Source organism: Pseudoalteromonas sp. JSTW, assembly GCF_013423925.1.
In the GTDB taxonomy this organism is placed as follows: domain Bacteria; phylum Pseudomonadota; class Gammaproteobacteria; order Enterobacterales; family Alteromonadaceae; genus Pseudoalteromonas; species Pseudoalteromonas lipolytica.
Map to the genome: position 1 here is coordinate 1,217,744 of NZ_CP058972.1, position 115,343 is coordinate 1,333,086.

Annotated in this window: 100 protein-coding genes and 19 tRNA genes (2 of these 119 running past the window's edge); 63 read left to right on the forward strand and 56 right to left on the reverse strand. The window is 40.5% G+C overall.

Annotation, left to right across the window (positions count from 1 at the left end; genetic code table 11):
- The 12 genes from GZH31_RS05620 to GZH31_RS05675 form a co-directional block, all read left to right on the forward strand.
- A protein-coding gene (locus GZH31_RS05620) for a HupE/UreJ family protein (protein ID WP_062566916.1) crosses the window boundary here: on the forward strand, nucleotides 1–357 show its 3' portion. The gene continues 339 nt to the left of window position 1, outside the view; only the last 357 of its 696 coding nucleotides appear in the window; its start codon lies beyond the left edge, outside the window; the stop codon is at nucleotides 355–357.
- A gap of 43 nt (nucleotides 358–400) precedes the next feature.
- On the forward strand, nucleotides 401–925 hold the full coding sequence (locus GZH31_RS05625; RefSeq protein ID WP_062566917.1) for a hypothetical protein: 525 nt from the start codon (nucleotides 401–403) through the stop codon (nucleotides 923–925).
- Nucleotides 926–966: 41 nt separating this feature from the next.
- Nucleotides 967–1,299: a DUF6488 family protein gene (locus GZH31_RS05630; RefSeq protein ID WP_062566918.1), complete on the forward strand. Its 333-nt coding sequence runs from the start codon at nucleotides 967–969 to the stop codon at nucleotides 1,297–1,299.
- Between the two features lie 228 nt (nucleotides 1,300–1,527).
- A complete protein-coding gene (locus GZH31_RS05635) occupies nucleotides 1,528–1,779 on the forward strand; it encodes a hypothetical protein (RefSeq protein ID WP_062566981.1) in 252 nt (83 codons plus the stop codon).
- Nucleotides 1,780–2,588: 809 nt separating this feature from the next.
- The gene (locus GZH31_RS05640; RefSeq protein ID WP_074988615.1) at nucleotides 2,589–3,086 is read left to right on the forward strand and encodes a zinc-ribbon domain containing protein; all 498 of its coding nucleotides are present in this window, start codon (nucleotides 2,589–2,591) and stop codon (nucleotides 3,084–3,086) included.
- A 54-nt stretch (nucleotides 3,087–3,140) separates the two neighbouring features.
- On the forward strand, nucleotides 3,141–3,386 hold the full coding sequence (locus GZH31_RS05645) for a hypothetical protein (protein ID WP_257473679.1): 246 nt from the start codon (nucleotides 3,141–3,143) through the stop codon (nucleotides 3,384–3,386).
- Nucleotides 3,387–3,522: 136 nt separating this feature from the next.
- On the forward strand, nucleotides 3,523–4,023 hold the full coding sequence (locus GZH31_RS05650) for an SEFIR domain-containing protein (RefSeq protein ID WP_074988614.1): 501 nt from the start codon (nucleotides 3,523–3,525) through the stop codon (nucleotides 4,021–4,023).
- Nucleotides 4,024–4,037: 14 nt separating this feature from the next.
- Nucleotides 4,038–6,368, forward strand: coding sequence for an NACHT domain-containing NTPase (locus GZH31_RS05655; RefSeq protein ID WP_074988613.1), 2,331 nt, complete (start codon nucleotides 4,038–4,040; stop codon nucleotides 6,366–6,368).
- A 183-nt stretch (nucleotides 6,369–6,551) separates the two neighbouring features.
- The gene (locus GZH31_RS05660) at nucleotides 6,552–6,845 is read left to right on the forward strand and encodes a helix-turn-helix domain-containing protein (RefSeq protein ID WP_180311461.1); all 294 of its coding nucleotides are present in this window, start codon (nucleotides 6,552–6,554) and stop codon (nucleotides 6,843–6,845) included.
- 12 nt (nucleotides 6,846–6,857) lie between these two features.
- The gene (locus GZH31_RS05665) at nucleotides 6,858–8,030 is read left to right on the forward strand and encodes a HEPN domain-containing protein (RefSeq protein WP_180311462.1); all 1,173 of its coding nucleotides are present in this window, start codon (nucleotides 6,858–6,860) and stop codon (nucleotides 8,028–8,030) included.
- A 64-nt stretch (nucleotides 8,031–8,094) separates the two neighbouring features.
- Nucleotides 8,095–8,217: a TniQ family protein gene (locus tag GZH31_RS19985; protein WP_257473680.1), complete on the forward strand. Its 123-nt coding sequence runs from the start codon at nucleotides 8,095–8,097 to the stop codon at nucleotides 8,215–8,217.
- Nucleotides 8,218–8,825: 608 nt separating this feature from the next.
- Complete coding sequence (locus GZH31_RS05675; RefSeq protein WP_036969682.1) at nucleotides 8,826–9,377, forward strand: cytochrome b; 552 nt, start codon at nucleotides 8,826–8,828, stop codon at nucleotides 9,375–9,377.
- A 372-nt stretch (nucleotides 9,378–9,749) separates the two neighbouring features.
- Here the strand turns inward: GZH31_RS05675 and GZH31_RS05680 are convergent, their stop codons facing one another.
- On the reverse strand, nucleotides 9,750–11,129 hold the full coding sequence (locus GZH31_RS05680) for an alpha-amylase family glycosyl hydrolase (RefSeq protein WP_180311463.1): 1,380 nt from the start codon (nucleotides 11,127–11,129) through the stop codon (nucleotides 9,750–9,752).
- Nucleotides 11,130–11,401: 272 nt separating this feature from the next.
- Nucleotides 11,402–11,602: a hypothetical protein gene (locus GZH31_RS05685; RefSeq protein ID WP_074988609.1), complete on the reverse strand. Its 201-nt coding sequence runs from the start codon at nucleotides 11,600–11,602 to the stop codon at nucleotides 11,402–11,404.
- A gap of 1,021 nt (nucleotides 11,603–12,623) precedes the next feature.
- Here GZH31_RS05685 and GZH31_RS05690 point away from each other — a divergent pair.
- From GZH31_RS05690 to GZH31_RS05705, 4 genes are all read left to right on the forward strand, one after another.
- Nucleotides 12,624–15,263, forward strand: coding sequence for a TonB-dependent receptor (locus GZH31_RS05690; protein WP_036969673.1), 2,640 nt, complete (start codon nucleotides 12,624–12,626; stop codon nucleotides 15,261–15,263).
- 77 nt (nucleotides 15,264–15,340) lie between these two features.
- Nucleotides 15,341–16,858 carry a glycoside hydrolase family 10 protein gene (locus GZH31_RS05695; RefSeq protein WP_180311464.1) on the forward strand — a complete coding sequence of 506 codons (1,518 nt, stop codon included), beginning with the start codon at nucleotides 15,341–15,343 and terminating at the stop codon, nucleotides 16,856–16,858.
- A gap of 62 nt (nucleotides 16,859–16,920) precedes the next feature.
- Nucleotides 16,921–17,673 carry a hypothetical protein gene (locus GZH31_RS05700; RefSeq protein WP_083633678.1) on the forward strand — a complete coding sequence of 251 codons (753 nt, stop codon included), beginning with the start codon at nucleotides 16,921–16,923 and terminating at the stop codon, nucleotides 17,671–17,673.
- A 49-nt stretch (nucleotides 17,674–17,722) separates the two neighbouring features.
- Nucleotides 17,723–17,956 (forward strand): hypothetical protein, encoded by a 234-nt coding sequence (locus tag GZH31_RS05705; RefSeq protein WP_118844150.1) that lies wholly within the window; start codon nucleotides 17,723–17,725, stop codon nucleotides 17,954–17,956.
- Here GZH31_RS05705 and GZH31_RS05710 read toward each other — a convergent pair.
- The 3 genes from GZH31_RS05710 to GZH31_RS05720 are packed head-to-tail and all read right to left on the reverse strand — an operon-like array spanning nucleotide 17,953 to nucleotide 21,938.
- Nucleotides 17,953–18,333, reverse strand: a complete 381-nt coding sequence (locus tag GZH31_RS05710; protein WP_075594281.1) for a diacylglycerol kinase — start codon at nucleotides 18,331–18,333, stop codon at nucleotides 17,953–17,955. The genes GZH31_RS05705 and GZH31_RS05710 overlap by 4 nt on opposite strands.
- A 20-nt stretch (nucleotides 18,334–18,353) precedes the next feature.
- Nucleotides 18,354–19,979 (reverse strand): phosphoethanolamine transferase, encoded by a 1,626-nt coding sequence (locus GZH31_RS05715; RefSeq protein ID WP_257473681.1) that lies wholly within the window; start codon nucleotides 19,977–19,979, stop codon nucleotides 18,354–18,356.
- A 15-nt stretch (nucleotides 19,980–19,994) separates the two neighbouring features.
- Entirely contained in the window at nucleotides 19,995–21,938 is a 1,944-nt protein-coding gene (locus tag GZH31_RS05720; protein WP_180311465.1) for an LTA synthase family protein, read from the reverse strand.
- Nucleotides 21,939–22,112: 174 nt separating this feature from the next.
- Between GZH31_RS05720 and GZH31_RS05725 the strand changes: the two genes are divergently transcribed.
- From GZH31_RS05725 to GZH31_RS05740, 4 genes are all read left to right on the forward strand, one after another.
- Entirely contained in the window at nucleotides 22,113–22,787 is a 675-nt protein-coding gene (locus GZH31_RS05725; protein ID WP_036969661.1) for a response regulator transcription factor, read from the forward strand.
- Complete coding sequence (locus tag GZH31_RS05730) at nucleotides 22,787–24,196, forward strand: cell wall metabolism sensor histidine kinase WalK (RefSeq protein ID WP_180311466.1); 1,410 nt, start codon at nucleotides 22,787–22,789, stop codon at nucleotides 24,194–24,196. The genes GZH31_RS05725 and GZH31_RS05730 overlap by 1 nt, the downstream gene beginning before the upstream one ends.
- 63 nt (nucleotides 24,197–24,259) lie before the next feature.
- Entirely contained in the window at nucleotides 24,260–24,448 is a 189-nt protein-coding gene (locus GZH31_RS05735; protein WP_065979772.1) for a DUF3185 family protein, read from the forward strand.
- Between the two features lie 68 nt (nucleotides 24,449–24,516).
- Entirely contained in the window at nucleotides 24,517–26,691 is a 2,175-nt protein-coding gene (locus tag GZH31_RS05740; RefSeq protein WP_180311467.1) for an exonuclease domain-containing protein, read from the forward strand.
- A 29-nt stretch (nucleotides 26,692–26,720) separates the two neighbouring features.
- On the opposite strand, the gene queC is transcribed toward GZH31_RS05740, so the two are convergent.
- Complete coding sequence (gene queC / locus GZH31_RS05745; protein ID WP_065979774.1) at nucleotides 26,721–27,377, reverse strand: 7-cyano-7-deazaguanine synthase QueC; 657 nt, start codon at nucleotides 27,375–27,377, stop codon at nucleotides 26,721–26,723.
- A 146-nt stretch (nucleotides 27,378–27,523) separates the two neighbouring features.
- Here queC and queE point away from each other — a divergent pair, with 146 nt between their 5' ends.
- Nucleotides 27,524–28,189, forward strand: coding sequence for a 7-carboxy-7-deazaguanine synthase QueE (gene queE / locus GZH31_RS05750; RefSeq protein WP_036969649.1), 666 nt, complete (start codon nucleotides 27,524–27,526; stop codon nucleotides 28,187–28,189).
- A 116-nt stretch (nucleotides 28,190–28,305) separates the two neighbouring features.
- On the opposite strand, the gene bcp is transcribed toward queE, so the two are convergent.
- The gene (gene bcp / locus GZH31_RS05755; protein WP_036969646.1) at nucleotides 28,306–28,788 is read right to left on the reverse strand and encodes a thioredoxin-dependent thiol peroxidase; all 483 of its coding nucleotides are present in this window, start codon (nucleotides 28,786–28,788) and stop codon (nucleotides 28,306–28,308) included.
- Between the two features lie 10 nt (nucleotides 28,789–28,798).
- Nucleotides 28,799–29,332, reverse strand: coding sequence for a glycine cleavage system protein R (locus GZH31_RS05760; protein WP_036969643.1), 534 nt, complete (start codon nucleotides 29,330–29,332; stop codon nucleotides 28,799–28,801).
- A 367-nt stretch (nucleotides 29,333–29,699) separates the two neighbouring features.
- Here GZH31_RS05760 and bamC point away from each other — a divergent pair, with 367 nt between their 5' ends.
- Nucleotides 29,700–30,761, forward strand: coding sequence for an outer membrane protein assembly factor BamC (bamC, locus tag GZH31_RS05765; protein ID WP_065979776.1), 1,062 nt, complete (start codon nucleotides 29,700–29,702; stop codon nucleotides 30,759–30,761).
- Between the two features lie 71 nt (nucleotides 30,762–30,832).
- Nucleotides 30,833–32,200: a YjiH family protein gene (locus tag GZH31_RS05770; protein ID WP_180311468.1), complete on the forward strand. Its 1,368-nt coding sequence runs from the start codon at nucleotides 30,833–30,835 to the stop codon at nucleotides 32,198–32,200.
- Nucleotides 32,201–32,230: 30 nt separating this feature from the next.
- On the opposite strand, the gene GZH31_RS05775 is transcribed toward GZH31_RS05770, so the two are convergent.
- Together GZH31_RS05775 and GZH31_RS05780 are read right to left on the reverse strand one after the other, a co-directional pair.
- On the reverse strand, nucleotides 32,231–32,374 hold the full coding sequence (locus tag GZH31_RS05775; RefSeq protein WP_074988602.1) for a DUF2897 family protein: 144 nt from the start codon (nucleotides 32,372–32,374) through the stop codon (nucleotides 32,231–32,233).
- A 231-nt stretch (nucleotides 32,375–32,605) separates the two neighbouring features.
- A complete protein-coding gene (locus tag GZH31_RS05780) occupies nucleotides 32,606–33,142 on the reverse strand; it encodes an acyloxyacyl hydrolase (RefSeq protein WP_065979777.1) in 537 nt (178 codons plus the stop codon).
- Nucleotides 33,143–33,379: 237 nt separating this feature from the next.
- On the opposite strand from GZH31_RS05780, the gene GZH31_RS05785 reads away from it, so the two are divergent.
- Both GZH31_RS05785 and GZH31_RS05790 read left to right on the forward strand, forming a co-directional pair.
- On the forward strand, nucleotides 33,380–33,973 hold the full coding sequence (locus tag GZH31_RS05785; protein ID WP_036969635.1) for a phospholipid-binding protein MlaC: 594 nt from the start codon (nucleotides 33,380–33,382) through the stop codon (nucleotides 33,971–33,973).
- A gap of 256 nt (nucleotides 33,974–34,229) precedes the next feature.
- Complete coding sequence (locus GZH31_RS05790; protein ID WP_180311469.1) at nucleotides 34,230–35,567, forward strand: ankyrin repeat domain-containing protein; 1,338 nt, start codon at nucleotides 34,230–34,232, stop codon at nucleotides 35,565–35,567.
- Nucleotides 35,568–35,848: 281 nt separating this feature from the next.
- On the opposite strand, the gene GZH31_RS05795 is transcribed toward GZH31_RS05790, so the two are convergent.
- Genes GZH31_RS05795 through GZH31_RS05815 form a run of 5 tightly spaced genes read right to left on the reverse strand, consistent with a single transcriptional unit; the run spans nucleotide 35,849 to nucleotide 39,388 of the window.
- Nucleotides 35,849–36,310: a DUF2069 domain-containing protein gene (locus GZH31_RS05795; RefSeq protein WP_180311470.1), complete on the reverse strand. Its 462-nt coding sequence runs from the start codon at nucleotides 36,308–36,310 to the stop codon at nucleotides 35,849–35,851.
- On the reverse strand, nucleotides 36,307–36,861 hold the full coding sequence (wrbA, locus tag GZH31_RS05800) for an NAD(P)H:quinone oxidoreductase (protein ID WP_180311471.1): 555 nt from the start codon (nucleotides 36,859–36,861) through the stop codon (nucleotides 36,307–36,309). Before wrbA ends, GZH31_RS05795 begins: the two co-directional genes overlap by 4 nt.
- Complete coding sequence (arsC, locus tag GZH31_RS05805) at nucleotides 36,861–37,208, reverse strand: arsenate reductase (glutaredoxin) (RefSeq protein WP_074988597.1); 348 nt, start codon at nucleotides 37,206–37,208, stop codon at nucleotides 36,861–36,863. Before arsC ends, wrbA begins: the two co-directional genes overlap by 1 nt.
- Nucleotides 37,209–37,263: 55 nt before the next feature.
- Nucleotides 37,264–38,721: a M48 family metalloprotease gene (locus GZH31_RS05810; RefSeq protein ID WP_036969619.1), complete on the reverse strand. Its 1,458-nt coding sequence runs from the start codon at nucleotides 38,719–38,721 to the stop codon at nucleotides 37,264–37,266.
- A 1-nt stretch (nucleotide 38,722) separates the two neighbouring features.
- Nucleotides 38,723–39,388 (reverse strand): hypothetical protein, encoded by a 666-nt coding sequence (locus tag GZH31_RS05815; RefSeq protein ID WP_036969618.1) that lies wholly within the window; start codon nucleotides 39,386–39,388, stop codon nucleotides 38,723–38,725.
- A gap of 367 nt (nucleotides 39,389–39,755) precedes the next feature.
- Between GZH31_RS05815 and GZH31_RS05820 the strand changes: the two genes are divergently transcribed.
- Nucleotides 39,756–40,823: an AI-2E family transporter gene (locus GZH31_RS05820; protein WP_036969615.1), complete on the forward strand. Its 1,068-nt coding sequence runs from the start codon at nucleotides 39,756–39,758 to the stop codon at nucleotides 40,821–40,823.
- A gap of 118 nt (nucleotides 40,824–40,941) precedes the next feature.
- Entirely contained in the window at nucleotides 40,942–43,212 is a 2,271-nt protein-coding gene (locus GZH31_RS05825; protein WP_036969612.1) for an aminotransferase class V-fold PLP-dependent enzyme, read from the forward strand.
- Between the two features lie 261 nt (nucleotides 43,213–43,473).
- Here GZH31_RS05825 and GZH31_RS05830 read toward each other — a convergent pair whose 3' ends face one another.
- Nucleotides 43,474–44,508, reverse strand: a complete 1,035-nt coding sequence (locus GZH31_RS05830) for a LacI family DNA-binding transcriptional regulator (protein WP_180311472.1) — start codon at nucleotides 44,506–44,508, stop codon at nucleotides 43,474–43,476.
- A 349-nt stretch (nucleotides 44,509–44,857) separates the two neighbouring features.
- Here GZH31_RS05830 and pgi point away from each other — a divergent pair, with 349 nt between their 5' ends.
- The 5 genes from pgi (at nucleotide 44,858) to GZH31_RS05855 (ending at nucleotide 53,952) form a co-directional block, all read left to right on the forward strand.
- Nucleotides 44,858–46,504, forward strand: a complete 1,647-nt coding sequence (pgi, locus tag GZH31_RS05835) for a glucose-6-phosphate isomerase (protein ID WP_118844156.1) — start codon at nucleotides 44,858–44,860, stop codon at nucleotides 46,502–46,504.
- Nucleotides 46,505–46,773: 269 nt separating this feature from the next.
- Nucleotides 46,774–48,246 carry a glucose-6-phosphate dehydrogenase gene (zwf, locus tag GZH31_RS05840; protein WP_036969609.1) on the forward strand — a complete coding sequence of 491 codons (1,473 nt, stop codon included), beginning with the start codon at nucleotides 46,774–46,776 and terminating at the stop codon, nucleotides 48,244–48,246.
- Nucleotides 48,247–48,251: 5 nt separating this feature from the next.
- Nucleotides 48,252–48,962 (forward strand): 6-phosphogluconolactonase, encoded by a 711-nt coding sequence (pgl, locus tag GZH31_RS05845; protein ID WP_118844157.1) that lies wholly within the window; start codon nucleotides 48,252–48,254, stop codon nucleotides 48,960–48,962.
- An 856-nt stretch (nucleotides 48,963–49,818) separates the two neighbouring features.
- Nucleotides 49,819–52,359, forward strand: coding sequence for a TonB-dependent receptor (locus GZH31_RS05850; RefSeq protein WP_180311623.1), 2,541 nt, complete (start codon nucleotides 49,819–49,821; stop codon nucleotides 52,357–52,359).
- A gap of 75 nt (nucleotides 52,360–52,434) precedes the next feature.
- Nucleotides 52,435–53,952: a tryptophan halogenase family protein gene (locus tag GZH31_RS05855; protein ID WP_306822759.1), complete on the forward strand. Its 1,518-nt coding sequence runs from the start codon at nucleotides 52,435–52,437 to the stop codon at nucleotides 53,950–53,952.
- Nucleotides 53,953–54,011: 59 nt separating this feature from the next.
- Here the strand turns inward: GZH31_RS05855 and GZH31_RS05860 are convergent, their stop codons facing one another.
- The gene (locus GZH31_RS05860; RefSeq protein ID WP_180311473.1) at nucleotides 54,012–54,740 is read right to left on the reverse strand and encodes a DUF6445 family protein; all 729 of its coding nucleotides are present in this window, start codon (nucleotides 54,738–54,740) and stop codon (nucleotides 54,012–54,014) included.
- Nucleotides 54,741–54,970: 230 nt separating this feature from the next.
- Here GZH31_RS05860 and GZH31_RS05865 point away from each other — a divergent pair, with 230 nt between their 5' ends.
- Both GZH31_RS05865 and GZH31_RS05870 read left to right on the forward strand, forming a co-directional pair.
- Entirely contained in the window at nucleotides 54,971–55,675 is a 705-nt protein-coding gene (locus tag GZH31_RS05865; protein WP_036969596.1) for a SapC family protein, read from the forward strand.
- Nucleotides 55,676–55,802: 127 nt separating this feature from the next.
- Entirely contained in the window at nucleotides 55,803–56,837 is a 1,035-nt protein-coding gene (locus GZH31_RS05870) for an isoaspartyl peptidase/L-asparaginase family protein (protein WP_180311474.1), read from the forward strand.
- Between the two features lie 118 nt (nucleotides 56,838–56,955).
- Here GZH31_RS05870 and queF read toward each other — a convergent pair whose 3' ends face one another.
- Nucleotides 56,956–57,801, reverse strand: a complete 846-nt coding sequence (gene queF, locus GZH31_RS05875; RefSeq protein ID WP_180311475.1) for an NADPH-dependent 7-cyano-7-deazaguanine reductase QueF — start codon at nucleotides 57,799–57,801, stop codon at nucleotides 56,956–56,958.
- A gap of 59 nt (nucleotides 57,802–57,860) precedes the next feature.
- Between queF and syd the strand changes: the two genes are divergently transcribed.
- Nucleotides 57,861–58,400 (forward strand): SecY-interacting protein, encoded by a 540-nt coding sequence (gene syd, locus GZH31_RS05880; RefSeq protein ID WP_036969587.1) that lies wholly within the window; start codon nucleotides 57,861–57,863, stop codon nucleotides 58,398–58,400.
- 242 nt (nucleotides 58,401–58,642) lie between these two features.
- Here the strand turns inward: syd and GZH31_RS05885 are convergent, their stop codons facing one another.
- The 3 genes from GZH31_RS05885 to GZH31_RS05895 all read right to left on the reverse strand — a co-directional run bounded on the left by GZH31_RS05885 (nucleotide 58,643) and on the right by GZH31_RS05895 (nucleotide 60,068).
- Nucleotides 58,643–59,416 carry a Zn-ribbon-containing protein gene (locus tag GZH31_RS05885; protein ID WP_036969585.1) on the reverse strand — a complete coding sequence of 258 codons (774 nt, stop codon included), beginning with the start codon at nucleotides 59,414–59,416 and terminating at the stop codon, nucleotides 58,643–58,645.
- Nucleotides 59,416–59,682 (reverse strand): hypothetical protein, encoded by a 267-nt coding sequence (locus GZH31_RS05890; protein WP_036969583.1) that lies wholly within the window; start codon nucleotides 59,680–59,682, stop codon nucleotides 59,416–59,418. Before GZH31_RS05890 ends, GZH31_RS05885 begins: the two co-directional genes overlap by 1 nt.
- Nucleotides 59,683–59,837: 155 nt before the next feature.
- Complete coding sequence (locus GZH31_RS05895; RefSeq protein WP_036969581.1) at nucleotides 59,838–60,068, reverse strand: DUF2789 domain-containing protein; 231 nt, start codon at nucleotides 60,066–60,068, stop codon at nucleotides 59,838–59,840.
- Between the two features lie 148 nt (nucleotides 60,069–60,216).
- Here GZH31_RS05895 and GZH31_RS05900 point away from each other — a divergent pair, with 148 nt between their 5' ends.
- Entirely contained in the window at nucleotides 60,217–60,867 is a 651-nt protein-coding gene (locus GZH31_RS05900) for a GNAT family N-acetyltransferase (protein WP_118844163.1), read from the forward strand.
- A gap of 689 nt (nucleotides 60,868–61,556) precedes the next feature.
- Here GZH31_RS05900 and GZH31_RS05905 read toward each other — a convergent pair.
- Nucleotides 61,557–61,856 (reverse strand): DUF3301 domain-containing protein, encoded by a 300-nt coding sequence (locus GZH31_RS05905; RefSeq protein WP_036969572.1) that lies wholly within the window; start codon nucleotides 61,854–61,856, stop codon nucleotides 61,557–61,559.
- Nucleotides 61,857–62,885: a DUF3549 family protein gene (locus GZH31_RS05910; protein WP_036969569.1), complete on the reverse strand. Its 1,029-nt coding sequence runs from the start codon at nucleotides 62,883–62,885 to the stop codon at nucleotides 61,857–61,859.
- Between the two features lie 107 nt (nucleotides 62,886–62,992).
- Between GZH31_RS05910 and GZH31_RS05915 the strand changes: the two genes are divergently transcribed.
- The 11 genes from GZH31_RS05915 to msrB all read left to right on the forward strand — a co-directional run bounded on the left by GZH31_RS05915 (nucleotide 62,993) and on the right by msrB (nucleotide 73,818).
- Complete coding sequence (locus GZH31_RS05915) at nucleotides 62,993–63,316, forward strand: YqcC family protein (RefSeq protein ID WP_036969562.1); 324 nt, start codon at nucleotides 62,993–62,995, stop codon at nucleotides 63,314–63,316.
- The gene (gene truC, locus GZH31_RS05920; RefSeq protein ID WP_036969558.1) at nucleotides 63,309–64,082 is read left to right on the forward strand and encodes a tRNA pseudouridine(65) synthase TruC; all 774 of its coding nucleotides are present in this window, start codon (nucleotides 63,309–63,311) and stop codon (nucleotides 64,080–64,082) included. The genes GZH31_RS05915 and truC overlap by 8 nt, the downstream gene beginning before the upstream one ends.
- Nucleotides 64,069–64,515: a flavodoxin gene (locus tag GZH31_RS05925; protein WP_036969555.1), complete on the forward strand. Its 447-nt coding sequence runs from the start codon at nucleotides 64,069–64,071 to the stop codon at nucleotides 64,513–64,515. The genes truC and GZH31_RS05925 overlap by 14 nt, the downstream gene beginning before the upstream one ends.
- Before the next feature lie 267 nt (nucleotides 64,516–64,782).
- On the forward strand, nucleotides 64,783–65,514 hold the full coding sequence (locus GZH31_RS05930; protein WP_036969551.1) for an RNA methyltransferase: 732 nt from the start codon (nucleotides 64,783–64,785) through the stop codon (nucleotides 65,512–65,514).
- A gap of 60 nt (nucleotides 65,515–65,574) precedes the next feature.
- Nucleotides 65,575–68,970, forward strand: coding sequence for a chromosome segregation SMC family protein (locus GZH31_RS05935; protein ID WP_036969548.1), 3,396 nt, complete (start codon nucleotides 65,575–65,577; stop codon nucleotides 68,968–68,970).
- Between the two features lie 36 nt (nucleotides 68,971–69,006).
- Nucleotides 69,007–69,711 (forward strand): cell division protein ZipA, encoded by a 705-nt coding sequence (zipA, locus tag GZH31_RS05940; RefSeq protein WP_036969545.1) that lies wholly within the window; start codon nucleotides 69,007–69,009, stop codon nucleotides 69,709–69,711.
- An 84-nt stretch (nucleotides 69,712–69,795) separates the two neighbouring features.
- Nucleotides 69,796–71,817 (forward strand): NAD-dependent DNA ligase LigA, encoded by a 2,022-nt coding sequence (gene ligA / locus GZH31_RS05945; protein ID WP_180311476.1) that lies wholly within the window; start codon nucleotides 69,796–69,798, stop codon nucleotides 71,815–71,817.
- Nucleotides 71,810–72,154, forward strand: a complete 345-nt coding sequence (locus GZH31_RS05950; protein ID WP_118844164.1) for a DUF3392 family protein — start codon at nucleotides 71,810–71,812, stop codon at nucleotides 72,152–72,154. Before ligA ends, GZH31_RS05950 begins: the two co-directional genes overlap by 8 nt.
- Nucleotides 72,151–72,645 (forward strand): DUF2919 domain-containing protein, encoded by a 495-nt coding sequence (locus GZH31_RS05955; protein ID WP_065979790.1) that lies wholly within the window; start codon nucleotides 72,151–72,153, stop codon nucleotides 72,643–72,645. The genes GZH31_RS05950 and GZH31_RS05955 overlap by 4 nt, the downstream gene beginning before the upstream one ends.
- Before the next feature lie 2 nt (nucleotides 72,646–72,647).
- Nucleotides 72,648–73,106, forward strand: a complete 459-nt coding sequence (locus GZH31_RS05960; protein ID WP_036969534.1) for a hypothetical protein — start codon at nucleotides 72,648–72,650, stop codon at nucleotides 73,104–73,106.
- Between the two features lie 268 nt (nucleotides 73,107–73,374).
- The gene (gene msrB, locus GZH31_RS05965) at nucleotides 73,375–73,818 is read left to right on the forward strand and encodes a peptide-methionine (R)-S-oxide reductase MsrB (protein ID WP_180311477.1); all 444 of its coding nucleotides are present in this window, start codon (nucleotides 73,375–73,377) and stop codon (nucleotides 73,816–73,818) included.
- A 5-nt stretch (nucleotides 73,819–73,823) separates the two neighbouring features.
- Here the strand turns inward: msrB and GZH31_RS05970 are convergent, their stop codons facing one another.
- From GZH31_RS05970 to GZH31_RS06015, 10 genes are all read right to left on the reverse strand, one after another.
- A complete protein-coding gene (locus GZH31_RS05970) occupies nucleotides 73,824–75,773 on the reverse strand; it encodes an ATP-binding protein (protein WP_075594150.1) in 1,950 nt (649 codons plus the stop codon).
- Nucleotides 75,770–77,128 carry an extracellular solute-binding protein gene (locus GZH31_RS05975; protein WP_162898029.1) on the reverse strand — a complete coding sequence of 453 codons (1,359 nt, stop codon included), beginning with the start codon at nucleotides 77,126–77,128 and terminating at the stop codon, nucleotides 75,770–75,772. Before GZH31_RS05975 ends, GZH31_RS05970 begins: the two co-directional genes overlap by 4 nt.
- Before the next feature lie 26 nt (nucleotides 77,129–77,154).
- The gene (locus tag GZH31_RS05980) at nucleotides 77,155–78,789 is read right to left on the reverse strand and encodes a response regulator (RefSeq protein WP_036969529.1); all 1,635 of its coding nucleotides are present in this window, start codon (nucleotides 78,787–78,789) and stop codon (nucleotides 77,155–77,157) included.
- A gap of 557 nt (nucleotides 78,790–79,346) precedes the next feature.
- Nucleotides 79,347–79,422: transfer RNA gene (locus GZH31_RS05985), tRNA-Val, on the reverse strand.
- 38 nt (nucleotides 79,423–79,460) lie between these two features.
- Nucleotides 79,461–79,536, reverse strand: a tRNA-Val gene (locus GZH31_RS05990).
- Nucleotides 79,537–79,571: 35 nt separating this feature from the next.
- Nucleotides 79,572–79,647, reverse strand: a tRNA-Val gene (locus tag GZH31_RS05995).
- A gap of 43 nt (nucleotides 79,648–79,690) precedes the next feature.
- Nucleotides 79,691–79,766, reverse strand: a tRNA-Val gene (locus GZH31_RS06000).
- Nucleotides 79,767–79,804: 38 nt separating this feature from the next.
- A tRNA-Val gene (locus GZH31_RS06005) sits at nucleotides 79,805–79,880 on the reverse strand.
- 46 nt (nucleotides 79,881–79,926) lie between these two features.
- Nucleotides 79,927–80,002: transfer RNA gene (locus tag GZH31_RS06010), tRNA-Val, on the reverse strand.
- Nucleotides 80,003–80,036: 34 nt separating this feature from the next.
- Nucleotides 80,037–80,112: transfer RNA gene (locus GZH31_RS06015), tRNA-Val, on the reverse strand.
- A gap of 647 nt (nucleotides 80,113–80,759) precedes the next feature.
- Here GZH31_RS06015 and GZH31_RS06020 point away from each other — a divergent pair.
- From GZH31_RS06020 to GZH31_RS06065, 10 genes are all read left to right on the forward strand, one after another.
- Nucleotides 80,760–80,835, forward strand: a tRNA-Ala gene (locus GZH31_RS06020).
- A 38-nt stretch (nucleotides 80,836–80,873) separates the two neighbouring features.
- Nucleotides 80,874–80,949 (forward strand) — tRNA-Glu (locus GZH31_RS06025).
- A gap of 129 nt (nucleotides 80,950–81,078) precedes the next feature.
- Nucleotides 81,079–81,154 (forward strand) — tRNA-Glu (locus GZH31_RS06030).
- Between the two features lie 94 nt (nucleotides 81,155–81,248).
- Nucleotides 81,249–81,324, forward strand: a tRNA-Glu gene (locus tag GZH31_RS06035).
- Between the two features lie 94 nt (nucleotides 81,325–81,418).
- Nucleotides 81,419–81,494, forward strand: a tRNA-Glu gene (locus GZH31_RS06040).
- Between the two features lie 94 nt (nucleotides 81,495–81,588).
- A tRNA-Glu gene (locus GZH31_RS06045) sits at nucleotides 81,589–81,664 on the forward strand.
- A gap of 94 nt (nucleotides 81,665–81,758) precedes the next feature.
- A tRNA-Glu gene (locus GZH31_RS06050) sits at nucleotides 81,759–81,834 on the forward strand.
- A gap of 182 nt (nucleotides 81,835–82,016) precedes the next feature.
- A tRNA-Glu gene (locus GZH31_RS06055) sits at nucleotides 82,017–82,092 on the forward strand.
- Between the two features lie 733 nt (nucleotides 82,093–82,825).
- On the forward strand, nucleotides 82,826–83,908 hold the full coding sequence (locus GZH31_RS06060) for an extracellular solute-binding protein (protein WP_036969526.1): 1,083 nt from the start codon (nucleotides 82,826–82,828) through the stop codon (nucleotides 83,906–83,908).
- Nucleotides 83,905–86,136, forward strand: coding sequence for an ATP-binding protein (locus tag GZH31_RS06065; RefSeq protein WP_118844166.1), 2,232 nt, complete (start codon nucleotides 83,905–83,907; stop codon nucleotides 86,134–86,136). The genes GZH31_RS06060 and GZH31_RS06065 overlap by 4 nt, the downstream gene beginning before the upstream one ends.
- 21 nt (nucleotides 86,137–86,157) lie before the next feature.
- On the opposite strand, the gene gloA is transcribed toward GZH31_RS06065, so the two are convergent.
- From gloA to GZH31_RS06080, 3 genes are all read right to left on the reverse strand, one after another.
- Nucleotides 86,158–86,556 carry a lactoylglutathione lyase gene (gene gloA / locus GZH31_RS06070; protein WP_036969520.1) on the reverse strand — a complete coding sequence of 133 codons (399 nt, stop codon included), beginning with the start codon at nucleotides 86,554–86,556 and terminating at the stop codon, nucleotides 86,158–86,160.
- A 40-nt stretch (nucleotides 86,557–86,596) separates the two neighbouring features.
- Nucleotides 86,597–87,628 (reverse strand): serine hydrolase, encoded by a 1,032-nt coding sequence (locus tag GZH31_RS06075; protein WP_036969516.1) that lies wholly within the window; start codon nucleotides 87,626–87,628, stop codon nucleotides 86,597–86,599.
- 117 nt (nucleotides 87,629–87,745) lie between these two features.
- On the reverse strand, nucleotides 87,746–89,653 hold the full coding sequence (locus tag GZH31_RS06080; RefSeq protein WP_065978844.1) for an aminotransferase class I/II-fold pyridoxal phosphate-dependent enzyme: 1,908 nt from the start codon (nucleotides 89,651–89,653) through the stop codon (nucleotides 87,746–87,748).
- 906 nt (nucleotides 89,654–90,559) lie between these two features.
- Here GZH31_RS06080 and GZH31_RS06085 point away from each other — a divergent pair.
- Nucleotides 90,560–92,032 (forward strand): S10 family peptidase, encoded by a 1,473-nt coding sequence (locus GZH31_RS06085; RefSeq protein ID WP_257473682.1) that lies wholly within the window; start codon nucleotides 90,560–90,562, stop codon nucleotides 92,030–92,032.
- 189 nt (nucleotides 92,033–92,221) lie between these two features.
- Here the strand turns inward: GZH31_RS06085 and nth are convergent, their stop codons facing one another.
- The 12 genes from nth to GZH31_RS06145 all read right to left on the reverse strand — a co-directional run bounded on the left by nth (nucleotide 92,222) and on the right by GZH31_RS06145 (nucleotide 101,612).
- Nucleotides 92,222–92,854 carry an endonuclease III gene (gene nth, locus GZH31_RS06090; RefSeq protein WP_065978838.1) on the reverse strand — a complete coding sequence of 211 codons (633 nt, stop codon included), beginning with the start codon at nucleotides 92,852–92,854 and terminating at the stop codon, nucleotides 92,222–92,224.
- A gap of 39 nt (nucleotides 92,855–92,893) precedes the next feature.
- Entirely contained in the window at nucleotides 92,894–93,592 is a 699-nt protein-coding gene (locus tag GZH31_RS06095; protein ID WP_036969507.1) for an electron transport complex subunit E, read from the reverse strand.
- The gene (gene rsxG, locus GZH31_RS06100; RefSeq protein ID WP_036969504.1) at nucleotides 93,592–94,227 is read right to left on the reverse strand and encodes an electron transport complex subunit RsxG; all 636 of its coding nucleotides are present in this window, start codon (nucleotides 94,225–94,227) and stop codon (nucleotides 93,592–93,594) included. The genes GZH31_RS06095 and rsxG overlap by 1 nt, the downstream gene beginning before the upstream one ends.
- Nucleotides 94,227–95,282 (reverse strand): electron transport complex subunit RsxD, encoded by a 1,056-nt coding sequence (gene rsxD, locus GZH31_RS06105; RefSeq protein ID WP_118844169.1) that lies wholly within the window; start codon nucleotides 95,280–95,282, stop codon nucleotides 94,227–94,229. The genes rsxG and rsxD overlap by 1 nt, the downstream gene beginning before the upstream one ends.
- A complete protein-coding gene (rsxC, locus tag GZH31_RS06110) occupies nucleotides 95,279–97,795 on the reverse strand; it encodes an electron transport complex subunit RsxC (protein ID WP_118844170.1) in 2,517 nt (838 codons plus the stop codon). Before rsxC ends, rsxD begins: the two co-directional genes overlap by 4 nt.
- 8 nt (nucleotides 97,796–97,803) lie before the next feature.
- On the reverse strand, nucleotides 97,804–98,358 hold the full coding sequence (gene rsxB, locus GZH31_RS06115) for an electron transport complex subunit RsxB (protein ID WP_036969496.1): 555 nt from the start codon (nucleotides 98,356–98,358) through the stop codon (nucleotides 97,804–97,806).
- Between the two features lies 1 nt (nucleotide 98,359).
- Entirely contained in the window at nucleotides 98,360–98,941 is a 582-nt protein-coding gene (gene rsxA, locus GZH31_RS06120; RefSeq protein ID WP_036969494.1) for an electron transport complex subunit RsxA, read from the reverse strand.
- 169 nt (nucleotides 98,942–99,110) lie between these two features.
- On the reverse strand, nucleotides 99,111–101,054 hold the full coding sequence (locus GZH31_RS06125; protein ID WP_036969491.1) for an EAL domain-containing protein: 1,944 nt from the start codon (nucleotides 101,052–101,054) through the stop codon (nucleotides 99,111–99,113).
- A 184-nt stretch (nucleotides 101,055–101,238) separates the two neighbouring features.
- Nucleotides 101,239–101,315: transfer RNA gene (locus GZH31_RS06130), tRNA-Asn, on the reverse strand.
- Nucleotides 101,316–101,341: 26 nt separating this feature from the next.
- Nucleotides 101,342–101,418 (reverse strand) — tRNA-Asn (locus tag GZH31_RS06135).
- 19 nt (nucleotides 101,419–101,437) lie between these two features.
- Nucleotides 101,438–101,514 (reverse strand) — tRNA-Asn (locus tag GZH31_RS06140).
- Between the two features lie 21 nt (nucleotides 101,515–101,535).
- Nucleotides 101,536–101,612 (reverse strand) — tRNA-Asn (locus GZH31_RS06145).
- 1,054 nt (nucleotides 101,613–102,666) lie between these two features.
- Here GZH31_RS06145 and GZH31_RS06150 point away from each other — a divergent pair.
- The 4 genes from GZH31_RS06150 to GZH31_RS06165 are packed head-to-tail and all read left to right on the forward strand — an operon-like array spanning nucleotide 102,667 to nucleotide 107,631.
- Nucleotides 102,667–104,046: an MATE family efflux transporter gene (locus GZH31_RS06150; protein WP_074989787.1), complete on the forward strand. Its 1,380-nt coding sequence runs from the start codon at nucleotides 102,667–102,669 to the stop codon at nucleotides 104,044–104,046.
- Nucleotides 104,043–106,037 carry an excinuclease ABC subunit UvrB gene (uvrB, locus tag GZH31_RS06155; RefSeq protein WP_036969486.1) on the forward strand — a complete coding sequence of 665 codons (1,995 nt, stop codon included), beginning with the start codon at nucleotides 104,043–104,045 and terminating at the stop codon, nucleotides 106,035–106,037. Before GZH31_RS06150 ends, uvrB begins: the two co-directional genes overlap by 4 nt.
- 5 nt (nucleotides 106,038–106,042) lie before the next feature.
- Nucleotides 106,043–106,972 (forward strand): class I SAM-dependent methyltransferase, encoded by a 930-nt coding sequence (locus GZH31_RS06160; protein WP_074989788.1) that lies wholly within the window; start codon nucleotides 106,043–106,045, stop codon nucleotides 106,970–106,972.
- On the forward strand, nucleotides 106,972–107,631 hold the full coding sequence (locus GZH31_RS06165) for a tRNA (adenine(22)-N(1))-methyltransferase TrmK (RefSeq protein ID WP_036969481.1): 660 nt from the start codon (nucleotides 106,972–106,974) through the stop codon (nucleotides 107,629–107,631). Before GZH31_RS06160 ends, GZH31_RS06165 begins: the two co-directional genes overlap by 1 nt.
- Before the next feature lie 5 nt (nucleotides 107,632–107,636).
- On the opposite strand, the gene GZH31_RS06170 is transcribed toward GZH31_RS06165, so the two are convergent.
- From GZH31_RS06170 to dinG, 8 genes are all read right to left on the reverse strand, one after another.
- On the reverse strand, nucleotides 107,637–107,879 hold the full coding sequence (locus tag GZH31_RS06170) for a hypothetical protein (protein ID WP_036969480.1): 243 nt from the start codon (nucleotides 107,877–107,879) through the stop codon (nucleotides 107,637–107,639).
- Nucleotides 107,880–107,952: 73 nt separating this feature from the next.
- Complete coding sequence (locus GZH31_RS06175) at nucleotides 107,953–108,840, reverse strand: DMT family transporter (protein ID WP_118844172.1); 888 nt, start codon at nucleotides 108,838–108,840, stop codon at nucleotides 107,953–107,955.
- A 107-nt stretch (nucleotides 108,841–108,947) separates the two neighbouring features.
- Nucleotides 108,948–109,106 (reverse strand): YbaM family protein, encoded by a 159-nt coding sequence (locus tag GZH31_RS06180; protein ID WP_075594137.1) that lies wholly within the window; start codon nucleotides 109,104–109,106, stop codon nucleotides 108,948–108,950.
- The gene (locus GZH31_RS06185) at nucleotides 109,096–109,374 is read right to left on the reverse strand and encodes a late competence development ComFB family protein (protein ID WP_065978833.1); all 279 of its coding nucleotides are present in this window, start codon (nucleotides 109,372–109,374) and stop codon (nucleotides 109,096–109,098) included. Before GZH31_RS06185 ends, GZH31_RS06180 begins: the two co-directional genes overlap by 11 nt.
- A gap of 45 nt (nucleotides 109,375–109,419) precedes the next feature.
- Entirely contained in the window at nucleotides 109,420–110,313 is an 894-nt protein-coding gene (locus GZH31_RS06190; protein ID WP_180311625.1) for a histone deacetylase, read from the reverse strand.
- Entirely contained in the window at nucleotides 110,310–110,918 is a 609-nt protein-coding gene (locus GZH31_RS06195) for a primosomal replication protein (protein WP_180311479.1), read from the reverse strand. The genes GZH31_RS06190 and GZH31_RS06195 overlap by 4 nt, the downstream gene beginning before the upstream one ends.
- A complete protein-coding gene (locus GZH31_RS06200; protein WP_118844175.1) occupies nucleotides 110,919–111,695 on the reverse strand; it encodes a TSUP family transporter in 777 nt (258 codons plus the stop codon). It lies immediately after the preceding gene.
- On the reverse strand, nucleotides 111,695–113,770 hold the full coding sequence (dinG, locus tag GZH31_RS06205; RefSeq protein WP_075594135.1) for an ATP-dependent DNA helicase DinG: 2,076 nt from the start codon (nucleotides 113,768–113,770) through the stop codon (nucleotides 111,695–111,697). The genes GZH31_RS06200 and dinG overlap by 1 nt, the downstream gene beginning before the upstream one ends.
- A gap of 150 nt (nucleotides 113,771–113,920) precedes the next feature.
- Between dinG and GZH31_RS06210 the strand changes: the two genes are divergently transcribed.
- Nucleotides 113,921–115,343, forward strand: partial view of a DNA polymerase II gene (locus GZH31_RS06210; RefSeq protein WP_075594134.1) — the 5' portion only. Its footprint extends 926 nt past the window's final position; the window shows 1,423 of its 2,349 coding nt (coding positions 1–1,423); the start codon lies at nucleotides 113,921–113,923; its stop codon lies off the right edge, out of view.

Consider the following 115,343-nt stretch of genomic DNA (forward strand, 5'->3'; position numbering starts at 1 on the left):
GGTTTTTCCGTAATTTATAAGGGCTTCGATAATCTAGGAGGCTTTAAGCGTTGCTTTAATTGGCAGCCTAATACCCAGTGGGCGGTGCTGATTTTCGGTCTGTTTCATGGCTTTGGTTTAGCTACCAAATTACAAGAATTTAGCCTAGCTGATGAAGGTCTTATTACCAACCTGATTGCTTTTAACTTAGGTGTTGAACTTGGTCAATTTGCTGCGCTCGCACTTATTTTGATCATGATAAATGCATGGAGAAAACTGCCGTCATTTCAACGTTTTTCGACAGTCACGAATACTGCACTAATGAGTGCTGGTGTGATGTTGATGGGCTTACAACTTACTGGTTACTTTACTATTTAATCGATTTTTAACTTATAGAAATACAGAAATAAAAGAGAATTTTATGCAACATACAGTTAGTACCAAAACACTCGTTAAAGCGAGTATTTCAGCAGTCGTAGTCGCGGCTATTGCACTGGTTACTTTTATCTTACCAGCAGAGTACAACATCGATCCGACAGGTATTGGCAACAAGTTAGGTTTAACAGCACTTGCACAAGCGACTGAAGTGGAAACAACGTCATTAGAGACAACTAAAGGCACGGATGAGTTTCAAACAATAGAAGTGACAGTCCCTGCGGGACGCGGCATCGAATATAAATTTTATATGAAGCAGCATGAAAAAATGACTTATGAATGGTTAACGGATGGTGCTCCATTGTACTTCGATTTACATGGCGAGCCTGAAGGTGACACCACGGGATATTTTGAAAGCTATGCTATTGCTACAACTAATGAAATGAAAGGCAGCTATACCACGCCATTTGCTGGTTCTCATGGTTGGTATTGGAAAAACAAATCAGATAAACCTGTGTCAGTACAGCTACTGGTTAAAGGGCAATACGAAGTTATTGGCCTTAAACAATAACGAATTTAACTTTACGAATTTCATACCAAATGGAGACTAAAATGAACAAACTAATATCAATCGTTGCGCTTTGTGGTGCCTTGCTAACTAGTAATGTACAGGCACATGGAGATCATGGTGTCATCAGCGGTCAGAAAGCTGTTAGCATCGCTGCAACACATATTCAAAAGATGACGTTTAAAGACGCTGGCTTTGAAGTCGGTAAGTTAGATGAGTCATGGAAAAATATTGATAAGTCGCAACTTTCGATTGCTAGCGTTGAAGACAATTTCTATGTAGTTAGTGCATCTAATGCTAGCAACGAAGATAAGCTTTACTTCCAAATTGCAATAAACGGTCAAGTATTAGCGGTTAAAAATAAAAACGACTTTTAATCAATTAAAAGGCACCTTTTGATACATGCATGAGGTGCCTTTGTTTTGTATCAAGTACGCTTATGACACAGAGCCACTGGTCGGCTCTAACTCATTTTTGTCCAAAGGCGTGTTATAAATATAACTCGCCTTTGCCCCATTGCGTGTTTCAGGACAAACCTTACGCTGTAGCTAATAACTCAGTAAGCTATAACTTATCTAATCTCATTTTGAATGGAAATACGAGTTGTGAGCAAAAAACGGTTATCTGAAAAAGAACTGGTCGAGGGGACGATCCCCCATACTACGCATAGTGATGAACTAGCCGAGGTAAAATTGGATGAGTTGGGCCTTGAAATTTCTAAAAGTGATTACAAGGCCGTGTTGAAGCGAATTGAATCACTGTTTGATGCAGCCGAACCCGGAACTCCTGAAGGTGACGAGCTCGAAAGGCTCGTTGCATGGGTTGAAGAATATGAGGAAAAACACTTCCCCATTTAATAACTGCAACGCATTTTTGCAGCAGAACAAATAACAGTTGGCTTTGCTCCTGTGTCGCTATTTTAGCCAACAATTATTTGCCTCTGCTCTGAATGAGGAGTTACTAATGTCTGCTCATGGCACAAAACAGCCCTTCAGCTCTAACGCATTTTTGTCCACAATTTAGTTGCAAAGAATATGGTAAAGATCTCAGCGTGGGTTGATTTGGATTTGATATTTTAATTAATAGAATATTTATTTTTAGTTACGCTTAATCTTTAATCTGTAACTTTATGCAACCTTATACTTCAATCTTATGCAAAGTTATACTTCACTTGCGCCGCTGTGGCTCAATAAAACCGAGTTTGGCTATGTCAACTTATACTTCAAACAACATGGGTGTCGTTTGAAGTAAAAGATGACATAAATTGAAAGTATAAAGTGACATGGCTTTGTACCTAACTAAGTAGTACTTAACTAAATAGAACTTAACTAAGTACTAAATAACTCATTCACATGTACAGAAAAAATAAAACACCGCCCGTTAAATCCTCCAGTAGTTATAAACAAAAAATAAATCTAGCTGTTTAGTTGAATCTGCTTTCGATGAGTATAAAAATCCCCCCTAATTCACCTTATGTGGAGTGGTTTATTAACTCTTTGATGCGGCATAAATAAGAAACAAGCTATCTTGGGTGATCAAAACCACTATACCGCGATAATTGAAAACGGTACTTTTACGAAGCGTATCATAGAGCTAATGTTGATTAAGTTATCGGCTATGTGCAAAATGATAGACCTGATCCTACTTAATTAGCACTTCTAGGCTTATGACGAAGAAAGATAGCATTCCGAGCTATGTTACTCACCCAAGATATGGCGATCGCCCAGTTATATCATCAGATGAAGTGCCTGCATGCGCAATTGAAAGTGCACATTGGCGTTACTCAAGTCTTAATTACTTTGCTGAAACAGCGATTTTTGCAGACACTTCTAAGCAGAATTTTGCTATTTACCCCCGCAAGATTTATGTAGACATTGAAGAAATGTGTGACGTATGTTGCAGGCCTTTCATTTTCTTTGCGCAAGAGCAGAAGCACTGGTTTGAAGAGCTGGGGTTTTGGATCGACGCCCACTGCACAAGGTGTATTGAATGTAGAAAAAAAGATCAAGGCGTCCGATTTATGCATAAGCGATATCAAAAACTTATTACTTTAAAAGCAAGAACGCCACCCCAGAATAGGGAGCTCAAGCAAATAGCTATTGAGCTTTATAAACTGGGGTATATACGAGATAAAAACAAGCTGAATATTGATATAGAAAGCTAACAATGTAAATCACTTGCTCCTAATTGCAGCGTCACACAGCTCAGAGAGCCGCCGTTGATTACCTGTACTTTATGTATTTACTTATGCATTAATGAAAAGTACAAAACCCTCACAACCAAGCATTTAGTTAAAGCATTTGGAGTACTGTTTCCTGATGTACCAAACCTATTTACCTTGCCCGTTGCAGAAATTACAGCAAGCGAAGTTGAGCGCTACTCACTTTATAAACCTGAAAGCGCCCAAGATGAAGACCCATTTATAGCGGGTTTACTGACCGGATGTCTATTAGTCAGTTTTTGAAGAAGTGAGAAAAATTTACATATTAAAATTAAATTTGTAGGAAGTTACTGAATCTCAGATATTTTTTTACATGTTTGCTTTTAAACTGAATAAAAAAAATATATCCTGAACTGTATCTTAACTTCATGGAATTGAAATGAAAAAAATTTTTATATCCTACTCCTGGGATTCTCTGGAGCATAAAGAATGGGTTGCAAAACTAGCAGATGAGTTAGAAAAGTTTGAAGACTTTCACGTTTGTCTCGATCAATTTGATTTAGATAGCAAAATGGACAGACATTTATTTATGGAAAATGCTGTATATGAAAGTGATGTAGTAATCGTTATAAGCACTAAAGAATATGCTAGAAAAGCGAATGCTCGCACAGGTGGAGTAGGTGAAGAAACTTTCTTTAATACAGGTAAATTGTGGAGAGATTTTCCTTCAGAAAAAAGAGCTCATACGCTGAATATCTTACGTGAAAAAGAAGGAACACCTAGGTACCTTGAAAACTTCTTCCATATAGATTTCACTGATGATCTACAGTTTGAGGAAAAGTTATCTGATCTAATTCTCGAGATAAATGATAATACAAAAAGAGTTAGACCAGCGAAAACTAAAGGTCTATCAACAGCAAAAAAAAAAATTATAAGTTAACGAAAGCAGAGGATTTGATATCAATAGCTTTCTCAGCTAGAAAAACTTTAATATCTGAAAATCAAGGCACAGATTATAGCGGAAAGAACAGAATAAAATATGAGGTGTGGGAATCAAAAGCTATCGTGGATATAACCATAGTTATAATCCACCCAAATGCGAATATTGCCCAAACTCTTGAAAGAGCAGCTGATGAAATAAATTTTAAAAAAATAAATATTAGTCAACTATTAGTTTTGAGTGAAACGTCTAAAAGAGAGTCTCTAAAAAGTTACTTAATTAATAAAAATCGTGAACGTTACGGCAGTATGCAGTGCAAAGAGATTACGTTTTCTGAATTTATTTGGGATAGTTGTATTAATAATGACTTTCAATCAGATGAAGACCTACCCGTTGTAAACCATTACACAGATCAAGAGCTAAAAGATACAGAAGGAACTTACCCTTCAGCTTTAGTTGAATTATCAAAAGCATTATCTTCAAATAGTTACTTTAGTATTTTTCTTCTTGTGGGTGATGGTGGCAATGGTAAAAGCTCTTTGTGCTATTCACTTTACTCAGAACTTAAGCAACAGAATAATATCGTTCCTTTTTTGATTAGCTCAGAGGCTATTACAAGTTTTGTTGAAGAAACTAAATATACTCCCGATAGTATTACATCTATTTTCGACTTATATGAAATTCAAGCTAGGTGTGATGAACAAGCAAACATTCTTGATAGGAAGAGGTTTGAAATATCACTTTGTGCAGGAAGTATTGTAATAATAATAGATGGTTTAGATGAATTTCCGTCTATTTTTGGTGATAAATTTGACACAATAAAGCTACTTCAGTCAATAAACGAATCTCATGCTCAGCTAGGAAAGAGTAGAGTGTTAATAACATCTAGAGATACAAAACTGTTCACTGACGACTCATTCCATGATTTAGATATAAAACGATATGAGCTCCTGGGTTTTAAAGAGCGTGACTGTAAAAAATATATAAGAAAACGGTTTAGAGATGAAAGTAATTTAGATAAAACTATTGATACAATATTAGATGTATTTAAAGATAATGACTTCAAATCGAAAGATAGAGTAATACCATTCATTCTTTTGAGTATTTGCAATATATATGAAAAAAGTGATAACACAGATAAATTCAAAGAGTCAGTATCATCCAAGGCATTACCTTTTTTATGCTTGAATACTCTAACGGATAATATAATTTATGCTATTTTCAAAAGAGAAGAGCAACGTCAAAAAGTTCCAATACCTGCGCTAGAGATGCTCTACTTTTTCGCAGAGTTTTCTGCTAGATTTGGCCCAAGCTGGCCGATAGTCGAAGTTGAGTCTGAGCTTAAGTTGTATTATGACGAAAAAGCAGAATCTATATTAAAAGCCTTTCGCTTGAATGATTTAATAAAATTTAGTAATAATGTTCTGACATTAAAATATGATTTTACTTTGTCTTATTTTAAATCGCTCTATTATATGGATCTTTTCTATAACTTTAAGTATGTAAATGAATGTATAACTGCATTGGCAAGGATTAGAGTTAAGTCTAAAGAGGTATCCGATTTATTTAAGTTTATTAATAATTCTGAAAAGGAAGTACTTGACTGCATCCTACCAATTGTAAACGCATTAAAGGCTGAACCACAAAGCTCAGATAAAAAACTAAAACAAAAGATAATGGCATCTATTGAAAATATTTTCTCTATGACACTTTTAGATAAAGGGATTAAAGATAAAGAAAATGCAACTGAATTACTAAAGTCTTTCTTTTCAAATAAACAAAGAAATACTATTGATAATTGCTATATAAAAGGTGATATTCCTCCGTTGGATTTTTCAGGGCTGACTATAATAAATAGTAGATTCAGTAGTATGCAAAGGTTTCTTCAATCTAACTTTATAAATTCTAGCTTTATGTATACAGAGTTCAACCAGTGCAATAATCCACTCATAAATGACAAAAATATATTAGATGCTGAAATTGACAAAAATACTTGCGTATTGGGTGACTTAGTTGATGCGATTAACTCCAAAATAAAATTGAATGAAAATGATTATCTTCACCTAGAAAGTGAAGCAAAGAAGTTTTTATCTAGTTTTAGAAAAGGTCTAGGATTTAAAGATGTTAAAATAGATTATATAAAGTTTTCTACATCAGTTGATGGCTTGTCTAAGACTAATTTCGATAAATTACGAAGAGAAGGTTTTATCAGTATTAAATATGAAAAAGAGAATGAAAAATTTTATATAATTGATCCAAGTTTCAAAGATAGCGTTCAAAGCTTCATGACTAATAATCAACCTGATCATATGATCGATAGGTTTCTAGATTTTGTGGGGACTTAAATAGTTTAAATTTGAAAGCTATAGTTAAATAACAAATACTAATAGTTTTTAAAAAGCTCTAGCAGTGCTTTGACTGTACCCCGATTAACATGTGATAAACTGAAAACTAAAATATCCTTAGTACACTTATGTAGTCGATACTAAGAGAATCTTAGCATAATATAATTTATTGCTAAGGTTCTCATGGAAACTCCAACACCTTCACGCCTAAAATCTGCAAGAAAAGCAGCTTGTCTTACTCAGCAACAGTTAGGTATGGCATTAGGAATGAAGCCAAACACGGCAAGTGCTCGCATGAACCAATACGAAAAGGGCAAACACGCTTCTGATTTTTTAACCATGAAACGCATTGCTAAAGAGTTAGATGTGCCAGTTGCTTACTTTTATTGTGAAGAAGATATTCTCGCTGAACTTATTTTGGAGTTGGGTAAGTTAGATACCCTTCAACTAGAGCGAAAGTTACAAGAATTCAAGTAAGGAAAGTGATCTATGAACACACAGCAACAGAATGCGTTAGTTAATTTAAACGAGATGGATTTAAGTACAAGTGCTGACGATCCAAATTGCTGTAATGATTTAAAAGTCGCAGCTAAGGTATTTGAGACTGAATTTCCTAGTTTGAGCCAACAAGAGATTGAATATGTTATCCATCAGACCTTAGTGCAATGTAGGGGAAAGAGCACTTTTGAGCATGAGAATAGGGTCAAATATGCAGGTAAATTAAAAAGGCTGGTTAACACTGCGCTACAGCACTTCCAATCTGAATCTCCTCAATTTGCATTAATACCAATTCATTCAGCGTTTGGTGATTACAAGCCGGACTCAGAGTTAGTTAAAGTAATTAGCACGGACATATACCCAGAACTTATTGAAGACTATTTTGAGAAAAACCGAATTAACAAGTTTTTAGTTATTCCAAACTTTCATCGACTTGGGGTAGATAAGTTCGCTGATTGGCACAAGCTCTCATTAACATGTTTCAAAGGACTGATAAGAATATTTGCTATAAATATGAATCATTCTGGTTTCAAGCAGGTTATTTTTGAAAACTTGCATGAAGCAGGGTTGGGAACACGAAATAATAATTCATTTATTGTTACGTCAAGGGAAGTGTTACCGTGTTTCGATTTCAGCTGTAACTTGTCTGGAATTCCTTTTTTGGTAAATGAAATTGAGGATCATAACTTTTCACAAATTATCGAGTCGCTCACTTCACAACAGTTTTCTAAAGGAACTATCGGGTTACGTGCTGCCATAGCATTAATACACTTTAATGAAGCTGTAGAAAGCTCTAACAAGTTAACTAAGGTAATCAGTTTGTGTTCTGCAATAGAAACAATGTGTGGCGCTTTTATAAAGACGGAAGAATGTGAGACATGTAAATCTATTAAATTTAGTGAAAAGCTGTATGAATTTTTAGACAATATTGTTTTCAAGGGTTACGGAATCAAAATTTTAAATGATGAGGCCGCAAAGAAGACCTTTAAGGAAATATACAGTTTAAGATCTAAAATTGTACATGGCTCTATTGATAGCAACCAACTTTCTAATCTTGAAGATCAATTTAAACAAGCATTAAAGTTTGTTTCCAAAACTCTATTTGTGCTGTTAGCTAGGCTTTGTACAACAGGCTTTGAGAAAAAAGTTAAGAATAAACGATAAAAGTTTGACTGACAGTAAAAGCTAATCTTAACATAAACTAAGATTTTCTTAGTTTAGGTTGGCGATGCATTTTTTAGTTCAAACAAAACCTTATCCAGATGAGGCGCTTGAAAGCTATTTACCAAGGCTTGCGAGAGAGAATTCATACGATGGCTATAGTGAGCTTGCTGATATTTTATGGCAATAGCTTACAGAGCAAGATCATGAGCCTGAAGGTGGGTTGTTTAGCAAGGTCGATGTTTATCATGCTAGGTAAGCGAGCAGCTTTAGAATATGAGCACTTAAGTTAGCAGCTCAATTAGCAGATACAAACAATGCTAATGTTCTTATGCTTACATGGCGGCGCAATAACTTTAAATTTGGCAACCTAGCAGCAGCGAGCCGAAATGAACTGACAATTCCCCTTGAGCTACTTAGAACTTATAACATACTTGTATGCATTGAATGCTTGTTTGAATCGTCCCCTTTGTTTGCTTCAACCTCAGTCGTTTATAGCTTTTAAACGCACGTTATTTTTTTAAAACGGTCACTTAAGGTTATCGTTTTTATCCTCGATATTTAATTTTAATAACATACATAAGTTTATTTTAAGTTTAATAAATTACAGTTAAGTGCAAGCAAAGTAGTAAGCAAGAAAGTAGTAAGCAAGAAAGTAGTAAACAAAAAAGTTAAAAGTAACTCATTTTATGTTTTAGAACATGAAAACAAGGATGAGTATACGCTAGGCTAATTCTGCACATTTATTACGCATAAAAAGAGCACTTATCTGAATGCGTTTTTTACAAAAGAGGCATTATGAATTTTAAAAATACAACAACTCATTACAATACACTCTCTATTGCCTTGCACTGGCTAATGTTTATATTAATTGTCACTGTTTTTGGCAGTATTGAACTACGTGAGTTATTTGAAAAAGGCACAGAAACCCGTGATGCCTTTAAAATGTGGCATTTTATGTTGGGTTTATCGGTTTTAGTTTTAGTGTGTGTGAGGGTAATTGTGCGCTTGGCGAGTGGCTCGTTACCTGCTATTCAGCCTGAGCCTGCAAAGTGGCAAAGTACACTTGCTAAATGTGTACACGTTTTGCTGTATGTCTTTATGTTTACTATGCCGATAGCGGGTTGGTTAATCTTGAGTATGGCAGGTAAACCTGTGCCATTTTTTGGTGTAGAGCTCCCCCCATTGGCAAGTGAAAACAAAGAGCTTGGTAAAACCATAAAAGAAATACACGAAACAGCAGGTGAGGTTGGGTATTACTTAATAGGCTTACATGCTGCGGCTGCATTATTTCACCATTACGTTTTGGCAGATAACACTTTTAAACGTATGTTGTTTTCTAAAAAATAAACACATTACAAAAGCCAAAATGGTGGAGCTTTAAGGTCTGGTATCACAATTATCAAGGTCTGCTCATGCGTGTGAGCTTAATGTAACGACGCAATAAGTTGTTTAAGTCGGCCTGTTGGCTCGCTCTACATTGCCAACGTTTACAAATTATAGTTGGCCTTTTTAGTCACTTTATCGTTGATTTTATTGCGAAACCGCTGCGCTTTTAATTTATTTTTAGCACGGCTAAATCAGCGATGCATAACAGCCAAGCCATAACAGCTAAGCTATGGCAATCAAGCTTTAAAGAGCGAAACTTATTTTATCAACACCCTGTTTTTGAGCCTTAAAACAGCCCTCTTAATTAAGAGAGCTGTTATGTACCTAAGGTCGTTATTTTTCGAACACCTTAACCCCCCAAGCGGGCAAACTTAACGTTGTGTCGTTGGTAAAGTTAACCGTTTTCCCCGATAGCGCCTCTTTATATTCACCGATAAATAATGGTTCTTTAAAGTTCACTGTTTGCGGTTCTTTGGATAGGTTAAATACTGCAAAGACTTTATCATCGCCTTTTGCGCGTACAAAGCTAAGAACGTGTTTTGGATCCGTGTTTGGTACGTGTACCATACGCCCACCAAATTGGCCATTCCACAGCGCTTCGTTACGATGTTTGAGTGCAAATAGTGATTTATATAAATCACCGATTGGGTGGGGTTGCCACTTAATCGGATCGCGTTCAAAAAAGGCGAGTCGTCTATCGTTTCCTGCTTCTTGACCGTTATAAATCATTGGGAAACCTTCACCTACGACCGATAATGTAATGACCGCTTCAAGTGCGTCACCGTAGGTTTCAAACATAGTTCCTTCCCATGCATTCGAGTCGTGATTGGCAACCCCTACAAGCCTATAAGCCTCTACAGGGAATGCGCTTTCGTTCCAAGAATAGTAAACAAATAGAGCGCTGACATCGGCATGGCCATTAACTATTTTGTGCATGTGTTCTGACCACGACCATGCATAGGTCATATCAAAGGCTTCAGCGTGTAAATCACGAGACTCCCATTCTGCTAGCATTAATACAGGTTTTATTTCATCGAGTTCGCGACGTACATTATTCCAAAAATCAACGGGAACAAAACCGGCTACGTCACAACGATAGCCATCTACACCGACTTCTTTTACCCAGAACTTCATAGACTCTGTCATGTATTCACGCAGCGCAGGTTTTGAGTAATCGAAGTCGATTATGTCCGACCAATCCCACCAAGGTGTTGGTCTAAATTGTCCTTGGTAGTCACGCTCGTACCAATCAGGGTGCTCATAGCGCAGCCAGTTATCCCATGCACTGTGATTCGCCACCCAATCTAAAATAACGTACATGCCCATGTTATGCGCTTCATTTACAAAGGTTTTTAAGTCCTCAAGGGTGCCCAGTTCAGGGTTTACTTTTCTGTAGTCTTTGACTGAATATGGGCTGCCGAGAGTGCCTTTACGGTTTTCTTCGCCAATTGGGTGTACGGGCATTAACCAGATTATGTCGACACCTAACTCTTTTAAACGAGGTAACTGCTTTTTAGCTGCGTTAAAGGTGCCTTCGGGCGTAAATTGACGGGTGTTTAGTTGATACATTACCGCATTTTTTGACCAGTCGGGGTGAGTGATCTTTACATAGGGCTTTGGCTCGTAAACATGGGATGTTGACGTGGTTTGCGTACAGGCAGTGAGCACACACAGTGTGAGTATTAGTAAACTTTTTTGCAGAAATGAATTCATGTGATTCCTTAAACACAGTTGAATAACAGCATGTGATTAAAATATATACTTCAAATCGCGGTGCAACAATAAAGTGCATACGTATTCACTTTTAATTTACATAATCGATTAAGTGATATATTTGCTGTGTATTCGTAGTTATTTTTTGATGTTTTCTGGAATGGTTAAGTTTATTTAGGAGTGCTTTTATCAATAAACAATACGGGTAGTATCAATAAATAAAACGGCTAGCTAACATTAAGCACTGCTAGCCGTTATGTGATCTTGGGAAATTAAGCAGAGATGAAAAATGCAGATTTATTGGGATCCCAGTTGACGAGCTGTTTGATTTCAAGCTCTTTCATAATGGTTAATAATTCAAACTCGCTCAGGTAGCAATCTTGTTTGAGTTTTTCCAGTGAAATTTCTTTGTTACGGCTACGAAGTTTAGAGGCCAACATAATACGGTAAATTAATTTTGATTTACGGCTCATAACATTCTCCCTCCTTATTTTTTTATGCAATGACACTGCTTATTGAGAGTCTTTTACTGTTTTGGATTAAAGCATGGGTTGAATGACTATGGCTCATCATTTTTATCTCGTCAATTTATGTCTAAATGTTAATGCGTCAGTGGTAAAAAACGTTCAAAAACCTGTTTTATATTCGCAAAATAATGCATTGAAAAATAAGCTGTTATTTATCTAAAAACAGTAATAGGTAGGCTGCATATTTAATTGAATTAACTAATAATCTTAGTATCTCATTGTTTTAGTTTAATTTTTTACTAAAAGATTTGTTCAATGCGTTTTGTGTATTTAATGGCTCTGTGTTTAGTGAATGGCATACAGAGTATGCTAGTAAGCGTTTTAAAAGAGGCGGTTGCAACTATGTAATCGGGCGCTTTTTAAGGCTGATAAAACGCTTTTTGTAACCGAACAAAAAGGAGTTTTACCCCAACGTTAAAGCTCAGGTTTAGGTATTTATACATTACGGCGAGCACAAAGAGCGAAAGCCGATAAGTGCCGAAGTAAAGGGGCGGTACTATGGTGACAACGGCCCTTGCAATCAGTTTTCTGTGTACTGTATTTACTGAGTTATGAGTTAAGCATACTCTTTTTAGGAGGTGTGTATACCCACTGTCTCATCAGCACTTTTTGGTTACCCAATAACAGCAACCCGTGCGCGAATTTTTCTGTTATAGGCGTTATAAATGCGCATTCATCAGGGGGCGTTAAGCAATATAGCCTTTTCTCGTTTTCTATAACGTTGATTAATGGATAAAAAATAATGTGGCAAAAATTCAGCTAAACACTTTTAGTCCCTTTTATAGAATTTTATATTTTTAAAAAAATAAATATAAAGAATAAAATATCTTGATTTTAAAGTTTATTACGAATATTGTAGCCGCAATGTAACAATAAAGTTGTTACCGTTTGTTGTTCTAAAGAGCATTTATGTAGTTTGTAGTCACAAAATCTCTCACTTTATAAAAAACGATAGGGTTACAGTTTCATGAATAAAAAATTCTCTGCGTTAGCTATTTGTATTAAAAAAGCGCTCGTTCCATCACTTGTTTTAGGGGCTTCAGCATCGGTTTTCGCAGCCGATGAACAAGCTGATAAAAAGAAAGTCACCAAAGAAGACATTGAACAAATAGAAGTTCGTGGCTATGCGGCTTCCGTTGAAAAAAGTATCAATATGAAGCGCTTTTCAAATAGCGTAGTTGATGCGGTGTCTGCAGAAGACATCGGTAAGTTTCCAGATCAAACGGTCGCAGACGCACTTCAGCGTATTCCAGGTGTTCAGGTTGAAAAAGACTTGGGTGGCGAAAGCGACAGAGTAAGTATCCGTGGTACTGCACCTCATTTAAATATTACGTTGTTGAACGGGCAAAACGTGGCATCAGCGACAGCATCGGCCTCAATTACGCGCCCATCACGAGGTTTTAACTATTCGTTATTACCTGCAGAGCTTGTTGATACGCTTGAAGTATATAAATCGGCTGAAGCTGACATTGACGAAGGCTCAATTGGGGGAACCGTTGTTGTTAAAACACGTAAACCGTTGGACAGCGAGGCAAATTATGCCGCGTTATCAGTAAAGGCGTTCCATTTTGAAAATGCTGATGAAACAAAACCGTATTTATCGGGTTTATACTCGTGGAAAAATGAAGCACAAGACTTTGGCTTCAATGTGGGTTTTATTCACAAAGAAACAGCGACGCAACGTGACAGTAAAGAAGTACGTTTTGGCTACCGTAGTACTGATGCAAACCAAGACGGCAATGCTGAGTTTTATCCGGGTGCTGTGGGTTACAACCGTTATGCTAGTGACAGTGATTTAGACACCGCAACCGTGACGCTGCAATATGCTGCAAATGATAATCTGGATTTTGTATTTAACAATTTATATTCATCGTCGGAGCACAAGTCGTTTGGCACTTACTCCAGTGGTTTTATTTTACAAAACATCAGTAATGTAGAAAATCCTGTTATTGTTGATGGTACGTTAGTGGCGGGTGATTTACCGGCTCATAATAATTTAGGTTATTACGGTAATGCAGGTTACGAGGGCGAATTTAAGACTCAAGCGCATGATTTAAAAGTAACTTACAAAGCTGATAATTACACCGTAACGGGGCAATTAGGTTACAGCAAAGCGGATGGTGAGGTCAGCGATGTGTATTCAGAATATTATGCTAATACAGATGCCTCATTTACACTTGAAAATGGTACACCCGATGTCACTTTATCAGCGGACTTAAGTCCACAAGATTACCGCTTAGACTATAACCATAAAAACGATATTTTTAATGACTCAAAAGAAATTTATGGTCAATTAGACGTTGAATATTTACTTGATGGTGGTTTTTTTACCGCTATCAAAGCGGGTGTTAAGTACAGAGAGCACTCAAAAGCAGCTAGTTTAATGAAAGCTAATTACCCTAAAGTGTCAGCAGATGGTGAAACTTATCACTTGGGTATGTTTGCAAGCGACTCGGCCTCTGACTTTATGGGCGAGGGGGCAAATGCAATTTTATGGCAGTTTGATAACGCTAAGTACGCCGATTGGATTTCATCAACCACGCCGACTAGTGGCCCATACGAGCACTTAGATTACACCTTTGATTTAGAAGAGACCGTGACCGCTGGGTATGTAAAGGCTGTGTTCGATTACAATAAATGGCGCGGTAACATGGGTGTTCGAGCGGTGAAAACTGAGCTTGATTCGCGTTCAGTTGAGTACACAGGTCGCAGCTTTGCACCTGAAAATATTCAAGATGTCGAAAGCACAAATAGTTACGATGACTTTTTACCAAGTGTAAATATTAATTATGATTTAGCCGATGATGTTGTTGTGCGTTTTGCTGCAGCAAAAGTGATGTCTCGCCCTGATTATGACTTTTTATCTGCACGCAAAAGTGGTTACTGTGCAGCTGCCACAGGGTGTAAAGGCACCGAAGGGAATCCTTATTTAAAACCATATCGTGCGACTCAATATGACCTTTCGGCAGAGTGGTACTTTAATGAATCGTCAATTCTATCATTTGCTTACTTCTACAAAGATATCGACTCGTATATTACCAATGCGACTGTTGAAAAACAGTGGACATGGACAGACCCAGATACCGGTATTGAAGAAGTGCGTGATTTCTTAGTGACGCAGCCACAAAATGGTTTAGGTGGCGAAAATGCGGGCTTCGAAGTGAACTATACTCAAAAACTACCGTATGGTTTTGGTATTCAAACAAACTATACCTATTCTGATGCTGAGCTTGAGCAAACCGCTGAGCAAAAAGAAGCAGGTGAAGAAGCCGTATTACCAAATAACTCTGAAGATACGTTTAATGCCACGGTTTATTACGAAAACAGCGCATTCTCTGCACGTGTTTCATACACTTATCGCTCTGAGTACTTCTACACAAACTACTTAGGTTTAAACCAGTATAAAGATGGCTTTGGTCAATATGATTTGAACATGAGTTACAACGTGACAGAAAATCTTAATCTTATTTTCCAAGCGATTAACCTCACAAACGAAGAGCAAAAAGCGACGTCGGGTAACAGCACAGGTATGCCTGATAACAATCGTCCGTTGGCTATTCATGACTACGGTCGCCGTTTCTTACTGGGCGCACAAATGAAATTCTAATCAGATTGATTCGACGTTTACTCATTTAATTAAGGCACAGCATATTTATGCTGTGCCTTTTTAATAATAGGTTAGCTATGCATTTTAAAAATTTACTTATCTTGTTGATGTTTTCTGGTTTGATTGGATGTAGCTTTTTGCCCAGTTCTGAGCCGAGTAGTGCTGAAAAGCAGATGCTTGGCAAAATTCACCAACAGGTCGTCGCGCGAGAATTTCGCGCAGCGTGGGTTGCGACAGTGGCCAATATAAATTGGCCCCTGGAGCCGGGGTTACCTGTTGCAGAGCAAAAAGAACACGCAATTAGAATACTGGATACGCTGCAACAACATAATTTTAATACGGTGATTTTTCAGGTGAGGCCCCAAGCTGATGCCCTTTATCAAAGTAGTTATGAGCCGTGGTCTTACTATTTAACGAAAGAGCAGGGAAAAGCCCCAGAGCCTTATTATGATCCCTTACAATTTTGGATAGAAAACGCGCATAAACGTGGCTTAAAGCTTCACGCATGGATCAATCCATATCGAGCACATCATCATGTAGGCGGGCCATTATCGTCGCAGTCGGTCGTGAATACCCAGCCTGATAAGGTGGTTAAATTAAAAAATGGTACTTTTTGGTTTTTGCCGACAGATAAAGATGTGGTCACTCATACATTAAATACATTAACAGAGCTGGTAACGCGCTATGATTTAGATGGCATTCATTATGATGATTACTTTTACCCGTATCCATCGTATAACGAAGGAGACGATTTTCCAGATGCTGAGCAATATCAGGCATATATTCAAGCAGGTGGGACGCTTAGTGTGTCAGACTGGCGACGCAATGCGGTGAACACATTTGTGCAGCGTCTTTACAGTACGGTGAAAGAAATTAAACCACATGTGTTAGTCGGGATCAGCCCATTCGGTGTATACAGACCAACACAACCTAGTACCATTCGTGGCATGGATCAGTACGAAACGCTTTTTGCAGATGCCAAGTTATGGCTAAACGAAGGGTGGTTAGATTACTTTTCACCTCAGCTTTATTGGCCAATAAACCAATACGCACAAAGCTACCCGCTCTTATTAAGCTGGTGGCAGTCACAAAACACGCAAGGTCGTCATTTATGGCCGGGTATTAATGCGCTGCGATCATTCGACGAAGCAGGTGTTGATGAAGTGGTTAATCAAATAATGATCAACCGTGGATTTTTGACTGCATCGCCAGGGACCGTTTTTTGGAATGTTGCCGCACTAGATGGGAGCCAATTAATGCGTGACGTCATTGCAGATGGCGTATTTCAGCATCAAGCTTTAATTCCTGAAACGCCTTGGATAGACATGCCCGCTCTATCACCGTTTAAACTTGAGTATCAACAACAGGCTGAATCTATAGTGTTACGCTGGCAACATACAACCCCCGAACACGTCGCGCACAGCTTAGTGTACACGCAATATGGTGATGATTGGCACTATCAAATTTACACGCCTGATGTTAATTGGCTTAAGGTCAATAAAACAAAAGAGGGGCAGTCGCTCAATGCTGTAAAAGTGATTGCGGTCGATAGGCTAGGAAATCAAAGCCCTGCCACAGAAATCGCCTTCAAGTAGAGTCTGTACGCTGTATCCCTTTATCTGTTACGCTTATGAAAATCAATAAAATAGGCATCAGAGTGAACGCAATTAAGGTATTTGCAGTATTGCTGCTGGGATGTATTTTTTCGACAAAAAATATGGCCGCAACTCAACATATAAATCTTGTTAAGCCAGTGGTTGCGGCATTTAAAGCGGGTGATAAAGACACCATCGCAGAGCGTGTTCATTATCCGCTAAAGCGTAAAGCCCCCTTAGAAGCTATTAAAAACAAGCACATGCTGATAGCGCGCTTTGATGAGGTTTTTGATAAAGCGTTCGTTGAAAAAATCACGACCTCCAATATTCGCCACGATTGGCAAATGATGGGCTGGCGGGGCATTATGTTTGACTCGGGTAAATTGTGGCTTGATTTTGATGGTTCAATTTGGGCTGTTCCCTATGAATCAGAAGCAGAAAAAACACGGCGTGAAGCGCTTATTGCAAAGCAAAAACAACGCCTGCATGAAAGTCTTCGCGAATTTACACAGCCGATACTAACTTGGAAGACAAAAAAGCATTTAATACGTATTGATGAATTGGCAGAAAATCAATACCGCTATGCAGCATGGGACATCACGCAAACAATGGCGGATGAACCACGCATTGTGATAACAAATGGCACGTTAAGCTTTGATGGCAGTGGCGGTAACCATTTTTATACGTTTATGAATAACGGCTACCGCTATGTGTGTCATGTTATTGTGCTAGGTACTGAGCAATCACCAGCGGGGCAATTAGAAGTATTTAAAAATGGGGCACAGGTTTTGTCTGAGCCTGCTTTGGATTTTTAGGTGTTTTTGCTTATTTTGCACTACGCTTACTCTTTTAAAGGAGTAAGTTATGAGTACAAAATTTTGGATTTTAAGAGCCATTAGAATTTTCACGCTGGTGGCTATTTTATTATTTATGGTAGAAATCCTTAAAGGTCACGACACACAAAGTGCATTAAGTTTTGCGCTACTTTGGTCATTTATTGCAACGGCAATTTTTATCGCAACCCGTTTATATCACTCATCAAAAGGGCGACATTGTGCATTGTGTAATGACACCCCAGATGATAAAAAAGCGAATTAACCTAGGTTGTTAACAAATACACCGCCCCATACCAGCGCACAAATCGTAAGAGCAATAAGTACAGCTGCTGACCCCAAGTCTTTGGCTAGGCCTGATAATGGATGAATTTCAAGGCCTATGCGGTCTATTGCAGCTTCAATTGCCGTATTGACCACTTCAGCAAACATCACAAATAACACAGATACAAGCAGCATGATTTTCTCATACAGGGTAATTTGCCAGACAAAAACCACGGCTATGGCAAGGACTAACAGTATCAGCTCTTGTTTAAAAGCAGACTCATGCTTTGCTAACCACGTGAATGCACGTTGGGAATTTTTAAATGCTAGGCGAATACGTTTAATGCCTATTGGTTTGTTAGTGCTATCAAATTGCATCGTATGAAATCTCTATTTCGTTAGCTTTGTTTTGAGCAAGTATAAAAAATGTCTTGCTCAGGGTTATATTTAGTACTTCCGACATGAGTTAAGCCAAGTAGGGTGTCAAAAATGTTATCGTGCGAAAAAGCATGGTTACGCTGTTGTTCAATACATTGGTTAAAGCGGCTATCGGCTAGTTTATTACTCCAAAATAGCATAGGCACTTGGGTTTGCTCTTTAGGCGCTAATGCGTATGGGAAGCCATGTAAATACAAACCTTTTTCACCTAACGACTCACCATGATCAGAGACATATAACAGTGATTTATCATCCGCCTTACTGTCTTTAAGCAAGTTGATTAGTTTACTCAGCACTAAGTCGGTATAAGCAATGGTATTGTCATAGGTGTTTGTGAGTTGCTCGCTGCTACAATTTTGGATATCGCTACGTGGGCAGTCAGGCAAAAATTTAGTCTCTTTTTCTGGATAGCGGCGATAGTAGGTTGGCCCATGCGAGCCAATCATGTGTAGCACGACTAGTTGGTGCGTCGCATGACTCTTGGCAAGTGTTGCAGCTAACTCTTCAACGAGTACTTCATCAAAACAGTAATGGCCATCACACTGTGTATTTATTTTATTTGGTTCGATAGTCTTAGACTTAACGCGAACACAAACGCCTTTACAGCTGCTGTTATTGTCAATCCAAGTGACTTCAACACCACTTCGCTGGATTAGATCAAGCACATTTTCTTGGCTCTGCGCAAGCCGGGAATCGTATTCATTTCTATCTAAACGCGAGAACATACAAGGCACAGAAATGGCTGTTGCGGTGCCACATGAGCTGACATCGCTGAAGTATTTCACACCGAGTTTTGGTGTATATGGATTCGTTTTCTTGTCATAACCTTGCAGTGAAAAGTTAGCTGCTCTGGCTGTTTCGCCTACCACCATAATGGTGAGTGAGCTTTGCTGCTTAGCCAATAAATGCGGTGTTTTATCTAATACTTTAAATGGTAAAGGCGGGTAAAAATAATTATCGCGCAAGTACTTATAGCTTGCGGTGTAAAATGCAAAAGGAGTTATGTAACTTGTTAGCTGGCGGTTATTACGCCCTACAGAGGCATAATCTTTATAAAATGGCACAGCAATAACGGCTACAGCAATACACGCTGTGACGTTGAGAAACGCAAAGCTTTTTAGGCGAACACGAAAGTTTCCGACAATTTTAAAGCGAGAAAACAAATAGGCTGGGAGCACCCCAAGCACACCAATAAAAGCGATGACTTGTACATTTAGGTATGAAAATGCCTCACCTGAATTTGTTTCTAAGACATTTTGCAACATGCTTTTATCAAAGATAACACCGTAATTTAAGGTTGCATAAAACAACAGTGACGAAACTACGATGCTTGTTAAAAGCACGGGTTTTACAAAGGTGATTAACGATAACCAACTCAATACCATTGCCGTCAGTGCTAATAAGAAAAAAGGTACGCTTGCTATAAATAACCAATTGATATGTTCAGGTTTGCTGGCAGCTTCAAGCATGTTAAATAAAAACAGGCCATTAAATGCTATAACCAAGTAAAACGACACCAGCCAGACAAATTGGCTGTAGCTAACGTGCCATTTTTTAGTAAGGAGTTGTTTAATTTGCATGCTCATAATCATTCCTCATCGCTACGGTTTAATTGGTAAGCGATACAACTGTTCGGTATAAGCTAAATTGCTAAATAAGACGTGAGCTAAGGCTTTTTTGGCAAGCTCAACGCTGCTATCTGCGTTATCGATGGCAACTTGGGTTTTACTAGCAGGGTCATAGCGCCAATAGCTCACTTTTTGGTTTGGCATCAGGATCACGGCTTCACCATTTTCTACGTAAGCAAAGTTGTCGTAGTACTGCATCATGGCGCGCTCTACGGGGTATTGTTTTGTTAAGTCGTAGCCGATCATTGGGGTCGCTTGTTCAACACCTAATAACGATAACAAGGTTACCGGTAAATCCATTTGGCTTACTAAGCGAGTATCACGCTTTGCTTTCATATCACTGTTTAAAATGACAGCAGGAATATGGAAAGATTTAAGCGGCACAGGCTCTGAGCCAAACACGCGCACATCATGATCAGCAACCACTAAAAATACCGTGTCTTGCCAGTAATCTTGTGTTTTGGCTTTTGCGATGAATTTACCTAGCGCGTAGTCAGCGTATTTAATTGCGAGATCGCGTTTGTAGTTTTGAGGGTCGTGGCCTTCAGGCAGTGTTACCTTACCTTCTGGAATATCAAAGGGATCGTGATTACTTGAAGTAAACACAAGGCTGAAAAAAGGTTTGCCCGCTTTATTTAGCTCGTTTAGCTCTTTATCAGCTTGATTGAATAAGTCTTCGTCGCTTACTCCCCAAGATGAGATAAACTCTGGGCTTTGTATGTCATTAATATCTACAATATCGCGAAAGCCATTGCCTAAGAAAAAGCTTTTCATGTTATCGAAGTGACTTTCTCCGCCATAAATAAATTGGGTGGTATAACCTGTGCGTGCCAGTACATCGGCAAGTGAAAAGAAGTTATGCTGTGACTTTGATAGCTTTACTACTGAGCGAGAAGGTGAGGGGATAAAACCGGTTGTTACAGCTTCAATTCCTCGGACAGAACGTGTACCCGTTGCATATAAATTGTTAAATCCCCAACCTTCTTTATACAGCTTATCAAGGTGTGGTGTAACACCAATGCCACCTAACTCCCCGACAAAACGAGCACCTAAGCTCTCTTCTAAAATGATCACTAAGTTCTTTTTACTTTTATGGTTAAACGCTGTGTTAACAGCAAGCGTTGGGATTGCCTCAATGGTGAACTGTGAGCGATATGATGCTTTTTTAACGGTGTCGATAATGTCACTGCGTGGCATGGTGCCATATAGACTAATGGCATTCTTTTCATTACCCATATTTTTTAAAGCAAACGCTACACTGTAGGGTGAGTTGAGCACCAGTGAATTAACCAGCGAGTCACCCGAAAAATACACTAATGCCGGATTTAGAGGGCGATGACTTACAGTACCTCTTGCGCTAATTAAACAAATTATTAAGGTGGTAACGAGTATTACCACTTGGCTAGCCTTTTTAGTGTTTTGTTGTTTACTAAATGCTGCATTTATAAAGCGATACGCAAACACACAACTTAGTGTTGCAATAATTAAGGTGCTTATCATAGCCAGCTGATGGCCATTTAACAGCATAGAGAATACTTCTTGAGGGTAATCTAGGTATTCGACAAACAAGCGATTTGGTCGCACATCGTATTGGTTAATAAATGCGGGTGTCGAAGCCTCAACAACCACGATTACAGTTACGACTAGGCTGCTATAAAGAGTAAAAGCATGTTGAAATAAAGCGGTTTTACTGCGCAAAAACACGTTAGCAAGTAACATCAAAACGGCTAAAGCTGATAGGTAACCTAGGCTACTCAAATCGATTCTCAGGCCACCAATTAGCACAGCTATGCTATCACCATCAACAAGCCGTTGCTGCTGCCATAACAGTAAGCCAATTCTCGACAGCATAAAAACTGTCATTAATAATAAGGTAAAACGAAACAAAGGTTTTAAAACGGAGAGTTTTGCTGTCATAGTCGTACTTTCTTAATCGAAACTACGGCAATAGTAGGAAGCAAAACTTAAGAAATCCTTATGGTAATCTTAATATTTTCTAAACCAGAAAAACTTCAGTAAATCTTAAGTGAATCTTAAGTTTGGTGCTGTAACCTGATGAGGTAGAAGAGTTTTTACTTATTTGAGTAACATATGAAATTGTTAATTATTGAAGATTCAGTGTCATTAAGACGTAGTCTACGAGTTGGCCTTGAAAACTTAGGTTTTACCATTGATGAAACTGGCGATGGCGCTGAAGGACTTAGTATGGCAATGACAGGAGAGTACGAATTAATAGTACTCGACATTATGTTACCCAGTATTGATGGTATTACGTTATTACAAACCATAAGAGCAAAGCAGCTCGATGTGCGTGTGCTCATTTTATCTGCCAAGCAAGAACCTGAAGACAAAGTGAAAGGGCTGCTGACTGGGGCCGATGACTACCTAACAAAACCATTTTCGTTTGATGAGCTTCATGCAAGGTTATTAAACTTGATGCGTCGCGGTGGCTTGAAAACAATCAGTGATGTGATCCGCATCGATAACTTGGCTTTGAACTTACAATTAAAACTGTTGCAAGTCGGTGACACTGTAATCGACCTTACGCCCAACGAATACAAAATTGTTGAGTGCTTATTTAGTAATCAAAATAAAGTGATTACATCAGAAAAGTTAAGTACTTATATTGCAGGGCAATATGACTTAGTTTCGAAAAACTCTATTGAGGCGCATTTATCATCAGCACGTAAAAAGGTCAGAGCGGCAGGTGGTGAGTTACCTATTCAAACCAAGCGTGGTTTTGGTTACATAATTCAAGGAAGGTGATGAAATCAATTCGCAGTAAATTAGTTTTTACTCTATCCATAGCGATAACAGGGCTTGTTTTAGGTATTTTATTAGCCACAGATATTGCAGTCGATAATTGGATTGATAATGAGTTTAACCGTGGCTTACACTCAAAAGCTGGCATGCTGATGACTTTGGTACATGAAGATGAAGAAGGGGTGGCTTTTAATTTCTCGAGTGAATTTATGCCAGAGTTTGATGGGCAGTTTGAGCCTGAGTATTTTCAGATTTGGACTGAGGAGGGAGTGTTTACACGCTCACAAAGCCTTAATTTATTTGCTTTGAAGAACCTTAAGTTTGAAGAGTTAAAATTGGGTGAAGCGAAAATAATGACCACCCAGCTACCGGATGGTCGTGACGGACGAATCATTTATACTCGTTTTCAGCCGCAACTTGACTCGCACTCACATAGGAATTTTTATAATGGAGTGAGTAGACCACATCACAGCACGCTTACTTTGGCCTATGCCGCGTCTTCTGAAGAAGTTGATTTTATTTTGTGGTTAATTGACGTTATTTTTATTGTAACCACAGTGACAGTCATTGTTTTTATTCGGCTCTTTGTACGTAAATCGGTCGACAGTTCTTTAGCGCCACTGAATAAACTCAATCGTGATATTAGTCGGCTTAGTATCGCAGATAAAAATGCAATAATTGTCGTTGAAGAACCAGTTAAAGAGCTGCAGCCGATTGTAAATAGCTTGAATGCCTTTATTAAAGAAAATAGGCAGCTGTACTTTCGCGAAAAACGTTTAACGTCAGACATCGCTCACGAACTAAAAACCCCCATTGCTGAGCTAATCAACATGGCCGAAGTGGCCATTCGTTTTCCTGATGAAAAAGAATTTGAAGCCGATTTTAAACCCGAGGTACTGAAAATTAGCCAACGGTTAAAAAGCATTGTGTCGAACCTATTGCTACTGCATAAATACAGTAATGAAGCCTTACCAAAACAAGATGCTTGCGATTTAAATCAGGTCATAATGCGTACCTTAGAAAGGTGCGATCTAGAGCGAGTTGAATTTGCACTTCAAGAAGATATCCCAGCTATTGTTAGTAACCTATTTGCACTTGAATCAATCATCATCAATCTTGTGAATAACGCTAAACAATACAGCCCAGAAAAGAGTGTAGTGACTGTAAGTACGCTCCTTAATAAAGAGGGTAAGTTGCAATTATCTGTTTCTAATGAATTAAAAATACCCTTAACCGATGAAGATATTAGCCAGTTATTTGATCCACTGTGGCAAAAAGACAGTGCCAGAACATCCAGCGATAATTTTGGTCTTGGATTATCGATTGTCAAAGCGTTAAGCACATCGATAAACGCCGAACTTAACGTTGAGTTAAATAAGGAATTTATTACCTTTAGTTTGAAATTAAAGTGAAATTTTGCAGCGTGTGTATTTATGTGCAACACTGAAAGTGAACAACAATAAGGAATAATAACTATGGGTAAAATTATTGGTATCGCACTTATCGTGATTGGTGTTGCACTTGCTGTATGGGGTTATAACGTTTATGACTCGGCCAGTGCTCAAGTAAGTCGTACGTTTAGTGGCGACACACCAATCGAAGCATGGCTTGGTATGGTGGGTGGGGCAATCTGCGCCATTGTGGGAATTTATAAAGTAAAATAAGCAACCACATGTTGAAATAAGCAAGCTAATACCTGATACTGTATTTATATACAGTTGTGGTGTTAGCTATGCAAAAACAATTACCGCTAAAATATTATTTAAATCACTTTTTTGAATTAGCTGAGTTTATTCAGGCGCAATGCAAAACGTTGCTAACTCCTGAACAACAGCAATTTATCGTTAAGTTAACCCAGCTCGACGAACAAAGCTTGTGCACTTTGTTACGTATCTATTCGCGAAAACCAAGACTTGTCGCGCTTTCATCGCTTAATTACGAAGAAATCCCAAACCTACACGGCGCTATTTTTAAACTGAAGCAGTTCGCGCTGGTGGCTCACCCTAGGGTTGATGATCTTGATTTGGTACTTGCTCATTTAACGAAACCTGAGCTTGTTGCATTGCTTGCCGATGACGCACTTTTTAAAACCCCTGTTACGTTTAAAAAGTCGGCCAGTAAAGGGGTTTTACTGGCACTGTGTAAACAACATATTGACCGAGAGGCGAATGCGCTTGAGCAGTTATGTGGAGAGTTTGTTGTTAATAGCCGAGCAGAATATTACGAGTACTTTGAGTTTTTATACAGCGGTCGCTTAAGTGCAGGTGATATAAACCATCAAAACCGCTTTGTTATGCGTGATTTAGGGATAGCGAAGGTGCGTAATGATGTTGGTGAAACGCGGTCACGTTTTAATACTCTTGAAGAAGCACAGACTCATTACCAATTAAATCAATGCCGCATGCAGTTTAAGGCATGCGAGATGCCTGAACAATATCGTCATTTAGCCAATGAACTGTTACAGATAAACTGTACTGACGATTTAGCGCACAGTATTAAAAATAAACTGCTTATTCGCTTATTTAAGCAATTTAAAGAGGCTGATTTGGCTTATTCATGCACACTTTTAGATAATTGCACTGGTAGCAGTGAAGCACAAGAACTGGCTATTCGTGTACGTTATAAACAAGGTGATACTGAATGGGTACAGCAAACGTTAGAAGCAATTATTAACGACCCCATCGACGACGGCATTTTGTATTTTGCTGAAGATTTCTTACAACGAAAATACAACAAGCAGCAGCGCTCTCGGTTAACGCAAATGCTCAGTAATACTGAGTGTCAGTTAGAGATTGACGATATTTATCGTGGCGATGTTGAGCAAGGAGTCTGTGAGTATTATCAACAGCAGGGACATACGGTATTTTTTACTGAAAATAATCTGTGGTTGAGTTTATTTGCGTTGACGTTTTGGCAAGAACTGTTTGTGGATACACCGTACCCACCGTGCAATGAGTTTGATATTTACCCGCATGTTTTATTAGCCGATTGTTTTTACGCTTCGCAGCAGGCAGATATTGAGCAAAAACTGGCAACGTTCACCCATAATGATTGTATTTATAAGCAGGTTTGCAAAAGTGCAGCGCAGTTTTACGATACGCCAACGGGGTTGTTTCAATGGCACAGTGATATTCTTGAGCCTTTAAAAGTGCTTATTCAGCACAGCGAACTTGAGAGTTTAAAAGCGCATTTATTGCAAATGACAAAAACTTTTAAACAACTCAAAGATGGCTACCCAGACTTAATGGTACTGAAAGACACTGGCTTGTGCTTTGAAGAAGTGAAAGCCCCTGGTGATAAACTCAGACGCAATCAGCTGGTGAGTATTGATATATTAAAACAGCATGGCTTTACCGTGAACATTGTTGCGGTAAATTGGTTTAATGATCCTAACCGTATATACAGTGTGGTTGACATTGAAACCACGGGTGGGGTGCAAGGTAATAATAAAATAACCGAAATTGCCGTGGTGCAGCTACAAGCCGGCGAAGTGATTAAGCAGTGGGCAAGTTTAATTAATCCAGAGCGAAGTATACCGCCATTTATCACCAAGTTGACCGGCATTAATGCCGCCATGGTGCGCGATGCCCCTTGTTTTGCTGATATAGCCGATACGCTCAGAGAGCTCTTAAAAGGGTCGGTATTTGTGGCTCATAATGTGAATTTTGATTACAGTTTTATTCGTAAAGAATACGCCGCAATCGCCCAGACCTTTAAAATGCCTAAATTGTGTACGGTGGTTGAGTCGCGAAAAGCATTTCCGAAACTTCCCTCATACTCGCTTGGTAATTTAGCTGCGCATTTTGAACTGAATTTAACGAATCATCACCGTGCGCTGGCTGATGCTACCGCCACAGCCCAGTTGTTAAAACTTATTCAGCAAACACAATCAAAAAAGGCGAGTTAAACTCGCCTTTTATCATTTTGCGTTTGCGGTTATTCGTACTCAATAGGGTCTGTTACGTTATTAAGTGCGAAGGCTTCTAAACGCTCTTGGCATGCACCACATTTACCACAGGCTTTGTCGCGGCCGTTGTAGCAGGTCCATGTTTGGCTGTAATCAAGGCCCATTTTTAAACCATCTGTCAAAATATCGATTTTCGTATTGTTTAAATAAGGGCTGAAAATTTCAACGGCGTCGTAGTTTGCAATACGGCATACATCATCCATTTTTTTAACGAACTCTGGACGACAATCTGGGTAAATTGCATGGTCACCTGAATGAGCACCGTAATACACTTTGCTGGCTTTTAGCGACACTGCGTAGCCAACAGCCAGTGATAATAAAATCATGTTACGGTTTGGCACGATCGTGCTCTTCATGCTCTCTTCTTCGTAATGACCTTCTGGCACGTCTATATCGTCGGTTAACGACGAGCCGCCAATCAGTTGATTAATCGCAGAAATATCAACGATTTTATGAGGAACACCAAGCTTTTCACACACTTGAGCCGCCACTTTAAGCTCTTTGACATGACGCTGGCCGTAGTCGAACGACAGGGCATACACTTCGTGGCCTTGCTGCAGGGCTTTATTTAATACGGTAAATGAGTCCATACCGCCGGAATAAATAACAACTACTTTTTGCGTCATAACTGTTTTGCTCATACTTTTGATAGAGGTTTACTTCAGGGCGCGATATACTACACGGCTCGGGCCTAAATAACAATTTTTGCCCGCGATTTTGGTTTTTAGGCGGCCAATTTTTACTGTCCGTCGCGTCGTAAGTGAGATGTCTTTTGTACAAAATTAACGAAGTGTTTGAAACAATTCAAGGTGAAGCAAGTTTTACGGGTACACCTTCAATCTTTTTACGTTTGCAAGGCTGCCCTGTGGGCTGTGCTTGGTGTGATACAAAACAAACATGGGACGTTGATAATGTGTATAGGGTGTCGCTTGATGACACGGTCGAAAAAAAAGCGGACTCTGATCATTGGGCCGAAGCCTCTGCAGAGCAAATATTAGCGCTATTTAAAGAACGCGGTTACAACGCAAAGCATGTGGTGATCACCGGTGGTGAACCTTGCATGTATGACTTAAACCCAGTGTGTGAGCTATTACATGCAAACGGTTATTCTACGCAAATAGAAACCAGCGGCACATTCGAGATTTTAGTCCCTGAACAAACGTGGGTGACGGTTTCACCAAAAATTAATATGCGCGGCGGTTACAAAGTACTGCGCAGTGCAATGCAACGCGCCGATGAAATTAAACACCCAGTGGCCATGCAAAAGCATGTCGAAGAGCTTGAAGATTTGTTTTTAAAAACAGGCGTGAATCCGCGTTTAGTTTACCTTCAACCCATCAGCCAAAAAACATCAGCGACTAAACTGGCCATTGAAACCTGTATTGCAAAGAACTGGCGTTTATCAGTGCAAGTGCATAAGTATTTGGGAATTAGTTAAACAGATAATTTTTGTGTAGAAACAAAAAAAGCGTTGCACTGAAGTGACCCCCAATAGTTGGCAACGCTTTTTTACTATGTTCTCGTAACTCGTAACTCGTAACTCGTAACTCGTAACTATTTATTCTGCGCTAAATAATCAAGCACAACCTGATGATGATCTTTGGTTTTAAACTTATCAAACACGTGCTTGATTTTACCATCTTGGCCTACTAAAAAGCTGATGCGGTGAATACCTTCGTACTCTTTACCCATAAACTTTTTATAGCCCCAAATACCGAATGCATCGGCAATGGCGTGATCTTCATCGGCTAATAGATCAAAGTTAAGCTCTTTCTTTGTTTCAAAATTCTTTAGTCGTTTGATTGGATCAGGGCTAATACCAACAACGTGCGTATTGAACTTAGCAAGCTCTGCTTTTTCATCACGAAGGTTTTCAGCTTGCACTGTACAACCAGGAGTTGATGCTTTAGGGTAAAAATAAACCAGTACTTGCTGCTCTTTTAAAAGATCAGCTAAGACAACGGTTTCGTCGTTTTGGTTTTGTAAACTAAAAGCAGGGGCTGTGTCGCCAGCTTGTAGTGGATTAATTTTCTTCATGCTTTGCTCCTTAGCGAATGCGTCTGAATATATAGTCTACGTTCAAACTACGAGAAAGATCTTCAAAGCTCACTTTAAAGTGATCAATATCGACTTCTACAGGGATATTAAACTCTAGTTCGCAGCGCATTTTAAGTTCGTCATTCTCTTCATAGGTATCTGATTTAAGAGAACAAATACTGATATGATTGTCAGCAAAAAAGCGCGTTACTTTGCTTAGTGTTCCCGGTGTGTCAATACCTGTGTATTCGAGGGTGTAACCAGCACAAAATTCACACGCAACATGACTTGCTGTGCGTTTCATCATGGTTAATAAGCCAAGCTCCATGCCTTTTGTAGGCAATGTATGCTCAATGCGGCTAATTGCTGACATATCGCCAGCCAATAACATGATAAAGGTAAATTCGTTGCCCAAAATAGCAATGCGACTGTCAATTATATTGCAATGGCAATCACTCACTAACTGAGTCAATTCGCTAACGATACCGGGTCTATCTTCGCCAATCGCAGTGAGCACTATCTGATGATTTGTAAAAACAGTCATGGAATTTTAAGTACCTAGTAATTAATAATACCAATAGATATAAGCCAGAATAAGCCTTGATTTCACGTGAGTTTAATAACGCACGGCGGCAAAGTTTAACATAATTTACTCAGTTAACGATAGCGACGATTAATTAAGCCGTGAATAAAGTGCGCTCTTTCTTGTTTTTAGGGGCATCAGAAAGTACCATAGTTAAAATTTTGCAAGGTGATAAGCAAACACATACGTTACGCTAACCCAAACCATTCGGGTTTTTTGCATAAAATAAAAAATGTAAAGTTAAAAGTGATTTTACAGTGAACCAAATCGGCATTACCCACTCATATATTTGTTAAAAAAATTAAGGGTTTGCTAAGGAGAAATATCTGTGCAGTATTGGATCTCAAAGGCGCTTGCTGTAAGCGTATTGGTAAGTTTAACTGGGTGCGGTGTATTTACCGATGAAGCACACCATAAACGTAATTATCGTGCTAACGAACCGGTTAAAGCGCCTGAAGGACTTGCGCAACCAGCTCAAGATCCGACTTATAAAATGGAAGTGGCTCAGTACGACAATAATCCTGAAGCGAGAAATTATCGTCCACCGGCGCAAGTGATCACCATTGCACAAGGTAGCTGGGTTGAAGAAGGCGATAAAGACGCACGTGTTTATTTTGATAAAAATGACGGTATCGTTGATTTAGATGAATTTATTTGGGATTCCGTTCACGCGGTACTGAATGAGAGTAATACCCGTGCCGTTAAAGAAGATAAGTTATTAGGCAGCATAGAAACTGATTGGTACACAATCATCAAGCCTGAAGATAGCTGGTTTTGGGAAAGCGAAACGGAAGTGTCACAGCAGCGTTTTCTTTTTACAATTGAAGAGAAATCGCATCAACGTACAGCATCTTTAAATGCAAAACTGGTTGATTATAAAAGTGACTCACAAGAATTAACACCGCTTCTACAACAACAATTAGAAGTGCGTGCTTTAAACCAAGTAATCGCTGAGTTTGACTATCGTTATCGTCAACTTGAGGTTGAAATGCGTAAACAACAAGGCATTATTTCGCTTGAAATGGGCTTTGATAACAAAGGTAACGCCGCATTAGTTACTGAGCAAGATTACTTTGTTGTGTTTGATCGTTTTTCTGGTTTCTTAGAGCGTTTATCTTTCACCATTGTTGAAATTGATCAAGAGCGCGGTTTGATCACGGCTGATTACAAAAAGCCAGAGTCAAGCGTGTGGGATTCTATTTGGGGTGAAGAGCTTGCAGAACTGCCTATTGAAGATGGCCAATACCAAATTCTTGTTAGTCGTACCAATGAAGGTGGCACAAGCCTGACTTGGATGGACTCAGAAGGCAATACACTTGAGCCGGGTACAATGAATGACCTACAACAAGCATTAGAAAATGCGCTGCGCCAACGCGGCATCAATATTTAATAATTAAAAAAGTTAAAACCACCACAAAAAGAGCCTAGCCGCTCTTTTTGTGGTTTTTACAGGTTGAAAATATGTCTAACTTAAACGCTGCAAACCGCAGTAACTTGCGAACTTTGTTTACCTTTTTCGTTCCTTCACTTATAGGTGTCTTCTTGTTTATGACGCCGGTACCCATAGGTGAAGCAATGACAATTCCAATTGCTGTTATGGCAAAAGCTGTGCAGGAGTGGATTGCGCCATTTGCATTGGGGTTAATTACCACAATTGTGTGTATCACAGGTGTTATGTCGTTAATAATAAAGTTTTTTAAGCCAAGAGCGCTGTTAAAAATATTTATTATTAAACATTTGTTTGATGTAAGTTGGCTGTGGTTGACTGTGCGTTTGCTCGGTATGGTATTTATTATATTAACGTACACGAAGCAAGGTCCCGAAATGATTATTTCGGGTGATACAGGGGCATTAGTTTTAAACGACCTCCTGCCGGTACTTTTTTCGGTGTTTATTTTAGCGGGTTTACTGCTGCCATTATTACTCAACTTTGGTTTGTTGGAGCTTGTTGGTACGTTACTGACAAAGGTGATGCGCCCTTTATTTGGTGTACCAGGACGAAGCGCAGTTAACTGCGTAGCGTCGTGGCTTGGTGATGGTAGTGTCGGTATTTTAATGACCGCACGCCAATATGAAGACAAGCATTATACACAACGTGAAGCTGCGATTATTGGTACCACATTTTCTGCGGTATCAATTACTTTTTGTTTGGTTGTTATTGGCCAAGTAAAATTAGAACACTTGTTTGCTCCATTCTATTTGACCGTGTGTTTAGCGGGTTTTGTTGCCGCTTTAATTGTTCCGCGTTTACCGCCTTTACGTTTTAAGAAAGATTTGTATGTTGACGGCACAGAACCCGACAAGCATGCAGAGTCGGTGCCAGAAGGGAAAACTCTTGTTACGCATTCTCTCGATGTTGCTTTAGCTAAAGCACGCACAGCTCCAGGCGTTGTAGGCACGCTTAAAGAAGGCTTACACAACGCATTTGACATGGTTTTTGCTGTATTACCCGTAGTGATGGCTGTGGGTACATTTGCCCTGATTATCGCTGAATACACTGCCATTTTTGAATACATGGGCAAACCATTTGTGCCATTTTTAGAATTACTGCAGGTCCCTGAAGCAGAAGCAGCGGCGCAAACTATTATGGTGGGTTTTGCCGATATGTTTATACCGTCAATATTAGCGGCGGGAAACATTGAGAGCGATGTCACCCGTTTCATTATTGCTGCTATGAGTGTCACGCAGTTAATTTACATGTCAGAAGTAGGGGCATTGTTATTAGGCAGCAAAATCCCGGTGAATATCGTTGAATTGTTTTTAATTTTTATTTTAAGAACATTGGTGACGCTGCCGGTCATTGTATTGATGGCGCATTGGTTAGTGTAAACTCGTTAGCGCATAATCAAAAAGCCCTGATCAATCAGGGCTTTTTTGATCATTTTCGTCTTTTTTTTCGGGCTTTTTAAAGTCCATTTTTGCTGCATGTTTTAATAAAGCAAGGTTGCCAATGACAACCCCAAACACGGCCACGACGATTGCAATTTTTTGCCAGGTTTCCATAGTACACTCAGCTAATTCATCAACCTAGATAGTAGCACTTATATCAATCCGCAAAAATACTTAATCATTTTGAGTGTTCAAACCAGTCGCTACCTGCGTTAAAAATGTCTGATTTACGACTGCATGGATGCAGGAGCAATTGCCGAGAACAACTAAATAACTAAATTTTTGCCTTGTTATCAACGCGGTTTTATTACCTCAAAATAGACCACTTAATTAAGCACAATGGTATTAAAAGCGTTTTGCATAAGAAAGAGAAATAAAATCAAGTCCAGGGTTTGGGCTTTTGAATCCCGCATTAGAGTAATGTAAATAGCGTAATGCTAACGAACGGTTATCACCTAAATCAGCAACCAAGCCTAACCTGTCTTCAAACTGGTAGTGAGTGCTAACATTTTTTCCTGCAAAGTGGGTGTCATCTAAAATTGAGACGCCTATACCAAACTCAACTGACACCGGTATACCTTTAACATTGAACACGGGGTATTGAATCACGGGTGACATTGCTAACACTACGTTAGTTTGATGATTGTTTTCTTTACCGTATTGCCAAATGTTAAAACTCGATTCGAAGTATAAACGGCCGTACTTGAGTGGTAATTTCTCGCTCGGGATATGATATTGGTAGGCTAATTTAATGCCTTTCACGTCGCCTTCACCTTGAATATAATCAATTGCATAACCATGATTTGAAGCTGCATAAAGCGGGCCTGCGACCAAAGCCGTTGCGCAAAGTATGAGGGTTTTTAATTGATGCATTTTTTTCATATCGGTACTTCTCTTTGTGACTGTGAGAATGTAGATAAGGGCAGGGGGGAGCCGTTTTCAATGTGCGAAAATACACAGACGCTGTGCAGGCTCGTGGTTTTAGAAGTAATTATATGAAAATGCTAATAAAAACTGATTGGTGTCATTTTGGCATTAAAAAGGTGTCGTATTGGTTCTTTTTCTTTGGGGTAGTAATCGGTATATTAGCGAAAATTTTTTGATCCAGAAGCACACACAATGACCAGATTAGTTAATTCATTCTTGCTAATTGCAACACTCTTTACGGCCAGTGTAAGCGCCAGTAATGTGAGTTCGCCAAAGCAGTTATTAGAATCAGTAACAGCTGATTTATTTGTTGATATCGCCAATGTGAATGCCAAAGGTGATGCAAGCCCTGAAGCAATGAGCAGTATTGTAGAGCAACGTTTACTGCCACACATGGATATTAAATTTGTATCTTACAAACTGCTAGGTAAGCATATTAAAGGTTTACGCCGCGAACAGGCTGTTGAGTTTATTGCTGCTGTTGAGCATTATTTAACGGTGACTTATGCGGGTGCGCTTATGAAGTACACCGGCCAAAAAGTTATTTTCGATCAATCTCAGTTGGTCGATGGTGATTATGCAACAGTGAAAACGCAAATTGTTGACGATAATGCCCCAGCCATTGATTTACACTTTAAGTTGCGTCAAGGCAAAGACAAGCAATGGAAAGTTTACGATATCGTTGCTGAAGGTATTTCGCTCTTAAGTGCAAAGCAAAAAGAAGTATTGCAACGCATTAGCCAAGTAGGCATCGACCAAGTAACACACGAATTAGCCAGTAAATAAGTTTATATAGTCTCCAACCAAGCAGTGTGTTCCGTGTGTGTGCCACTGCTTTTCTATTTTCTTTAAAAATCACCTACTTTGCGCTAGCACCTCGTACCCTCTGTGGTAGAATCAAGCTACTTTTCTTATTAACCTAAGTATCTGTCAAGATACTCGTTTTTTGGTCGCAATATTAAGCTCAGTGTCAGTTATATTTTGTTATAACTGAGTGCTTAATAAGACCTCGAATAATGTGCAGCGGAGTTGTGTTTTTTTAATGGAAAATGTACTGATTTGGCCGAAGGAATACCCGTTACTGATCAAAGGATTAGCTGAGCAAAACGGGGCTTATATTTTAGATGCTTTAGAAGCTTGGCCTGCATGTCGTTCAACAAATGAAGATGACGGTGTGTGCACGACGGTTCTGCCACCTATTTATTACCTTACTTGGTTAACACCGCTTGAGCCTTTTGAAGAGTGCTACTTTCAGCATATTTCTGAGTTTGATGAATCTGCGCAGCACTATATAAATGCAATGAAAACGCATTTTCTAGACAACGATTACACCCCAGAAAGCCTTGTACTTATGCTCTGCCAGCGTCTTGAAAAATACGCCAGTGCATTTGCGCAATCAGCGGTTAAAACACCGATTACACTTATTCACCAGCTATTCAATCGTCGCTATTTTACGGTGATTGAGCATGTGCTGAATCAAGGTGCAAAAATGTCAGCACAAGACGTGCTTGAGCTGTGGACTGAAGTGGATTTTAGAGACCGTCTTAGTAGCTTTATCCCTGAAACGGTTGCTGACCTGGAACATTTAACCAGCCTTGCAGCAGATAAAGTCGCGCAAGGGGAAGACTACTTTACGTTATTGAAGTTGGTCTCGCCAGACGTTGATTCTGTCGCGTTACTTGAGCAAGCGCTGTTAGCGCATTTAAGTCATGAAAGTGCAAAGCAAACAATGGCAAAGCGCTTTATTGAGCAAGGGGCAACAGGCACACTTGCTGACGAAAACGGTAAAACTGCGTTTATGTGGGCGATAGAAAAAGGCTACGTAAATGTTGTTGAAACGATACTCGAACATCAAGATAAAACGCGACAAGATAACAAAGGTAATACCGCATTACATTATGCCGTGTTTGCCCAAAGTGAACCTTTGTTAGTGTTTTTGTTAAAATCGGGGTTTGATTTTCGTGTCCGTAATAACGAAGGTTTAAGTTGTTATCGCTTAGCCGTCAGTATAAAAGCAGATAACTTGATAAAATGCCTAGAGCGCGATTTTGGGATTAAAGAACTTTCACCAGAAGGGCAGTTCGAACGTGTGAAAAAAGTGCATTTGCTGCATGCCATCGTCACTTTGCTTTTCCCTGTGCAGTTGTTCTTCTTTTTTGATGATAGCATTGCTATAAAAAGTGAATTAACGCTGAGCTTTACCTTGCTTGCCATCATGTGCTTTTTCTTTGCAACGAGCTTAAAGCGTTGCGCGCTTTACCCACATTTACGCCACCCTTGGGGACTCTTTCTACTGCGTATGTTTTCGTTGTTTAGTTTGATCGCACAAGTTGGTTTGGCAAGCATTGTGGCATTAGCGACACTTTCAGAGCTTGTTTAATACCATTAATTCGTAATAATACTTAATCATTTTGAGGGTTTAACCTGTCGCTATCTGCGTTAAAAATTGCTGATTTACGACTGCATGGATGCAGGAGGTAGAGCAATGCAGGAGCCATTGCCGAGAACAACTAAATAACGATTTTTTTGCTTTGTTATCAGCGACGATTTAGCCTCAACACTGCTCATTTAATTAACCGAATTGAATTGGGATAAGTACAGAAGTGTGGAGTTTCCGCTTTTATTTCAATAAAAAAACGGCAACCTTGGTTGCCGTTTTTGCTATTTTTTAGACTCGCTTTCGTGGGCGGCTTTTTCTTCTGCTAATTCTTCTTTGAGCTTACGAATTTTCAATCCTAACTCTTGCCCTCTATGGCGTGCATAATAAGTGCAACCAATAAACATGAGGCTTGCAAAGGTTAACTCAAGTAACACCCAAATAAGCTGATCTTGGGCTACCCAAAGCAAGGTAAAGCCATGTATAAAATAGAACATGACAATAAAGTTAGCCCATGCGTAGGTGTAGGGCTTGTCTTGAATAATTCCTTTTAATGGCAATAGCAATGGCACAATATAAACAACAAATATAAATGCGTTGCTGTGGCCTTCTCGTGGTGCAATTAAAAACAACCAAATTGGCATTAAAATTAATAAACCAATGTAACCAATTAATGCAAAACGTTGAAAACGCTTTGTAATCGGCTTTTTGGCTACAGGGTAGTTTAACTCAGACTCTGAGCTCATTGTAATTTACTCGCAATCAGTGCCAGACGTTTTCCAACACTCTGACAAATTTTTATTTCGTCTTTACTTAGAATATTGCTGTTATTACTACCCGCGACATGTGTTGCGCCATAAGGCGTACCCCCTGTTTCGGTGCCAAGCAGTTCAGGTACGTCATAGGGAACACCAAGCAACATCATACCGTGATGTAACAGTGGTAATGATAAATTAAGCAGTGTGGCTTCGTTTCCGCCATGCATACTACTTGATGACGAGAAGACACAAGCAGGTTTATCAATCAGCTGGCCTTTAAGCCATAAATCGCTGGTTGTTTCCCAAAAGCTTTTTGCTTGTGAGGCCATCATACCAAAGCGTGTAGGAGTGCCAAACGCAAGGCCATCACAGTTAATCAAATCCTCTTTACTGACCACGATGTCGTGCGGTTGACGTTGTACAAACGTACGCAATAAGGCGTTTGCCCCTTGCTGCTCAATGGCATCGCAAATCTCATGGGCCATGGCTTCTAAAGAACCATGGCTTGAGTGGTATAAAACAACAATATTGGTTGTCATTAAAGCACGCTTAATACGTTTTCAGGTGGACGACCTAGGGCTGCTTTGTTGTTATTTACAACAATTGGACGCTCAATTAATTTAGGATTAGCAACCATTGCAGCACGCAGTTTGCTTTCATCTTGCTCGTTCTTTAAATCAAGTTCTTTATAGATATCTTCTTTGGTGCGCATTAATTCTCGCGCAGAAGAAAAACCAAGCTGGTCTACAAGCGTTGCGATTTGCGCTTCATCTAGTGGTGTTTTTAAGTATTCAACCACGGTAGGTTGTACGTTATTGCTTTCGAGTAGGGCAAGTGTCTCACGTGACTTTGAACAACGTGGGTTATGATAAATAGTAACAGACATGGTGTGTTCTCTAAATTTATGAATTTGGTTTATTTTAGGGCAAGCGTGGCGAGACTTAAAGTCTCGCTAGTTCTTTTTGCAGTTGACGATATTGTGTTAGAAGTGCTTTTAAGCGTTGTTGCTTAACGAGCTCTTCAGGCTCAACAAAATTAAGCGCTTTTTGAATTTCGTCAGCGGCTTTTAAATAGGCTCCATACTGGGCAAGTACATCGGCATTTGCTTCATGATATGACGCCATATTTTCTTGTTTTTTATAAACAGAGGCAATTAATTGCTTCCCTAAGTTATGTTCTGGCTTTGCTAATAAAAACGATTTTAAAATACGCTCAGCGAGTTCGTATTGTTCCGCTTCAATTGCTGCATTTGCGTAGTTTAGGGTAATTACTTGATTGTTTGGCCTATCAACATCCAGTTTTGCTAAATACGTCACAGCCTCAGCGGCTTTGCCTTGCGCAATAAGTAAATCAGTGTGGGTGTCGATATAAAATAGGTTTTTAGGGTCTTCCTTCAGTAAAGGCTCAAGAATATTGGCTGCTTCATCCAGCTTTTTTTGATCTAACAAACTAATGCCTAATCCGTATTTCAGTGCGGTGTTGTGTACGGTATTTTCACGCATTAACTTACGAAATAAGTCTTCAGCAGCTTTTGATTTCTGGTAATAGCGAGCAATAACTCGGCTTTTTGCTAAATTGAACTCGAGGCTGTCTTCGAAATGTTTTTTTGGATATTGCTCGGCACGTAGGCGAACATCAGACACCCTGCTTTCAGGTAATGGGTGAGTTAACAAAAACGCCGGTGGCTTATACTTGTAACGAATTTGTGCAGCCAGTTTAGTTAAAAATTCACTCGATTGGCGCGGATCGAAGCCTGCATTATTGAGTGTTTGCATACCAATACGGTCAGCCTCTTGTTCTGCAGCTCGGCTGTGTGTTAGTTGGCTAAATGCCGCTTGTGTTTGGTTAGCTGAAATAATAGCAATACCGGCATCGGGAGCAACGACGGTTGCTAAAATACCAGCAATCATACCGGCAATGGTTAAAGCATTATTGTCTTGTTGTTGTTGAATACGACGCGCTAAGTGGCGTTGTGTTACGTGTGCAATCTCGTGACCTAGTACTGAGGCAAATTGACTTTCATTATCGGCTTGTGCAATGAGACCCGTGTGTACACCAACATGACCACCGTAAAAAGCAAACGCATTTATTTCGGGGTTGTCGATCCAAAAAAATGAAAAGGGGAAACGCACATCATTGGCATTGGCCACCAATCGACGGCCTAAAGTGGTGAGGTATTCATCAAGTACCGGATCAGATACGACAGGGGATGAGCCGCGAATTTGCATCATCATAACTTCGCCGATTGCTTGCTCTTTTTCAATCGGCAATGCTTGCAGTGCTGAGGTACCTAAATCTGGAAGCTTAAAATTTGTTTGTGCCTTCAACGGCTCACTATGCAGTATCGAAAACGTTAATAATGCACTGCATAGTGTAATAAAGGCTGATTTTATTCGCATTTTATTCCTTGTTGATTTGTTCACCTAGCATGACTTTGGCTATATCAATTTCGTCGCTGCATGCACGGCTATCTTTTTCGCACAATTGATAGAAATCTTTTATTGTGACTCCATCTAGCTTAACAACGTTCAACTCCCGTTGTAAAAAAGTTATGATTTTATGCACAACTTTATGAGCATGAAGGATCAGTGCTTTATCTGCTTTATCGCCTCGTTCAAAGTAAAATGCAATAAATTTATGTAGCTGATTGATACGAATCAGATTTTTCATAGTATGTGGATCCCACACACGAAACTCCATAAAGCGATTATCTTTAATATACTGATCGACCGTGACATCTTTTGCATAAGGATAAGCCCACAGCTCGAACCCTCGGTCCGTGAAGCTTTGGTGTAAAGCAAGGCGCGGCTTATTATTACACACTATTTCGCCTAATTCTGTTTCGTGTCCATCAAGTATATCAAGATTCCAATTTCGCGGGTCGATAAGCCGCTTTACTGCATTGTCAAAACCATGGTCTAAAATACCTTCCGATTCGCTGACCGAAGATGCCACCATGTGATAAAATGGAGGCAATTCCCCCCAATTTATTTGTTTTTTAAACCAATTAATCTCTTTAAGAGTTGGATTCGCTGGTAATTGCGCTTTATTATGCGAGCCAGGCATCGTGTTTCCTTTACTATCCGGTATCCGATAAGGATAAACTATTGCTTTGCGTGTTTTAAGAAAAAAATGACTTATTACTCATTATAAAGACTTATTTTTTAATGAGTGCTGTGATCTAATACTTATTATTCATATAAATTACGTAGTTGATTCGTTATGTTGATGTGTGATTTGCGGCCATTAAAATGCCCGCAACAGTTTATTCAGTTTAAATTAGGGTTAAATAAGGCAGTATCTGCCAATCAATCAGTTACTTTTACATTTAATGCTGCTGAGTCGAGTGAGGATATGCAGCGATTTTTAGAAAAGCATCATTACCATTTTAAAATTGACCTAAAATTAGGTGTACTCATTGTGGAGCCAATTCGTGTTTGAATATGTAAAAGCTTGGTACGAAAATAAATTTTCCGACCCCCATTCGGTCACCTTATTGTTGCTTCTAATTGCAACGGTGGCGCTGTTTTACTTTTTTGGCTCTCTTATTGTGCCGGTGCTGGTTGCACTGGTCATTGCATATTTACTTGATTGGCCTGTTGTTCATTTAGAAAAGTTAGGTATGAAGCGCTTTACGGCCTCTATTTTAGTGATGCTGTTATTTAGCGGTTTGATGATCATGATTTTAATTGGGATGGGGCCTGTACTTTGGCAGCAAACCAGTAATTTAGTGCAAGAAACCCCCTACATGATAGAGAAAGGGAAAGCACTGCTGCTACATTTACCTGAAGATTACCCCAGTTTAATTACCTCTGAACAAGTTAAGTCGATAGTCAGTAGCGTTGAAGCAAAAGTGATTGAATTTGGTCAACTTGCGCTGTCGGTTTCGTTAACGTCGTTAAAAGATGTTGCTGCTTGGCTTATTTATCTGATTTTGGTGCCACTGTTAGTTTTCTTTATGCTTAAAGACAAGCAAGAATTAACACAAAGTGCTGAACGATTAATTCCAAAACAACGCCGCCTTATTATCCAAGTATGGCAAGAGATGAATCAGCAAATCATGAATTACATTCGTGGCAAGGTGTTTGAAATTTTAATTGTCGGTACTGCTTCATTTATTGCATTTGCGGTGCTTGATTTACGTTATGCAGCATTACTTGGCGTTTTAGTGGGCTTATCGGTGCTTATTCCATTTGTAGGCGCTGCTTTGGTGACGATTCCGGTTGCGGCTGTTGCGCTATTCCAATTTGGTTTAGAGACCCAGTTTTGGACAATCCTTATTATTTATGGGGTTATTCAGGCGCTTGATGGCAATGTGTTAGTTCCGCTGTTATTTTCGGAAGCTGTTGATCTGAATCCTGTATTTATAATCGTTGCGGTTTTATTTTTTGGTGGCTTATGGGGATTCTGGGGCGTGTTTTTTGCGATACCGCTGGCATCGCTTGTTAAAGCACTAATTAATGCCTGGTCATCGAAGCAGGTCGACCTTACTCCTAGCTAGCTTAGTATTAAAAGCTATATAAAACGCACTTTACTGACTAATTGATTATTATAATTTACACGTGAAAAATGTAAAATATGTTATAAGATATATCTTTTAGTAATATGGTGCGTTTTTCATGGCAAATTTTTTTCTTCCAGACGATGCTAATCAGCAGATTTATTTAGATGCAAACGCAACGACACCGGTACTTCCACAAATTGCAGATGTAGTGTCTCATACTATGCAAGTCTGTTTTGGTAACCCATCGAGTTCACACATCACAGGTATTCAAGCAAAATATCTATTAGAACAAACACGAAGCAAAGCACGTGATGTGATTGGGGCGTCTGATGGCGACATATTGTTTACCTCGGGAGCAACCGAAGGTATTCAGACTGCTGTTGTATCGACATTAATAGCGGCAAAAAATCATCAAATTGAAAATCCAGTGTTGCTTTATGGCGCCACAGAGCACAAAGCGGTTCCAAATACACTAAAGCACTGGAACAATGTGCTGGATATTAATGCGCAAGTGTTGGCTATTCCGGTTGATAAATACGGCATTTTAGATCATGAGTTCATCCGCAAGCATGCTGCAAATGCTCTGATGATCTGCACTATGGCAGTCAATAATGAAACGGGTGTGTTTCAAGACTTAGCGGCTATCGAGCAAGTGATCCGCAGTGAAAACACGCGCGTCGCTTGGATGGTCGATTGTGTTCAAGCTTTAGGTAAAACCCGTTTGGCTTTAAGCCAAACCACAATAGACTATGCGCCTTTTTCTGGCCATAAACTGTATGCACCCAAAGGCATTGGGGTGCTATATATTCGTAAAGGCAGTGCATACACTCCGTTTATTGCCGGTGGTGGTCAAGAAAGCGGCATGCGCTCTGGCACAGAAAACTTACCGGGTATTGCTGGCCTGAACGAGTTGTTTTCGTTATTGCTTGATAAAGATAATCACACCTTTAAACCACTAGAGCAGTTACATGCTTTTCGCAAGCAGCTGCATGAAGCACTGATTGATACGTTTGGCAGTATTACGTTTAATCATGAATTTGAGTATTCAGTGCCAACGACATTAAATTTTGCTGTGAACGAATTAACCAGCAAAGAGGTGATGGACTTATTTGATGCTGCGGGTATTCGTGTTAGTGGTGGATCTGCGTGTAGCTCTGGTGCGAATCGCAGCTTTGTACTTGATGCAATGGGCGCATCTGATTGGCAGAGTGAAAATGCAATTCGGATGTCATTTGGTCCAGCGGTAACCGAGCAAGAAATTAATTATGCCTGCGATAAGATCCGCTCGCTTAAACCTATTCTTGAAGCAAATTGCTTGGTGGTTTCGGACAGCACTTCACCTCAACAAGAGGTCTGTGCAATTGGTTTGACTCAATTACGTCATCAAGCGGCGTGTTGTTGGTTATACGTTGATAGCAATAAGCACGCAGTTGTGATTGATCCAATTATTGAGCTGATACCGCGAATGGCTAAAATTGTCGCAACACAAGGTTTGTTAGTTAAAGCTATTTTAGACACACACAAACATCAAGAACGCTTATCTGCTCGCTGTTTACTTGCTAAAGAATTAGCAGAGCAGTACGTAGGCAATGAAACAGACGAATTAGGCTGGCCTGTTAATGATGAAACAATAGCACTTAATACCGCTCGTTTACGTAAAGTCGCGACACCGGGTCACAGCCAAGACAGTGTGAGCTATTTACTCGAAAATAGCCTTACAAATGATGTTAGCTATTGCTTCTGCGGTGATTTAATTCTTCCTGGTGGGTTAGGTAACACAGTAATTAGTGGCAGTGATACGGCACAAATGGTGCAATCATTAAAATCTCTCGCTACGCTAATTGATGATACTACGCTGATTTGCTCGGGACATGATTACCAGCAATGCTTTGCGATGGATTGGCATGCACAAAAAGCGACGACTCCTTTATTAGCGACGTTGCTTAATGGGCAGTTAAGTGAGGCTGAATTTATTGAATTAAAGCAGCAAGCCGATCAACAAAAGCAGCACACAAGTCACCCATTGTGTGGTTACGTTGATGTGCTTGAAAGCACGCCAATGAAACAGCTTACATCAACGGATGCCAAAGCTATGTTAGGCGATCAAGCAACCTATTTGATTGATACCCGTGAACCTTACGAACATGGTGTGGCTAATCTTGCTGAGGTATTTAATGTTGAGAACGCGAAAGTTATCAATATTCCATTGAGCCGTATGGCAAATGCGATAGTGCAAGGACAACTCGATAAAGCGAAAAATTATATTTTAGTGTGCCGCAGCGGTAATCGCTCAAAGCAGGCTGCAAATAATTTATCGCAATTAGGGTTTGAACATGTTTATAACTTGAATGGCGGACTCGCACTGATCAATTCCAATCAGCAATAATACTTAATTTTTGAGGGATTAAATCTGTCGCGACCTGCGTTAAAAATGCCTGATTTACGACTGCATGGATGCAGAGCAATGCAGAAGCAATTGCCGAGAACATCTAAATAACGACATTTTTGCCTTGTTATCAACGCGGTTTTATTGCCTCAAAATAGGCCACTTAATTAAGCGAATTGGTATTAGCGCGACACAGCACCATTGAGTTATAAAAAACAAAGCCGCTATTTATAGCGGCTTTTGTATAGTTGATGTGTTTTATCAGGAGGTGCTGTTAGGCCCTGAGCTTTCACGTATCACCAACGAAGGGGTGAATGTGGTAATAATGTCTTTATCTTGATTGCGCGCACCACGTGTTTTTCTGAATAACAGGCGCGCTGCATGTTGTGAAATTACATCATTAGCCTGATGCGCGGTTGTTAGTTTAGGCCATGTTTGGCGCGAGAATGGTGAATCCTCGAACCCGGTGATTGATAATTGCTCTGGAATTTCAATTCCCATTAGTCGAGACGCGAACAACGCACCGGCTGCCATTTCATCGTTTCCGCCTAAAAGCGCAGTAATTTTCAGTGGGTTGTTCTCACCAAGTAACACTTTGGCTCCTTCAACGCCTGATTCAAATGAATATTGGCCTTCATAAACCAGTGCATTGTTGAGCGCGATGTTGTGATCTTTTAGCGCAGCTTGATAGCCTTCTAAGCGCTCAGTGGTTGACTTATGCTCTTTGTCGCCGCATAAAAAGCCAATGTTTTTATGACCAAGCGATAATAAATGAGCAGTAATTTCATACGCAGCTGCATAATCGTTCACATAAATACACGTATCTTGGTCTTCGTCTGTAGGGCGGCCAGATAATACACGCACATAGTGGATACCCATTTCATCGAGCATATCAATAATACTATTTTGCTCGGATAGTGGGGGAGTGAGTACTAAACCAGCTAAACGAGAGCGTTTTATCATGGTCTTAAAATCTGCTTCCATATTGCTGTCTGTGTAGCTACATGGGTGGATTACAAGTTCATAGCCCTCTTCTTTACAACGAGATAAAACCCCATTTTGCATATCGATAACGTAATAGGCATTCGGGTTGTCATACACTAAGCCGACAGTGAAAGAAGATGTACCCGCAAGATTTCGAGCTGCAAGATTAGGTTGGTAGTTAAGCGTATTAACAGCGTCCATCACGATGTCATACGTTTTTTTTCTGACCGATGGCTCTTTATTGATCACTCGCGAAACGGTTTTCATAGAAACACCCGCAAGTTTAGCTACATCATTTATGGTTACTTTCATACGGTTACTTTATAGTTCGTTATAATTGTATTATAATATTACTCGAAAGATGTGCTCCTGCACGCTTTTCTTACTTAAGTACATTAATATTTAATATAAGTTGTTTAGTGTATCTAATGTTCTACCAAATTAGCAGTAAAATAATTGAGATAATTTTTATGATACCGGTGTCAAAAGAGAAAAATTGCGCTATTATCTCGACTATAAAATGTAAAAGTAGAACATTGACAGCGTTGTCATTTTAACTTAGTGTTATTTTACTTCGTGTTTTTAGTTGCTGTCTTTATTCTAAATTAATAAAAAGATAGTTTTAAATCAGTTTGTTGCAAGTTTTTAGGGGATTATGTTTATGAGCAGCCGTTCGCAATTAGCTAGTTGGCAAGCACTGTCAGAAAGTGCAAAGAAGATGAAACAAATTCATCTTAAAAATTTATTTGCCGAAGATAGTGCGCGTTTCGAACAATTCTCTACTCAAATCCCAGGCGTATTATTTGATTATTCAAAGCAACATATTGATAAAACGGTTTTTGAGCAGCTCATTTCATTAGCCAAAGAGTGCAATGTGAGTGCATGGCGTGAAAAAATGTTCAGTGGTGAAAAAATTAATATCACTGAAGATCGTGCCGTACTTCATACCGCTCTTCGTAATCGTGCAAACACGGCTATTGTGGTTGATGGTGAGAATGTGACCGATGCAGTCAACGCAGAACTGGCTAAAATGAAGACCTTTGTAAATAAGGTGCGCAGCGGTGAGTGGCGTGGTTACACTGGCAAAGCAGTGAAAGATGTTGTCGCTATTGGTGTCGGGGGTTCTAACTTAGGACCGCAAATGGCAACTGAAGCATTGGCCGCTTACGCTGACGATACGTTAAACGTGCATTATGTATCGAATGTTGATGGTGTACAGATTGCATCTGTTTTAAAAGAATTAGACGCAGAAACCACGCTTTTTGTGATTTCTTCGAAAACATTTACAACGTCTGAAACGATGACGAATGCTAAAACGGCTGTTGAGTGGTTTTTACAAGCGGCAGAGGCACAAGCGCATATCGCTAAGCACTTTGTAGCAGTCAGCACAAATTTAGAAAAAACAGCTGCATTTGGTATTGCTGATGAAAACGTATTCACAATGTGGGATTGGGTCGGTGGTCGCTTTTCTTTATGGAGTGCGATAGGATTACCAATCGCGTTGTACCTAGGCTTCGACGCGTTTGAAGCGATATTAGAAGGTGCGTTTGAAGTTGATGAGCATTTTAAAAATGCTGACTTTGAAACTAATATTCCTTTATTAATGGCACTTTTAAGTGTGTGGAATACAAGCTTTCTAGGTCATACGTCGCACGCTATTTTACCGTATGATCAAGCACTGCATATGCTACCTGCGTACTTACAGCAAGGTGAAATGGAAAGTAACGGTAAGCATGTTAACTTTGCAGGCGACACTGTACCGTATACAACCGTTCCAATCATTTGGGGTATGACAGGTATTAATGGCCAGCACGCATTTTACCAATGTTTACACCAAGGTAATGTGATTGTGCCAGCTGACTTTATTGCGTCAATTGAGCCGCAAGTGAATGTTGGCAAACACCATGATATTTTATTATCAAACTTCTTTGCACAAACAGAAGCCATGATGGCCGGTGTCGATGCAGAGCAAGTAACAGCAGATTTGACCGCGAAAGGTAAATCTGAAGCCGAAATTGCAGAATTACTGAATCATAAGATTCATCAAGGCAATCGCCCAACAACGTCAATGCTACTAGACAAAGTAGATGCAAAAACAGTGGGTCGTTTAATTGCGCTTTATGAGCATAAGATTTTCTGCCAAGGCATTATTTTAGAAATTTGTTCATTTGACCAATGGGGCGTTGAACTAGGTAAAGGACTTGCCTCTAAAATTGAAGCTGAATTATGTGATGACTCAGTGAGCCATCCTCATGACAGCTCAACCAACGGATTGATCGCTTACTACAAAACACATCGTAAGCAGTAACAGATTCGCAGCATTGCTGCAAAAAAAATACCTTTGAACGGGTAGCGCTGGAGTTCTTAGGGCCTGTATTTTTGTGAGAGGATTTACAGAGCCCCTAAGACTCATTTACTTCAGCACACTATAAGAATAATGAGTAAGCTACTTACAAAAAAATTCAACAGGCTTTGTTAAGGGAACCTGCTAACACGGCCAAATCATCCGTATAACAATACGCACTGCCATACAACATGAAGTGAACTAAATGGCATTGCCAATGTAGAGAGTGATATATGCTAAATCCATTTGATATCGTAATTTTTGGGGGCGGTGGTGATCTTGCGTTACGCAAATTACTTCCTGCCATGTATCGCGCTTATCAAGAGGGCAACCTTCCTCAAGGTTCACGTATCCTTCCTACCGTACGTGAGCAAAGCAAATGTGAAGAATACATAGAAACTGCGCACAAAGCATTACAAGACTTCTTAGGAAAAGGCGAGTTTAACGCAAAAGACTGGAAAGCCTTTTCAGCATATTTAGTACCCGTTGTCTCTAATGTGACAGAAGCCGATGATGACTGGGATAAATTAAGAGATATTTTAGATGAACACGATACCGACAAGTCTCGTGTTTTTTATCTTTCGCTTCCTCCTGCCGTGTACGGTAGTTGTTGTGAAATTTTATCTAAAAAAGGGCTTATCACGGAAACTTCACGTGTTGTTGTAGAAAAGCCAATTGGTTATTGCGGTGCGTCTGCAGAAGAAATTAATGCCAAAATCGCTGAGTATTTTACTGAAGAGCAAATTTTCCGTATCGATCATTATTTAGGTAAAGAAACCGTACAAAACTTAATGGCGCTGCGTTTTTCAAATTCATTATTTGAAAATATGTGGGATGCAAAGTCTATCGACAATATTCAAATTAGCTTATCTGAAACTGTGGGTCTTGAAAGCCGAGCTGGTTTTTATGATAAAGCAGGTGCTTTGCGTGACATGGTACAAAACCACTTGTTGCAGTTACTTTGCTTAGTGGCGATGGAGTCACCAAATAAATTAACAGCGAATAGCATTCGTACTGAAAAATTAAAAGTACTTGAATCACTGCGTCCATTGGTTGCAGAAGATGTTGATGCAAATATTGTTCGAGGACAATATGTACCAGGTAACCTTGACGGTAAAATCGTCCCTGGTTATTTAGAAGAGTTAAACGAAGGGGCAAGTAAAACAGAAACTTTCGTTGCTATTCGTGCACACATTGACAACTGGCGTTGGGCGGGTGTGCCATTTTATCTTCGTACAGGTAAACGCATGAAGAAGCGTTGTGCTGAAATTGTCGTTGAATACAAAAAAGTATCGCACAATGTGTACAGCGATAAAGTCGGAAATATTGAGCCGAACCGCTTAGTGATCCGACTACAACCTGAAGAAACAATTCAGTTAACCTTGATGTCGAAGCGTCTTGATAACCTTGAAATGCAATTAGAGCCAGTGACAATGAACATTGAATTATCACAAGCTTACAGCAATGGTTTCCATTCTGATGCCTATAAACGTTTAATGTTAGATGCAGCAGCAAATAATCCATCACTTTTCATCCATCGTGATGAAGTTCGTCAAGCGTGGAAATGGATTGATCCAATTATCGAACGCTGGCAAGAAAAAGGGGCACCATCGTTATACCGTGCAGGTAGCTGGGGCCCAGAAGATGCAGATGAGCTACTCGAAGAAAATAACCATGTATGGTTTAACACTGGCGACAAGGCATAATTAAGATGGCTACAATTGTTGAAAAATTCTTTGCAAGCAAAGACGAATTAACAGCTGAGCTTTCAGCAAGTTTAGAGCAACGTTTAGTTGCAGGCATTAAAGATGATGGCCGTGCTGTATTAATGGTATCGGGTGGTTCTTCACCTGCACCTGCGTATAAGCATTTATCTAACCTTGATCTTGATTGGCAAAATATTGATGTTGCAATGGTCGATGAGCGCTGGGTTGATGCCTCACATGACAAAAGTAACGAAGCATTTATCAACAGCACCTTATTGCAAAACAAAGGCGCAGCCGCTAATTTCATTACAATGAAAAATGATGCGTTAACAGCACATAATGGCGTTACTCAATGTGAAGCTGCTTATCAGACATTAAAGCGCCCATTTGATGTAACCATTTTGGGAATGGGGCCTGATGGCCATACTGCATCGTTGTTTCCACACGCTGATGGATTAGAGCATGGGCTTGCCACTGATGATTTGGTGTGTGCAATAAATGCGATTGAAAGTGATGTGACAGGTAAAATTACTGAAAGAATGACATTAACGCTTGCAGCGATTGCTCATTCAAAAGTGGTTAAGCTATTGATCAGTGGTGAAGAAAAACTGGCTGTATACAAACAAGCGAAAGAGGGTGGTGATGTTGCAGACATGCCACTTAGAGCAGTTCTTAACCATCCAACAATTAATATTGAAGTTTATTGGGCACCTTAGTTTCTAATCAACATCTCTGTATTTAAAGCGAGCTTAGGCTTAATGCCAGTCAGTTAAGCAGTTTTTTGAATAAATATGTGAATATTATTCAGTTAAAGCTGCTTAAAGCAGGTGGGGACAAAATTAGCTAAAGACCATATAGCAAAAGGGCTTCAGTAAGATTTTTATAAATCATCGCTGTAACCCTTTATTTTATTGGTTTTTCCTTAACTGATCTGCATTAAGCTTAGGCTCGCTTTTTTGTTTCAATAACAAAATATAAAAACGATAGACATCGTAAGAATGACTCGTTATACTTAAAAATGACAACGCTGTCATTGATATTGATTTTTATTATCATAACCCTTGACTCTTTCTGCCCTGAAAAAAGTTAACATTTCTTTTCCAGTGACAGTGCTGTTCCAAAATAGTACGTTTTTTTAATTCTAACATATTGTAAAAACAGTGGTTTATTATAACTTTTTGTTATGGTTAATAAGTGGTCACTGGCAAGTTAAGCTTACAAAAAAGTCCAAAAAATGATGTCAATTTCACAAAGTTATCATTTGTGACTTGTCATCAGCCTCATTACTCATGTTATATTTGCGCCGTTTAAATGTAACAATTCTTAAATATCTAATAATTAATTTTCTTCTATATCAATAACTTTGTTTATTTGTTGCCAATTTTTTGCACAAATTCACCAAAAAGATGTAGCACAAATGTAATTTAGAGTGTATGGTTTGTTACTAGATGACAGCGTTGTCATCATCACTGGGCAGAAGTGATATAAAAACCAACAAAATGATTCAAGGGGAATCCTGTGTTAGCTAAAAATTTTAAGAAAAGCTTATTAGCAGTTAATATCGGTCTTGTAATGAGTGCCGGGTTCACTGGTGCTGCATATGCAGCTGATGAAACAAAAGTTCAAGAAGACGTTGAAGTTATTGAAGTACGTGGTATTCGTCGTTCACTTGAAGCGTCAATGAATACTAAGCGCTTTGCTGACAGCGTTGTCGATGCTGTGTCAGCAGAAGACATCGGTAAATTTCCAGATGGTGACGTGGGTGAAGCATTAGGCCGTATTTCGGGTGTTGCCGTAAACCGTCAATTCGGTCAAGGTCAGCAAGTTTCTATTCGTGGTGCGTCTAGTCAATTAACACGTACACTTTTAAACGGTCAAACTGTTGCATCGACAGGTTGGTATGATCAGCAATCAATCGACCGTAGCTTTAACTACACACTTTTACCACCAGAATTAGTTGGTGAAATTCAAGTGTATAAATCATCTCAAGCAGACATTGTTGAAGGTGGTGTTGGTGGTACAGTAATTGTTAATACTCGTAAACCGCTTGACCTTGATGCTGGTACAACTTTCTTAAGTGCGAAAGCAGATTACGGCACAATCTCTGAAGAAACAGATCCACAAGTTTCTGGCTTATTTAGCTGGAAAAATGATGAAGAAACATTTGGTCTATTAGGCTCAGTGTCTTGGGCTGAAACAAACTATCAACGTAACGGTATTGAGTCACTAATCGGTTGGGGTGATATTGTTCCTACAACGTTCCAACAAGAGCGTGAGCGTACTGCATTAAATGCAACTTTCCAGTACCGTCCTACAGAAAACCTAGAATTAGGTTTAAATATTATGAGCCTTGAGTTAGATGCAAACAACGCAAATACCTCAAACTTCGTAATGTTCCCAGACGATAAAGAAGCAGCATGTGAGCAAAAAAATGCATCAGGTACATGTACTTTCTATCGTCGTACAGGCGAAGGCGCTAACCCAGGTTGGGTTCAAACGTGGGCACGTATCGCTAGCATGACGTCTGATACAGCCGATTTCAGCCTTAAATATGAAGGTGAAAACTTTACGCTAAAAGGTCGCTTAGGTACAACTGAGTCTGAAGGTGGTACAGATCTTACTGCAAACTATGGTAACTTTATTGGTGTTCCATCTGATTATGCCGGTACATATGATGCAACGGGCGAAGTAATCAAAATTGATATTAATAACAAATACTTTGAAGCGTCAGACTTTGCTGGTCCATTATCGCCAGCTGGTTGGGCACTTAAAAAGCAACCTAACACAGATGAAGAAACTTACGCACAGTTCGACCTGTCTTTCCCTGTAGAGTTTGGTGCTATTACTGCGATTAAAACAGGTTTCCGCTGGGCTGACCACGAAGTTAAGCAAGAAACTTATTCAACAACGTTAGTTGATACATTACCAAGTGGTGATGGCGAGACATATTACTCTGGTACGATGTCATCAGGCGCTGGTTTTACTTTACCTGAACCAGACTTTGACAAAATGGTTGCAGATGCACGTGCAGCAATTTCAAGTTTTGATAATGATTCAGCAGTATACCGTTCAGGTTACGGCACTATCGAAGAAGAAAACTTTGCAGTTTACGCAATGGCTGAATTCTCTGCGGAATCTATTCGCGGTAACTTCGGTTTACGTTATATCTCGACAGATGCAGAATCAGATTATTATGGCTTTGCAAACGGTGAATACGAAAGCACTCTGAGCACAGATAAAGCAAGCTACAACGATATCTTACCTAGTATCAATATTGCATTCGATATTGCTGAAGATGTTATTTTACGTACTTCTGCTGCACAAGTTATTGCGCGTCCTAATTACACTGATATGTTCTCTGCATCATCATTTGCAGGTTACTCAGATGGCACAGCAAATAACGAAGTACTAACAAAAGGTAACGTTGGTCTTAATCCATTCAAAGCAACACAAGCAGATTTAGGTATCGAGTGGTACTTTGATGGCGACGGTATGGTAAGTGCAACTTACTTCTTTAAAGACATCACTTCATTCGTGACTTCAAGCCAAATCTTGAATCAACAAATTGGTGTTGTTGACCCAGATACTCAAGGCGACAACTGGACTTTATCAACTAAGCTAAATGCAAGTGGCGGTCAAATCGAAGGTATCGAGCTACAAATCCAAGATGGTTTCGACAGTGGCTTTGGTTACTCTGCAAACTATACATTTGTAGATGCACCATCAGAAGCTGAAAATTACCCTGATATGATTCCATTGTTCTCGGATTCGTCTAAGCACACAGTTAACTTAGTAGGTTACTATGAAACAGATACGTACTCAGCTCGTTTAGCTTATAACTGGCGTTCAGAGTATATGATCCGTGAGCTTCCTGGTTTCTACGGTAACCGTGAACACCAATCTTACGGTACACTTGATTTCAGTGCGAACTACAGTGTGACAGATAACATTGACGTAACGTTTGAAGCTGTTAACTTAACTGAAGAAGATAGCGTACAAATTGGTGTTGCGCCTTCAGATGCTGAAGTTGTTCCTGAGCTTCGTAATGGCTACCCAGCATGGAGCTTCGAAGGTGAAGCACGCTATAAGCTAGGTGTATCACTTCGTTTCTAATTTAAGTTAGGTAACGAAACTATAAAGCCCAGCGTGTTCTGGGCTTTTTTGTGTGTAAATGATAGCGAGTTAATAATGATTAAAAGAATCGCAATTGTCGGCGGGGGAACTGCAGGGTGGCTGGCAGCTAATCACTTGGGTCACGCTCTCGTTGGATCTGGTATCGAAATTACCCTAATTGAGTCACCCACAATTCCAACGATAGGTGTAGGTGAGGGCACGGTTCCTTCTATGCGCAATTCACTAAAAAAATTCGGTATAAGTGAAACTGACTTTATAAATGAATGCGATGTGACCTTTAAGCAGTCTATAAAGTTCGTGAATTGGCTCGATAAATCAAAACATGGCAGTAATTTTTATCATCACTTGTTTGATCACCCTCATGTATTCGGTGAGCAATTAACCGACGCATGGCTCAGACAAAGTAGTGATTCAGACTATGCTTCATTTGTTTCAAAGCAACATGCCTGTTGCGAGCATAACCTGGCACCAAAAACAATTGCCACGCCAGAATATGCAGGAGTTAATGGTTATGCTTATCACTTTGATGCGAAGAAGTTTGCTGCTTTTTTAGGGCGTCATGCGCAGAAACAATTTGCAGTTAAGCATCGTTATGCTGAAATTGAAGAAGTAATAACAGACCAAGATGGCTACATTACTCAGCTTATTGATACTGATGGAAACGCCACAGCGTTTGATTTTATTATTGATTGTTCAGGGTTTTCCGCGGCATTTATTGGTCAGAAGCTGGGCGTTGGGTATATCGATAAGTCAGACTACTTATTGACGGATACTGCAATTACGATTCAAGTTCCAACCAATCCTGAACAAGAAATCCCACCTTATACTATTGCCACTGCACACCAAGCCGGGTGGATTTGGGATATTGCTCTCACACAGCGAAGAGGGGTTGGCTTAGTCTATTCATCAAAGTACATGACGGAAGAACAGGCTTTAGTTAAGTTGCATCGCTATTTAGGTAATCAATTTACTCACCTTACTCCTCGTAAAATACCGATTAAAGTGGGACGGCGAGAAAAAATGTGGCATAAAAACTGTGTTGCTATTGGTTTGTCGCAAGGCTTTGTTGAGCCCCTAGAAGCCACGGCGATACTCATCGCTGACTTTTCTGCTAATTTACTATCAAAACGTTTTCCTCGGTGCAGAGCCGATATCGCTTTAATCGCAGATGACTATAATCGCCAAGTAAATTATGTATGGGAACAGACTTTTGATTTTATAAAAATGCACTACTGTGTCTCCGATCGTACTGATTCGGGTTTTTGGCGTGAAAACCGAAATAAAACACAGATATCAGATAAGCTTAAATATAATTTAGCGCGTTGGCAGCGGTTTGCACCGCAACGCGAAGATTTCGAAAGTAAGTTTGATCTGTTTGATCTTGAAAACTATTTATATGTGCTTTTCGGTATGAAATATTTGCCGACGCTAAACACAGGTCACTCTGAAAATAAGGCACATGAACAATTAACTCAGTTAAAGCAACAACGTGTTAATCAGCTACTAGCCGAGTTACCGACGCACCGGGCATTATTAGCCAAAATTAAAATGTTCGGCATGCAAAAATACTAATTTATATCAGGTACATATAACTGGCTGTTAATTTTATGAATTGATGGCCACCTCGGGTTTTAGTCAATTCTAAAAAAAGATGAAATACTTAATCGACAGTTCCCTATTGTGGGCTCATTTGTTGGTGCTTTAATGATGGCAGCGCTATGAAGTAAATTGCTTTTATAGATCACAACACGATTTTCTTTAGCTTCAATATTGACCACTTTTTCAAATAACTCTGTACTGGTATTTAAATAACCTTGATGCGTACTTTCATATTGCTGCATGTCATTGATCATTTCAAAAATTATCTCTTTATTATCGGAGCCCACTTTAATTACGTTTGCAGGTAAATACTTGTAAATACCAGTTCCTCCCCATTCTTTACCTGATAAGTAGTGCACCGCAGCGAATGTTTTGTCATCGGTTGAATCGATATGTGGCATACGTTGTAACGGCGAAAGCTCGTTTGGTTTTTGGGTCACGATAGAGAGTTTACACTTGTGTAAATAAAGGGAGTTTTCGCCACTGACTAATATGCCTTTATCAATTAACTCTGCCATTAATTGTTCAAAAACGCGATAATAAGGGGCGGGCATTTCATCACGCTTACCAGGGTATAATGTACCGTCGCTCCCTGGAGGTTGGAAATAGGCAACCTCTGATGCAAAGTGATAAACAGGTGCTAAGCTGGATAAAAAGTCATCAATAATGATTACATCTTCGTTGATTTCATTAATATGAATGACTTGTGTTTTATAGTGCTTATTTAATTGATAACTTTCCATTATAGGCTCAGTAAACATAGTATTATTTATTGAATATACTAACAAAAATAATTACTTAAGCGTGACAATATTTACTTCATTGATGCTGTTTTTTTAGTCAATTTAAAGTGTAAGTAAAAACAGCTCGGTTTGTTAATTAATAATGTACAAACTGCCACAAAATTTTCACTTCCTTTTTGTTGCCAAAACCTATAGGCTTTGGGCACTAACAGCAAAAAACATATTATAAAATTTAATGGAGCAGTATCATGGCGGAGCAACAAGTACAGCCTTTACATAACGAAAAACATGCCAACACTAAAATTCAAAACGGCATCAACATTGAGTTCATGAAAACTCAGCATTTAGTTCCTGTGGTTGCACACGAATTTGCACGTATCGCAAATGAATTCCCAATGGCATTTGTTAAAAACAACGAGTCAGGTCAATTTCAAGCCGTTGCGTTATTTGGTCTAGAGCCAGGTGAAAACCTTTTCATTCAAGACGACAAGTGGACAGCTGCATTTGCACCAATGGCAATGACTCGCTACCCACTGGGTCTTGTTAAGCACCCAGAAGCTGATCAATTTGGCATCGTTATCGACGAAGCAAGCCCTTTAGTTAGCGAAGAAACTGGTAATGCACTTTTCGAAAATGGTGAAGAAACTGAGTACCTTAAACGTCGTAAAGAAGCGCTTGTTTCTTTCATCGAGTTTTCTCAAGTAACTGAAGCATTCACTAAATACCTTGCAGATAAAGAACTACTTGTAGCACAAACGCTAACAGTAGAAATCAAAGGTGAGAAGAAAGACATTAACGGTATCTACCTGGTTGATGAGAAAAAACTTAACTCATTAAGCGATGAAGAGTTCTTAGACCTTCGTAAACGTGGTTACCTAGCACCTATCTACTCTTTCTTAACGTCTACTCATCAAGTAGCACGTTTAGCGCGTTTAAAAGCGGCTAAAGCTTAATTTTAAACAGCAAACAGAAAAGCGCCGTTAGGCGCTTTTTTTGTTTCTTTCGTCGGTTAAAGCTTGAAAAACAGTCGTAAATTATTCACATTGGGCTTACAAACTACACTCAATTTAAGTGCCCACTATGCTAAGAACATTACTCACTTCAATCGTTGCATTCAGTGCGTTAACGACAAGCACGTTTGCTTACTCAGCAGAGCAACCATTCGCTATTGCCATTCATGGTGGAGCGGGAACCATCGAGAAAAGCCGTTTTACCCCAGAGCAAGAAAAAGCCTACCGTGCAAAATTAAAAGAGGCGGTTGAAACAGGCTATTCTGTGTTAGAAAAAGGCGGAGAAAGCTTAGATGCCATCACTGCGGCAATCAATGTACTTGAGAATTCACCTTATTTTAATGCAGGGCGTGGTGCGGTATATACCTACGACGGGACACACGAATTAGATGCGTCAATTATGGATGGCCGTTCTCGTCAAGCCGGTGCCGTGTCAGGTGTAAAGCATATTGAAAATCCCATTAATCTAGCGCGTTTAGTGATGGAAAAATCGGTGCATGTGATGTTAAGTGGCCAAGGAGCCGAAGAGTTTGCAAAAACTCAGGGCATGCCATTGGTTGAAAATAATTTATTTGATACCGAAAACCGATATGAAGCTTTACTAAAAGCCAAAGAAAAACTCGATAAAGAGAAAGTGACCAGCAAAGATTACCAAGCAGCACATAAAGCGTTACCTGTTAATTACAAAATGGGCACGGTTGGTGCCGTTGCACTAGATAAAAATGGCAACATTGCGGCAGGTACTTCAACGGGGGGAATGACAGCTAAACGCTTTGGACGCGTTGGTGATGCGCCTGTGATTGGTGCGGGCACCTTTGCCGAAAATGCATCGTGTGCTGTGTCGGCAACCGGCCATGGCGAGTACTTTATTCGCTACAACGTTGCCGCAGATATCTGCGCACGTGTGAAATACCAAGGTAAAACGATTGCTGAAGCGGGTAACGAAGTCATCCACGATGTATTAATGCCTGTTGGTGGCACTGGCGGTGTAATTATTATTGATACGAAAGGCAATATTAGTTTGCCGTTTAATACTGCTGGCATGTATCGCGCGAGTAAATCAAATACAACACCAACGTATGTTGCGATCTTCAACGATGAGTAACGAAGCTGGGCTGTTAAAAAAGAAATCGACGCGTTAATCTCTTCTGCAATGCTGCTTAACGATTAGATAAGCAATAAAAAACCGAGTTTTACTCGGTTTTTTATTGCTTGAGTTCTGCTTATTGGCGATTAATTTTCACGTTAAAGGGGGTTGCGTCTTGATTCGTCGAGCGATAAGGATTGATATCTAAACCACCTCGGCGTGTATAGCGAGCATACACTTCAAGCTCATCAATGTTTAAGTGCTGCATTAAGTCACAGTAAATACGCTCAACACATTGTTCGTGGAACTCATTGTGAGTTCTAAACGAAATCAAATACTTTAATAAGGCTTCGTGACTGATTGCTTGGCCTGTGTAACGAATGATCACGCTGGCCCAATCTGGCTGAGAGGTGATTAAACAGTTCGACTTTAAAAGGTGGCTGTGTAAGGTTTCAGATACCTTTTCATCATGGCTATGGCAAAGTGATGTTGCATTAATGTCATAACTTGAGATTTCAATATCGAGATCATCAATACACTCACCCGGTAGCGCACTAAATGGTAAGCAATTATGATCATCTGCACGATACAAAGTAACGTTCACGTTTGCATTCACCGCCGCTGACAAATCGCGTGTAAGTGCTTGGTGCACTTCTTCAGTCGATGCAAAGCGAGTTTGGTTAAAACTATTCAAATAAAGCTTGAATGACTTTGATTCAATAATATGACTACTTTGGCAAGGAAACACGAATGTAGCGACAGCAACCATCGGCTTACCTTTACTATTTAGCCATGATAATTCATAGCCTGTCCAAATATCTTGGCCCTTAAAAGGTAAGTTATCTTCGCTCACACCGAGTGCATCGCGGTTTAGTTTACGGGCAATAGGAAACAACAAGCTAGGTGTATAGGTATCAACATAGTCCGTTGACTTACCAAGCACGCTGTTTTTTAGTTCGGGGGAGTTGCTGTAATCTGTCATCTTTACACTTTTGTGGTTACAATAACGGCATTATACCTAAAGCTAATGAGTTTCGCAGTATGTCTGTTTCTTCAAAACTGGATAAGTTACACCAAGCATTTAGTGAAAAATGCCTAGAGCGTACAGGAAAGCTTCCTGTCATTGAACATGACACCGCTTGGCCAAGTCCTTGTGAACACGGTGAAGTGGACGAGCAAGGTTTAATTCAATGGCGTGCCGTTGCGCAGCAGCCAGCAGGTTCTTTAGATGACCTAGCCAGTGCGCTTGAGCTTCGCTTCCCTGAAGGGTTAAATGCGTTATTTGGCCACCTTTATGCGGGCAACGTGCTGTTAAATATAAACGATCATCATATTGAGTTATTACAAGCATGGAATGAAGACGATTTTAGCCGCCTGCAACAAAATATTACCGGGCATGTGCTTATGAAACGTAAGTTAAAACAGCCTGAGACCGTATTTATTGGCCTCACAGAGCAAGATGATTTGCTGATTACGGTGTTAGTTGAAAACGGTCAGGTGTGTTTAGAATACGTGGGCAAAAAACCGCACCATGTACTTGCTAACAGCATTAGTGAGTTTTTAGATAAGGTAACGGTTTAATACCAACCTGCAATAATACTTAATCATTTTGAGGGATTAAACTTGTCGCTACCTGCGTTAAAAATGTCTGATTTATGACTGCATGGATGCAGAGCAACACCTAAATAACGACATTTTTGCCTTGTTATAAACGCGCTTTTATTGCCTCAAAATAGACCACTTAATTAAGCACAGTGGTATTAATTAAGCGCATTGCATTGGTATAGTTTAATAAACAAAAAGGGGCTGTGTGCCCCTTATGTTTACTGAAAATCCCACGATATATTCGATACAAGGCCACAGGGCTCACATCTAAAATCAAATAAGCCAAACCATGGCTCAGGCAGTTTCCAGTCACCATCACAGCTTGGACAACGTCGTTTGAGTTCTGATTCTTTATCAATACCACCAACACGATATAAGTAATAGTAGACAGGTTTTTTAGTCAAATAACTTATTCGCTTAGTAATGTCTTTACCACGACGATACAAATCACTTTGTGTGCTCGCCATTTCCTCAAGGGCTGGAAACTCGCAACGCGTAGCGCCATTGATCTGGATTTGATCGCATGCTTGCCAGTCTTCTTGCCATTTGATCAGTGTTTTGTAATCACCATTAGCAATGGCTGGAATACGAAACAGGGGGACAGGCAAAAAGTCATCACCACAATAAAGTGGGCTGCAGGTATGCACATAAGTGGTGTATAAAATATAACACGATGGGTCCTGACACGCGTCAGCCCCATTTGAATGTATATCTTGGCCGATCACTTTCACTTTAGGCGCTAACAATCCCGCCGAGTGCAGTTGCTCTATGCTGTGTTTAACAAACGGGCTGTTGTTAAGCGGGTGCATCGCATCTTCGGTTGGGCACATAACACGCGTAATAAAATAGCCATCTTTTAAAACAGTGGGGAATTCATCACCGATTATTTGGCCATTAAATCGCAATGCATTCACAAGGCGGTTTATTGCCTGTTCAGCAAGCTCTAGGGTGGTATCTTGGTAGCAATCAAAAGTCAGATCGACAACAAACATTATTTTTTCTCAAGTAATGCTAATAACCTATCTAGTTTTGCTTCAATACGATCTAATTGACTTTCTTTTGGCGCACTAACATGTTCATTTGACGGGTTATTAATGAAATTTTTAATTGAATCCGGATTGTTTTTATACTGACTAACAGCTGCAATAATTACAGGCATTGGCATCGGTTGTGATAGTTTGCTTTTTGTTAGCGCAACTGTAGGGGTTTTACCTTCATCAAGAAGGGTTTTAATTGCATCAAATACAACGGCATTCATTTTTGTATAAACTCTTATTAAAGAATAAAAAGCACTGTAGCGTATGGGCTGCAATGCGCGCGTATGGTAGCAATAATAGAGGTGATGTGAAATTACTTTCCTTATCCATAACCCAAAATTGGTAGATTTTAGGTTATGGATAACTAATCGTGTGTTTATTGACGCAATCGGGCGTCTAATTCATCAATAACCTCACTCCACGCCCCATCTTCAGCTAAAGATTCTGCTAGAAAATGTTGCTGAGCTTCGTCCCAGAATGGAGCCTCCTGTAGTAGGGTGGTATCAGACAGCTGATGCGAGGCAATAAATGCATCGATTTCACTTTCTTTGCTGGGTAAACCTAATTGTGCAAATAAGGTCGAAATATCATGTTTTGTCGTATCCATAATTCTGCTCCTTGTGTATGGCGGTCTTTATTACTGCTCAACCATAATAATGATGAACAGCAGTTTAACTCACGCTGAATTTGTCTTTAATCGCGCTTGGGTATATACCTTATAGTCTAGTACTAAAAATAATAAAACACAGAAAAGGATGAGTATGACAACTGTTGCTGAACCCGAGACCTTACGTGTGCAATACCTAAGTGCTGAAGATATCAGCACGGCCGCTAGCCTTATTTACCAAGCCTATCATGATGACCCCGTACTTCAGAATGTGCTGGGCTACAAAGAAGATAATCCCAGTAAGTATGAAACCAAACTACGCGCTTTAGTACGTGAAGAGCTCGCGAGCTTTTGGCAAGAAAAACAACCTTTAATTGGTTTGTACTCGCAAAGCCGATTAAAAGCCATTGCATGCGTGTTTGATTCATCCAGTGAGTTACAAGCAGAGCGCTATTGGCACTGGCGTTTAAAGTTAATGCTTAGTGCAGGATATTTACAGACAAATCAACTTATTGAAAAAGAGCGCACAATTCGTGAAATGTTAGCTGAAAAAGGGCAGTATTTGTTTTTAGCATTTATCGCTGTAGACCCTCATTTTCAGGGGCAAGGTTTAGGGCGTTACTTACTTCGAGGACTAGATGATTTAGTAGACAGCCACCAACAAGTATCGGGTTTAGCCGTCTTTGTTACACGTGGTGAGCAGCGTGAATTCTTTAGTTCCGAAGGGTTCGAAGTCTTTAAAGCATTAAGCTTTAATCAGGTCGAAGGTGAGTTAATGTTCAAAGCGGCGAAAGAGTAATTGGGACGTTTTGGAAAGTAGCGTGTGCGATTTCTCTTACATTGCTGTGAGTATTATCACTTTAATACAGTTATTTTTGTACCTAAAATGACTTATTTAAATGATTTATAAGGATTTATTGTTTTTTGCAATTTTGTGACTTAAGAAAAATTACTTTTTATGCCTATCTACATCTCAGGAATTCTCTAAACTTAACCATGTCAAGAAGACACAGGTTCAATGAATGAACTTATGCCAAGGATTAGGATTATGGCACACCAAGCATGATGCTTAAGCAGGAAGCAAAAGGACAAGTTCTAAGGAAGGCAAGGACGAACAAGGACACTGCCAGGACGCAGTACAATTGCGGAGCAATTGAAAAGGATTGACCAAAGGATGATATTAGCAGGAAGCTAAAGGAGCGTTTGGAAACGTAGAGGATAGCCAGTGAAGGCAAGTGGACGACACTAGGATGTGTTAAATGTGACATGATGTTGCATGGTGGGTGTATCGGATGTATACCCGTTCAGGGGATAGATGAAAACGGCAGCTTCGGCAAAAGTACGGATACTTTATCATGGAAGTAGCAAGATTGGGGCGTGGCTTGAAGCTACGCCTTAGTTCTTTATGGGGTTGTATTTTTAGCTGAGCAACTTAGTATTGTTAACTCGCAACTCGCAACTCGCAACTCGCAACTCGCAACTCGCAACTTAGATCTTATGCGGTGGTATCACCACACTTTTCAGCATTTCATTTTCCATAAACAGCACACCTTGATAGACACTTTCCCCATCACTTGAGAATTCAAAAATAAACTCGCTTTTGATGCCGGGTTTGCCATTTTTTAGAATGCCAATACGTCGCTTATTACATGCAACACTCACCAATTGCACATTTAACTGTTCAATTTGCCTTTGTGCATGAAGATTGGCGGCCTCAGCTACTTTTCTGTTTAACCAAAAAAAGTAGATAATGCTGCCAATAATGATGAGTGTCCATAAACCTGCCATTTACGAAAATAACCTTCCTATTGCACGCGCGAGTGTTTCGCTGCGATTTTCTAAACGTAACAAACCTAATAAGTGAGGTCGAATAGTTGGAATTGCAACTAGGTCTGTGAAAATACTCACAAACAACTGTTCGATATCGGTGTGATGCGCACAACAATCCATAAACACATGTAGGCGCGCAGGATCTTCTAAGGTACTAAAGCAACGTCCGGCAATGGTTAAAAGCACATCTGAATGCGTGTTCATTTCAGAGTTCAATACGGCATCAACCAGTTGGGCTGTTAAACCTTGTGCTGATGCTTTTGATATACTGCGAAGTGCAGCGACGAGTGCTATCTCATCTTTTTGCTCTATGGCATTTAAGCCATAAGCTAAAAGTTGCTCCGCAAAAGCGGGAGGAATTGTAACGTGTTCAAGCATAGCGCTGAGTGGTTGTAACACTTCAACAGGTAGTTGCGGCCACGCTGATTGCAAGTTAGTTAGGTTTTTATCGTTGTCTAATCGCATTGCGAAATCAGCAATGCCTTGTACAGCAACACTTTGCCAATTTTCAAAACCTAGGGTGCCAGAAAAATAAAGTTGTGCATATTCATAATATTGCGATGCACTTTGTTTGAGTAAGCACTTAACTTGGGCATTAAATGCGGCCAATTTATTGGCGTTTGGTGTAAATACATACGGGTTATTGTCGAGCTTGCCTTCGGCATTTTCACCGGTAATTTCGGTACCTAATGCTTCGATGACCATGTTCGCAAAATGATCACGGCTAGCACTGACTAAACGGCTTTGTTCATCGAGTGGGAACTTCAAAAACCAGACATAAGGCTCTTTGGATGCTTTGACATCCCAAAACTGAATCGCAAGCCAAGCGTGACCAGCAAGAGGGTAAGGGTAAGGGATTTTAGTTTCTTCAATCGCAAGAAATTGTTTTTTGTCTAACTTAGTGATGTGTCTACCAATATCAAAAGCACGCCATGTAGTGCCCGCAGCATCAAGAAGTTGCCCTAAAGTAGCAATTTGCTCTGTCATAAAATCCCAATCGTCGTTTATAAATCGTTATAAGATGCGAATTATACGCCATACCATGGCGCCTTGGAACAGGGTATAATAAGTCCAAAGGTTTTAAGAGTTATATAATGTATCAACAGACTTTGGCGCTGCTGCGCGAATTACAAACGACACTCCAACGTCATGAACTATGGCAAACAGCTGCAATTGATCCTGCAGCATTAAATTCATCTGTTCCGTTTTGTCATGACACCATGGCGTTTGAGCAGTGGTTACAATTTGTATTTATTGAAAAAATGCAGGTGTTAATCACCAATAACCAGCCATTGCCTCGAAACTTTGCTATTGCGCCTATGGCTGAAATGATGCTGGCACAACATGCCGGTGGCCATGATGTTATTAGCGTTTTACTAAAGCTTGATCAGCATTTGAGTGATAACCAAGATGGATGAAATTGTTAAACCGCACTATGAAGAGTTAACGGTTTTATATCGCGACGAAAATTATATCGCAATAGACAAACCGTCTGGTTTACTGGTGCATCGCTCATTTTTAGATAAACACGAAACACAATTTGCCATGCAAATGCTACGTGATCAAATTGGTCAACATGTGTTTCCGGTGCACCGTTTAGATAGACCCACCTCAGGTGTTTTATTGTTTGCATTGAGCTCAGAAGCGGCTCGAGACATGAATCAATTGTTTATTGATGGGCAAATAGAAAAGCGTTACTTAGCCTTGGTTAGGGGCTTTTTAAATGAGTCAATCTTCCTTGATAAGCCTTTAAAAGAAGAACTCGATAAAATAGCCGATAAGTTTGCTGATCAAAATAAGGCTGCACAAGAGGCGCAAACTCACTTTAACTGCTTGCACCAAGCTGCTTTGCCGATCCCAATTGGTAAATACCCCACTGTGCGTTATTCGCTAGTGGAGTGTTTTCCTAAAACGGGGCGAAAGCACCAAATTAGACGGCATTTAAAACATTTATCGCTACCGATCATTGGTGATGTAAACCACGGTGATAACCAACATAACCAATTTTTTAGAGAGCACTTTCAGCTGCGTCGTCTGATGTTATTTGCGTCTGAGCTAAAGTTTGTGCACCCTTATAATAAACAAGTAATAACGATTAGAGCCCCCCTTGGAGAGGCGATGTTAACGATTTGCCAGCAACTAGGCTGGCCAACAGAAGAAAAGGATTATTATGGCAACCATTAGTATTTTTGTCGGCAGTGTGTACGGCGGTGCAGAGCGTTTAAGTGAGCAAGTAATTGAGGTGATTGAAAAGTCACCGCACCAAGCACAGCTTATTGAAAATGGCACAGTAGAAGACATGCTGGCTGCATCACATATATTGGTGATTACCTCGACCACAGGCCAAGGTGATATTCCTGATAATTTAGTGACATTGTACAGCCAATTAAATGATCAATTCCCCATGTTAACAGGCAAGCAGTATGGCATTATCGCTATGGGTGACCGCAGCTATGGTGATACATTTTGTGGGGCAGGGCGCAGTTTTGATGAACTATTTCGTGATTTACAGGCAAAGCCTGTTGGTCATCGCCTTGAAATTGATGCCTGTGAAGACTTTGAACCGTGGCCGGTAACTGAGCCATGGTTAAATGAATGGCTAACAAAAATTAGCTAATAGCTTATAGCCTATTCACACGTGCCGATTGGGGAAAGCAATTGGCACGGTCTGCGACTTTAAGTGCGCTCTTACTGTGCGATACATCATTCACCGCGAGACACCCCCTGTAGTCGGTTTAACGGTGATTTTTATGATTTAAAGATTTAAATATCGGAATAATCACACTTTGCAATTAATGCCTGCCTAAATCGCGTTTAATTCTAACTGAAACTCGCATCTTTAGGTGGTTTGGGTATACTAACGGCTTCATTTTATGAGGCTGTTATGATTTCAAAAAACCAACTGAAACTTATTCGAGCATTAGGTCAGAAGAAATACCGCAAGCAATACAACCAGTATTTAGTTCAAGGTGAAAAAAATGTCCTTGAGTTATTAAACAGTGGTTTGAGTATCGCAAATATATTCGCAACCCCCGCGTTTATTGCCGCGCATCGCTCAGCACTTGCAGCCCATCAAATTATCGAAGCCGATGAAGACAGTCTAACGAAAGCCAGCACCTTGGTGACCAATAACGCAGCCATTGCTGTTGTTGATATGCCAAAGCAGCAAGCATTACCCACCTCGGGCCTTATTTTAGCGCTAGACGGCGTATCAGACCCCGGTAACTTAGGCACAATTATTCGCGTGGCGGACTGGTATGGAATTAACCATATAGTGACAAGCCAAGACAGTGCCGATGCATATAATCCAAAAACCATTAGTGCAACCATGGGGTCATTTGCCCGTGTGACAGTGTCGCAAACCGATTTAACGTGCTATTTACCGAGCTTAAACCTGCCCGTTTATGGGGCTTTTTTAGCGGGTGATAATATTCATCAAGCAAAGCTTAAACAAGATGCTGTTCTTTTAATGGGCAGTGAGTCGCACGGTATTCGCCCAGATTGTGAAAAGCTGGTCACTGATAAAATAACCATACCTGCTTATGGTCAGGCTGAATCGCTGAACGTAGCCATGGCAACAGGCATTATTTTAGATAATTTTAAACGTCACGCTTAACCTTTTGTTATAAAATGAGTTAAATTGCAGAATAATAATAAAAATCGGTAAAACAACTAGATGCGCTTAAGCACCATAAAGTTAGCGGGTTTCAAATCGTTTGTTGAACCCACTAAAATCCCATTTCCTGATCAAATGACTTGTGTTGTCGGGCCTAACGGCTGTGGCAAATCAAATGTTATTGATGCGGTGCGCTGGGTGCTTGGTGAAAGTTCAGCGAAGAACTTACGTGGCGATGCCATGACCGATGTTATTTTTAATGGCTCAACCAATCGTAAGCCGATTTCACAGGCCTCTGTTGAGCTAATTTTTGATAATACCAGTGGTCATTTACCGAATACGTTTGCTGACAGGAACCAAGTTGCTATTAAGCGTTTGGTAACGCGTGATGGGCAATCTATTTATTTTCTTAATGGCAGCAAATGTCGTAAGCGCGACATTACTGATATTTTCTTGGGAACAGGGCTTGGGCCGCGAAGCTATGCCATTATAGAACAAGGCATGATATCGCGACTAATCGAGAGTAAGCCTGCCGATTTGCGTGTGTTTTTAGAAGAAGCCGCGGGGGTGTCTAAATACAAAGAGCGCCGACGCGAAACACAAACCCGTATTAAAAGTACTCGCGAAAACCTTGAGCGCTTACTGGATGTTCGTAAAGAGTTACAAACGCAACTCGATAAACTTGCTGTACAGTCAGTCGACGCGAAAAAATACCGTGAGTTAAAAGCCACAGAGCGGACTCTAAAAGGGCAAATTGCGGTTTTAAAGTGGCAAAAGCTGCATCAACAGCAAGTTGATAAGGCTGCTGAAATAGATAAGCTTAAAGAACAAATACAGTTTTTTAAAGAAGCCCACTCTGGTCATGATGATGTTTTAGCGAGCCTTGAGAATCAAGTACAGCTTGAGCAGCAAAAATTACAAGATGCACAACACGCGCAGCACCAAACTCACACTGAGTTAACGCGTAAAGAGCAGCAACAAATCAGCTTAAAGCAACAGCAGCAAAATATTAGTCAAAACTTGATTAAGCAGCAGCAACTGCAATTGCAAAACAAAGAGTTGCAGGCTGAGCAACACGCTGCGGCTTCTTTACTGCAAGAGCAGTTACAAGAAGCGATAGAGCAAAGTTTATTATGTGCAGAGCACGTGGCCGAAGTTGAACTTCACGCATCAGAACAACATCAGCACAGACATACTGCTTCACAGGAATACCAGCGTGCATTAGAGCAAAGTCAAACGCTCAGTAGTGAGGTGACAGTAGCCAAAAATCAGCTGGCGCATTTTTCGCAATCCATCGACCAACTAGAGACACAGCTTAAACAGCTTACGGACGAAATCAGTGAGCTTGAAGCGACTCCTGTTGCGACGCAGATTACTGAGCAGCAAACTCATATCCAAGCGCTCACCAAGGAACTTGCTCAACAGCAAACGGCTCTGAATCGGCTGACACAAAATCTAGTGCAAACAGAGACAGAGCAAGCACAGTTAGCGCAAGCACTACAACGGGTGCAACAACACAGCAATGAAAATAAAGCCAGTATTGCGGCACTGAGTTCAGTCCTGAGTGAGCATGCTGACAGTGACCGCACTTCTTTATTATCACAATTAAAAGTAACGCCAGGTTTTGAGCCTCTCGTTGAGCAAGCTTTACTGGGTCTTGAGCATTTACAGGTCAGCAAAAATGCGCAGCCTAATAGTGTTTGGTCACAGACCCTTGCTGTGCCTGATCATTCATTAGCACAATACATTGAACAGGGGATTTACCCTGAATTGCTGACACGATTTGCATTTCAAGCAACGTTTGATGAAGCGATTCTAGCGGATCCATATTGGCTCGCCGTGATTGATGAAAAGGGCTGTATTTATGGTCGTAATTTTCAAGCTGATGCAAAAAAAGACACGGACAACTCACTGCTGTTAAAACATGCCCAGTTGAGTGATGCAGAGGAACTTGATGAAGAGCTCAATGAGCAAATCGCAGACAAGCAACAGCAGCTCGACAGTCACCTTACCAAAAAGAACACGCTCATCGCTGAAAAAGAGCAACACAGAGAGCGTATTCATCACGTTGCGCAGCAAATTGCCTCAGCAAGTACTCGCAGAGACATGCTCCTTGAGCAGCAAACGCAGTGGCAAAATCAACTGGCTAAATTACAGCTGCGCAAAACGTCGCTTAAAGAGCAAATGCAAGGTGTCGTTCAGCAACAAGAAAACCAACAATTGCGCCTAGAAGATTTGCTAGAACACCACGCAACGCTTGAAAGTAACCTTGAACAGGCTAAGCAAGTGCAAATGGATGCTGACAATCAGTATCGCCAAGTTGCGTCTCAATTAGAGCATTACAAGACACTTGCCCATCAAGCGAATTTAGCGGAACAAAAAGCCCGTAGTGAGTGTCAACTCAGTGAAACAAAATTACAACATGCTGATGCAGCACATACAGCCGCAAGTGACGCTGTTTTAGAATTAACAGCGCAGTTAGAAGAGTTAGTGATCCCGCTTGAAGAGACGGCAGAGCATATTGTGTTATTGCTTGAAAAACATCAACAAAGTGACGTTGAGCTAAAAAACTTGCAAGCGTCACTGACTCACGCTAAAAAGGAACTAGCGGATAAGCAGGCATCGCTTAAATCATCGCAATCAGAGCTAGTTACGTTGCAAGAACAACTGCAATCACTGGCGTTAGATGAACAAAGTTTGCTTGTAAAAGCGCAAGCGGCGCTGGAGCCACTTGAAGAGTTGGATCAACACTTAAAAACAGTGCTTGAATCACTGCCAGACAATGCCAACTTAAATAGTATGCAAAGCATGCTATCTAAAACGACGCAGGGCTTACATGAACTAGGGGCAGTTAACTTAGCCGCGATCGATGAGTTTGAGCAGGCTAAGCAGCGAAGTGACTATTTAGATCAGCAACTTGATGATTTAACTCAAGCACTTAATACGCTTGAGGGCGCGATTCAAAAAATCGACCGCGAAACGAAAAATCGATTTAAGGCGACGTTTGAACAAGTAAATAGTGATTTTGGTGAGTTATTTCCAAAAGTATTTGGCGGCGGAAGCGCTTACTTAGAATTAACCAGTGATGACTTGCTTGAAAGTGGTGTTAGTATAATGGCACGGCCTCCTGGCAAGAAAAATTCGACAATTCACCTGCTTAGTGGTGGAGAAAAAGCGCTGACCGCATTATCATTGGTGTTTTCAATATTCAGGCTCAATCCAGCTCCATTCTGTATGCTAGATGAAGTGGATGCGCCATTGGATGATGCAAATGTGGGTCGTTTTTGCCGTTTGGTAGAAGAGATGTCACAATCAGTGCAATTTATTTATATCAGTCATAATAAGATTGCTATGGAAATGGCAGGCAGATTGACGGGTGTAACTATGGCTGAACCAGGCGTTTCACGTATGGTTGCCGTAGATATCGAACAAGCTGTGCAAATGGCACATGCATAAATTTAGTTTGGCATATCAAATAATAAAGGTGAGGGGATGGCCGAAGAATTAAGATGGGCTTTAATCGTAATCAGTGTATTTGTCATTGGTGGTTTATTAATTCATGGTTTATGGTCTGTGCGCAAAAAGGATAATCCTGATGTTGAGCAGCAAGAACGGGTTGAGCCAAATGAAGCAAGTGCAGAAACGAGTGAATCTTCACAGCCTTATGCGCAAGAGCGTGATGAGCCTGAGTTTGGTGATTTAAGCTTTACTGCTGAAAACACCGAAGAGCCAGACGTTGAAGTCGAAGAAGCGGCTGACACTGAAGAGCAACCAGAATCGCCTGCACCGACAGACTTTATAATTGTGCACTTACAGATGCCTGAAGGCTTAGCAATGGAGGGCAGTCAATTACTGCCAGCTGTTAATATGCTAGGTTTCAAATACTCGGATGAAGGCTTCTTTAATCGCCATCTAGACCCCGCTGGAACAGGCCCTGTGTTATTCCGTTTGGTGAATATGTACAATCCTGGAACGTTTGATATTGATAATATGGAACAGTTCAGCACAGCGGGTGTCAGTTTGTTTATGACATTACCATGCGATGGTGATGGCCTAAGTGCCTTCAATATGTTGCACAGCGCTGCTAAAAAGTTAGCGGATGAGTTTGGTGCGACTATTTTAGATAGCAACCGTGAAGAAATGACGGTTGATAGCGTACGTGAATATGTTGAAAAGGTAAGAAGCTTTTCAGCGTAATCCATATTCGCAAGTAAATGATTGTTAGGCCACTTGGCGTTAAGTCGTCTAAGTGGCTTTTTTATGTAGATTTTTGAGGTTTTCATGTCCAGCCCTATCTTTGAGCAAATTAGTCAACTACGTGCCCAGTTAGAAGAGCATAACCATAATTATTATGTGCTGGATGCACCCAGTATTCCCGATGCTGAATATGACCGCTTAATGCGAGAACTAAGTAGCTTAGAGCAAGCAAATCCTGAGTTTCAGAGCCCTGATTCACCCAGCCAAAAAGTGGGTGGAGCCGCGCTTGATAAATTTGAACAAGTAACCCACCAAGTTCCTATGTTGTCGCTTGATAATGCTTTTTCACAAGAAGAGTTTGCGGCGTTTAATCGCCGAATTAAAGAGCGCGTGATGGATTCCCGCGAACTCACATTTTGCTGCGAACCAAAGCTTGACGGTTTAGCTGTGTCGATTATTTATCGTAATGGTGTGCTGGTTCAAGCTGCAACACGTGGCGATGGTATGGTGGGTGAGAACATTACACAAAACGTGAAAACGATTCGTAATGTGCCATTAAAACTTCGCGGCAATGACTTTCCTGCTGAACTTGAAGTACGCGGCGAAGTATTTATGGACAGTGCAGGCTTTGCAAAACTGAACAGCGACGCTGAAAAGCGAGGCGAAAAGGTATTTGTTAACCCTCGTAATGCTGCGGCTGGGAGTTTACGTCAGCTCGATTCTAAGGTAACGGCAAAACGCCCATTAATGTTTTATGCATACAGCACAGGGCTGGTGGCTGATGGGCAATTGCCAGAAGATCATTACCAACAACTGGCAAAATTGACTGATTGGGGATTACCACTTTGCCCTGAAACTAAGTTAGTTGAAGGTCAACAGGCGGCGCTTGATTATTACCAAGACATCTTAGCGCGCCGAAGTGAGCTTGCCTATGAAATTGACGGAGTGGTTATTAAGGTCAACGACAAAAAGCTCCAAGAGCGCTTGGGCTTTGTTGCCCGCGCCCCCCGTTGGGCTATTGCGTTTAAGTTTCCAGCTCAAGAAGAAATTACACAACTTTTAGATGTTGAATTCCAAGTAGGCCGAACGGGTGCAATTACACCGGTAGCACGTTTGGAGCCCGTATTTGTTGGCGGAGTGACTGTATCGAATGCCACTTTGCATAATGGGGATGAAATAGCCCGTTTAGGCGTTAAAATTGGCGATACGGTGATTATTCGCCGCGCAGGCGATGTAATCCCTCAAATTACCCAAGTGGTACTGGAGCGTCGTCCTGAGAGTGCAAGAGAGATTGTATTCCCAACCACTTGTCCAATTTGTGACTCGCATGTAGAGCGTATCGAGGGTGAAGCAGTTGCACGATGCACCGGTGGGTTGGTGTGCCAAGCACAACGTAAACAAGCAATTAAGCATTTTGCTTCACGTAAAGCGCTTGATATTGACGGGTTAGGAGACAAAATTGTTGACCAATTAGTCGATCGTGAGCTTATCAAAACGCCTGCTGATTTATTTATTTTAAAACAAGGTCACTTTGAGTCACTTGAACGAATGGGGCCAAAGTCTGCTAAAAATTTGGTGAATGCGCTGCAAGAGGCAAAGCAAACTACGTTAGCTAAATTTCTTTACTCTTTGGGTATTCGTGAAGTCGGTGAAGCAACAGCTCAAAACCTCGCTAATCACTTTTTAACCTTAGAGAAAATTACACAAGCCAGTGTTGATGCACTAACAGAAGTGAGCGATGTGGGTGAAATTGTTGCTAAGCATGTGCGCGGGTTCTTTAGTGAAGAGCACAACATGGCTGTTGTTAATGCGTTAATAGAGCAGGGAATTCATTGGCCAGCTTTAAATGCACCAAGCGCTGAGAAGCAACCTTTAGCTGGTCTGACGTATGTTTTAACAGGCACCTTAAGTGAGCTTAATCGAAACGATGCGAAAGCGCGTCTGCAAGCTCTCGGTGCAAAAGTATCGGGGAGTGTGTCGGCTAAAACAAATGCCCTTATTGCAGGTGAAAAAGCAGGCTCTAAACTAACAAAAGCACAAGAGTTGGGTATTGAGGTGCTTACTGAAGCCGATTTAATTACTTTATTAAGTGAACACAATGGATAGTTTTCAGCAAGCTGTCTCGTCAGTCGCTTTAACGATAGGGCAGTGGATTCAACCCCATTTGTATAATATTTCTTTATTGTTAGTGGTGTGTTTTATCTCATTATATGCCAACGATATTATTAAAGTGACTAAGCGCTTTGTTGCCAGACGTCACTTTATTATTCGCGTGTTATGCTTTGTTGCCGTGACAGGCTTTGGTATGGGGCTTTTGGTGGTGTTTGTGACGCCATTTTTAAGTAAGCTACTGATGTTATTAGGTATAAAGTGGTTAGGTTTAACGTTAACCGGTGCATTCTTGGTATTGGGTGTTATCGCAGATAAGAAGAATCAGCTATGATGCGTTACGGGCCAGAATATTGGGATAAACATGGCGCTTATCGAACCCCCATAGCGTTTCATTTAACCTTGTTAGTACTGCTTCGTAGTTATTTTATCTGGTTAATGGCCGCGCTAAGTCGGCGCCCTGATTTAGATATTATGTCGTTGTTTTTTAGCTCTAAATCAGAATTTTTTATGGCGATAGGCATTGCAGCAATTGCGCTGTTACCCGCGGTTGTTTTTTGTTTTAGAAGGCCACAAGAAAACCCTGAAACCGCTAAGCGGTGGGCAACTGTGTGGCGTTTTATGCGATGGCCTTTGATTGTGTGTGCTGTGATAGATTTAGGCTGGCTGACCTACCAAGCCGCGCACAGTTATTATCAATTCTCATTTTTTTTGGCGTGCCAAATGGTATTGGTGCTTTGGGTGCTACTTTATCTGGTAAAAAGTCGCTATTTATCCGTGTTTTTCAATGATTGGCCCGATCCAATCGTAAAAAAAGGAAACTAACCATGCTGGCTATTAATCAATTACTAGCAAAAATTTCAGCATTGATTGCAGTGGTATTGATTGCCCTGTGGTTTTTTACACCACTTTGGCACAGTGTCGCGTTTTCTTTTTTTGTTCTTTTGTGGGCTTTTATTACAGTATCAAGTCTGTACCGTGTGACACCTTTATTCGTGTCACGCAATCCAATTGAAGATTCATTAAAGCGCGATGTTAACCAGTTAGCATTGATTAGCCTTTCCGGTTTGTTTGATTTTAAACGCAAAGCGGAATTTGTATTAATAGGGCAGATTAAAAAGATAAAAATTGGCGATGGCATTATTCATGTTACCGATATCAATGAACAGACATTGACCGCAGTTTTAAGCGTTGCAGAGTCGAAAATTGACGCTTATTTACATACCTTACTGTCTGAACGAGAACGCGAAAATATAAAAATAATTAAGCAGTCTAGTACCGACTAGCCATAATACAGAATCATTTGATGGACTTAGCCTGTTGCTATCTGCGTTAAAAATTGCTCATGAACGACAGTTTCGTTGTGGGCGTTAGAGCAAGGCAGGAGCAATGGCCGATAGCAACTAAATATCATCGTTTATGCCTTGCGACCACACGGTTTTTTTTGCATCAAAATAGATCATTTAAGTAAGTAAATTGGTATAAGGTTTAATTTGCTTAACTATTTTTTAAGCAGTATTTTGAACGTGGGTTTATCAATCCTAGGAGAACACAATGTTAACTTGGCAAGATATTTTAGAGTTTGCCCACAACGGCAATCCAACACCTCCCCGTAGAGTTGAAAAAACGCCATTAGAGTGGCAGCGTGAGCTTGCGCAAGATACTTTCTATGTAACACGCCAAAAAGGCACAGAGCGTCCGCACAGCTCTGATTCATGCACACTCTTTGAGCCTGGGAAATATGCGTGTGTATGTTGCGATAATTTATTGTTTGATGCCGATGAAAAGTTTGACAGTGGCACTGGTTGGCCTTCATTTACCCAACCAAGCAGCGTCGATAGCATTGCGTACATAGCCGATACAAGTCACGGTATGCAACGTATTGAGGCTATTTGTAATGTCTGCGATGCCCATTTAGGTCATGTTTTTCCTGATGGTCCGCCGCCAAGTGGTTTGCGCTACTGCATGAATGCGGTTGCAATGAAAAAATGCGATTAGGTAAACTAATCTAAATATTGCGCAATAATAAAAATAAGGTGCTCTCGGTAAATTGGCTTACTGATAGTGTAGTCTGTCAAGATACTTGATTGTGCCTTATCATCCTTTAAAGCCGAGGCTGTTACAGCAATAATCGGGATATGTTTAAAACGATCATCACTGCGAATTAACTGGCTGGCTTCAAGCCCTCCCATTACAGGCATCTTCAAATCCATTATGATTAGGTCAGGCTGATGTTGCTCTATTTTTTTCAGTGCATCTTCACCATTAATTGCCGTATCGATAGTAAAACTCCAGCGCGATAAGAATGATTCTAAATAATCACGGTTATAGGGAATGTCGTCTACGATTAAAATGCGCGCAGGATTAAAGTGATAACTAGTGATTGCAGGGTAATTACGGTGCTCAATTTCTGTTATTGATTCAGCTAACTCGACGTTGGGAATTGAAACAATAAACTCACTGCCTTTGCCTTTTTCACTGATAACCGATAACTCGCCGCCCATTAATTTTATAAAGCGTAATGAAATAGCAAGGCCTAAGCCTGTACCACCAAACTCAGAACTGCGTTGTCCTTGAACTTGTTCAAAGTCATTAAAGATTAAATCTTGTTGATCTTTTGGAATGCCTTTACCGGTATCTTTCACATGAATTTTTATATCAAGGTGGCTGTCGTCATCATGTGGTTTAAAGTCAAAGTATACGCTTACACTGCCTTGTGACGTAAACTTAATAGCATTACTTATTAAGTTGGTAAGTACTTGACGAAGCTTGTTACTGTCGAGCAATACGGGGGGAGTGAGATCAGGGTGTGCGGTTACTTTAAAATTGAGATCTTTTTGTGCGCTGAGCTGTAAAAACATCATATTTAATTCATGGCACATGGTGGGAATTTCAACCCGCTCAATATCGAGCTGCATTTTACCTGCATCGACTTTTGATAAATCAAGAATATCGTTTAGTACGTTTAATAACGAATTGCCTGAGATGGAAATCGCTTCAAGGTAGCGGCGTTTGTTTTTGTCGGTTTCGCTGTCTTGCAATAATTGGCTGAAGCCTAACACGGCATTTAAAGGTGTTCTTAACTCGTGAGACATATTGGCTAAAAAGCGACTTTTTGCTTGGTTTGATTGTTCTGCTTGTTCTTTTGCATCCAAGTATTCTTGAGTGCGCTTAGCCACGGTTTCTTCGAGTTGGCTGTGCTGTTCATGCATGCTGTTAATTTGTTGTCTAACCGCGGCTCGCATCATTTTAAAGCCACTGGCAAGTGTGCCTATTTCATCTTGGCTTTTAATATTAATAGGGCAATTTAAATCGCCTGTGGTCACTGCATGGGAGAACTCAACAAGTTGATCAATGGGTTGCAAAATTATGCGCCTAATAATGATATAAGCAATAATGAGTGCAGTTAGCAGATAGATTGCAAATAAAGAGACGGCGTTACTGATAATAGATTTGGTTTTTTGGGATAAATCGATGTCAGAAAACGTGACAATAACGTAACCAATATTTTCACCGTAATGATTTTTTACTGGCACTGTTACAGCGTACTGGTGATCAAGCGCGATAATATTATTTCGTCTCGGATTGAGTTGCTGCAATATCGTTTGATTCGTCTCTAAGGTATCGACTTTGCTGTTATCGGGGTGAGCCGCAATAAAGTTATTTTGATCAATAAAATAAATGGTTTTGAGGTCATCAAAGGTATTATGTTTGAGAATATTTTTTAATGTTATCCCCTGAATTTTTAAGACCCAACTGCCAGCGGTGTTATCTGATGTTAATGAGTTTATTTCAGACAGCATCGGCGAAACAATCGCGTCTGCTTTTTCACTCATATTAAGCAAGGTTTGCTCTTTTAATTCCAAGACATGTATAGCCGTGCTCACGCCTAAAATTAGCGTGATAGTAAAACCGATGATTATCAGAATTTTATGCGCAATACTGATTCTCATTGGCTGCTCTTAGTTTGTGTTTTTAAAGCGTGCATGTTTGCATTAATTTTTGCATCAGTACTTTTAATTAATTGTTTAATGTCGGCACCATAAAATATTTGGCTAAATGTTTGCGAAATAATTTCACCAATGACTGGAAATTCAACCATACCGGCTTGCAGTCGATCAGGCGTGGCATGCTCAAATACCCATAGCATTGCGTTGTTAAAGCCGGGTTTATTGACTAAAGTAAATAGCTTTTCGTGCCATACCTTTTGTCTTGGTGGCGACCCCCCGGTGCTGAGTAAAGCGGCCGTTTGCTCACTCGTCGCCCATTGAATAAATAACCAGGCTGCAATTTTTTTATTAGAATGACTATTAATCGCAAATGCCCATGCCCATGGTGATGTTTCTCTGGCAACAGGTCCTTTTGGAAGGGGAGCGGCTTCCCATTTATTCCAAATATCGGATTCTTCAGCCGTGTCTATTTCATTGTAAAAGTGAGACGCAAGGATTGCCGAAGCCAGTTTGCCGTGTTTAAACAATTGACGTATCTCATAAAAATGCAGTAAGCGGCTATTTTCCGGATTACCGTAACCTGTGACTAAGTTCCGATACATTTTAAGGCTTTGTGCCGTCTGTGGACTATCAAATGTTGATATACCTTGTTCATTGAGCACTTCTGCGCCATAGGCACGCATTACGGGTAACACCGTCCATGTATTAAGCCCTGCACCGGGTAGTGTGCGTGAAGCAAACGCGTGCATGCCGGCGAGTTTAGAGTCGGCATCAATCGCGCGCTGTAATTTTATTTTAGTTGCGTGTAACTGCTCGTAAGTATCTGGCACTTCAAGATTAAAGCGCTCAAATAAATCTTTGCGATAAAAATAAATAGGGGCTGAAAAATCAAAAGGTAAAGAATAAAGTTTGTTATCTATTTTGCAAAGAGTGAGGCTTCTTTCGCTAATATCTTCAAGTTGATACCACGTTTTATCAGTTATGAGTGGGTTATCTAGATAAGGTTGTAGGGGCTCTATCCAGCCTTGATTTTGTGCTTCACCTAAAAATGTAATGCCCATAGGCAATACATCGTATAGGCCTAAACCTTCGCTTAAATCTTGATGACGACGAGAGCGCATTTGAGATTGTTCCAGCGCATGAAAACCAACAGAAATCCCGGTAAGTTGCTCAAACAGGGGGATATAAGGTTTAAGGGCCAAAAATGCGGGCTGCTCGTCAGCCAGTATATTTATATGACTGCCTGCTTCACTTTGCCAATTTATATTAGCTTGCTGCCAATACTGCAAAGTAGCAGAAGCAATACTGACTGGACTGAAGAGTGCTATTGCAGCTAAAAGAAGCTTAATAGATTTCAAAAAAGGGCGCTCCATAATGAGAACATTTACTCAGATAGCTGAAGATTCATTTTTGCAGCTTGCGCTTTTATTTTTTCGAAGCGAGTGGCTTGCTCATCGTGTAATGTGTATTCATTAAGTAAAGCGTAGCATTTTTTTGCTAGCAATAAGTTAAATGATTGCCCTTGCGCATTAGAGTCGAATAAACATTGTAAAAGATTCAATGCAATACTGGCGTTTTTAGGCATAATTCTAAAGGCCTGTGTAAACGCTTCGAGCGCAATATTTAGCTGGCCTTTATTAAATTGCGTAACAGCATGGTTATTGAGTTCTTTCGGCCCCATTTTGATATCACGACGTTCAGTTTGCTGTTGTTGAATGTAGCGAAGAAACACAGGATCACTTACCGAAGGATGGCGCTCACAATGGCTTATAATTTGATTAAAGAGTGTTTGCGCTTTGTTGTGAAAACCGAGCTCGTGGAATGCCTTTGCTTTATCAAGCGCACCATCAACAGAACGAATTTGACTGTCACTCTCATCAAGTTGCTCGATTAGGGCCTTTGCTTTTTTATGCTCGTCTTTCAAATAATGTAAACGTGCGTTGAGTACATCAATTTGGGTTTGATTGTTACTATTTGGAAACTGTTGTTTTAAATCATTTAAATATTGATTTGTTTGTCTCGCAATACGATTAACTTGGTCTGTTTGATCTGTTGTCAGAGCAAAATCGATACCTGCCCGTGCTGCATTTAAGTATATATCAGGGTGATCGTGTATGGAGTGCTTTGCATAACTGGCGATATCTTTTTGCGTTAAGTAGCTTTTCTCGTAGTCATGATTTAACAGTGATACATGGCTGAGTGCTTTTTGTCGCTCAATGTTTCTTGGTGCTATATCAACAGCTTGACTAAAAAATAGTTGAGCGTCATCAAACTTATTAAGTTTAATGTCTAAACGACCTAACAAATCAAGGGCCACAAGGCGAGTTTCACTGCGCTGTAGCATGGTTTTTAACATGCGTTGAGCAAGAATATGCTCATTATTGGCAATAAGCGCCTCTACTAACCCGACTTTAGCCCACGTAAACTTTTGTATATCGAGTACGGATTTAAAAAATGTTTTTGCATCTTCATTTCGATTTAAACGAAGTAGGGCATCACCTTTTAATCGTAATAAAATGGCACTGTAGGTATTACTTTTATTTTGTAGTAATTCATCGATTTTCTTTATTGCTTTCGAGTCATTTTCATCATCAATTAGCTGATAAACACTGTAAAGGTGGTGCTTACGTAGTAGTACTTTCTCAATACGGCTTTTTAATTCATAAATGGTAAATGGCTTTACTAAAAAATCGTCAGGCTGGAGCTCTAACACACTGTGAACTAGAGAACCGCTTGTTTCGGCTGAAATGAAAATAAACCCTGTGGAGTTTTTAATTAAGCGTTTAACTTTAAGTTCTTCGTAAAGTTGGTAGCCATCTTGGTGCTTACTTAAATTGAATGAGCAAACGATGAGATCAAATTGTTCGTCCTGACATTGTTCTTTGGCTGAAATGGCATGGTCAGCAAAGCGCAGTTGTCGAAAACCTAATCCTTCGAGGGATTGTTTCATGTAGCTTTGAGCGAGTGGTTGCTCTTCAACTATTAAAATTTTGGCTTTCGAAAAAATCTTTGCAGGCATTGGACTTGCGATCGAGTGATATTAACAGTGACTATAATAAACAGTCTAGCTGCTGACAAGGCAAATTACAGGTTTTCAGTTAATTTAAAAACCTGACTCATGCTATAGCATGACTTATGTCGTATTTTTTATTTCCTTTTTATCTCAAAGAATTAGCTTAACAATCAGCTACAAACGTGATGATATTTATATTAGTGAATATCAAAAATGGCACAACGACTAGACGTGTTTTACAGGTGGTGGGTCGTACTGGACTAGCACCATCGAGCCGAGTCTTTGTAGAGAGTAACGATGCTTTTAGAAAATTTTTAATATGGAGCATAGAAAAGAGTGTTTTATAGCTGGTGGGTCGTACTGGACTTGCACCATCGAGCCTAGTCTTTGTAGAGAGTGGCGATGCTTTTAGAAAATTTTTAATATGGAGTATGGAAAAGAGTGTTTTATAGGGGTGGGTTGTACTGAACTTGAATCATCGAGCTTAGTCTTTGTAAAGAGTGGCGATGCTTTTAGAAAGTTTAGAATATAAAGTATGGAGTATGAAAAGAGAGTTTTATATGTGGTGGGTCGTACTGGACTTGAACCAGTGACCCTCGCCTTGTAAGGGCGATGCTCTCCCAACTGAGCTAACGACCCACATATAATTGCCGAAAGGCTAATTTGTAAAGATTAAATGGTGGGTCGTACTGGACTTGAACCAGTGACCCTCGCCTTGTAAGGGCGATGCTCTCCCAACTGAGCTAACGACCCAAATAATCTTTTTCTTCGCGATACCATTTTTAAAATGGTGGGTCGTACTGGACTTGAACCAGTGACCCTCGCCTTGTAAGGGCGATGCTCTCCCAACTGAGCTAACGACCCGCGAAGAATAATCTAAATGAGAACACCATTAAACTTGGATTAATGGTGGGTCGTACTGGACTTGAACCAGTGACCCTCGCCTTGTAAGGGCGATGCTCTCCCAACTGAGCTAACGACCCATTTAGATTGTGTAATATGAAGTACCATTAAAAGATAATGGTGGGTCGTACTGGACTTGAACCAGTGACCCTCGCCTTGTAAGGGCGATGCTCTCCCAACTGAGCTAACGACCCATATTACATGCAATAAATTCTTAATGTTGAGTTTACACCATTTAAATGGTGGGTCGTACTGGACTTGAACCAGTGACCCTCGCCTTGTAAGGGCGATGCTCTCCCAACTGAGCTAACGACCCATTAAGAACTTTAGATATGAACACCATTTAATAATGGTGGGTCGTACTGGACTTGAACCAGTGACCCTCGCCTTGTAAGGGCGATGCTCTCCCAACTGAGCTAACGACCCATATCTAAAAAACAACTCATTGCTGCGTTGTTGTGGGGCGCTATTATAGATAGAGTTGTAAATGTGTCAACACTTGAATGAGTAAAAATGTGCTAGATGCAGCTTTTATAAACAACGACATGGCTTTTTTACATTTTTTGATGAACAATTATGCAATTCAGTGCTTTTCCTTCTATACGCAAGCTGACTTTTAGGCTGTTTGGGGTCAATTACTTTAGCGAGGATGAGCTGTGTTAGTTTTGTTTATATGTAAATGCATTTGTCGGTTGTATAAATAAGTACAACGCAGTGCTCTTTTTTAACGTTAATTAAAAGGGCGTGGGGGAGGGGAAGAATGATCAATTTAGTTATAAAATTAAGATATCGCCGTTTTCCATATAAATGTATACCTTTTAGTAAGCGAAACCTCCTTTCATTGAGGCACAATAAAATCTAAACAGCACGCTAATATGTAAAATTCAGCTATTTATTAGTGGATTGTATAAAATAGCTTCTCCTCGGGGTGTTATTTAGTCAGCTTGTTGAAATTTAAATCATTTAAATAAAGTTAGATAAAAAACTGTTGACTTTATTTGGGGGGCTGCATAGAATGCGCCCCGCACTCAGCGATACACGTCAGCATTAGTTGGTAGTGTGTATGCAAAGTCGGGGCTATAGCTCAGCTGGGAGAGCGCTTCGCTGGCAGCGAAGAGGTCTGCGGTTCGATCCCGCATAGCTCCACCAATTTTGCATAGTGTTTGTCCTAGGGTAGCAGTTTCTGCGTCCCCATCGTCTAGAGGCCTAGGACACCGCCCTTTCACGGCGGTAACAGGGGTTCGAATCCCCTTGGGGACGCCACTTATTTATGTAAGTGAGCTAATACTAAGGCGCTAAACATGTCAATCTCGAGTATTTACATGTTAATTTAGCAACCTTACTCTGATATGAGTCAAACTATCATTTAATGTCCTAGTGACACATTTTTGTGTCCCCATCGTCTAGAGGCCTAGGACACCGCCCTTTCACGGCGGTAACAGGGGTTCGAATCCCCTTGGGGACGCCACTTACTTTAACCGTGTTAAAGAAGGTGTTGTGTTATTAAACAGCTCGCCTGAATCGAGCTTAACTATTCAGTTGTCCTAGTGACACATTCTTGTGTCCCCATCGTCTAGAGGCCTAGGACACCGCCCTTTCACGGCGGTAACAGGGGTTCGAATCCCCTTGGGGACGCCACTTACTTTAACCATGTTAAAGAGGGTGTTGTGTTATTAAACAGCTCGTCTGAATCGAGTTTAACTATTCAGTTGTCCTAGTGACACATTTTTGTGTCCCCATCGTCTAGAGGCCTAGGACACCGCCCTTTCACGGCGGTAACAGGGGTTCGAATCCCCTTGGGGACGCCACTTACTTTAACCGTGTTAAAGAGGGTGTTGTGTTATTAAACAGCTCGCCTGAATCGAGTTTAACTATTCAGTTGTCCTAGTGACACATTCTTGTGTCCCCATCGTCTAGAGGCCTAGGACACCGCCCTTTCACGGCGGTAACAGGGGTTCGAATCCCCTTGGGGACGCCACTTACTTTAACCGTGTTAAAGAGGGTGTTGTGTTATTAAACAGCTCGCCTGAATCGAGCTTAACTATTCAGTTGTCCTAGTGACACATTCTTGTGTCCCCATCGTCTAGAGGCCTAGGACACCGCCCTTTCACGGCGGTAACAGGGGTTCGAATCCCCTTGGGGACGCCACTTACTTTAACCGTGTTAAAGAGGGTGTTGTGTTATTAAACAGCTCGCCTGAATCGAGTTTAACTATTCAGTTGTCCTAGTGACACAGAAACTTTCTGTTTAAGCTAAGGCCATTCGCCTAACAGGCTCGGTCTCATCTTACGCAGAAATAGCAAATCAGTGATTTGCAAACCAATTTCTGCGTCCCCATCGTCTAGAGGCCTAGGACACCGCCCTTTCACGGCGGTAACAGGGGTTCGAATCCCCTTGGGGACGCCACTTACTTGCGTAATTTACATTTATTGCACAGTGAATACTGTAAGATTCAATTCAAAAACTCCTATTTATACATCCCATACTTATCTTATAAAAATCAATTATCTACGCTATTTAATTTCGACTTTTCTCTGATATTTTTAAAAATCACAGTACAGATCTTTACTTCTCACTGCGACAGACCGTTTTAATCTATTTCTAATGCTTCCTGCGACACATCATTTATGTCTAATTTGAGGCATTGTTTTTAAAAGGTGTGACGTTAACGAGTATGAGTGGAGACCTTATACCAATCCGCAAAAATACTTATACCAATCCGCAAAAATACTTAATCATTTTGAGTGATTAAACCAGTCGCTACCTGCGTTAAAAATTTCTGATTTACGACTGCATGGATGCAGGAGGTAGAGCAATGCAGGAGCAATTGCCGAGAACAACTAAATAACTAAATTTTTGCCTTGTTATCAACGCGGTTTTATTGCCTCAAAATAGACCACTTAATTAAGCGGAATGGTATTATTTGGTTAATTTGTTTTGCAATTGTTGGTTTAGTGATCACAAAGTTGAGATGTAAGAAAACCCCTGATTAAGCTAGGCAATTGTAAACAAGTGTGCTTAACTAAATTTATAATTTTCTGTTTATTAAGTAGATACGAGTGTGTGGCGAGTATTTGGGTTGGTAGTGCTGTTGGCAATGTTCCCGTGTTATGCCACGACAATTAAGCTGGCCTATACAATGAAGCATGATAACTTCAATCAACTGTTAAGTGAGCTGGCTGAGCAAACAGAATTAACGGTTGATTCTGTGTTGGTTGACCAAAAAGCGTTAAAAGTACGGCTTGTTCAAGCCAATAGTGCGACAACCACCGATGCCGTAATTTTTCCTGCTGACCATCTGGGTCTGAACAAATACGCTAATTTTAGTGTTATTCCCGAATCACTAATAGCTGAAACAACAGATAAACGCACTTTAGATACAACAAGAGTAAATGGCCAATTACTCGGCATTCCCATTATTCAAGGTAATCATCTACTGCTTTTTTATAACACTCGGTACGTAAAGAAAAAAATAAATGACTGGCAGGATATTATTAAACTAAAACCTATGCTGCCTGAACAGGTGAAACTAATCACCTGGAGTTTTATGGAAATGTATTGGTTTATTCCATTTTTAAGCGCATTTGAAGGCGACCTGATTGTTGATGACAAAGTACTGTTGAATACATCTGCAATGCAATTAGCTCTGCGATATGTATGGGATTTAAATCAGCAAGGTATCGTGGACAGAGAGTGTGATTACAGCTGTTCACATGCCGCATTTCAAAACCAACAGGCTGCATTTATTATAAACGGTGCTTGGGCCCTCAATACTTACAAAGAAGCACTGGGGGAGCAGTTGGCCGTACAACCACTACCAAAACTGAATGGTCACTTCATGCAGCCGTACTACTCAACGTTTGTTTTAGCTTTTCCGAATAATAGTTTACAGGGCCCTAATAAAGACAACTTAATTAAGTTTGCAAAGGCTGTGCAACATGCACCATTTCAGCATTTAATTTGGCAAAAACTTCACGATATCCCAGTGAACACGCAAGTTTTAACGCAGCTTTTAGAGCAAAACGATGATACGTTACTTACCTTGCTTGCTGCTTTGCAACACACCAAACCAATGCCATCATCGGCTGCGATGATAATTGCATGGGAAGTGTTAACAAAAGGCTTTTCTCGTTATGGCAGTGGTGCGCTGACTGCCGAACAAGCAGGTTTATTTATGCAGGGACTCGCAGAGCGCTCAATTGCGAATGAAGAGGTGCAATGAACAGCCCACGGTTTAGCCAAGCATTATTCGCAAGTGTATTATTGCTGGTTATTATTCCGCTTTTGGTGCTGGCAGGCTTGATGATCGGGCGTTTTTATTTAAACTCGATTGAACAAGCTAAAACAAGCTTACAATGGCAGGCAAGAAATAACGCGGCAAGCTTGGAACAACTGATCTTCAAATTAGAAAAAAATAGTCAGTTATTAAGTAGTACAAAAGCGATAGCTGAGCTTCCAGATACCGTGGTGTATTCGCAATTTGCATTGGTTCAATTACAGCAATTTGTAACAGATAACCCACAAATAATTGCATCAATTGTTTTAGATAATCAAGGCTTTATTGTTGAAGGTTACCCAATAACATCGTTAACGCTAAATTACGCACTAACAAAAAGTATTCTCGATAGTGTGCAGATCTCGAACAATCAAAATAGCATTCAAGTAATTAATAAGCCGCAGTTGAATGAATTGCTCTTTCAAACAGAAGCCAAACAAAATGCATTAATAGCAATTACTTCAACGCTGTTACACGAGCAAGACTCGTTAAGTGAACCAATCCGAAAAACGGGGTTATTAGTGTCGTTCATTCCGTTATCTGAAGCATTAAAGTGGCTTGCTGTTCACAATGAGCAGCCTACTTACCAATCAGGTAAACAAGTACAAATTACCGTGCAAGATCATGTTTTATACAGTTTAGGGGTCGTTGAAAGTACGGCGTTACTAACAGGAAGTGCGTCGATTAGTAACGTGCTGTTTAATAATGAACGAACAGCATTACACTTTAGAATTAATGAAGCTGAAACTGCATATACCAATGCGGTAAAGGAAACAGCGATAGCTGGAGGTTTGTTAATTATAGGCCTTTCAGTTGTGTCATTGTTTTTGGTTCATTGGTTAACGCAACGTTTGCATAATCCACTTAATCGTATTACTGCACTGAGTCGGGAGTTTGCATGTGGTAATTACAAAAAAATAACCGATGATTTCCATTATCAAGAGTTTAAAGATATAGCTCAGTCACTTAATAGCATGGCAGAAACAATTGATATTCAGATCACTTCTTTACAGCTAGAGAAGGTTAGGGCGGAGCATTCTGAGCAAGTTAAAAGCCAGTTTTTAGCAAATATGAGCCATGAAATTAGAACACCAATGAATGGGATTGTTGGTTTCTTACAGTTGTTGAAAAAAAGCCAATTAAATCCAGAACAAGCTGATTTTGTGAGACAAATTAATAACTGCAGCGATGTGTTACTCACAGTGATTAATGACATACTCGACTTTTCAAAAATTGAAGCAAATAAAATAGAACTCGATACGCGAGAATGTAATTTAATCGCGCTATGCCAAGATCTCATTGTGTTATTTAAACCCAGCTGCGATGCTAAGGGGATTGCTTGCCAACTTAATATTAATCAACTCAAAGCAGTCAACGTCGAGTGTGATGAAATTCGCGTTAAGCAAGTGCTCATAAACCTGCTGTCAAACGCGATTAAATTCACAAAAGAAGGGGAAATTACTCTATCAATTAATGTCATTGACAAAGATGCTCACACGACAACAGTTGAATTTACAGTGACTGATACAGGTATTGGTATAGCAGAAGATAAATTAACCGCTTTGTTTAACCCCTTTGTACAAGCGCAAAGTAATATCATGCGTGAATATGGCGGCACAGGTTTAGGGCTTGCCATAAGTAAAGGCTTAGTGGATTTAATGGGCGGCGAAATTACGCTTAAAAGTGAGCTTGGTGAAGGCACTACATTTACTATTATGGTGAGTTTTAAAACCCACTCACACGTGCTTAGCAAAGCAAAAACAAGTCAACTCGACACAGCGATAACGGTCGACTTTTCAAGCATAAAAACACCGTTGTTAGTCGCAGAAGATAACCCAATTAACCAAATTGTTATTACGAAATACTTATCGCAATTAGGTTTGAGCTATGAACTTGCTGAAAATGGCCAAATAGCCTGTGATAAGGCATCAATGAATAACTACGCGTTAATTTTAATGGATATTCAAATGCCTGTGATGGATGGTTTAACGGCCAGTAAAACACTGCTGAAGCAAGAAGGGTTTAATACACCCATTATCGCAGTGAGTGCGAATGCAATGAGAGAAGATATCGAAAAAAGTATGGAAATAGGTATACACGATCACATTGCGAAGCCAATCGATTTCACAGAGCTTGAACGGGCGCTTGCAAAGTGGCTATTTCAGTCAATTTAATGACTGAAATAGCCAAAACAATTAAAATTGACTGTAGTCTTTTTTCTGAATTAGCTCAATTGCATAACCATCAGGGTCTTTAACAAAAGCGATTTCAGTGGTGCCGCCCTTTACTGGGCCTGGCTCACGGCTTACATTACCGCCTGCGGCTTTAATATCTTCGCAGGCTTTATAAATGTCATCAAACTCAATTGCAATGTGGCCATACGCATTGCCTAAGTCGTAGCTGTCAGTATCCCAGTTATAGGTGAGCTCGAGTACGGTAGCGTCTTTTTCTTCACCGTAACCAACAAAAGCAAGTGTGTAACGGTATTCTTCATTATCTGCACGACGCAGTTCTTTCATGCCTAATACTTGCGTGTAAAATTCGATAGATTTGTCTAAATCAGCAACGCGAAGCATTGTGTGTAATAAACGCATTTAAATCCTCTTTAAAATTCACAAATTTTTGATAACGCAGCTACTGCTGCGCTGTTAAAATATCAATAATTCGATTATAAATTATTTCTGCTAGCATCACAGTATCATCGCCATTAGTATTTATAAACTGCACAACGACTGTATCGATATCTTTATAATAACGAGCAATGCTTGAATACCCTAATACCCAACCTGTGTGTTCATACTTATAAAGTGATGCATACAAAATTTGCTCTTGTTGGTTGAAAAAAGTGCCTTTGTTTAAAGCAAGAATAAAGTCGCCTACATCTTGTGCTGTCGCCACATAGCCTTGATCGAGTGCTTTAAAATCATTCTCATAACCCACGTAATAACCACTCATCAAATCTACTAAATTGATTTCATGTACTGATGAAAACGTATGCGTTAGGCCCAATGGCGTTAAAATTTCATCTTTAATAAATTGGTTATGATCATAACCCAGCACAGTAGACATTATTTTTCGCAGTAGCAGGTAATTTGTGTTGGAATAACCATAATCTGTATCTGGATCAAAGTCAGCAGGGGTGTCTAGCACCAAAGCTAGCGGATCGGGGTAGGCGATTGACCAATCAAAGTTATTAGTATCTGTGTAATTGGGAATGCCACTTCTGTGCTGTACCATCATTCGTAAGGTGATTTTATCTGCGTTTTGAATGCGTCCAACTAACGATGGAAGATAATCAGCCAGTGTTTTATCGATATCAATCAGCCCTGCAGACACAAGCTTTGTTAAAGCTGATGCGTCATACAGCTTACGGATACTCCCAATTTTAAACAACGCAGTCGCATAAGCGGGGATTTTTTGCTCTCGATTATGCCAACCTTGTGCAAAATATTCAGGTTGGTTTCCTTGTTTATGAACATACACAATAATGCCATCAACTCCTTGTTCAATAGCCTCTTGTGTTTGTGCTTGAATGTTGGCGGGAAGTGGCTGAAAGTAATATATGGCAAACTGCCAGGGGGCAAAAATGTATATGCTAGTGAGAGTAACAATAAGAGCTGCAACGCGCATAAGTCTGAGCGCTTTTTTGTTCTTCAATTGTATCATTGCATTCTCGCTTCGTTTATTTTGTAGTGTGTGGGGCTGTTTTTAATCTACTATTGAGCAATACTGTGTGGCATTGCTGAATAGTGATAAGGTACTTGACGGTATTAATAGCCTTTTTTACTTTTTCACCTTACCTTTAAGAACATAGATCTCGCCATCAAAACTCCCTTGAATTGTCAGTCCTTGTCCTGCTAATTCTTTTAGATATTCTATATGCTCATCAGTGATATGCTGGCCTGGCACTAAAAGTGGAATACCAGGCGGGTAAGGAGTCACTAATCCGGCACAAATGCGGTTGTTACTCTTACTAATAGGCACAGACTCGCGTTCGCCGTAAAACGCATCGCTTGGAATACATGCTAAGTCTATGGCTGGTAAGTTCTCTGGTAAGCGTGTACGTCTCATCGATGTAGCCAGTTTTACTTTTCCGCTGTCTAGTTTCTTTAATGCATTGTAAAGACGAATGATCTTAGAACGCGTTCCGCCAAGTGTCAGTAAAACCAATATTGTACTGTGCGTGTATTTTTCTATTTCTAGGCCAATTTCATCCAATAGGAATTTATGAATATCCTTTAATGAATAAGGCAATTCGCTAATATCAATAAGAATTTTTAGTGGATCGTGACCCATGTTATCGCCACTAAAATGCGGGAAAATTTCCATAAAATCTTCTTTTCCAAGCACTTTTATATACTTGAGTGACGCCATCTGTTGCTTGAACTCTGCGACATGATTCAACAAGGCATTCAGTAGCTTATAGCCTTCCATCTCTAGTTGTTTTTGGCACACATCAAGCGAGGCAATAAGTTGATACTTAGGTGATGTACTGGCGTAAATACTGTAGATCTCGCGGAAGAAATCGGCGTCGAAATCAGGATCGTTTACGTGAATATAAGACGCCTGAGAAAATGCCGACACGACTTTATGTGCAGAGTGGGTTACATAGTCAGCGCCTGCATGAATGGCAGAGTAGTAGCGTAAACTTGGATGAAAAAGCGAGTACGCAAACCACGCTTCGTCGATAAACACTTTAATCCCATGTTGATGGGCAAACTCAACCACTTGTTTCAAGTCACTAAGAAGGCCATCGTAGGTACAACCGGTGAGAACAAGCAGTTTTGCGTCAGTATTCTGTTCAATCGCTTGCTTAATATCTGCTAATGAGGGGGGCGCGAAGATGCCATATTTAGGGTTTAAAATACTCGACAAATAAATGGGTAAACTAGCTGATTGCAAAATGCCATAATGTACTGATTTATGACAATTGCGATCGATGATCACTTTATCGCCTTTACGCAGCAACGTTTGCAAAATAATTTTATTCGAGGTGGATGAACCGTTGGTGACAAAATAAGTATGCTTAACTTCAAATGTCGCAGCAGCTGACTCTTGTGAGCGGCCAATGGTATTGGTGCTGTCTGACAATGAACCAAGCGAATCAACAGAAACCGACAGGTCGCCAACAAATACATTACGGCCATAAAACTGATAAAAATCTTTGATGTAGGGAGAATTTCTAAAGCTAGAACCACCACTGTGCCCGGGTGTGTGCCATGAATCATTCGCTTCGCCGACATAACGACGGTAGGCTGTCCAAAATGGGGTTTCTGATCTGTCATCAAAGTCGTTGATCATATAACCTAAGATTGCTTCGGGGTCCGAAATTACTTCATCTTTAAAGAAGAAAGATTCAATTTCTTCTGACTCGTTAACGATCTCTAACCCTTTAGTATCGTCGCCAATAACATACACTGGCAGCTCAAGACGGATCCCTTTTAACTGCTCTATAAAGCGACTATAGGTTCGTTCGCTATTGTTCAGTACATCCCAACTGAGTACCACAGCTTGAATATCACCATCTTCTTCTACACATGTTAATGCCTGCTTGAGCTCATTACATTCAATAATATCGATATCAACATCACTCCGCTCAAAATTAGGGATTGTTCGTGCAAGATTCGTTGACAGCTCTTGCAAAGTGGCAGGGTCTTGCTCAATTAACAAGATACGAAGTAAAGGTAACATAGCAATTCTCATAAAAATTTTCACAATACTCAACAGCATAACGAAAGGATGGTGGCTTGTGAAATTAATACTTTGATTATTGTGCTATTAGTTTCGAGTCTTTTGAGATGACAGTTTGTGCATTTTTAATGTTTTTAATTCGAGTACAAGTTGGAATCACTCACAATCATTCGATACTAGTAATACCTTAGCAAGGAGACTGTTTTATGTATTAGCAAACAGAATAGTGAGTTTGAACACATATATTTTATTTTCTGGCGAGATTGCTGTAATTATATACAACTAAACGCAGGCAACTTATATCGCCGCACTTGAGTTAGGAAGGCAGAAAAATATATTTTCCTTAGAGGGGGAGGCTTAATTATACCTAATTCGAAAATTAAGCTTATTAAGAATAGGGAGCAGAAAATGAAGTGGATGTATTATTTGATTTGTGTACTTTTCGTTGGAAATATTGCATCAAATCGTATTTGAGAAGGGGACGGGACCAAAAGGTGTGGTTTTTCATCCTGATGATCGTACTTTGTTTTTGTTTGCTTATGAAAAAAATAAGGTGCTTGTTATTGATATAGTCTCTGGCAAAACGTTATTTGAACTGCCCACAGGAAATGGACCCGATGGCATAGGGTATTCACCACAGAGGCGACCCTGAGTGAGCAACACGATAATGCAACTTTTTACATCATTGCCAAGTGTAAACAGAGGGGACTTACACGCTTCTAAGTTTGACTCGTGGGAGGATGACTGCCTAATTGAAAAATGCTCAGCGATAAAGAACGAGTGACAAAAGCACTCCCACTCGATAAAGATAAAAATAAAAGTAAACAACCAAGAGAGTAAAGAATGGCGTATTTTAAAAATTTCAAAACAGTGGTCATATTTACATTAAGCGCGTTGAGTATAAACGTGGCATATGCAGAGGAAGTATCAGCTTCAAACAACAGTAAGAAACTGATACCAGAAGCCACTCAATTTGTTACACAGCACAAAGGCACCTTTAATGGCAAAAAACTGAAATACAAAGTTGTAGCCGGTGAAACTTATTTATTGAACAAAGACGAAGGACCTACCGCCTCTGTCTTTTCATTTGATTACATTGTCGCAGACGACAAAGAAAACAGGCCGGTTACGTTTATATGGAATGGTGGCCCTGGTTCGTCTTCTAATTGGTTACACATGGGCGCTTACGGGCCTAAACGCGTTGTTGTGCCAAGTGACGCAGCGCATCCAGGGGCTGCTCCTTATGAATTAAAAGAAGCGCCAGAAACGATTCTCGATGTGACTGATATGGTGTTTGTTGATCCCGTTGGCACAGGGTACTCTCGCGCATTAGGTGAAACTGAAAGCAAAGCCTTTTGGGGGTTGAATGAAGACACATCCGCCATTGCTGATTTTATCGCGCAGTGGCTGACGAAAGAAAATCGCTGGAATGCGCCAATATTTTTATTAGGAGAAAGCTATGGTACGACTAGAGCGGCAGCTGTTTCTAAAGTGCTCATGGACAAACACCTTATTAATGTAAATGGCATCATTTTTGTGTCCCAAGCTTTGGATTACCAAGGCTCAAGCCCTTATGTAGACGACAACATTATATCTTACATTACTTACATACCAACATTAGCTGCGACAGCTTGGTACCATAAAAAAGTTGATACATCAGGAAGTTTTGAAGCGTTTATTGATGCGAGTCGACAATTTGCCGTTGATGAATTGCTGCCCGCATTATTTAAAGGTAATACCCTTAGCACAGCTGAAAGAGCGCGAATTGTTGAGGGATTACAACGTTATACAGGCCTTAGCAAACAATACATAGAGCGAACTGATTTGCGCATCAACGCGTTTAGATTTGCTAAAGAGTTGTTGCGTGACGAGGGCGTCGCCGTTGGGTTGCTCGATGGACGTTATAAGCTTGATGAAAGAGACGACCTATCCGCTGATCCTACGCAAGATGCGTCGAAAGCCATAGCACCGGCCTACAAAGCAGCACTCATGAAATATATGTACACGGATTTAAACGTACAGTGGAAAAGAAAATACTTAAATCCCTCTGACCCTGAATTATCTGATAATTGGCGCTGGCGTACGGCTCCTGATGGACAAAGCTGGGAGCCAAAATACGTGAATACTGCGCCAGATTTATCGTATGCCCTTCGCAGTAATCCACAGATGAAAGTTATGGTTGCCTCTGGATATTACGATATGGTCACACCATTTTTTGATGCTGAATACACCTTAAGCAGACACGGTATAAACGCTGATAAAATTGATTACTACTATTATCACGGTGGTCACATGATGTATATTCACGAACCAGCAAGAGTGTCGCTTTTAAAAGATACGCGAGACTTTATTAAAAAACAGTTGAGCCAAAACCCTTAATAATAGGCCTAGCTAATTGTGTCAAAGCCTGTGTTTGGCACAATTAGCGAATGAACTCAGGATGGAAAATAGCAGTGGTGAGTTTGCAATACCGATAGATTCTCACAATTTAGCGATTATACTGACACATTAGCGACATTATCCGCGCATTCAGCGCGACCACTTTTTAAATTAGCAAAGCAAACTTTATTAGTCTGTTTTTTCTTTAAACTCACACAAGTCTTCGATAATACAGCTGCCGCATTTAGGTTTACGTGCAGTACACACGTAGCGCCCATGAAGTATTAACCAGTGGTGTACATCGACTTTAAATTCTTTAGGTACGACTTTTTCTAGTTTTTGCTCAACTGCAACGACGTCTTTACCCATGGCAAACTTAGTGCGGTTAGAAACACGGAAAATATGCGTGTCTACGGCAATGGTAGGCCAGCCAAAAGCGGTATTTAAAACAACGTTAGCCGTTTTTCTACCCACGCCCGGTAGGGCTTCAAGGGCTTCGCGGTTTTCTGGTACTTCAGCGTTGTGTTTATTGACCAGAATTTCACACATTTTATAGACATTATTGGCTTTAGAATTAAACAAACCAATTGTTTTTATGTAATCACGCAGGCCTTCAAGACCTAAATCAAGAATAGCTTGGGGCGTGTTTGCGACAGGAAAAAGCTTACGGGTCGCTTTATTTACACCAACATCCGTTGCTTGAGCTGATAGGGTAACCGCAACCAACAACTCGAAAGGGCTTGAGTATTCAAGCTCAGTTTCTGGGTGAGGGTTTTCTGCGCGGAGGCGAGACAGGATCTCGTAGCGTTTTTCTTTATTCATGGTGAGTGTTAAGCACGCAGTGACGGTGCGTGCTCTCCTTTAAGTTAAACTCGTTACTCGGGCTCGAGGGCCTTTTTCTACTTCTGGAGTAACAACTTGCTTAGATTTTATTTGTGTATCAATCACATTCTTTGCCGCAATCAATAATCCAAGTCCTAAAAAAGCGCCAGGAGGTAAAATTGCTAATAAGAACTGATTGTCAAAGCTAAAGACTTCAATGCGCAGTACTTCTGCCCATGGTCCAAGTAATAAGTCGGCACCATCAAACAGCGTGCCTTGGCCTATTAATTCTCGAATAGCGCCAAGCACAACAAGCACCAACATAAAGCCAAGTCCCATCATTAAGCCATCGAATGCAGAAAGAGGCACGGTATTTTTAGAGGCAAATGCCTCTGCTCGGCCAATAATTGCGCAGTTGGTTACAATCAGTGGAATAAAAATACCTAATGATTGATACAGACCAAATGTGTAGGCGTTCATAAGCAGCTGAACGATGGTAACAAACCCTGCAATGATCATCACGAAAACGGGAATACGTATATCTTTCGGCACCCAGTTACGCACAATAGAGACAGTGATGTTTGAACCAACCAATACCAGTAAGGTTGCTAAACCAAGGCCTAACGCATTTGTAATGGTTGATGTTACGGCCAGCAGAGGACACAAGCCCAGTAATTGCACAAGGGCGGGGTTGTTTGCCCACATACCCTCTTTAAATAAGGTTTTGATTTCGCTCATTACTGTGCTCCTTGGCATGAATTTGGCGCAGCAAATAGGTTATCAAACTCAGCTTTTGCGAACAGCACCGCATTTTTGACTGAGCCAACGACCGCTCGAGGGGTAATTGTTGCCCCAGTAAACTGATCAAACTGACCGCCATCTTTTTTAACGGCCCAACGTGTGTCATCGTCACCTAGCACATTTTGGCCTTTAAAGAGGGTGATCCAATCCGATTTTTTTATTTCGACTTTATCGCCGAGACCGGGCGTTTCTTCGTGCTTTGTGACACGCACGCCAGCAATGTCGCCATTAGCAAATACGGCTGTTAGTAAGTTGATATCGCCGCTGTAGCCACTAGGTGTGACATGGCGCATCACTAAAGCATAGGGTTCGTTATTTTTGTAAGCACGGTAAATAACCTGATCAGGACGAGGTCCTAAACGTTCATCTGTAATGATCACACAATCTTTATATAGTTGATTGTCATAGTGATGGGCATCAAGCACTTGCTGTAATTGCTCTGCAAGTTGCTTTTTTTCTTGCTCGCTTATACGCTCAGCCGTCAGGCTATGTGTCAGTGCAACAGCCCCCGTGGTAAGCAGTGCAAAAACAGTAAGGATGCCACCATTTTTAGTCATTGAGGAAAGGATCATTATTTCACTCCATGGCCGTAAGTACGTGGTTGTGTATAGTAATCAATTAACGGCACAGCCATATTTAATAACAAAACACTAAATGCCACCGCATCTGGATAACCACCAAAGGTACGAATTAAGTAAATAAGTAAACCAATTAAGGCTCCGTAAATTAAGCGGCCCTTATTGGTGGTTGATGCCGAAACAGGATCAGTCGCGATAAAAAATGCACCTAACATGGTTGCACCACTGAATAGATGAAATACCACGCCTGGCTCTGTGCCTGGCGCTGCAATATAACCAATACCACTGCACAGTATGAGAGATGCTAAAAAGCCGACAGGAATATGCCAGTTTATTATCTTTGCTTTTAATAAGTATAAACCACCTAATAAGAAACCAAAGTTTACCCAGCCCCAGCCAAGTCCAAACCAATCATTAAACAGTGGTTTGCTCATACTTTCTGACACTGTTAGGTGGTGAGCCACATCGGTTTTAACCGTATCTAAAGGGGTTGCCATTGTTGTGCCATCAATTGCAACACGCAGCTGATCAACACTAAATCCAGCAGAGGTAAAGCCGTTAAAAATAACGGATAGTTGTTGTGTAAAGCTAATTGGATTTGCGAGCAGTTCGTTTACTGGCAGCCAGCTTGTCATTTGCACAGGGAATGACACAAGCAATAATACATATGCCGCCATTGCAGGGTTAAACAAGTTAAAACCAAGCCCGCCATAAAGTTGTTTAACAATGACAATAGCAAATAGGCAACCAATTACGATAATCCACCATGGGGCAAGAGGTGGGATACTAAGCGCCAATAGCACAGCTGTAAGCCAAGCACTACCATCACTTAATGTTGGCCATACTTTGCGTTTACGAAGTAACAGAACAGCCGCTTCACAGGCACTGACAGTCAGTAATGCGAGCACAAGCTGAATTAATACCGCAGTGCCAAAAAAGTAAACTTGGGCTATTAAACCTGGAATACACGCAGCAATCACGGTGATCATTAAACGGCTTAATGATTTGGTACTATGATTATGCGGCGAACTGGCCATGGTTAGTTTCATGACTTATCGGTTCCTTCTTGTTGTAACTTTTTAGCTTTAGCGCGAGCAATTGCACGTGCAATCGCCGCTTTCTTTTTGTCTTCGCTTGATTCAGGCGTGTTATCTATTTGCTGTGCTTCAGATTCATCTGTACTTGAATCATCAGAGTGAGCGTCAGTACCGTGGGTGTCTGCGCTTTCGCTTTCGTTTTTTGCTTGTTGCTCAGCGTGCTCTTTCGCTGCTTTTTTCGCTTTTGCACGGGCAACTGCCGCTGCTACGGCCGCTTTTTTATCGTCAACGGCTGCAGGTTCTGCATCGGTTGCGCTCTCAGTTTCGGCTTGCTCTTTCGCTGATTTTTTTGCTTTTTCACGGGCAATCGCCGCGGCTACGGCCGCTTTTTTATCGTCAACGGCTGCAGGCTCTGCATCGGTTGCGTTCTCAGCTTCTGTGGCTTGCGCTGCTTTTTTCGCTTTAGCACGGGCAATCGCCGCTGCAACAGCCGCTTTTTTATCGTCAACGGCTGCAGACTCTGCATCGGTTGCGTTATCAGCTTCAGTGGCTTGCGCTGCTTTTTTCGCTTTAGCACGGGCAATCGCCGCCGCTACGGCCGCTTTTTTATCGTCAACGGCTGCAGGCTCTGCATCGGTTGCGTTATCAGCTTCAGTGGCTTGCGCTGCTTTTTTCGCTTTAGCACGGGCAATCGCCGCAGCTACGGCCGCTTTTTTATCGTCAACGGCTGCAGGCTCTGCATCGGTTGCGTTATCAGCTTCAGTGGCTTGTGCTGCTTTTTTCGCTTTAGCACGGGCAATAGCCGCTGCAACAGCTGACTTCTTATCGTCTTTATCGACGGTTTCTTCACTTTGCTCTAGCGCTTTTTGCTCTTTGTACTTACGCGCTTGCTCTTTACGTGCAGCACGCTCTTTAGCTACTTCAGAATTATCAGGTTCCAGTTCTGCGCCTTGTTTTTTCGCTTTGGCACGGGCAATAGCGGCTGCAACAGCTGATTTACTGTCTTTATCGTCAGATTTTGGTTTAACACGGGCGAGGGCATCAGCCACTTTTTGTTTTTCATCGCTCGACTTCGTCGCGGGCTTGCGTTTATGACGGTTTTGTCGCTCTTCTTGCTCGCGCTCTAAACGCTCTTTGCGTGCTTCAAAGCGCTCTCTGGCGCGCTCAGCTTTTATTTGTTCTGCTTGTTGCTCTTTGATTTCGGCTTTAGCAACTCGGTAGTATTGCACAAGTGGAATTTCACTCGGGCAGACATAGGCGCAGGCTCCACATTCGATGCAATCGAATAGGTTATGCTCATTTAACTTGTCGTATTCTTTTGACTTAGCAAACCACTGCAGCTGTTGGGGTAATAGCGAAGCAGGGCAGGCATCAGCACAGGCACTACAACGAATACAGGCTTTTTCGTCTCCTGGTTCAGCCAGCTCTTGATGATCAGGGGCTAAAATACAGTTTGTGGTTTTTACAATGCCGATTCTTACCGTTGGTAAGGTAAAGCCCATCATAGGGCCGCCCATGACAACTCGTTGTTGTGGCACCGGTGAAAAGCCTTGGCAATCTAGTAAGTGTTTTATTTCAGTGCCAAGTAACGCCCATACATTTCCTTGTTTATGGATTGTATTGCCAGTCACTGTGACCACGCGTTCAATTAATGGCTTGCCTTCATAAACCGCTTGGTTAATTGCAAACAGGGTGCCTACATTGTGCACTAACATACCAATGTCAGCAGGAATATTGCCGCTAGGTACTTCTTTGCCTGTTAGCAATTTTATCAATTGTTTTTCACCGCCAGAAGGATAAACAGTAGGGACAGTTTGAACAATGATAGACTCATTATGTTTTGCTGCTTGTTGCATTGCTGCAATAGCTTCTGGCTTATTATCTTCAATACCTATGATTGTCAGTGTTGGGTTGAGCAAGTGCTGCATTAACTCAATACCGGCGATAATTCCGTGTGCATGTTCACGCATTAACATGTCGTCTGCAGTGATGTATGGCTCACACTCAACGGCATTTACAATTAAAAATTCAATGCTTTTTCGCGTATCTGCTTTTACATAAGTGGGAAAACCAGCTCCCCCCATCCCTGCAATACCTGATTGATGAATAATATCGACTAGCTCATCATGTGAGAGTGCTTTAGGGTCATCAACAGGGTTTAGTTCACACCATGTATCTTTGCCATCTGGTTCAATAATGACGCTGAGCTCAGGCAACGCTGATGGGTGTGCAGATGGCATCGGGCAGATATCTGTGATCACACCAGAAGTAGGCGCATGTACAGGCACTGACCAGTTACCGCTAGGTTTCGTTAACGCTTGACCTTTAAGAACTGATTGGCCTTTTACTACGATTAATTTGCCGTTGGCACCAATATGTTGTTTTAGTGACACAACTAATTTATCTGGCAGCTCTAGTCGCTCAATTGCACGTGATGTTGATTGTTGCTTTTGTCCAGGTGGATGAATCCCCCCAGCGAATGGCCAGACTTTACCTTGTTTGATTTGTTCTATTAACGTTTCCATCTGCGCTCCTAATCTACCTGAGTCACAGGGATTGCATTTAATTGCCATTTCCAAGTTTGTTTGGTTTCTTTTACAGGCAGCATATCAATACAGTCAACTGGGCAAGGTTCAACACATAAATCACAGCCAGTGCATTCGTCAATGAGTACGGTATGCATTTGACGGGTCGCACCAACAATGGCATCAACAGGGCAGGCTTGGATACATTTAGTACAGCCAATACATTCGTCTTCTCGAATGTATGCAACGGTTTTTACTGGCTCTGCTTGTTCGCCGCCAGCAAGAGGTTTTGCTTCAACCCCCATTAAATCTGCCAGTTTTTTTACCGTGGCTTCGCCGCCCGGCGGGCATTTATTTATTTCGTCACCATTCGCTATCGCCTCTGCGTAAGGGCGACAACCAGGGTAGCCACATTGTCCACATTGAGTTTGTGGCAATATGGTGTCAATTTGATCAACGATAGGGTTGCTTTCTACCCGAAAACGTACGGCAGCAAATCCTAAAATCAAACCAAATATTAGCGCTAATGAACCTAGCGCAATTAAGGCATAAAACAAGGTCATATTAAAACTTCACTAATCCTGTAAAACCCATAAAGGCCATCGACATCAGACCTGCGGTGATCATCGCAATCGATGCACCTTTAAATGGTGAAGGAACGTCTGCAACAGCTAAACGTTCGCGTAATGCGGCAAAAAGAATTAACACCATTGAAAAACCAACTGCTGCGCCAAAACCATACACGGCTGATTGTAAGAATGAATGGTCTTCTTTGATATTAAGAAGGGCAACACCTAACACTGCACAGTTTGTTGTGATCAGGGGCAAGAATATACCGAGCAAACGATACAAAGTTGGACTGGTTTTTCTAACAACCATCTCAGTAAATTGCACAACGACAGCAATCACCAAAATAAAGCTCATGGTGCGTAAAAATGCGATATCGAGTGGAATCAAAATATAGTGATTCACCAGATAGCTGGTAACAGAGGCGAGTGTTAGCACAAAGGTTGTCGCTAAAGACATACCAATAGCAGTGTCGAGTTTACCTGATACACCCATAAACGGGCATAAACCTAAAAACTGAACTAAAACGAAGTTGTTGACTAGTACGGTACCAATCAGTAACAAGACATACTCTGTCATGCGTGCCTCACGAGAATAAAAACAACGTCATTATCCTTTTTTCTGGAGGCTGACACAACACATGCGAGGCGATTAGCTTAAATTAACAAAGCTGTTTGTATTTGAAGTGTTAAAGTTACGTTAAAGACCTGATAAACAGTCGGTTTATTAGGTCTTATTGGCGTAGATCTTAGATGTCTTTTGGTTTTTCTATGTAATAACCCTGCACGCCATCTAAGCAAAGGGTTTCGATAATGTGTTTCTCTTCCTGGCTCTCTACACCTTCGGCAAAAACATTAACCCCAATCCGGTGAGCAAGATCTACCATTAAGCGCATAAAATATTGATTGTTTTTATCATCTTCAAGACCGCGGGTATAGCTTGCATCCATTTTAATAAAGTCAGGCTTCAAGTCTCTGAAGAATTTAAATGAAGTTAAGCCTACACCAAAGCGTTCAACAGTCACACGCGCACCGACACGATGAACCATATCAATAAAACGCTTACTTGCTTTTATATTTTGCTGAAGACCAAATTCGCTGACTTCAAAAATTAATTTAGTGGCAATATTGTTATCTTTTAACAAACGGCGTTCTAACCAAATAAGAAACTGATCATTATGCGCACTGGATGCTGTGACATTTATACCAAAAAACTTTTGTGAGAAGTTGCGTGTCTTCACTTTTTCAAGGGTGGTGTCGATTATTAATCGATCAATTTCCATTGCCATACCGAGTTTTTCGGCCATCGCTAAAAAAGACGCCGTAGGAAGCATTTGATTTTCGGCTGTTTTAAAGCGCACTTGAATTTCGGCATAGGCTTTGATGCTTTTACCAATTGGCATGATATTTTGCATAACTAAGTGAACACGCTTTGACTCGATCACTTCGTTTATCACTTTGCGCCAGTTTTGATTACCAAAGCCAGCACTCACATTGTTTACTAAATCTGTTTCGCGTTGAACATGCCATGCATTTGCTTGCTTAGATTGTGCCATGCTCATAGCGTTATCAACAATCGACAGTAGTTCGCCTAAAGGTTTGCCTTTTTCGTACCCAACTATGCCTGTATTTGCTACTGAACTTAATTCTTGGTTTTGCTGATACTGCGTAAAACGCGATTGTAAGTTATCACCGAATCGTTCAGCTTCTTTTAGGGGAGTATTAGGTAAAATAACAGCAAAGTCTGAACTGTTTACCCGAAATACTTGGCTATTGGTGTAAGTACCACTGATATGTTTAATAATATCGGCAACACCTTTTACGTATTCATCGCCTTTTTGATAACCGCGAGTTTGGTTTATTGCTTGTAGCTCACTACAACGCACCATAGCTAAAGAGCCAAAGGTGCTTTTATCGGCATTTTCGATGTTTTTCTCGTAGTATTCGACGAACATATTACGATTACCAAGATTTGTAATGACATCTTTATACGCTTCTTGCTTAATGCTCATTGCATTGTTTTCAATATCATCATGCTTGGTTTGTAAAAAGTGCGAAAGACGATTGAAAGTAGGTATTAAATCTTTACTAAGCTTTTTCAAGCGTGTTGTGTCCATTGCTTGTTCAAGATCGCCATTAACCTGATTTTGATTGATATAGATATCGATGATATCTGCAATGGTGGTGCTCACTTTTCGGTTTAAGCGTCTAAACATGCTTTGCATATATATAATAGGCAACAAAGCAATTAAGCCTGAGACTAAAATGACAATAAACATGGACTGTTGTAGCAGGTTTGCCAGATTGTTTGCGTTGATTGTGAATTCAACTTTTATGTCAGAAGCTTGGTTAACAGCAAATTGTGGGCGAATCGAATTAAAGCTCGTATTTACAATATCTGCAAAGAGGGGCAGGGGCTGTGGCGATTCAACCATGGTAACGAGGTTACCTGCTTGATCTCGTATTATAAATTTAGAGAAAGTAGTGCCGTCGGCAAGCGCTTTTTGTATTTTTTCAGGCGCAAGCTCGTCCATCGTTAAACTATTTATGTAAGTATTCACTACGAATTGCGCTTTTTTCTGAGCATCGCTAACTGCGTTGTCAAACCCCAGTGCAATAAAATACCCACCGAGCAATGCAAATAGTAGCCAAGAAATAAGTTGAACAAATATTAGTTTTTTAAAGCCTGCCATGTTTTTTATCTTATAAAAGCCTAAAAGGAAGAATCAATTCCCTGATTGATTGCTTTAAGTACAGTGAATTCTATTTAAATAGCAAAAAAGAAATAACTCAGGATAGATTAGAATATATAAGGCAGAAAGTCTAATAGATTCGCAGAATGTGAAAGATGATAAAAGTCTAATATATTCTGGAAGTTGGCTCCCCCTCCCCGACTCGAACGGGGGACCTGCGGATTAACAGTCCGTCGCTCTAACCAACTGAGCTAAGGGGGAACAATAGAGTAGTGTGCTTTATGATTTGGCTCCCCCTCCCCGACTCGAACGGGGGACCTGCGGATTAACAGTCCGTCGCTCTAACCAACTGAGCTAAGGGGGAACAATCATAATCATAAACTTGGCTCCCCCTCCCCGACTCGAACGGGGGACCTGCGGATTAACAGTCCGTCGCTCTAACCAACTGAGCTAAGGGGGAAACGTTTATGGTCGAAAAACTTGGCTCCCCCTCCCCGACTCGAACGGGGGACCTGCGGATTAACAGTCCGTCGCTCTAACCAACTGAGCTAAGGGGGAAGCGTCATGCCTTTCAACGGGGCGAAATATTAATGACAGCATTGCAAAGTGTCAACATAAAAACTTCATAAATTCAAAAAAGAAGTGTATTCGATGTTTTTATGTTCGATCTGAACAAAATGTAGCTGAAAAACACAGATGTTTTCGCGGTTAAAGTAAAATTTCATGTTGGATCATGTGATTTTTTGCATGCTTTTTGACCACGAGCAATATTATAAATTAGTCAAAAGTATTCGTTGTATAGAATTTTGGCTTATAAGAGAGGAAATTGTCATTTATCTCAGATTTTATTCTCGCTATAAAAATTTAATCTAATCATTTTTATTTGCGCATTAAATTCTTCCATTTTAGAGGTCTCAAATCGGTCTGTCGGTTGAGAAAAAACGTTAAATACGGCATTAATTGATCCTGAATTGTGAATGTAAAGACAGATAGAAGAGTGGTTTAAGTGTTTTTTATCAGTGTGTTAGGCTGTTTTTTAGCCTCTTTATTTTGAATTGTCATATTTATTTGCAGGGTGAGTGTGAACAATAATTAGGCATTCTTTAAAAGAATCTAACAAAAGGGTTAAAACAAGACACTTGCGTGATTTTCATAGGTTGCGATAAATACTGAGCTCAAAAGCCTTTATAATTGCGGCTTTCAGAGAGTTATCCACGGTTTCTGTGGATAACTCTGTTTATTAAACTTTAAGAACAGCTATGGCGCTAGAATTTTAGGGCGCTGCAGCAATTTCAAGCATTTAATCATATTTTTTTTACTTATTTAAAATCAAACGGTTAAGTTTTGTATCTGAAGCGACGCTGAATTGATAAGTAATGTTATTCGTGACGATAAAATGACGCGGTTTGTTGTGTAAAAAAGCAGCGGTTACTGCCATTTTATTGTAACAATGCTATTAATGATGTTCTTATTTTGTTTTTTAACGATGTTCGTGGTTGTTTTTATGTTAAAGCCTCAAAAGTGACAGTTTTCTTTGTTTAAAATTAACCGTGGCTTGCAAGGCGAGGATGCTTTAAACTTATCAGCTCAGTAAAAGAGGCAAAGTATTCCCATGACCGTGACGTCGCAGAGCAAATCTAAACCTGATCTTTTAAACTCTCCAATCCTGCCAACGTTGAAAAAAATGACTATCCCTATGATCTTCGGGATGATCACCTTAATGATGTTTAACCTAGTTGATACTTTCTTTATTAGTCTACTTGGTACAGAACCCCTTGCAGCAGTGAGCTTTACTTTTCCTGTAACCTTTACGGTTATTAGTCTTGCCATTGGCCTCGGTATTGGCACTTCAGCGGTAATTGCGAAAGCATTAGGGAGTGACAAATTAGATGAAGCTCGGTTTGATGCCAGTATTGCTTTACTCATTTCTGTGGTTTTGGTGTTTTGCTTGTCTGTTATTGGGTATGTATTTATTAACCCTATTTTTGAATTGTTGGGAGCTGGGCAGCAAGTACTTCCGCTAATACACGACTATATGAGTGTGTGGTTTTTAGGCAGTGTATTTTTGATTACCCCGATGGTTGGTAATTCTGTTTTGCGCGCAAGTGGCGATACAAAAACGCCGAGTTTAGTAATGGGGGGCGCGGGTCTCATTAATGCCGTGTTAGATCCGATTTTAATTTTTGGTTTGGGCCCAATACCGGCATTGGGTATTCAAGGCGCTGCCATTGCCAGTGTAATTGCATGGTCTTTCGCGGTGGTGATTATTCTTTATATACTGGCAATTAAAAATGGTTTGTTGAGCTTGTACGCTGGCCAACAAACGATTATTGGGGCAATAAGAAAAATTTTAAAAATAGGTTTACCTGCAGCAGGGGCGAACATGTTGACACCCATTGCAATGGCTGTGATGACGGCGTTAGTGGCTAAGCATGGCCCTGAAGCCGTCGCTGCATTTGGTGTGGGTAGCCGAATTGAGTCAATAGCCAGTTTAGTGGTTTTAGCATTGTCGATGACACTGCCACCGTTTGTCAGTCAAAACTTTGGAGCCGGAAAGTTAGGCCGTGTAAAAGAAGCGTATATTACTACGTTGAAGTTTGTGATGATTTGGCAATTCGGCATTTATTTACTGTTGCTTTTGACCTCTAGTTTTATTGCGCATGTCTTTGGTAAAGAGCAGGCGGTTATTGATGTCATTAAACTTTTCATTTATATCTTGCCATTAAGTTACGGTTTGCAAGGTGTGATAATTCTCTCTAACTCTTCATTTAATGCTTTACATAAGCCAATGAATGCGCTGATTTTAAGTATCATTCGTTTATTTGTCTTTTATGTGCCAATTGCCTATGTCGGGAGTGAAATTGCAGGGTTAACAGGCTTGTTTATAGGCGCAGCTGTGGGTAATTTGTTTACGGCTTTTGTGGCTTATAAGTGGTTTATAAAAGAAGTAAATGCATTAAGCACAACGGCGATGAAGGAGTGTCATTTATGAGTGATCATTTTCAACTGGTTTCAAAATTTAAACCAAGTGGTGACCAACCCACGGCCATTGCTCAATTATCTGAGGGCCTTGAAGCAGGGCTTGCTCATCAAACATTGTTAGGTGCTACAGGGACGGGTAAAACCTTTACCATGGCAAATATAATCCATGATCTAAATCGGCCAACGATTATCATGGCGCATAATAAGACGCTTGCAGCGCAGTTATATGGAGAGATGAAAGAGTTTTTCCCTCATAATGCGGTTGAATATTTCGTGTCATATTATGATTACTATCAGCCTGAAGCGTATGTTGTTGCCAGTGACACATTTATAGAAAAAGATGCCTCTATTAACGAGCATATTGAGCAAATGCGCTTAAGTGCAACCAAAGCGTTACTTGAACGCCGTGACACAATTATTGTTGCATCTGTTTCGGCTATTTACGGTTTGGGCGATCCTGACTCGTACATGAAGATGATGTTGTTACTCAAAGTAGGCGAAACTGTCGACCAGCGTGATATGCTTCGTCGCTTAGCCGAGTTGCAATATACGCGTAATGACATTGAATTTAGTCGTGGTACGTACCGTGTGCGCGGTGAAGTGGTTGATATTTTCCCTGCTGAGTCAGATACATACGCGGTGCGTGTGGAAATGTTTGATGATGAAATTGAGCGTTTAAGTATCTTTGATCCATTAACAGGGGCTGTTGAAAAGCACATTGTGCGCGCGACTATTTACCCAAAAACACACTATGTGACACCCCGTGAGAAAATTCTTGATGCGATTGAAAATATTAAGGTCGAGTTAAAAGATCGCAGAGCCCAGTTGCTTAGCGCAAATAAACTTGTCGAAGAGCAACGTATTGCACAGCGAACACAATACGATATAGAAATGATGACCGAGCTTGGTTATTGCTCTGGAATTGAGAACTACAGCCGTTATTTATCGGGGCGTACTCCGGGCGATCCGCCGCCTACATTGCTTGACTATTTACCTGATGATGCCTTGATGATCATCGATGAGTCGCATGTGACCGTATCGCAAATTGGTGCAATGTACAAAGGTGACCGTAGTCGAAAAGAGAACTTAGTTGAATATGGATTTCGTCTTCCTTCGGCATTGGATAATCGGCCACTTCGATTTGAAGAGTTCGAAGCAATTGCACCGCAAACGATTTATGTATCGGCAACGCCAGGCGAATTTGAGCTAACGCGCTCAGCAGGTGAAGTGGCTGAACAAGTTATTCGTCCTACAGGCTTAGTAGACCCTGAAATTGAAGTGCGCCCTGTGGGTACTCAGGTTGATGACTTATTGTCTGAGATTTACAAACGAGTTGAGGTAAATGAGCGTGTCTTAGTGACAACCTTAACAAAACGTATGGCAGAAGACTTAACGGATTACTTAAATGATCATGATGTAAAAGTTCGTTATTTGCATTCTGACATCGATACTGTTGAGCGAGTTGAGATTATTCGTGATTTGCGCGCTGGTGTTTTCGATGTGTTAGTGGGTATTAACTTATTACGAGAAGGCCTTGATATGCCAGAGGTTTCACTCGTAGCGATACTCGATGCTGATAAAGAAGGCTTTTTACGTTCGACGCGTTCTTTATTACAAACAATAGGGCGCGCTGCTCGTCATTTAAATGGTAAAGCAATTCTGTACGGTGATCGTATAACGAATTCAATGCGTCAGGCTATTGATGAAACTGATCGTCGTCGTGAAAAACAGCAAGCTCATAACGCAGAACATGGCATTGTACCGCAAGCGTTAGTGAAAAGTATCACGGATATTATGGATGTTGGTGAAGAGGCTGGCCCTAAAGATAACCTTCGATTGGTCCGTAAAGAATCTAAAAAAGTGCTAAGCGCTAAAGAGATTGCCAGTCAAATTAAAGCACTGGAGACTAAAATGCACGCGTACGCAAGTGATCTGGAGTTTGAGAAAGCAGCCTCAGTGCGTGACGAAATACATGAATTACAACAACAGCTAATAAATTAAGTACTATGACAAACGATTTTTCAGCCATTTTAACTGCGTTAGCAGATGCGCCACTTTCGGCTAACGAACTTTGCCGTATTTTTCATGGCCGCGGCCACAGTGTGGCTGAATTAAGCCATATTAATGTTGATTTTTACCCTCCGGCATTATTTTTAGTGTCGTATGAGAGCATCCCTGACGATCAACTAGGTCAACTCACTGAAGTACTTTGGCAATGGGCGCAAAATAATGCCCCAGAATTAATTACTGCGTTGGTGTATCAACAGCGTAGCGGTATAAATACGATTAATAGCGTGGTACACGGCGAACTTCCTGACGAGCATGTTGTTCAAGAAAATGACATAAAATTTAGAGTCGATTTATTGAGCAGGCAAAATACCGGTATTTTTCCTGATATGCGTCGTGGCCGTGAGTTTGTACAGGCTCATAGTCAGGGGGCTAAAGTACTGAATTTATTTTCATATACTTGCGGATTCTCCGTTGCGGCAATGCAAGGGGGGGCTGAGCAAGTCATTAATATGGATATGAATAAAGGCGTGCTCAGAACAGGTAAACAAAATCACCAACTTAATGGGTTTACACGGGGTGTTAGTTACTTGCCTCATGATATTTTAAAATCATTTGGTAAGCTTAAAAAGTCAGCACCTTATGAGTTGATTATTGTCGATCCGCCCAGCTTTCAAAAAGGCAGCTTTATTCTGACGAAAGATTATCAAAAAATATTGCGCCGTTTGCCTGAGCTGCTCAACGAAAACACCCTTTTATTGTTGTGTGCCAATAGCCCTGAAATGTCTGAACAAGCATTTAAAGCACTGATTGCAGAGCACACAGAAGGTGCAATTACATTCGTTGAACGTTTAGCGCCTACCGCTGGTTTTATTGAAGTAGACAGCGATAGAAGCTTAAAAGCGCTTGTTTATAAAACCACACAGTAATGGCGTTAAGTAAGCGTTTATCAGCGATCGCGCAAATGGTCCCAAATGAGTATGATGAGATTTGGGACTGCTGCTGCGATCATGGCTTTTTAGGCATGCAGTTACTCAAAGATAATAGAGCCGATCAAATCCACTTTGTAGATATCGTGCCTGAGTTGATGCAGTCACTCCAACAGACACTGGCGCGTTTTTCAACTGAAGAACAACGCGGACATTGGCAGGTACATTGCCAAGATGTGGCCACTATTTCTTTAACACCCCAAAAACGTCATCTCGTGATTATTGCAGGAGTTGGGGGAGATTTAATGTGTCAGTTTATTTCGCAGATTCAGGCTCACAATCATCTTGCTCACATCGATTTTATAGTTTGTCCTGTGCACCATAGCTATAAAGTACGTAGCCACCTACAGTCATTAGATTTTGGTTTAGTCGCCGAGCACCTTATTTCTGAAAATAGACGCTTTTATGAGTTAATGTTCGTGAGCGCATCGGCTAAAACGCCAATAACGCGAGTAGGACAGGGGATGTGGCAATTAACGAATAAGGAGCACCAAGCTTACTTAGGGCAACTATGTGCACATTACCAACGCATGCTAAACCAAGATGCTGATTATTATCAGCAAGTGCTTGATGAGTATACTCGCTTAATGCGAACCTAATTGTTTTAAAGCTTGTTAATCTCTTGTTTTACGCTGTAACTTGAGTCTGTGACTATGGCTTCGAGGGTCTGTACGCGTTGTTTTAACTCAAGAAGCTCAGCGGTAACCGCTGCAACTTGTTCATTCGCTTCTTTATTGTCTTTTAGGGTGCGCGATTTAAATTCTAAATGTTTTTTATACATATCGAAGATAACGCCTGAACCAACCGAGATCAGTACAATTAATACCACCATCGTAGTGCCTGACATCATAATTCTCCTTTTATCAGTATCTTTATCCAATAGAGTATAGACTGGATTTTAAAAAGCAAAGGGGATTCTGTTACAAGGTATGTCGTTTAAAAAGCGATTTTATACGAATAAACCCAGTCACAAGCATGGTGCCAGCAATAACACACAGAGCGCCAAGTAACGTATTTGGCCCTATTTCTTCGTCGAGTATCAGGTTGCCCCATATAATGCCAAACAAAGGAATTAAGAAGGTAACGGTGAGCGCAGAGGTTGGACCAATCTCGTCAATTAGACGAAAAAAGAGAATATACGCCACTGCAGTACACACAATACCCAGAGCAATAACACCCGCCATTACGGTTTGACTTGGCATTTCTCTTATTGGCATCACAAAAATCAATGGTAATACGAGCATACTTGCGGCCCACATACTGCCATGCGCATTATCGAAAGCTGACAGTTTGGGGGCGTGTTTGGTGTAATGCGAGGCAATAGCATAACTAAGTGAGGCACACAGGGATGCAATAATTGCTGTTACTGTGGCGGTATTGATAGTTAGGCTGTTTTGTCCAACTAGGATAGCAACCCCAATGAGACCGACTAAGAGTCCCAGTATCATACTTTTACTCGGTGTCGATTTACTCCAAATTATGCCAAAAATGGCTCCCCAAATGGGGGTTGTTGAATTTAAAATCGCTAATGTCGAGGCATTAATAGTTTGTGCGGCAAACGCAAATAATAAAAATGGAATCGCAGAATTGAGTGCACCAATAATAAAAAAGTGCTTTTTGTAGGTAAGAAAAGCAAGCTTTTTATTAAAATACACGGCAAAGACACAGAGTGTTAAGGCAGCAAACCCTACGCGTAGTTCAATTAAAACGGCAGGCCCTAAACTTGAGGCCGCCATACGCATAAACAAGAATGATGCGCCCCAAATAGCGGCAAGAAAAAATAAGCGCAGTAAGCTGTGTATTGGCATAATGATGAATCATTCAAAATAATAAAGCACGAGCATATCAGATACTGCCTGATAAACTCGCCTTATTCGGGCTTGTAAGTGTAGAGTAAGCACTGAATAGAAGGCCTCTATTCAGCAGGTTTCACACGTTTTTTTTCGTAATCTGATTTGACTATTTCTAATGCTGCGAGCACATCCTCTGCAGGGACTTCGTTTTGTTCTAAGAGCATAATAAGGTCGACAGCCACTTTAATATAATTAGGAGCGGCTTCTAATTCATTGCCCATTCTGTAATTCCTTTTTCTTTGCAACCTGGCTGATTGCAACATCGATAGCCGTTTGTACTTGTTGTTCCATTAGCATTCGCTCACTGTGCGGTAAATAAAACTCCATATCGACATCGTAGCGAATGTAACGAGCGGGAAGCTGGTTGAGTACTGTGCAGCATAAATCGGCCATCACATCGTCATTGTATACGGAATCTAACTCTCGTTGCGCTATATCTTCGACAACCAGTTTTTCATAATAGTTATGAATATCATCATGCAATTTCATACAGTTTGAATCCAAAGTGATAGTCATTTCAGTGTATACCAAGCTTTAAAATAAATCGACAGCAGCTCTAAAAAGCTGAGAATGAACATTAACTAAGCGATTTATATTTCGTTGATAGCCCCCACCCAAAGCCGAAAAAATAGGAATTTGCTGCGCTTTTGCTTGGCTTAATATGAAGTGATCACGTTGGTATACCCCATCAAGGCTAACAAAAAAATGCCCTAACTCATCGTCGCTAGCGATATCTGCGCCGGCGTTATATAAAATGATATCGGGTTGATGCAGTCGAACGGTTAGTTGGAATGCTTGTTTTACTGTTTCAAGGTAGTGTTGGTCAGTAGTGCCATGCTCAAGTGCGAAGTCGTAGTGAGAGTGTTGCTTGATGCGCGGAAAATTTTGCTCACAATGAATTGAGCAGCTAATCACTTGTTCGTGATGGCTTACAATTTCTGCGGTGCCATCTCCTTGGTGTACATCACAATCGAAAATCAGAACAGTGTCAGCCAGCCCTTCGTTTATTAAGTGGTTTGCAGCAATCGCTAAATCGTTAAAAATACAAAAACCACTTCCGTGATCACTAAAGGCGTGATGATAACCGCCGCCTAGATTAAAAGCGGCACCGTGCTGCAATGCGAATTCAGCGCCATTTATACTTGCACCGACAGAAAGTAAGGTGCGTTCAACTAACTCGTTTGACCAAGGAAAGCCCATTTTCTTAATGGCTTTTTCCTCAAGTGTCCCATTTAAAAATGCATTAATGTAAGTCGGGTCGTGACACAACGCTAATTGTGCTGTTGTGGCTTTATTAGGTGTAATAAACTTATCGTCGTTTATAGAGGTACTTAATTTTTGTTTTAGTAAGCTGTACTTCTGAATAGGGAAGCGATGCCGTGCGGGTAAATTAAGCGCAGAATAACTGGGATGATAGTAAAACATTATCTAAGCTGCTGTTTTTCGACCTGTTGAATTTTGTCTTCGGTGGCAGAAATTGCTTTACGACACCTTCCTAAGCGTGCATGCAATGCTAGTATCTCTTGATTTATTTCTGCTGCTTTTGCTGCGCTGGCTGCGTCTAGTTTGAGTTTTCTTTCTTCGATCATCAGTAATAAACGACGTTCAAACTCATGGTTCTGTTTCAGTTCGTCATACAGTTCATGCGACGATTGCATCATTTTTTGTACGGCTTGTTTGTATACCTGAGGTTTGGTTTTAGGCCTAAAACTGTATTTGTTTTCTTTTGCCCAAACAGGAGTCGACTTTATTACATTGAAGACGGCTTGTACCTGCTGAGTTATCCGCTCTAAGGCATATTGATACGCGTGGCGATGCTCTGCCGGGGGTAAACTTTTTAACTCGTCTTCAATTTCACTCACGTAGTCAGCAAGCTTCATACTTTTTGTTGTAAACACCCCTCTATCAAATAAACTTGGTTGCGCTTGCATGTAGCGGTTTTTAGCAAATAAATTGCTCTGATCGAATTGTGTGGCTTGATGTTTCAGCCGAGCAATTTGTTCACATAGTTTATCAAAAGCAGGGGAATGCATTTATAAGTAAGCCTCATAAATTAGCTTTAATGCCAAAATAATGACCACGGTATTAAAGACAGGGCGTATCATTTTACCACCAAATTTAATCGCAGAATGCGCACCTAGCCATGCGCCTAGCATTAAAAATAAGCCCATCGTGATGCCTAATAAAAAATTAACATGGCCTAATGCGACAAAGGTAATCAATGAAATAAAGTTTGAGACAAAGTTCATTGACCGAGCAAGGCCGCAGTTAAGCAATAAGCTCATTTTATATAATAGACTATTTGAAGCCGTCCAAAACGTGCCGGTACCGGGCCCTGCAAGACCATCAAAAAAGCCAAGTCCTAAACCTTGTAACCATTGTTTAATCTTTGTTTTAGTATCAAGTGTTGGTAATTCATTATGCTCTGTTGTGCTTAGGCTGCCAAATAAGCTGTAACAGGCAACCAAAATGATTACCACAGGGAGCAATTTATTTAAAAAATCGATACTTAAATAATCAACAACCAACGTACCAATTAATGCCCCTATTGCTGTTGCTATTATGGATGCAGCCCAAAAACGAGGGTTAAATAACTTCTTACGAAAGTAGGTGACACTGGCTGTTAATGAGCCAAAACTGGCTGCCAATTTATTGGTGCCAAGCGTAAGATGGGGAGGAAGTCCGGCTGTCAGTAACGCGGGGACGGTAAGCATACCTCCACCGCCAGCAATGGCATCAATAAATCCAGCGGCCAGCGCGACAGCGCAAAGTAATGCCCATGTGGTTGGTTCTAAAGCTAGTTCAAACATTAATAATCAATTTGTCTTTTAAAAGGTGGCAAGGTATCGAGCATGGCTTTGCCATATCGCTTGGTCACTAAACGGCGATCAAGAATGGTAATGCGACCTTGATCGTTTTCTTTGCGAAGCAGTCTACCACAGCTTTGAACTAATTTCTTTGCTGCATCAGGAACTGTGATTGATAAAAATGGATTGCCCCCTTTACTTTGCACAAACTCGGCCTGTGCTTCTTCTATCGGTGAAGTTGGCACCGCAAAAGGAATTTTAGTAATGACGAGGTTTTCTAGGTATTTACCCGGTAAATCGAGCCCTTCTGATAAGCTTTGTGTACCAAATAAATAACTTGGCCTCCCTAAATCGACATTAGCTTTGTGTTTTTTGAGTAAGGCCTCGCGCGACATTTCACCTTGAACTAAGACATCTATCCCTTTCGTTCTAAGTGCTTTGACCACATGGTCCATTTGCCAATATGAGGCAAAAAGCACTAAATTTGCTTTTTTATCATCAAGGTAACTTGGTAACTTTTCGGCTAAATGATCACTAAATGCTTTGTCTGTCGGTTCTATAAGTGTGTTCGGAATATGTAATGTAGCTTGTTTGGGGTAATCAAAAGGTGACGGCACTTTGATATACTTAACACCCTCTTCTTTGGCAAGGCCACACTCGTAAGCAAAGTGGTCAAATGACCCTAGTGCGGTTAAAGTTGCAGAGCAAAGTACGGCTCCCGCGCATTGATTCCAAAGTTTATCTTTTAAGTAATAACCAACTTCAATTGGGCAATCACTGAGTAAATGATCATGATGATTTTTATATTCTAAACGTTTAATCCAGCGTGCATGGGGAATACCTTCGCCCTTTGTGGCATAACTAAACCATAATTTATTTAATAATTCCAAACGATTTATGTAGTGACCACTTTCCCCTAAAATAGGGTCGGCAACATAGGGTTTTATATCGCCATCACTCACATCTTGTACGAGCGTGTCATGCATTTTATTCAAGGCACGCAGAGCATCAAGCGTTGCGTCGCTAATGTCTTTTGCTTTGGCATGTAACGAGGCTGGGATTTCACCGTGCTCAAAGCGATAGGTATCATCACTGTTGTAATTAAAGTTGGCATTGTCGAGTATGTCGCGCACCACTTTTAAGTTTTTAGCCGCATCATTAATACTGTCGCTCAGTTTAAAATTTTGCCCAATGGCCTTTTGGCCTACCAAAACGTTGGCCATTTTGCCTGCAAATTTTACCAGTTTATCAAGCCACTCTATCGTGCCTTTGATGGTCGCTGCGGCAGATGAAAAGTCGCGAGTGATATGGGCTAAGTGATGCGCCTCATCAATAACATAAATGGTGTTATCGGGTTCAGGCAGTATTTTTCCGCCGCCTAAATCAAGATCGGCAAGCAATAATGAGTGGTTGATAACAAGCACATCCATCTGCATTAACCGCTGGCGCGCCATATGAAATGGACATAATTGATGAGCACGCATTTGTCGTTGGCATGAGTGCTTATCGCAAGCAATAAGGCCCCATACTTTATCGGGAATTGTGTCGGCCCAGCTATCGCGATCGCCTTGCCATTGTTTTTTTGAATACGCATCGTACAGCTGTTTTAAACACTTTGTTTCCATATCACTTAATGGAGAAGAAAGTGTGGGCATGAACTCCATTTGGGTTTGGCTATCGCCATTGACCGCGTTGCTGAGCTTTTGTGCACAAATATATCGTTGTCGACCTTTAACAAGATCAAACTTGATATCGAGGCCTGAATGCTCTTTGAAAAAAGGCAGCTCTTTGTTAATTAGCTGTTCTTGCAGGGCAACGGTCGCCGTTGAAATAACCAGTTTTTTCTTTTTTGCCATAGCGAGTGGCAGCGCACCTAAACAATACGCTAACGATTTACCCGTGCCTGTGCCGGCTTCTATAACACAGATACGTTGGCTTTTATGGTATTCACCCGCCAGTGTTTTGGCTATTTCAGCAACTAAGTAGTTTTGACTACTTCGTGGGCGGTAATCAGTGAGATTATCAGCTACATGCTTATGAATTTGCCGAATAGTTTTTTTTAATGAGTCAGAAAGCATGCCCAGATAACCTAAAGTATGTATATAATTACAGTAATTAATTTTAGAGAGTTAACTGAGTAACTACAAGCGACTTGTTAGTAAATTTGTTGATTAGCATTTGTTTTATGCATTTCGCATTTTCATATTTGGGTTTAAAGGGTCATATAGATGCAATTAACTTCTGGCTTTATTCTTTCAACACAATGCTTTGATAGTACGCATGGCGTATCCATTGTGGTGTGGATTTTGTCTGAGCAAGGACCTGTCAAGCTGATTAGCCCACCGCAAAAAGTGCTCTTTTTCATTAATGAAAAAGATGTTGCTGCGGCAACTCGAATCTTGGCACAGCACAATGTGGCATGTGAATTTAAGCCAGTGCAATTAAAAAGCTTCCAGCAGCAGGCTGTTGTGTCGTGCTATTTTTCTTCACTTAAGCATTATTACCGCGCTGCAAAACAGCTAAAAGCCCATTTCATCAAAGTTTACGAAGACGATATTAGACCGGTTGACCGGTTTTTAATGGAGCGTTTTATCAAAGGTTCGGTGTGGGCCAAAGGGCGGTTAATTAAAGGTCAGCCTTACCCCGTATTAGCAGACGTTCAGTTTAAACAAAATACCGAGTTCACACCCACTTTCACTACTGTATCGTTAGATATCGAATGTGATGGAGAAGGGGTGCTGTTTTCAGTAGGACTAGTCGGGAAGAGCATAGATGCTGTTCTTATGATCGGTAAAGCTGAGGACACCGCTGATCTTAACTTCAATGTTATATGGTGTGAGGATGAAATCGACTTATTGTATAAGCTCTGTGAGTGTGTGCAAGTCATTGACCCTGACGTTATTATTGGCTGGAACGTTATTGAGTTTGATTTTACAGTACTTCATGCTCGTTCTGAAGCATTAGGTGTAGGGCTGTCTCTGGGTCGTAACAATGAAAAAATGACTCTCAGAACTGGTAATTTTACACGTTTAACGATCCCAGGCAGGGTTGTTATTGATGGTATTGATACACTTAAAAATGCAACGTATCACTACGATAGCTTTAGCCTCGCGAATGTGGCGAGTATTGAGTTAGGTGAAGAAAAACTAATTTCTTCAGATAACCGCTTAGCAGAAATCGTTCGTCAATTTAATGAAGATAAGCTCGCACTTGCTTGCTATAACCGCCAAGACTGTATTTTAGTACAACGCATTTTCGAAAAGCTTAAGTTACTCGATTTTGCCGTTGTTCGAAGTCAACTAACCGGCTTAGAGCTTGAAAGAATGGGTGGATCCGTTGCGGCCTTTACTAACCTTTATCTTCCTTTATTGCATCGCAGTGGTTATGTAGCTCCAAACTCAGGCGATCATGGTCTTAGCTTTGATAGTCCAGGTGGTTATGTCATGTCCTCGGAGCCTGGTTTATATAAAAATATATTAGTACTTGATTACAAAAGCTTATATCCATCAATAATGCGCACTTTTTGTATAGATCCACTTGGTATGGTGGAGGGGCTAAAACACCCTAATCACGCAATTGAAGGTTTTAATCAAGCCCTTTTCTCAAGAACAGAGCACCACCTACCTGAGCTTATTCGTGAACTTGCCGCAA

Coding starts and splice junctions, on each gene's coding strand:
- GZH31_RS05625 (WP_062566917.1), top strand. CDS start 401: ATGCAACATACAGTTAGTACCAAAACACTCGTTAAAGCGAGTATTTCA.
- GZH31_RS05630 (WP_062566918.1), top strand. CDS start 967: ATGAACAAACTAATATCAATCGTTGCGCTTTGTGGTGCCTTGCTAACT.
- GZH31_RS05640 (WP_074988615.1), top strand. CDS start 2,589: ATGACGAAGAAAGATAGCATTCCGAGCTATGTTACTCACCCAAGATAT.
- GZH31_RS05650 (WP_074988614.1), top strand. CDS start 3,523: ATGAAAAAAATTTTTATATCCTACTCCTGGGATTCTCTGGAGCATAAA.
- GZH31_RS05660 (WP_180311461.1), top strand. CDS start 6,552: ATGGAAACTCCAACACCTTCACGCCTAAAATCTGCAAGAAAAGCAGCT.
- GZH31_RS05665 (WP_180311462.1), top strand. CDS start 6,858: ATGAACACACAGCAACAGAATGCGTTAGTTAATTTAAACGAGATGGAT.
- GZH31_RS19985 (WP_257473680.1), top strand. CDS start 8,095: ATGCATTTTTTAGTTCAAACAAAACCTTATCCAGATGAGGCGCTTGAA.
- GZH31_RS05675 (WP_036969682.1), top strand. CDS start 8,826: ATGAATTTTAAAAATACAACAACTCATTACAATACACTCTCTATTGCC.
- GZH31_RS05680 (WP_180311463.1), bottom strand. CDS start 11,129: ATGAATTCATTTCTGCAAAAAAGTTTACTAATACTCACACTGTGTGTG.
- GZH31_RS05685 (WP_074988609.1), bottom strand. CDS start 11,602: ATGAGCCGTAAATCAAAATTAATTTACCGTATTATGTTGGCCTCTAAA.
- GZH31_RS05690 (WP_036969673.1), top strand. CDS start 12,624: ATGAATAAAAAATTCTCTGCGTTAGCTATTTGTATTAAAAAAGCGCTC.
- GZH31_RS05695 (WP_180311464.1), top strand. CDS start 15,341: ATGCATTTTAAAAATTTACTTATCTTGTTGATGTTTTCTGGTTTGATT.
- GZH31_RS05705 (WP_118844150.1), top strand. CDS start 17,723: ATGAGTACAAAATTTTGGATTTTAAGAGCCATTAGAATTTTCACGCTG.
- GZH31_RS05710 (WP_075594281.1), bottom strand. CDS start 18,333: ATGCAATTTGATAGCACTAACAAACCAATAGGCATTAAACGTATTCGC.
- GZH31_RS05715 (WP_257473681.1), bottom strand. CDS start 19,979: ATGAGCATGCAAATTAAACAACTCCTTACTAAAAAATGGCACGTTAGC.
- GZH31_RS05720 (WP_180311465.1), bottom strand. CDS start 21,938: ATGACAGCAAAACTCTCCGTTTTAAAACCTTTGTTTCGTTTTACCTTA.
- GZH31_RS05725 (WP_036969661.1), top strand. CDS start 22,113: ATGAAATTGTTAATTATTGAAGATTCAGTGTCATTAAGACGTAGTCTA.
- GZH31_RS05730 (WP_180311466.1), top strand. CDS start 22,787: ATGAAATCAATTCGCAGTAAATTAGTTTTTACTCTATCCATAGCGATA.
- GZH31_RS05735 (WP_065979772.1), top strand. CDS start 24,260: ATGGGTAAAATTATTGGTATCGCACTTATCGTGATTGGTGTTGCACTT.
- GZH31_RS05740 (WP_180311467.1), top strand. CDS start 24,517: ATGCAAAAACAATTACCGCTAAAATATTATTTAAATCACTTTTTTGAA.
- queC (WP_065979774.1), bottom strand. CDS start 27,377: ATGACGCAAAAAGTAGTTGTTATTTATTCCGGCGGTATGGACTCATTT.
- bcp (WP_036969646.1), bottom strand. CDS start 28,788: ATGAAGAAAATTAATCCACTACAAGCTGGCGACACAGCCCCTGCTTTT.
- GZH31_RS05760 (WP_036969643.1), bottom strand. CDS start 29,332: ATGACTGTTTTTACAAATCATCAGATAGTGCTCACTGCGATTGGCGAA.
- GZH31_RS05770 (WP_180311468.1), top strand. CDS start 30,833: ATGTCTAACTTAAACGCTGCAAACCGCAGTAACTTGCGAACTTTGTTT.
- GZH31_RS05775 (WP_074988602.1), bottom strand. CDS start 32,374: ATGGAAACCTGGCAAAAAATTGCAATCGTCGTGGCCGTGTTTGGGGTT.
- GZH31_RS05780 (WP_065979777.1), bottom strand. CDS start 33,142: ATGAAAAAAATGCATCAATTAAAAACCCTCATACTTTGCGCAACGGCT.
- GZH31_RS05785 (WP_036969635.1), top strand. CDS start 33,380: ATGACCAGATTAGTTAATTCATTCTTGCTAATTGCAACACTCTTTACG.
- GZH31_RS05790 (WP_180311469.1), top strand. CDS start 34,230: ATGGAAAATGTACTGATTTGGCCGAAGGAATACCCGTTACTGATCAAA.
- GZH31_RS05795 (WP_180311470.1), bottom strand. CDS start 36,310: ATGAGCTCAGAGTCTGAGTTAAACTACCCTGTAGCCAAAAAGCCGATT.
- wrbA (WP_180311471.1), bottom strand. CDS start 36,861: ATGACAACCAATATTGTTGTTTTATACCACTCAAGCCATGGTTCTTTA.
- arsC (WP_074988597.1), bottom strand. CDS start 37,208: ATGTCTGTTACTATTTATCATAACCCACGTTGTTCAAAGTCACGTGAG.
- GZH31_RS05810 (WP_036969619.1), bottom strand. CDS start 38,721: ATGCGAATAAAATCAGCCTTTATTACACTATGCAGTGCATTATTAACG.
- GZH31_RS05815 (WP_036969618.1), bottom strand. CDS start 39,388: ATGCCTGGCTCGCATAATAAAGCGCAATTACCAGCGAATCCAACTCTT.
- GZH31_RS05825 (WP_036969612.1), top strand. CDS start 40,942: ATGGCAAATTTTTTTCTTCCAGACGATGCTAATCAGCAGATTTATTTA.
- GZH31_RS05830 (WP_180311472.1), bottom strand. CDS start 44,508: ATGAAAGTAACCATAAATGATGTAGCTAAACTTGCGGGTGTTTCTATG.
- pgi (WP_118844156.1), top strand. CDS start 44,858: ATGAGCAGCCGTTCGCAATTAGCTAGTTGGCAAGCACTGTCAGAAAGT.
- zwf (WP_036969609.1), top strand. CDS start 46,774: ATGCTAAATCCATTTGATATCGTAATTTTTGGGGGCGGTGGTGATCTT.
- pgl (WP_118844157.1), top strand. CDS start 48,252: ATGGCTACAATTGTTGAAAAATTCTTTGCAAGCAAAGACGAATTAACA.
- GZH31_RS05850 (WP_180311623.1), top strand. CDS start 49,819: ATGAGTGCCGGGTTCACTGGTGCTGCATATGCAGCTGATGAAACAAAA.
- GZH31_RS05855 (WP_306822759.1), top strand. CDS start 52,435: ATGATTAAAAGAATCGCAATTGTCGGCGGGGGAACTGCAGGGTGGCTG.
- GZH31_RS05860 (WP_180311473.1), bottom strand. CDS start 54,740: ATGTTTACTGAGCCTATAATGGAAAGTTATCAATTAAATAAGCACTAT.
- GZH31_RS05865 (WP_036969596.1), top strand. CDS start 54,971: ATGGCGGAGCAACAAGTACAGCCTTTACATAACGAAAAACATGCCAAC.
- GZH31_RS05870 (WP_180311474.1), top strand. CDS start 55,803: ATGCTAAGAACATTACTCACTTCAATCGTTGCATTCAGTGCGTTAACG.
- queF (WP_180311475.1), bottom strand. CDS start 57,801: ATGACAGATTACAGCAACTCCCCCGAACTAAAAAACAGCGTGCTTGGT.
- syd (WP_036969587.1), top strand. CDS start 57,861: ATGTCTGTTTCTTCAAAACTGGATAAGTTACACCAAGCATTTAGTGAA.
- GZH31_RS05885 (WP_036969585.1), bottom strand. CDS start 59,416: ATGTTTGTTGTCGATCTGACTTTTGATTGCTACCAAGATACCACCCTA.
- GZH31_RS05890 (WP_036969583.1), bottom strand. CDS start 59,682: ATGAATGCCGTTGTATTTGATGCAATTAAAACCCTTCTTGATGAAGGT.
- GZH31_RS05895 (WP_036969581.1), bottom strand. CDS start 60,068: ATGGATACGACAAAACATGATATTTCGACCTTATTTGCACAATTAGGT.
- GZH31_RS05900 (WP_118844163.1), top strand. CDS start 60,217: ATGAGTATGACAACTGTTGCTGAACCCGAGACCTTACGTGTGCAATAC.
- GZH31_RS05905 (WP_036969572.1), bottom strand. CDS start 61,856: ATGGCAGGTTTATGGACACTCATCATTATTGGCAGCATTATCTACTTT.
- GZH31_RS05910 (WP_036969569.1), bottom strand. CDS start 62,885: ATGACAGAGCAAATTGCTACTTTAGGGCAACTTCTTGATGCTGCGGGC.
- GZH31_RS05915 (WP_036969562.1), top strand. CDS start 62,993: ATGTATCAACAGACTTTGGCGCTGCTGCGCGAATTACAAACGACACTC.
- truC (WP_036969558.1), top strand. CDS start 63,309: ATGGATGAAATTGTTAAACCGCACTATGAAGAGTTAACGGTTTTATAT.
- GZH31_RS05925 (WP_036969555.1), top strand. CDS start 64,069: ATGGCAACCATTAGTATTTTTGTCGGCAGTGTGTACGGCGGTGCAGAG.
- GZH31_RS05930 (WP_036969551.1), top strand. CDS start 64,783: ATGATTTCAAAAAACCAACTGAAACTTATTCGAGCATTAGGTCAGAAG.
- GZH31_RS05935 (WP_036969548.1), top strand. CDS start 65,575: ATGCGCTTAAGCACCATAAAGTTAGCGGGTTTCAAATCGTTTGTTGAA.
- zipA (WP_036969545.1), top strand. CDS start 69,007: ATGGCCGAAGAATTAAGATGGGCTTTAATCGTAATCAGTGTATTTGTC.
- ligA (WP_180311476.1), top strand. CDS start 69,796: ATGTCCAGCCCTATCTTTGAGCAAATTAGTCAACTACGTGCCCAGTTA.
- GZH31_RS05950 (WP_118844164.1), top strand. CDS start 71,810: ATGGATAGTTTTCAGCAAGCTGTCTCGTCAGTCGCTTTAACGATAGGG.
- GZH31_RS05955 (WP_065979790.1), top strand. CDS start 72,151: ATGATGCGTTACGGGCCAGAATATTGGGATAAACATGGCGCTTATCGA.
- GZH31_RS05960 (WP_036969534.1), top strand. CDS start 72,648: ATGCTGGCTATTAATCAATTACTAGCAAAAATTTCAGCATTGATTGCA.
- msrB (WP_180311477.1), top strand. CDS start 73,375: ATGTTAACTTGGCAAGATATTTTAGAGTTTGCCCACAACGGCAATCCA.
- GZH31_RS05970 (WP_075594150.1), bottom strand. CDS start 75,773: ATGAGAATCAGTATTGCGCATAAAATTCTGATAATCATCGGTTTTACT.
- GZH31_RS05980 (WP_036969529.1), bottom strand. CDS start 78,789: ATGCCTGCAAAGATTTTTTCGAAAGCCAAAATTTTAATAGTTGAAGAG.
- GZH31_RS06060 (WP_036969526.1), top strand. CDS start 82,826: ATGAAGCATGATAACTTCAATCAACTGTTAAGTGAGCTGGCTGAGCAA.
- GZH31_RS06065 (WP_118844166.1), top strand. CDS start 83,905: ATGAACAGCCCACGGTTTAGCCAAGCATTATTCGCAAGTGTATTATTG.
- gloA (WP_036969520.1), bottom strand. CDS start 86,556: ATGCGTTTATTACACACAATGCTTCGCGTTGCTGATTTAGACAAATCT.
- GZH31_RS06075 (WP_036969516.1), bottom strand. CDS start 87,628: ATGATACAATTGAAGAACAAAAAAGCGCTCAGACTTATGCGCGTTGCA.
- GZH31_RS06080 (WP_065978844.1), bottom strand. CDS start 89,653: ATGTTACCTTTACTTCGTATCTTGTTAATTGAGCAAGACCCTGCCACT.
- nth (WP_065978838.1), bottom strand. CDS start 92,854: ATGAATAAAGAAAAACGCTACGAGATCCTGTCTCGCCTCCGCGCAGAA.
- GZH31_RS06095 (WP_036969507.1), bottom strand. CDS start 93,592: ATGAGCGAAATCAAAACCTTATTTAAAGAGGGTATGTGGGCAAACAAC.
- rsxG (WP_036969504.1), bottom strand. CDS start 94,227: ATGATCCTTTCCTCAATGACTAAAAATGGTGGCATCCTTACTGTTTTT.
- rsxD (WP_118844169.1), bottom strand. CDS start 95,282: ATGAAACTAACCATGGCCAGTTCGCCGCATAATCATAGTACCAAATCA.
- rsxC (WP_118844170.1), bottom strand. CDS start 97,795: ATGGAAACGTTAATAGAACAAATCAAACAAGGTAAAGTCTGGCCATTC.
- rsxB (WP_036969496.1), bottom strand. CDS start 98,358: ATGACCTTGTTTTATGCCTTAATTGCGCTAGGTTCATTAGCGCTAATA.
- rsxA (WP_036969494.1), bottom strand. CDS start 98,941: ATGACAGAGTATGTCTTGTTACTGATTGGTACCGTACTAGTCAACAAC.
- GZH31_RS06125 (WP_036969491.1), bottom strand. CDS start 101,054: ATGGCAGGCTTTAAAAAACTAATATTTGTTCAACTTATTTCTTGGCTA.
- GZH31_RS06150 (WP_074989787.1), top strand. CDS start 102,667: ATGACCGTGACGTCGCAGAGCAAATCTAAACCTGATCTTTTAAACTCT.
- uvrB (WP_036969486.1), top strand. CDS start 104,043: ATGAGTGATCATTTTCAACTGGTTTCAAAATTTAAACCAAGTGGTGAC.
- GZH31_RS06160 (WP_074989788.1), top strand. CDS start 106,043: ATGACAAACGATTTTTCAGCCATTTTAACTGCGTTAGCAGATGCGCCA.
- GZH31_RS06165 (WP_036969481.1), top strand. CDS start 106,972: ATGGCGTTAAGTAAGCGTTTATCAGCGATCGCGCAAATGGTCCCAAAT.
- GZH31_RS06170 (WP_036969480.1), bottom strand. CDS start 107,879: ATGTCAGGCACTACGATGGTGGTATTAATTGTACTGATCTCGGTTGGT.
- GZH31_RS06175 (WP_118844172.1), bottom strand. CDS start 108,840: ATGCCAATACACAGCTTACTGCGCTTATTTTTTCTTGCCGCTATTTGG.
- GZH31_RS06180 (WP_075594137.1), bottom strand. CDS start 109,106: ATGGGCAATGAATTAGAAGCCGCTCCTAATTATATTAAAGTGGCTGTC.
- GZH31_RS06185 (WP_065978833.1), bottom strand. CDS start 109,374: ATGAAATTGCATGATGATATTCATAACTATTATGAAAAACTGGTTGTC.
- GZH31_RS06195 (WP_180311479.1), bottom strand. CDS start 110,918: ATGCATTCCCCTGCTTTTGATAAACTATGTGAACAAATTGCTCGGCTG.
- GZH31_RS06200 (WP_118844175.1), bottom strand. CDS start 111,695: ATGTTTGAACTAGCTTTAGAACCAACCACATGGGCATTACTTTGCGCT.
- dinG (WP_075594135.1), bottom strand. CDS start 113,770: ATGCTTTCTGACTCATTAAAAAAAACTATTCGGCAAATTCATAAGCAT.